This window comes from Streptomyces sp. SID13031, assembly GCF_010548305.1.
Taxonomy (GTDB): Bacteria; Actinomycetota; Actinomycetes; order Propionibacteriales; family Kribbellaceae; genus Kribbella.
The window spans coordinates 55,847-171,189 of sequence record NZ_JAAGLV010000017.1; the positions used below are offsets into that span (position 1 = coordinate 55,847).

The 115,343-nt window shown below is 67.6% G+C and carries 100 protein-coding genes (2 of these 100 running past the window's edge); 61 read left to right on the top strand and 39 right to left on the bottom strand.

The window, feature by feature from the left end:
* Positions 1–287, bottom strand: the beginning of a protein-coding gene (locus G3I17_RS29455; protein WP_164600881.1) for a sigma-70 family RNA polymerase sigma factor. Its footprint begins 586 nt before the window's first position; 287 of the gene's 873 nt are visible here — the first part of the coding sequence; it begins with the start codon at positions 285–287; its stop codon lies beyond the left edge, outside the window.
* A gap of 81 nt (positions 288–368) precedes the next feature.
* Here G3I17_RS29455 and G3I17_RS29460 point away from each other — a divergent pair, with 81 nt between their 5' ends.
* Positions 369–749 (top strand): DoxX family protein, encoded by a 381-nt coding sequence (locus G3I17_RS29460; RefSeq protein WP_164600882.1) that lies wholly within the window; start codon positions 369–371, stop codon positions 747–749.
* A 119-nt stretch (positions 750–868) separates the two neighbouring features.
* On the opposite strand, the gene G3I17_RS29465 is transcribed toward G3I17_RS29460, so the two are convergent.
* The gene (locus G3I17_RS29465; RefSeq protein WP_164600883.1) at positions 869–1,321 is read right to left on the bottom strand and encodes a DUF1801 domain-containing protein; all 453 of its coding nucleotides are present in this window, start codon (positions 1,319–1,321) and stop codon (positions 869–871) included.
* Between the two features lie 226 nt (positions 1,322–1,547).
* Here G3I17_RS29465 and G3I17_RS29470 point away from each other — a divergent pair, with 226 nt between their 5' ends.
* The 6 genes from G3I17_RS29470 (at position 1,548) to G3I17_RS29495 (ending at position 5,487) form a co-directional block, all read left to right on the top strand.
* The gene (locus G3I17_RS29470) at positions 1,548–1,997 is read left to right on the top strand and encodes an SRPBCC domain-containing protein (protein WP_164600884.1); all 450 of its coding nucleotides are present in this window, start codon (positions 1,548–1,550) and stop codon (positions 1,995–1,997) included.
* Positions 1,994–2,161 (top strand): hypothetical protein, encoded by a 168-nt coding sequence (locus G3I17_RS29475; protein WP_164600885.1) that lies wholly within the window; start codon positions 1,994–1,996, stop codon positions 2,159–2,161. Before G3I17_RS29470 ends, G3I17_RS29475 begins: the two co-directional genes overlap by 4 nt.
* Entirely contained in the window at positions 2,155–2,598 is a 444-nt protein-coding gene (locus G3I17_RS29480) for an SRPBCC domain-containing protein (protein WP_164600886.1), read from the top strand. The genes G3I17_RS29475 and G3I17_RS29480 overlap by 7 nt, the downstream gene beginning before the upstream one ends.
* A 131-nt stretch (positions 2,599–2,729) precedes the next feature.
* The gene (locus G3I17_RS29485; RefSeq protein ID WP_164600887.1) at positions 2,730–3,080 is read left to right on the top strand and encodes a VOC family protein; all 351 of its coding nucleotides are present in this window, start codon (positions 2,730–2,732) and stop codon (positions 3,078–3,080) included.
* Between the two features lie 116 nt (positions 3,081–3,196).
* Positions 3,197–4,633 carry a GuaB1 family IMP dehydrogenase-related protein gene (locus G3I17_RS29490; RefSeq protein ID WP_164600888.1) on the top strand — a complete coding sequence of 479 codons (1,437 nt, stop codon included), beginning with the start codon at positions 3,197–3,199 and terminating at the stop codon, positions 4,631–4,633.
* Between the two features lie 53 nt (positions 4,634–4,686).
* Positions 4,687–5,487 (top strand): SGNH/GDSL hydrolase family protein, encoded by an 801-nt coding sequence (locus tag G3I17_RS29495; protein WP_164600889.1) that lies wholly within the window; start codon positions 4,687–4,689, stop codon positions 5,485–5,487.
* Here G3I17_RS29495 and G3I17_RS29500 read toward each other — a convergent pair.
* The 3 genes from G3I17_RS29500 to G3I17_RS29510 form a co-directional block, all read right to left on the bottom strand.
* Positions 5,484–6,125, bottom strand: a complete 642-nt coding sequence (locus G3I17_RS29500; protein WP_164600890.1) for an SUMF1/EgtB/PvdO family nonheme iron enzyme — start codon at positions 6,123–6,125, stop codon at positions 5,484–5,486. The two genes, G3I17_RS29495 and G3I17_RS29500, sit on opposite strands and share 4 nt — an antisense overlap.
* A 96-nt stretch (positions 6,126–6,221) precedes the next feature.
* A complete protein-coding gene (locus tag G3I17_RS29505) occupies positions 6,222–8,285 on the bottom strand; it encodes a PQQ-dependent sugar dehydrogenase (RefSeq protein WP_164600891.1) in 2,064 nt (687 codons plus the stop codon).
* Between the two features lie 235 nt (positions 8,286–8,520).
* Positions 8,521–9,543 carry an NADPH:quinone reductase gene (locus G3I17_RS29510; protein ID WP_164600892.1) on the bottom strand — a complete coding sequence of 341 codons (1,023 nt, stop codon included), beginning with the start codon at positions 9,541–9,543 and terminating at the stop codon, positions 8,521–8,523.
* A 328-nt stretch (positions 9,544–9,871) separates the two neighbouring features.
* On the opposite strand from G3I17_RS29510, the gene G3I17_RS29515 reads away from it, so the two are divergent.
* Complete coding sequence (locus G3I17_RS29515; RefSeq protein WP_343238455.1) at positions 9,872–10,855, top strand: TerC/Alx family metal homeostasis membrane protein; 984 nt, start codon at positions 9,872–9,874, stop codon at positions 10,853–10,855.
* A gap of 30 nt (positions 10,856–10,885) precedes the next feature.
* Here the strand turns inward: G3I17_RS29515 and G3I17_RS29520 are convergent, their stop codons facing one another.
* Positions 10,886–12,175, bottom strand: a complete 1,290-nt coding sequence (locus G3I17_RS29520; RefSeq protein ID WP_164600894.1) for an MFS transporter — start codon at positions 12,173–12,175, stop codon at positions 10,886–10,888.
* Between the two features lie 520 nt (positions 12,176–12,695).
* Here G3I17_RS29520 and G3I17_RS29525 point away from each other — a divergent pair.
* A complete protein-coding gene (locus tag G3I17_RS29525) occupies positions 12,696–13,277 on the top strand; it encodes a GNAT family N-acetyltransferase (RefSeq protein WP_164600895.1) in 582 nt (193 codons plus the stop codon).
* Positions 13,278–13,368: 91 nt separating this feature from the next.
* Here G3I17_RS29525 and G3I17_RS29530 read toward each other — a convergent pair whose 3' ends face one another.
* Entirely contained in the window at positions 13,369–14,346 is a 978-nt protein-coding gene (locus G3I17_RS29530) for a LacI family DNA-binding transcriptional regulator (RefSeq protein ID WP_164600896.1), read from the bottom strand.
* 92 nt (positions 14,347–14,438) lie between these two features.
* On the opposite strand from G3I17_RS29530, the gene G3I17_RS29535 reads away from it, so the two are divergent.
* The 7 genes from G3I17_RS29535 (at position 14,439) to G3I17_RS29565 (ending at position 23,759) form a co-directional block, all read left to right on the top strand.
* A complete protein-coding gene (locus G3I17_RS29535) occupies positions 14,439–15,179 on the top strand; it encodes a ThuA domain-containing protein (RefSeq protein ID WP_203590938.1) in 741 nt (246 codons plus the stop codon).
* Positions 15,172–16,167 carry a Gfo/Idh/MocA family oxidoreductase gene (locus G3I17_RS29540; protein ID WP_164600897.1) on the top strand — a complete coding sequence of 332 codons (996 nt, stop codon included), beginning with the start codon at positions 15,172–15,174 and terminating at the stop codon, positions 16,165–16,167. The genes G3I17_RS29535 and G3I17_RS29540 overlap by 8 nt, the downstream gene beginning before the upstream one ends.
* A 406-nt stretch (positions 16,168–16,573) precedes the next feature.
* Positions 16,574–17,575 carry an ABC transporter permease subunit gene (locus G3I17_RS42290; protein WP_343238456.1) on the top strand — a complete coding sequence of 334 codons (1,002 nt, stop codon included), beginning with the start codon at positions 16,574–16,576 and terminating at the stop codon, positions 17,573–17,575.
* Positions 17,576–17,600: 25 nt separating this feature from the next.
* Positions 17,601–18,545: a carbohydrate ABC transporter permease gene (locus tag G3I17_RS29550; protein ID WP_239063027.1), complete on the top strand. Its 945-nt coding sequence runs from the start codon at positions 17,601–17,603 to the stop codon at positions 18,543–18,545.
* Between the two features lie 40 nt (positions 18,546–18,585).
* Positions 18,586–20,253: an extracellular solute-binding protein gene (locus G3I17_RS29555; RefSeq protein WP_164600898.1), complete on the top strand. Its 1,668-nt coding sequence runs from the start codon at positions 18,586–18,588 to the stop codon at positions 20,251–20,253.
* Between the two features lie 132 nt (positions 20,254–20,385).
* Complete coding sequence (locus G3I17_RS29560; RefSeq protein ID WP_164600899.1) at positions 20,386–22,671, top strand: glycoside hydrolase family 95 protein; 2,286 nt, start codon at positions 20,386–20,388, stop codon at positions 22,669–22,671.
* A 68-nt stretch (positions 22,672–22,739) separates the two neighbouring features.
* Positions 22,740–23,759, top strand: coding sequence for an iron-siderophore ABC transporter substrate-binding protein (locus G3I17_RS29565; RefSeq protein WP_164600900.1), 1,020 nt, complete (start codon positions 22,740–22,742; stop codon positions 23,757–23,759).
* Between the two features lie 22 nt (positions 23,760–23,781).
* Here the strand turns inward: G3I17_RS29565 and G3I17_RS29570 are convergent, their stop codons facing one another.
* A complete protein-coding gene (locus G3I17_RS29570) occupies positions 23,782–24,222 on the bottom strand; it encodes a carboxymuconolactone decarboxylase family protein (RefSeq protein WP_164600901.1) in 441 nt (146 codons plus the stop codon).
* 37 nt (positions 24,223–24,259) lie between these two features.
* Positions 24,260–24,883 carry a hypothetical protein gene (locus G3I17_RS29575; RefSeq protein ID WP_164600902.1) on the bottom strand — a complete coding sequence of 208 codons (624 nt, stop codon included), beginning with the start codon at positions 24,881–24,883 and terminating at the stop codon, positions 24,260–24,262.
* Positions 24,884–25,003: 120 nt separating this feature from the next.
* On the opposite strand from G3I17_RS29575, the gene G3I17_RS42295 reads away from it, so the two are divergent.
* On the top strand, positions 25,004–25,183 hold the full coding sequence (locus G3I17_RS42295; protein WP_164600903.1) for a YegP family protein: 180 nt from the start codon (positions 25,004–25,006) through the stop codon (positions 25,181–25,183).
* 168 nt (positions 25,184–25,351) lie between these two features.
* Positions 25,352–26,386 (top strand): endonuclease/exonuclease/phosphatase family protein, encoded by a 1,035-nt coding sequence (locus G3I17_RS29585; RefSeq protein ID WP_164600904.1) that lies wholly within the window; start codon positions 25,352–25,354, stop codon positions 26,384–26,386.
* Here G3I17_RS29585 and G3I17_RS29590 read toward each other — a convergent pair.
* Both G3I17_RS29590 and G3I17_RS42300 read right to left on the bottom strand, forming a co-directional pair.
* Positions 26,375–27,082, bottom strand: coding sequence for a response regulator transcription factor (locus G3I17_RS29590; protein WP_164600905.1), 708 nt, complete (start codon positions 27,080–27,082; stop codon positions 26,375–26,377). The two genes, G3I17_RS29585 and G3I17_RS29590, sit on opposite strands and share 12 nt — an antisense overlap.
* Positions 27,075–28,190, bottom strand: coding sequence for a histidine kinase (locus G3I17_RS42300; protein ID WP_203590940.1), 1,116 nt, complete (start codon positions 28,188–28,190; stop codon positions 27,075–27,077). Before G3I17_RS42300 ends, G3I17_RS29590 begins: the two co-directional genes overlap by 8 nt.
* 170 nt (positions 28,191–28,360) lie before the next feature.
* On the opposite strand from G3I17_RS42300, the gene G3I17_RS29600 reads away from it, so the two are divergent.
* From G3I17_RS29600 to G3I17_RS29640, 9 genes are all read left to right on the top strand, one after another.
* Positions 28,361–30,043, top strand: coding sequence for a sodium:solute symporter family protein (locus tag G3I17_RS29600; RefSeq protein ID WP_164600906.1), 1,683 nt, complete (start codon positions 28,361–28,363; stop codon positions 30,041–30,043).
* 22 nt (positions 30,044–30,065) lie between these two features.
* Entirely contained in the window at positions 30,066–30,329 is a 264-nt protein-coding gene (locus tag G3I17_RS29605; RefSeq protein ID WP_164600907.1) for a hypothetical protein, read from the top strand.
* 101 nt (positions 30,330–30,430) lie between these two features.
* Complete coding sequence (locus G3I17_RS29610; protein WP_164600908.1) at positions 30,431–31,324, top strand: hypothetical protein; 894 nt, start codon at positions 30,431–30,433, stop codon at positions 31,322–31,324.
* Positions 31,324–33,099 (top strand): GMC family oxidoreductase N-terminal domain-containing protein, encoded by a 1,776-nt coding sequence (locus tag G3I17_RS29615; RefSeq protein WP_164600909.1) that lies wholly within the window; start codon positions 31,324–31,326, stop codon positions 33,097–33,099. The genes G3I17_RS29610 and G3I17_RS29615 overlap by 1 nt, the downstream gene beginning before the upstream one ends.
* 97 nt (positions 33,100–33,196) lie before the next feature.
* Positions 33,197–33,964: a phytanoyl-CoA dioxygenase family protein gene (locus G3I17_RS29620; protein WP_164600910.1), complete on the top strand. Its 768-nt coding sequence runs from the start codon at positions 33,197–33,199 to the stop codon at positions 33,962–33,964.
* Positions 33,961–34,863, top strand: a complete 903-nt coding sequence (locus G3I17_RS29625; RefSeq protein WP_164600911.1) for an AraC family transcriptional regulator — start codon at positions 33,961–33,963, stop codon at positions 34,861–34,863. Before G3I17_RS29620 ends, G3I17_RS29625 begins: the two co-directional genes overlap by 4 nt.
* A 228-nt stretch (positions 34,864–35,091) precedes the next feature.
* Complete coding sequence (gene leuS, locus G3I17_RS29630; protein ID WP_164600912.1) at positions 35,092–37,581, top strand: leucine--tRNA ligase; 2,490 nt, start codon at positions 35,092–35,094, stop codon at positions 37,579–37,581.
* 12 nt (positions 37,582–37,593) lie between these two features.
* On the top strand, positions 37,594–38,013 hold the full coding sequence (locus G3I17_RS29635) for a YjbQ family protein (RefSeq protein WP_164600913.1): 420 nt from the start codon (positions 37,594–37,596) through the stop codon (positions 38,011–38,013).
* A 511-nt stretch (positions 38,014–38,524) separates the two neighbouring features.
* A complete protein-coding gene (locus tag G3I17_RS29640) occupies positions 38,525–41,035 on the top strand; it encodes a helix-turn-helix domain-containing protein (RefSeq protein WP_203590941.1) in 2,511 nt (836 codons plus the stop codon).
* Positions 41,036–41,633: 598 nt separating this feature from the next.
* On the opposite strand, the gene G3I17_RS29645 is transcribed toward G3I17_RS29640, so the two are convergent.
* On the bottom strand, positions 41,634–42,266 hold the full coding sequence (locus tag G3I17_RS29645; RefSeq protein ID WP_164600915.1) for a pyridoxamine 5'-phosphate oxidase family protein: 633 nt from the start codon (positions 42,264–42,266) through the stop codon (positions 41,634–41,636).
* Between the two features lie 52 nt (positions 42,267–42,318).
* On the opposite strand from G3I17_RS29645, the gene G3I17_RS29650 reads away from it, so the two are divergent.
* From G3I17_RS29650 to holA, 6 genes are all read left to right on the top strand, one after another.
* Positions 42,319–43,161, top strand: coding sequence for a DegV family protein (locus G3I17_RS29650; RefSeq protein WP_164600916.1), 843 nt, complete (start codon positions 42,319–42,321; stop codon positions 43,159–43,161).
* Positions 43,162–43,258: 97 nt separating this feature from the next.
* On the top strand, positions 43,259–44,500 hold the full coding sequence (locus G3I17_RS29655; RefSeq protein WP_164600917.1) for a VOC family protein: 1,242 nt from the start codon (positions 43,259–43,261) through the stop codon (positions 44,498–44,500).
* A 115-nt stretch (positions 44,501–44,615) separates the two neighbouring features.
* Positions 44,616–46,295, top strand: coding sequence for a DUF222 domain-containing protein (locus G3I17_RS29660; RefSeq protein WP_164600918.1), 1,680 nt, complete (start codon positions 44,616–44,618; stop codon positions 46,293–46,295).
* Between the two features lie 245 nt (positions 46,296–46,540).
* Positions 46,541–47,224 carry a ComEA family DNA-binding protein gene (locus G3I17_RS29665; RefSeq protein WP_203590942.1) on the top strand — a complete coding sequence of 228 codons (684 nt, stop codon included), beginning with the start codon at positions 46,541–46,543 and terminating at the stop codon, positions 47,222–47,224.
* A gap of 883 nt (positions 47,225–48,107) precedes the next feature.
* The gene (locus tag G3I17_RS29675) at positions 48,108–50,288 is read left to right on the top strand and encodes a ComEC/Rec2 family competence protein (RefSeq protein WP_239063028.1); all 2,181 of its coding nucleotides are present in this window, start codon (positions 48,108–48,110) and stop codon (positions 50,286–50,288) included.
* A gap of 334 nt (positions 50,289–50,622) precedes the next feature.
* The gene (gene holA, locus G3I17_RS29680; RefSeq protein ID WP_164600919.1) at positions 50,623–51,606 is read left to right on the top strand and encodes a DNA polymerase III subunit delta; all 984 of its coding nucleotides are present in this window, start codon (positions 50,623–50,625) and stop codon (positions 51,604–51,606) included.
* 234 nt (positions 51,607–51,840) lie between these two features.
* On the opposite strand, the gene rpsT is transcribed toward holA, so the two are convergent.
* The 4 genes from rpsT to G3I17_RS29700 all read right to left on the bottom strand — a co-directional run bounded on the left by rpsT (position 51,841) and on the right by G3I17_RS29700 (position 54,576).
* Positions 51,841–52,101, bottom strand: coding sequence for a 30S ribosomal protein S20 (gene rpsT, locus G3I17_RS29685; protein ID WP_164600920.1), 261 nt, complete (start codon positions 52,099–52,101; stop codon positions 51,841–51,843).
* Positions 52,102–52,231: 130 nt separating this feature from the next.
* Positions 52,232–52,687, bottom strand: a complete 456-nt coding sequence (locus tag G3I17_RS29690) for an SRPBCC family protein (protein ID WP_164600921.1) — start codon at positions 52,685–52,687, stop codon at positions 52,232–52,234.
* Positions 52,688–52,765: 78 nt separating this feature from the next.
* Positions 52,766–54,040, bottom strand: a complete 1,275-nt coding sequence (locus tag G3I17_RS29695) for a hypothetical protein (RefSeq protein WP_164600922.1) — start codon at positions 54,038–54,040, stop codon at positions 52,766–52,768.
* On the bottom strand, positions 54,037–54,576 hold the full coding sequence (locus G3I17_RS29700; protein ID WP_239063051.1) for a SigE family RNA polymerase sigma factor: 540 nt from the start codon (positions 54,574–54,576) through the stop codon (positions 54,037–54,039). Before G3I17_RS29700 ends, G3I17_RS29695 begins: the two co-directional genes overlap by 4 nt.
* A 277-nt stretch (positions 54,577–54,853) precedes the next feature.
* Here G3I17_RS29700 and lepA point away from each other — a divergent pair, with 277 nt between their 5' ends.
* The 3 genes from lepA to G3I17_RS29715 are packed head-to-tail and all read left to right on the top strand — an operon-like array spanning position 54,854 to position 58,326.
* Positions 54,854–56,746, top strand: coding sequence for a translation elongation factor 4 (gene lepA, locus G3I17_RS29705; RefSeq protein WP_164600924.1), 1,893 nt, complete (start codon positions 54,854–54,856; stop codon positions 56,744–56,746).
* Positions 56,746–57,657 carry an aminoglycoside phosphotransferase family protein gene (locus tag G3I17_RS29710; RefSeq protein WP_164600925.1) on the top strand — a complete coding sequence of 304 codons (912 nt, stop codon included), beginning with the start codon at positions 56,746–56,748 and terminating at the stop codon, positions 57,655–57,657. The genes lepA and G3I17_RS29710 overlap by 1 nt, the downstream gene beginning before the upstream one ends.
* 42 nt (positions 57,658–57,699) lie before the next feature.
* Positions 57,700–58,326, top strand: a complete 627-nt coding sequence (locus G3I17_RS29715) for an MOSC domain-containing protein (RefSeq protein ID WP_164600926.1) — start codon at positions 57,700–57,702, stop codon at positions 58,324–58,326.
* A 182-nt stretch (positions 58,327–58,508) separates the two neighbouring features.
* On the opposite strand, the gene G3I17_RS29720 is transcribed toward G3I17_RS29715, so the two are convergent.
* From G3I17_RS29720 to kduI, 4 genes are all read right to left on the bottom strand, one after another.
* Entirely contained in the window at positions 58,509–61,553 is a 3,045-nt protein-coding gene (locus G3I17_RS29720) for a CBM35 domain-containing protein (protein ID WP_239063029.1), read from the bottom strand.
* A 148-nt stretch (positions 61,554–61,701) separates the two neighbouring features.
* The gene (locus G3I17_RS29725) at positions 61,702–62,466 is read right to left on the bottom strand and encodes an IclR family transcriptional regulator (RefSeq protein WP_203590946.1); all 765 of its coding nucleotides are present in this window, start codon (positions 62,464–62,466) and stop codon (positions 61,702–61,704) included.
* A gap of 11 nt (positions 62,467–62,477) precedes the next feature.
* Positions 62,478–63,266, bottom strand: a complete 789-nt coding sequence (locus G3I17_RS29730; RefSeq protein ID WP_164600928.1) for an SDR family oxidoreductase — start codon at positions 63,264–63,266, stop codon at positions 62,478–62,480.
* A complete protein-coding gene (gene kduI, locus G3I17_RS29735) occupies positions 63,263–64,102 on the bottom strand; it encodes a 5-dehydro-4-deoxy-D-glucuronate isomerase (protein WP_164600929.1) in 840 nt (279 codons plus the stop codon). The genes G3I17_RS29730 and kduI overlap by 4 nt, the downstream gene beginning before the upstream one ends.
* 184 nt (positions 64,103–64,286) lie before the next feature.
* Here kduI and G3I17_RS29740 point away from each other — a divergent pair, with 184 nt between their 5' ends.
* Positions 64,287–65,801 carry a sodium:solute symporter family protein gene (locus G3I17_RS29740; protein WP_164600930.1) on the top strand — a complete coding sequence of 505 codons (1,515 nt, stop codon included), beginning with the start codon at positions 64,287–64,289 and terminating at the stop codon, positions 65,799–65,801.
* 65 nt (positions 65,802–65,866) lie between these two features.
* Positions 65,867–66,052 (top strand): tautomerase family protein, encoded by a 186-nt coding sequence (locus G3I17_RS29745; protein ID WP_164600931.1) that lies wholly within the window; start codon positions 65,867–65,869, stop codon positions 66,050–66,052.
* A gap of 66 nt (positions 66,053–66,118) precedes the next feature.
* Here G3I17_RS29745 and add read toward each other — a convergent pair whose 3' ends face one another.
* Together add and G3I17_RS29755 are read right to left on the bottom strand one after the other, a co-directional pair.
* Complete coding sequence (add, locus tag G3I17_RS29750) at positions 66,119–67,084, bottom strand: adenosine deaminase (RefSeq protein ID WP_164600932.1); 966 nt, start codon at positions 67,082–67,084, stop codon at positions 66,119–66,121.
* Positions 67,081–68,223 (bottom strand): adenosylhomocysteinase, encoded by a 1,143-nt coding sequence (locus G3I17_RS29755; protein WP_164600933.1) that lies wholly within the window; start codon positions 68,221–68,223, stop codon positions 67,081–67,083. The genes add and G3I17_RS29755 overlap by 4 nt, the downstream gene beginning before the upstream one ends.
* Before the next feature lie 231 nt (positions 68,224–68,454).
* On the opposite strand from G3I17_RS29755, the gene G3I17_RS29760 reads away from it, so the two are divergent.
* Positions 68,455–69,480 (top strand): aspartate-semialdehyde dehydrogenase, encoded by a 1,026-nt coding sequence (locus tag G3I17_RS29760; RefSeq protein ID WP_164600934.1) that lies wholly within the window; start codon positions 68,455–68,457, stop codon positions 69,478–69,480.
* A gap of 31 nt (positions 69,481–69,511) precedes the next feature.
* On the opposite strand, the gene G3I17_RS29765 is transcribed toward G3I17_RS29760, so the two are convergent.
* Entirely contained in the window at positions 69,512–71,137 is a 1,626-nt protein-coding gene (locus G3I17_RS29765) for a peptide-N4-asparagine amidase (RefSeq protein WP_164600935.1), read from the bottom strand.
* A gap of 107 nt (positions 71,138–71,244) precedes the next feature.
* Between G3I17_RS29765 and G3I17_RS29770 the strand changes: the two genes are divergently transcribed.
* Positions 71,245–73,083, top strand: coding sequence for a long-chain fatty acid--CoA ligase (locus tag G3I17_RS29770; protein WP_164600936.1), 1,839 nt, complete (start codon positions 71,245–71,247; stop codon positions 73,081–73,083).
* Positions 73,084–73,211: 128 nt separating this feature from the next.
* On the opposite strand, the gene G3I17_RS29775 is transcribed toward G3I17_RS29770, so the two are convergent.
* Both G3I17_RS29775 and G3I17_RS29780 read right to left on the bottom strand, forming a co-directional pair.
* Positions 73,212–74,117, bottom strand: a complete 906-nt coding sequence (locus G3I17_RS29775) for a lysylphosphatidylglycerol synthase domain-containing protein (protein ID WP_164600937.1) — start codon at positions 74,115–74,117, stop codon at positions 73,212–73,214.
* 191 nt (positions 74,118–74,308) lie between these two features.
* Positions 74,309–75,679, bottom strand: a complete 1,371-nt coding sequence (locus tag G3I17_RS29780; protein WP_164600938.1) for an FAD-dependent monooxygenase — start codon at positions 75,677–75,679, stop codon at positions 74,309–74,311.
* Between the two features lie 225 nt (positions 75,680–75,904).
* On the opposite strand from G3I17_RS29780, the gene sigK reads away from it, so the two are divergent.
* The 11 genes from sigK (at position 75,905) to G3I17_RS29840 (ending at position 87,760) form a co-directional block, all read left to right on the top strand.
* Positions 75,905–76,486 carry an ECF RNA polymerase sigma factor SigK gene (gene sigK / locus G3I17_RS29785; RefSeq protein ID WP_275402578.1) on the top strand — a complete coding sequence of 194 codons (582 nt, stop codon included), beginning with the start codon at positions 75,905–75,907 and terminating at the stop codon, positions 76,484–76,486.
* 449 nt (positions 76,487–76,935) lie between these two features.
* Positions 76,936–78,129 (top strand): heavy-metal-associated domain-containing protein, encoded by a 1,194-nt coding sequence (locus tag G3I17_RS42305; protein ID WP_164600939.1) that lies wholly within the window; start codon positions 76,936–76,938, stop codon positions 78,127–78,129.
* Between the two features lie 106 nt (positions 78,130–78,235).
* On the top strand, positions 78,236–78,967 hold the full coding sequence (locus G3I17_RS29800) for a GAF and ANTAR domain-containing protein (RefSeq protein WP_164600940.1): 732 nt from the start codon (positions 78,236–78,238) through the stop codon (positions 78,965–78,967).
* A 42-nt stretch (positions 78,968–79,009) separates the two neighbouring features.
* Positions 79,010–79,747, top strand: a complete 738-nt coding sequence (locus tag G3I17_RS29805; RefSeq protein ID WP_164600941.1) for a GAF and ANTAR domain-containing protein — start codon at positions 79,010–79,012, stop codon at positions 79,745–79,747.
* 287 nt (positions 79,748–80,034) lie between these two features.
* Positions 80,035–80,307 carry a twin-arginine translocation signal domain-containing protein gene (locus G3I17_RS29810; protein WP_164600942.1) on the top strand — a complete coding sequence of 91 codons (273 nt, stop codon included), beginning with the start codon at positions 80,035–80,037 and terminating at the stop codon, positions 80,305–80,307.
* A gap of 11 nt (positions 80,308–80,318) precedes the next feature.
* Positions 80,319–81,698, top strand: coding sequence for a DUF4331 domain-containing protein (locus G3I17_RS29815; RefSeq protein WP_164600943.1), 1,380 nt, complete (start codon positions 80,319–80,321; stop codon positions 81,696–81,698).
* Positions 81,695–82,132 (top strand): hypothetical protein, encoded by a 438-nt coding sequence (locus G3I17_RS29820; RefSeq protein ID WP_164600944.1) that lies wholly within the window; start codon positions 81,695–81,697, stop codon positions 82,130–82,132. Before G3I17_RS29815 ends, G3I17_RS29820 begins: the two co-directional genes overlap by 4 nt.
* A gap of 210 nt (positions 82,133–82,342) precedes the next feature.
* Entirely contained in the window at positions 82,343–84,562 is a 2,220-nt protein-coding gene (locus G3I17_RS29825; RefSeq protein WP_164600945.1) for a glycoside hydrolase domain-containing protein, read from the top strand.
* A complete protein-coding gene (locus tag G3I17_RS29830) occupies positions 84,559–85,869 on the top strand; it encodes a glycosyltransferase (protein WP_164600946.1) in 1,311 nt (436 codons plus the stop codon). The genes G3I17_RS29825 and G3I17_RS29830 overlap by 4 nt, the downstream gene beginning before the upstream one ends.
* Before the next feature lie 281 nt (positions 85,870–86,150).
* Positions 86,151–86,981: a Gfo/Idh/MocA family oxidoreductase gene (locus G3I17_RS29835; RefSeq protein ID WP_239063031.1), complete on the top strand. Its 831-nt coding sequence runs from the start codon at positions 86,151–86,153 to the stop codon at positions 86,979–86,981.
* Complete coding sequence (locus tag G3I17_RS29840) at positions 86,981–87,760, top strand: Gfo/Idh/MocA family oxidoreductase (RefSeq protein WP_203590949.1); 780 nt, start codon at positions 86,981–86,983, stop codon at positions 87,758–87,760. Before G3I17_RS29835 ends, G3I17_RS29840 begins: the two co-directional genes overlap by 1 nt.
* Here G3I17_RS29840 and G3I17_RS29845 read toward each other — a convergent pair.
* From G3I17_RS29845 to G3I17_RS29855, 3 genes are read right to left on the bottom strand one after another with little or no spacing between them, the layout of a single operon-like run.
* Positions 87,712–88,110: an MAPEG family protein gene (locus G3I17_RS29845; RefSeq protein WP_164600947.1), complete on the bottom strand. Its 399-nt coding sequence runs from the start codon at positions 88,108–88,110 to the stop codon at positions 87,712–87,714. The two genes, G3I17_RS29840 and G3I17_RS29845, sit on opposite strands and share 49 nt — an antisense overlap.
* Positions 88,107–89,090 (bottom strand): glutathione synthase, encoded by a 984-nt coding sequence (locus G3I17_RS29850; RefSeq protein WP_164600948.1) that lies wholly within the window; start codon positions 89,088–89,090, stop codon positions 88,107–88,109. Before G3I17_RS29850 ends, G3I17_RS29845 begins: the two co-directional genes overlap by 4 nt.
* Entirely contained in the window at positions 89,087–90,031 is a 945-nt protein-coding gene (locus G3I17_RS29855; protein WP_164600949.1) for a glutamate-cysteine ligase family protein, read from the bottom strand. The genes G3I17_RS29850 and G3I17_RS29855 overlap by 4 nt, the downstream gene beginning before the upstream one ends.
* Positions 90,032–90,087: 56 nt before the next feature.
* On the opposite strand from G3I17_RS29855, the gene G3I17_RS29860 reads away from it, so the two are divergent.
* The 3 genes from G3I17_RS29860 (at position 90,088) to G3I17_RS29870 (ending at position 92,600) form a co-directional block, all read left to right on the top strand.
* The gene (locus tag G3I17_RS29860; RefSeq protein WP_164600950.1) at positions 90,088–90,591 is read left to right on the top strand and encodes a MarR family transcriptional regulator; all 504 of its coding nucleotides are present in this window, start codon (positions 90,088–90,090) and stop codon (positions 90,589–90,591) included.
* 94 nt (positions 90,592–90,685) lie between these two features.
* Positions 90,686–91,267, top strand: coding sequence for an NAD-dependent epimerase/dehydratase family protein (locus G3I17_RS29865; RefSeq protein ID WP_164600951.1), 582 nt, complete (start codon positions 90,686–90,688; stop codon positions 91,265–91,267).
* A 19-nt stretch (positions 91,268–91,286) separates the two neighbouring features.
* Entirely contained in the window at positions 91,287–92,600 is a 1,314-nt protein-coding gene (locus G3I17_RS29870; protein ID WP_203590950.1) for an MFS transporter, read from the top strand.
* A gap of 399 nt (positions 92,601–92,999) precedes the next feature.
* Here the strand turns inward: G3I17_RS29870 and G3I17_RS29875 are convergent, their stop codons facing one another.
* A complete protein-coding gene (locus G3I17_RS29875; RefSeq protein WP_164600952.1) occupies positions 93,000–93,407 on the bottom strand; it encodes a MarR family transcriptional regulator in 408 nt (135 codons plus the stop codon).
* A 79-nt stretch (positions 93,408–93,486) separates the two neighbouring features.
* Here G3I17_RS29875 and G3I17_RS29880 point away from each other — a divergent pair, with 79 nt between their 5' ends.
* Both G3I17_RS29880 and G3I17_RS29885 read left to right on the top strand, forming a co-directional pair.
* Positions 93,487–94,422: a zinc-binding alcohol dehydrogenase family protein gene (locus tag G3I17_RS29880; RefSeq protein ID WP_164600953.1), complete on the top strand. Its 936-nt coding sequence runs from the start codon at positions 93,487–93,489 to the stop codon at positions 94,420–94,422.
* 139 nt (positions 94,423–94,561) lie between these two features.
* Positions 94,562–95,455, top strand: coding sequence for an aminoglycoside phosphotransferase family protein (locus G3I17_RS29885; RefSeq protein ID WP_343238462.1), 894 nt, complete (start codon positions 94,562–94,564; stop codon positions 95,453–95,455).
* On the opposite strand, the gene G3I17_RS29890 is transcribed toward G3I17_RS29885, so the two are convergent.
* Positions 95,449–97,329: a metallophosphoesterase gene (locus G3I17_RS29890; RefSeq protein WP_164600955.1), complete on the bottom strand. Its 1,881-nt coding sequence runs from the start codon at positions 97,327–97,329 to the stop codon at positions 95,449–95,451. The two genes, G3I17_RS29885 and G3I17_RS29890, sit on opposite strands and share 7 nt — an antisense overlap.
* Before the next feature lie 95 nt (positions 97,330–97,424).
* Entirely contained in the window at positions 97,425–99,440 is a 2,016-nt protein-coding gene (locus G3I17_RS29895) for an MDR family MFS transporter (RefSeq protein ID WP_164600956.1), read from the bottom strand.
* A gap of 87 nt (positions 99,441–99,527) precedes the next feature.
* Here G3I17_RS29895 and hemW point away from each other — a divergent pair, with 87 nt between their 5' ends.
* From hemW to G3I17_RS29910, 3 genes are all read left to right on the top strand, one after another.
* Entirely contained in the window at positions 99,528–100,739 is a 1,212-nt protein-coding gene (hemW, locus tag G3I17_RS29900; RefSeq protein ID WP_164600957.1) for a radical SAM family heme chaperone HemW, read from the top strand.
* Positions 100,740–100,954: 215 nt separating this feature from the next.
* Positions 100,955–102,280 carry an extracellular solute-binding protein gene (locus G3I17_RS29905; RefSeq protein WP_164600958.1) on the top strand — a complete coding sequence of 442 codons (1,326 nt, stop codon included), beginning with the start codon at positions 100,955–100,957 and terminating at the stop codon, positions 102,278–102,280.
* A 124-nt stretch (positions 102,281–102,404) separates the two neighbouring features.
* Positions 102,405–103,379, top strand: coding sequence for a LacI family DNA-binding transcriptional regulator (locus tag G3I17_RS29910; RefSeq protein ID WP_343238457.1), 975 nt, complete (start codon positions 102,405–102,407; stop codon positions 103,377–103,379).
* An 11-nt stretch (positions 103,380–103,390) separates the two neighbouring features.
* Here G3I17_RS29910 and G3I17_RS29915 read toward each other — a convergent pair whose 3' ends face one another.
* On the bottom strand, positions 103,391–104,224 hold the full coding sequence (locus tag G3I17_RS29915; protein WP_164600960.1) for a hypothetical protein: 834 nt from the start codon (positions 104,222–104,224) through the stop codon (positions 103,391–103,393).
* Positions 104,217–104,795 (bottom strand): hypothetical protein, encoded by a 579-nt coding sequence (locus G3I17_RS29920; RefSeq protein ID WP_164600961.1) that lies wholly within the window; start codon positions 104,793–104,795, stop codon positions 104,217–104,219. The genes G3I17_RS29915 and G3I17_RS29920 overlap by 8 nt, the downstream gene beginning before the upstream one ends.
* Before the next feature lie 131 nt (positions 104,796–104,926).
* On the opposite strand from G3I17_RS29920, the gene G3I17_RS29925 reads away from it, so the two are divergent.
* Entirely contained in the window at positions 104,927–107,521 is a 2,595-nt protein-coding gene (locus tag G3I17_RS29925) for a DUF3376 domain-containing protein (RefSeq protein ID WP_164600962.1), read from the top strand.
* Here G3I17_RS29925 and G3I17_RS29930 read toward each other — a convergent pair.
* The 6 genes from G3I17_RS29930 to G3I17_RS29955 all read right to left on the bottom strand — a co-directional run bounded on the left by G3I17_RS29930 (position 107,496) and on the right by G3I17_RS29955 (position 114,875).
* Positions 107,496–108,320: a DUF3097 domain-containing protein gene (locus tag G3I17_RS29930; protein WP_164600963.1), complete on the bottom strand. Its 825-nt coding sequence runs from the start codon at positions 108,318–108,320 to the stop codon at positions 107,496–107,498. The genes G3I17_RS29925 and G3I17_RS29930 overlap by 26 nt on opposite strands.
* 162 nt (positions 108,321–108,482) lie before the next feature.
* Positions 108,483–110,123, bottom strand: a complete 1,641-nt coding sequence (locus tag G3I17_RS29935) for a fatty acyl-AMP ligase (protein ID WP_164600964.1) — start codon at positions 110,121–110,123, stop codon at positions 108,483–108,485.
* Positions 110,120–111,772 carry an acyl carrier protein gene (locus G3I17_RS29940; RefSeq protein WP_164600965.1) on the bottom strand — a complete coding sequence of 551 codons (1,653 nt, stop codon included), beginning with the start codon at positions 111,770–111,772 and terminating at the stop codon, positions 110,120–110,122. Before G3I17_RS29940 ends, G3I17_RS29935 begins: the two co-directional genes overlap by 4 nt.
* A 94-nt stretch (positions 111,773–111,866) precedes the next feature.
* Positions 111,867–113,417: an NCS1 family nucleobase:cation symporter-1 gene (locus G3I17_RS29945; protein WP_164600966.1), complete on the bottom strand. Its 1,551-nt coding sequence runs from the start codon at positions 113,415–113,417 to the stop codon at positions 111,867–111,869.
* A gap of 95 nt (positions 113,418–113,512) precedes the next feature.
* Positions 113,513–113,986 (bottom strand): DUF4870 domain-containing protein, encoded by a 474-nt coding sequence (locus G3I17_RS29950; protein WP_164600967.1) that lies wholly within the window; start codon positions 113,984–113,986, stop codon positions 113,513–113,515.
* A 100-nt stretch (positions 113,987–114,086) separates the two neighbouring features.
* Positions 114,087–114,875 carry an MBL fold metallo-hydrolase gene (locus tag G3I17_RS29955; RefSeq protein WP_203590951.1) on the bottom strand — a complete coding sequence of 263 codons (789 nt, stop codon included), beginning with the start codon at positions 114,873–114,875 and terminating at the stop codon, positions 114,087–114,089.
* 122 nt (positions 114,876–114,997) lie between these two features.
* Here G3I17_RS29955 and G3I17_RS29960 point away from each other — a divergent pair, with 122 nt between their 5' ends.
* Positions 114,998–115,343 carry the 5' portion of a ThuA domain-containing protein gene (locus tag G3I17_RS29960; RefSeq protein ID WP_343238458.1) on the top strand. 320 nt of this gene lie beyond the right edge of the window, so 346 of the gene's 666 nt are visible here — the first part of the coding sequence; the start codon lies at positions 114,998–115,000; the stop codon falls past the right edge of the window.

A 115,343-nucleotide genomic window follows, 5' to 3' on the forward strand; every position in this document is an offset into this window, starting at 1 on the left:
TCTTCGGTCACCACGAGTTCGGGCAGCTGGTCGTCGTACGGCGTCTCGGGCCTGGTCTTGCGGGCGCGCAGCACGTTGATGCAGACCCGGCCGACGACGGTGGTCAGCCAGCCCGCGAGGTTGTCGATCGAGGTCGGGTCCTGCCGCGCGAGGCGCAGCCAGGCCTCCTGTACCGCGTCCTCGGCGTCCGCCCGCGAACCGAGCATCCGGTGGGCCATCGCCACGAGGCGCCCGCGCTGCTCCTCGAAGGCCGCCGTCACGGCGTCGTCCGGACCAGCTCCAGTCATCGTGTTACCTCCTGCCGGCGAATCCCGTCATGGGTGATGACAGGCCCGGACGGGTCGAGGTAACACCGACAGGAGAAAAACATGAATCTCGCCCTGTGGATCATCGCGGGCCTGCTCGCGACAGTCTTCCTCCTCGCGGGCTCCACCAAGCTGTTCATCCCCCGCCAGAAGCTCGCCGAGGCCCCCGGCGGCGGCTGGGTCCTGGACTTCAGCCCAGCCTTTGTCAAGGTCCTCGGAGCAGTCGAACTCCTCGGCGCCGCGGGCCTGATCCTACCGGCCGCGCTCGGCGTCGCGCCGATCTTGGTACCCCTGGCCGCGGTCGGCCTCGGGACGATCATGATCGGCGCCGCCATCGTCACCGCCCGCCGCCACGAGCCCAAACACGCCTTGCTGAACGCGACCTACCTGGCCCTCGCCGCGGTGGTAGCCGTCGCCCGCTTCGGCCCCCAGTCTTTCAACTAGGTAAGTACGCGATCTGCGTAGTTCTCGCCGACGCGGATGGCGACCAGGTGACCGCAGGCAGACCGCACCGCAGCTCGTACTACGCTCGCCGCCGCTCGTCCCTGCTCGCCGGTCCTCGTTCAGCTCACGGCTTGCTGGATGAGGGCGGCGAGTTGCTTCTCGATGGCGGGGGTGAGGCTCGTCAACGCGTAGGCGACCGGCCACATCGCGCCGTCGTCGAGGTTCGCCGGGTCGTTGAAGCCGAACGTGCTGTACCTCGACCCGAACTTCTCCGCCGGCTGGAAGAAGCAGACGTTCTTGCCGTCCTTGGCGTAGGCGGGCATCCCGTACCAGAGCTTCGGCGCGAGTTCGGGCGCGCTGGCCTTGATGATGGCGTGGATCCGCTCGGCCATCACACGTTCGCCTTCCGGCATCTCGGCGATCTTCTCCAGCACGGCGGCTTCCGCCTTGGCGCCACTTTCTGCCGCTTTGAGTTCCCGCGCGCGCTCCTTCATCGCGCTCCGTTCGTCGGCGGTGAAGCCGTCGAACGACTTGCTCTGCGAGGGCGAGGCCTTCTTCTGCGTGCTGTTCATGGGGGAGTCCGTCCGTCCAGGTGATCCGATGAGGTGATCCTCATGTTAGGAAGCCACGCCCCGCAGCCGCTTCTTCAATCCTGATCGATTCCATCTCCCGCCCAGACCGGGGGGCAACTCCTCCGGGGCCAACCCCGGCTTGCCGTCATGTGCAACCAATGGTTGCGTAAATGCGGAAGTCCGGCTAACGTCATGTGCAACCACTAGTTGCAGATGGAGGAGGATCATGGAGTTCGGGAGCATCGAGCGGGAGATTCAGGTCGAGGCCTCGCCTGAGGTGGTGTTCGAGGTTGTCAGTAGTTCCCAGCACCTCACGGGGTGGTGGACCGACGGGGCTGACGTCGAGGCGACCGCCGGTGCGGTCGGGGAGCTGGTCTGGGGGGATCGGGAGAACGTCGTCCCGATCGTGGTGGTGGCCGCTGAGCCGCCGCGGTTGTTCTCCTTCCGGTGGGTGCATCCCGAGGGGGACGTCACCGCGGCCGACTCACTGCTGGTCACCTTCGAGCTGACCCCGTCGGGCAGCGGGACCAGGATCCGGCTGACCGAGACCGGGTTCCGGGAGATGGGCTGGGAGACGGCGAAGCTCGAGGAGCAGTACCTCGATCACCTCTCCGGGTGGGATCACTACGTCCCGCTGCTCGGGGCCTACGTCGCTCGGCTGGTACCGAGCCGATGAGTACCGCCGTCGACGGCCTGTGGTCCGCGGCCGGGGCGGTGTGGGAGGCGCGGCTCCGGCGGATCAAGCGGATCGCCGAGTCGATTCAGCGCAGAAAACAAGCAGACAACCAAGACAAGAACCACAACAAGAACCAAGACTTGGAAGAAGGCACGAAATGGTAGACATCCTGCACAGGGTCGGAGTGAAGTCATCGGTCGCCGAGGTCTACGCGGCCGTGACCACCATCGACGGGCTGGCCGGCTGGTGGACCACCGACACCCAGGGCGAGGCTGGTGAGGTCGGTGGCGTGATCGGGTTCAAGTTCGTTCCCGGCGGCTTCGACATGAAGGTCGTCGAACTCGTCCCGGACAAGCGAGTCCTCTGGCAGGTCGTAGAGGGTCCCGAGGAGTGGATCGGCACGCACATCAGCTGGGACCTCGAGCAGGTCGACGAGTGGGCCATCATCCACTTCAAGCACGAAGGCTGGAAGGAGCAGGTCGAGTTCATGGCCCACTGCAGCACCAAGTGGGCGAGCTTCCTCCTGAGCCTCAAATCCCTCATCGAAACCACCAAGGGCGCCCCATCGCCCGACGACGTCAGCATCAGCAACTGGCACTGACCCCCACCTCCACGACAACACCTCCACCGAGCCCCGGCCGGCGGAGGTCGCGTCGCGTAGTACGCAGAAACTCCCCGCCAACTCTCGGGATCCGGAAGTGGGTGACCGGGGGGTGGGATGTAATGCGGCGTATGAGTGTTGACTTGTTTGCTGGGTTGCCGGTCAAGGACATCGGGGCGGCTTCTGTTTGGTACGAGAGGTTCTTCGGGATGGCGCCGGCCTTCTTGCCCAATGACGTCGAGGCGGTCTGGGAGCTTGCCGAGCATCGGTACATCTTCATCGAGGAGTCGGTGGAGCGGGCCGGGCACGCGCTGATCACGGTGTTCGTCGAGGATCTCGACGCGGTGACCGGCGGGATCACCGAGCGGGGGATCGAGCCGGCGAAGCGGGAGACGTACGAGAACGGCGTCCGCAAGATCACCTACCGCGACCCCGACGGCAACGAGATCGGCTACGGCGGCGGCCCCACCGAAACCGCCTGACCAGCCACCATCCCGGCGTACGGCTGCGCTGATCCTCTGCGGTGAACGCATAGGTTCGCAGGGTGGGGGTGCCGTAGTCTCCGAGGATCTGGCGTCTGGGTAGTGAGGTGAGTGGTTTGCGGTTCATACGCGGGCAGCAGCCGGAGCAGGACCTGACGTTCAACGACGTGTTCCTGGTACCGAACAGGTCAGCGGTCCAGTCGCGGCTGGACGTGAACCTGGCGACGCAGGACGGCAGTGGGGCCTCGATCCCGATCGTCGCCGCCAACATGACCGCGGTCTCCGGGCGGCGGATGGCCGAGACGATCGCCCGCTGTGGTGGGCTGGCGGTGATCCCGCAGGACATCCCGGTCGAGGTGGTGACCGAGGTCGTCTCGTGGATCAAGGAACGGCACCCGATCTACGACACCCCGCTCGTGATGGCGCCGAGCGGGACCGTGGGGGAGGCGCTCAACCTGCTGCCGAAGCGCGGCCACGGCGCGGTGATCGTGGTCGAGAACGGTCGCGCCGTCGGCGTGGTCACCGACGCCGACTGCGAGGGCGTCGACCGCTACGCCCAGCTCCAGGGAATCATGTCGCGCGAGCCGCTCAGACTGCCCGCAGGCATCGCGGCCGAAGAGGCGTTCAACCAGCTGTACGACGGCCACCACCGGCTCGCCCCGGTCACCGATGAGGACGGCAAGATCGTCGGCATCCTCACCCGCCAGCGCGCCCTCCGCGCCACCCTGTACGAGCCCGCCCTGGACGCTCGCGGAAAGCTGCGGGTAGCGGCCGCCATCGGCATCAACGGTGACGCCGAGCAGAAGGCGAAGGCGCTACTCGACGCCGGCATCGACCTGCTCGTGATCGACACCGCCCACGGCCATCAAGAGCGAATGCTCGACGTACTGCGAACCGTCCGCGCCCTGGATCCCCAGGTGCCCATCGTCGCGGGCAACGTGGTCACCGCCGAGGGCGTCGAGGATCTGGTCGAAGCGGGCGCCGACATCATCAAGGTCGGAGTCGGCCCGGGCGCGATGTGCACGACCCGGATGCAGACGGCGGTCGGCCGGCCGCAGTTCTCCGCAGTACTGGAGTGCGCGACCAGAGCCCGCGAGCTCGGCAAGCACGTGTGGGCGGACGGCGGAGTGCGGCATCCGCGAGACGTCGCGCTCGCGCTCGCCGCGGGAGCGTCCAGCGTGATGATCGGCTCGTGGTTCGCCGGCACCTACGAGTCGCCCGGCGATCCGCATCGCGACAGCGACGGCCGGATCTATAAGGAGAGCTTCGGGATGGCGTCGGCCCGGGCGGTACGGCTTCGTACTGCCGACGACACCCCCTTCGAGCGCGCTCGCAAGGGCTTCTTCGGCGAAGGCATCTCGACCGCCCGGATGTACCTCGACCCTGAACGCCCGAGCGTCGAAGACGTCCTCGACTCGATCGTCTCCGGCATCCGCAGCTCCTGCACGTACGTCGGCGCCACGAACCTGGAGGAGTACCACCACCGCGCCGTCGTCGGCATCCAGAGCGCCGCCGGCTACAGCGAAGGCAAACCGCTCAACACCAGCTGGTGACTCAACGGCCGAGCTACGTTCAGGTGGCTGGCCAATGGGGCACACTGGCTTCCGTGAAGGGTCGCAAGGTGCTCGCGGGTGCCGTCACGATGCTGGTTTGCGTGGCAGGTCTGGCCAGCGCGGGCGGTGACGTCGCGCCCGCCGCGCTGCACTCCATCGAGCACGCCGATCTCAAAGTCGTTGCCCTGGGCGACTCGGTGGCGTCCGGGGTTGCCTGCCGCTGTACCGCATTCCCGCGCCTCTACGGCCGGTTGCTCGCCGCGCGCACCGGCGTATCCGTTGCCGTCGACAACCAAGGCGTCAGCGGGATGAACTCGGCCGGCCTGCTCGACCAGCTGAAACACCAGGACTCGGGTCTCAGCGAAGCGGTCAAGACCGCGAACCTCGTCCTGGTCACCATCGGCGCGAACGACTTCGCCGACCACGAGGACGAGGTCACCCGAGCTTCCTGTACTCCGGTCATACCAGGCAGTTGCGTGGCCAAGGAACTCAGCCGGCTGCCCGCCAACCTGCACCAGATCCTGACCCGGATCCAATCGCTCCGGCCCGGCGCCGCGGTGCTGCTCACCGGCTACTGGAACGTGTTCAAGGACGGCCAGGTCGCCCGCGATTCCTACACCCCGGCGGGCATCGAGGCGTCCTTCGCCCTCACCCGTGCCGCCAATTCGGCGATCGCCGACGTCGCCCGGTCCGACGGCGCGAAGTACGTCGACATCTTCGGCCCGTTCGAGAAACCCGGTCTGGACGCCACCACCCTGCTGGCCTCCGACGGCGACCACCCGAACGCCGCCGGCCACCTCCTGATCGCCGAGACCCTCGCCGCCGCCGGCGTTCCTGAGCTGCTGACGAACTAGTTGTGCCCGCTCCGGGCGAGACGGAAGCCGAGGTCGTCGATGTGGAAAGTCGGGTGACTCTTCCGCCGGCACGACGCCCGGCACGCGCGCGGCGGGTCGTACGCGCCACCGCCGCGAAACACCCGATAGGGCCCGTAGACCGAAGGATCGAACAGGTCCCAGGTCCACTCCCACACGTTACCGAGCAGATCGTGGAAGCCCCATCGATTGGGCGTCTTGCCGCCGACCTCGTGCACGTGACCACCTGAGTTCTCCTGGTACCAAGCGATCTCACCCAGTTCGCCATACCGTTGCTCAGGGCCCCCAGTTCGGCAGGCGTACTCCCACTCCGCCTCCGACGGCAGCCGATAGCCCGTCGCGTTCCAATCGCAGCTGACCTGCTCCCCGTCGCGATCCCCATCGACCAGCCCGTACGCCGGTACGAGGTCCTCCGCCGCCGACAACTCGTTGCAGAACCGGATCGCGTCCAGCCACGACACATCGGTGACCGGCAGCCCACCCGGGCCACCGGGCTCACCGGCGTACTGAGCCTGCGTCACCGCGAAGGCAGCCAGCCGGAACGGCGCCACCTCCGCGACCCACGACGCCCCCGTCCCCTCGTCGCGCAGCGAAACCTTGCCACCCGGAAGCTCGATCATCAGAGCCAGGACGCTACCAGCGTGGGCGCTGACGAAGTACAACGAGTAGGCCCTTTCCCCAGAAGGGAAAGGGCCTACAGCGTCAGCAGCTGACTGCTAGGGGAACTTCAGGCGAACTATGACGTTGTCTATTCCGCTGGGGGTGCCGCCGTTCATGTCGTCGTTGGTGGAGGTGAGCCAGAGGGCTCCGTCCGGGGTTTTGGTGATGCTGCGGAGGCGGCCCCAGCGGCCGGAGAAGACGGCCTGGGGGGTGCCTACGCCGTTGCCGGCCGCGTTGATCTGGGTGACCCAGAGCTGGCGGCCGGTGACGCCGGCGATGTAGATCCAGTCGTTGACGATCTCGACGCCACTGGGACCGGCCTGGGAAGTGGACCAGGTGCGCTTCGGTGCGATGAAGCCGCCGCAGTCGCCGATGGTTCCTTCACACGCGGGCCAGCCGTAGTTGCCGCCCTTCTGGATCAGGTTGAGCTCGTCCTGGCTGTTCTCGCCGAACTCGGTGGACCACAGCTGCCCACGGGAGTCCCAAGCCAGACCTTGCGGGTTGCGGAAGCCCAGGGCCCAGACGTAACGGTTGTTGCCGCCCTCGCTGATGAATGGGTTGTCGCTGGGCGGTGTCCCATCCGGGTTGATCCGCAGGATCTTGCCGTTCAGTGAGCCGCGGTTCTGCGAGTTGCCGCTGTTCTTGGCGTCGCCGACGCTCGCGTAGAGCTTGCCGTCCGGACCGAACCGCAGCCGGCCGCCGTTGTGGTACCGGTTCTTCGCCAGCCCGGTCAGCACCGGCGACGACGTCGTGGCCAGTACGCCGTTCTCGTACTTCATCCGCACGATCCGGTTGTCGTTCGCGGCCGTGTGGTAGAAGTACACCCAGTGGTCGGTGCTGAAGGTCGGCGACAACGCCAGCCCCAGCAGACCGCCCTCACCAGTCGTGGTGACAGCGCCAGGAACCTTGCCCAGCGTGGTCTTCTGCCCGGTCGACGTCACCAGCAGTACCTCGAACCGGTCCCGCTCGGTGACGAGCGCCGACCCGGACCCATCCGGCAGGAACGCGACGCTCCAGCCCAGGTCGACCTTGGCGATGTCGCGGTCGTACCCCGGAATGCCACCGGTGCCCGTACTGCTGGTCTGAACGCTCACCGTGTTGCTCGCGGCGGACGCGTTGCCATCAGGGTCACGAGCCTTGACCGTGAACGAGTACTGCGTATTGGGCGTCAGGTTCGTGATCGTCGTGGTCAGCGAGGTCGTCGTCGACACCTTGGCCGTGCCCTGGTAGACGTCGTACCCGGCGATGCCGCCGCTGTTGTCGGTCGACGCGTTCCAGGCCAGCCCGACGCTGTTCGAGGTCGTCGACGTCGCGCGCAGGTTGCCCGGCGCGGTCGGCGGCTGGGTGTCACCGCTCGGCGGTGTCGTGAAGGCCACCACGTTGCTCTGCTGCGAAGCGTTGCCCGCGGCATCGAAAGCACCGATCGACACGTCGTACGCCGTATTGGAGGTCAGCGTGTCGACCGTCGCGGACAAGGTGTTCGCGTCGACCACCTTGAGCACGTTGCCGCCGCGGTTGATCTCGTACCGGACCACGCTCACGTTGTCGGTGGCGGCCGTCCAGGTGAAGGTCGCCGCGTTCGACTTGATGTTGCTGACGGCGAGGTTCCCGGGAGCCGACGGCGGCGTGGTGTCGTCGCTGGTCGGCGTGACGGTCAGCTTGTCGGCGTTCGGGCCGCCGTCGGCGGTGGTCGCGCGGGCGCGGATCGTGTTGGTCCCGGCGGCCAGCGTCAGCCGGACCGTCTTGGTCGCCCAGGTGGTCCAGGCGCCGGTACCGGGGAAGGTGATGCCGACCGCGCCGGCCACCCCGTTCACGGTGAAGTCGAGCGGCCGCGCGGCCGTCGTACCGTTGGCGTAGCGAAGCGTCACGTCGGCCGGTCCGGCCGGTGCCGTCACCGTCCACTCGACGTAGCTGCCGACGAGGTTGTCGTAGTTGACGAAGCCGGTACCGGTGTAGCCGGCGTGGTTCGACTCGACCACGCCTTGGGAGATGGTGGCGTTCTCGGCCTGGTAGTCGGTGGCTGCCGCGGTCGCGGACGGAGTCAGTGGGGCGAGGGCCAGCGTGACGGCGACGGCTGAGAGGCCGCTGAGCAGCGCACGCCGAAAAGATCGACGGGTCATCGAGGTCTCCTGGTGTTCCGGGGCGGGAAGGAGCTGCAGGGGAACCACTCTGATAGTTAAGAAAGTTTCCTATCCTAACTATCAGTTCGCATCAAACCACCCTCCGTCAACCCCCGTCAACCTCTCGGGAATGCGCTTGCCCACTCTTTCCCGTCCCACCCGCCGACCTTGTGCACGGTCTGAGCGTTTACCGGCCACCGAAACGCTCAGCCGGTGCACAAAGTTGGGGTCGGGGTTAGAGGTCGGCGATGGTGATTAGGACCTTGCCGGTTGCGCCGGACTCGACTGCCTGGTGGGCGTTGGCGGTCTGGTCGAGGGGGAAGCGGAGTAGGGGGAGGCCGGTTTCCTCGCCGACGGGGAGGGCGCCGGCGGCGATCGCCACGTTGATGTCCTCCGCGGCAGCGGTCAGGATCTCCCAGCCGACGCTGTAGAGCAGCACGAACTGGTATCGCGAGTTCAGCCCCATGTTCGCCCGGATGTCCAGCTCGAACGGCTTGTTGCCGTCGTTGGAGTAGATCGCGATCGTGCCGCGCGGCCGTAGTACTGCGAGGTCGAGCTCGTTGTTGGCGCCCGCCGCGACCTCGACGACCAGGTCGACACCCTCAGGCGCGATCGCGCGAATCTGAGCCGCCGCGTCCTCGTCCCGGTAGTTCACGACGTGATGCGCACCAGCGGCTTGCGCCAGGGCGGTCTTCGTGGGGCTGGTCGTCGAGATGACGGTTGCGCCCGCCCATCGGGCCAGCTGGATCGCCGCGTGCCCTACCGCGCCGGCGCCTCCCGCGACCAGGATCACCTTGCCGTCGAGCGCGCCCGGCGACAGTCGCGCAGGCCCGCCCTCGATGACCGTCAGTGCGCGATGCGCGGTGATCGCAGGGACGCCGATACTCGCGCCGAGCTCGAAGGAAGCGTCGGCGGCCAGCGGAAACACCCGCTCGGCAGGGACCGTCGTGTACTCCTGTGCCGTCCCACTCAACGGCCGCAGGTACGCCGCCAGCGTCACCCAGACCCGGTCGCCGACCGCCAACCCGTCGACGCCTTCGCCCAGCGCGTCGACGACACCGGCGCCGTCCTGGTTCGGGATCGACTCGACCACCTCACCGCCGTACATGCCGGTGCGCGCCTTCCAGTCGGTCGGGTTCACGCCGGAGACGGCCACCCGGATCCGTACTTCGCCCGGCCCCGGCTCGGGGACCTCGCGATCGACGAGGTGGAGGACGGAGTCGGCCGCGCCGAGCTGGTCAAAAGTGATTGCCTTCATGCCAGCTACAGCTCACGGCGCAGCGGCCTTATTCCACTTCGGCCGAAGAGTTCTGTTCGGGCGACAGGGTGGCGCTGGAGTCTGTATGCGGTTCTCGATCTTGCCGAGAACGAGCCGGTTGTGACCTGCCGCACGGCGCCGAGCCGGGGCGGCGACTAGGATCGGTCCGTTTGTGGAGGGGAGTATTCCTTCGCGGCAGCGTCGTCATCACGGCAGGCCCGGCAACTGAACGAGGCCCGCCCGGTGCTGTCGGTCCGAGAACCAGCGGGCGGAAGAGACCTCCGGACCCGCCCTTGCCGACGTCCGGAGGTATGTCATGGTCTCTGCCGTGCCCGCTCACGTGTGGATCCTCACGATCATCGGTCTGCTGGCGATCGTCGCCTTCGACCTGATCGTGATCGCCCGGCGAAATCACACCGTCACGATCAAGGACGCGACTCGCTGGGTCCTCTTCTACGTCGGCTTGGCCGGGCTGTTCGCCGTCTTGCTGTTCGTCTTCAAACCCGGTGACGCCTCCGGCTCGGAGTTCGTGGCCGGCTACATCACGGAGTACAGCCTCAGCGTCGACAACCTGTTCGTCTTCGTCATCATCATGGCCCGGTTCGCGGTGCCGTCGCTGGCGCAGGACAAGGTGCTCTACATCGGCATCGTCGTCTCGATGCTGCTCCGGGCCGTCTTCATCCTGGCCGGCGCCGCCGCCATCGCCGCGGCGAGCTGGGTGTTCTACTTCTTCGGCGCTTTCCTCGTCTACACGGCGGTCAGGCTCGCGCTCGAAGGTGAGAACGACGAGACCGACTTCCAGGAGAACGCCGTCATCCGCGGCCTGCGCAAGATCCTGCCGCTGCAGCACGACTACGACGACGCCAAGCTGGTCACGAAGAACGCGGACGGCAAGCGGATGTTCACCCCGCTGGTGATCGTGATCTCCGCGATCGGGATGGCCAACGTGATCTTCGCGCTGGACTCGATCCCGGCGATCTTCGGCCTCACCCAGGACGCGTACGTCGTACTGACCGCGAACGCGTTCGCCCTGATGGGGCTGCGCCAGCTGTACTTCCTGATCGGCGGCCTGCTGGAGCGCGTCATCTACCTGAACGTCGGCCTGTCGGTGATCCTCGCCTTCATCGGCGTGAAGCTGATCATCGAGGCGCTGCACGGCTCGCATATCGACGACATCGGCGCGATCCACCTGCCGCACATCGGGATCGCCACCTCGCTCGGCTTCATCGCCGCAACGCTGCTCGTGACGACGGTCGCAAGCCTGGTCAAGACCGGCTTCGACCGCCGTCGCGTCGAGGCAGAGGTCGAGTAGCACCTAGTTTCGACTAACTCCTGGCCTCGACTAGCTCCTGGCTTCGTCTGCTTCTGCGGTCGGTACTGCGCCCTGTGCTGCACCTTGGGCGTCCGGCCGCAGTCGCAGGTAGAGCAGCGGGATCGGCGACAGGATCAGCCCGGACACCGTGAGCGCAGTACGGATCGAAGTGGCTCCGGCCAGCGCGCCGAGCGGGGGACCGCCGGCCACCTGGCCGATGGCGTTCGACTGGGAGACCATCGAGAGGACCGTCGCCCGCGACTTCGAGTCGAGGTTGCGGTTCAGCCAGGCGGACTCGATCGGGTAGCCGATGGTCGCCGCGATGGCGCCGAACCACATCGCCGCCAGGGCGACCCAGAGCTGCCCGGCCAGCGCGAACCCGATCACGCCGGCCAGCTGGAAGAGGCTGAGCAACGCGAGCAGCCCGTTCGGGTGCAGCGAGTTGACGCGGTCGGCCGAGACCTTGTTGACCACCAGCGAGGCGCCGAGCGACAGGAACGTACCGATCAGCGCGAAAACGGTGAACCAGACTGCGGGGTCGGTCGTGCCGAGCAGGTTGGGGAAGTCGAAGTCCGACAGGATCTTCACCGACCACAACCGGTCGAAAGCCTCGCTCGACAACCCCGAGATCAGGCTGATCAGGACCAGCGCGCGGACCACCGGCCGGCGCCGGGCGACCGCCAGACCGTGCTTGAAGGTGCCGGCCATCTCGCGGAAGGTGTCCCGGTCGGCCGCCGGAGTCGGGTGGAAGTTCTGCTCCCGCATGACGAAGTACAGGATCAGTGCCAGCAGCATCATCCCGAGGCCGGACAGCACCATCGGCAGGCTCAGGCTGATCAGCCCGATCGCTCCCGCGGAGACGGTGCCGGCGATCTGGCCGACGAGCCGGATCTGCTGGCTGCGAACGAAGATCGGCCCGACGTTGTCCTCACCGACCTCGTCGGTGATCCAGGCCTGGTCGGCGCCCGAGGTGAAGGTGTAGCCGAGTCCCCAGATCACCTGCGCCGCCAGGATGGCGAGGAAGGCCGGTACCAGCCCCTGGAGCAGGAACGCGACGCCGATCAGGGTGAAGCCGATCAGCACCGACAACCGCCGGCTGCGCAGGTCGGCGACGATCCCGGTCGGGATCTCGAACAGGAAGCAGGCGATCTCCATCGTCGTCCCGACCAGGACGAGCTGGAGGGGGCTGAGCCCGACTTCCTTGATCTGGTAAACGAGGTTGAGCGTGAACGTCAACGCGGACAGATAGGCCCAGACGCCGTGGAAGGCGTAGTAGGTACGGGCCGGATCGGCGGTCCGGTAGGCAGGCAAAAACGACATCGTGGTTTCGCTCCTGAAAGCAGCACGTGTGCGGGCATGACGAAAGGCGACCGCCTAGAGGGCAGTCAAACGCCGGACGTGACGCACAACGGCACTGCTCGGCCGCCCGGATCGAGGTCCGGGATCAGCCGATGGCGGAGGTGCGCTTTCAGGAAGGGGTTTGCATGTCGCCGATGCTAGAGCAGCCCCCTGGCCCACCGCCTCCGAATTTCGTCACTCAGCAGCGCCGAATACCCGATTGGGCATCCATTACAGGGGTACGATCGAAGTAGCCCGGCCCGGCCGTTCCCCCGTGATGGTCGGGTCGGGTCTTTCACCGGCTAGATCATGCGGCCGAGTGGAAGCGCTGCGCGCCGAGCGCCTCGACCTGGCCGACTGGGGTGAGAACGCGATGGCTGACGCCCAGCAGTTCGTTGCTCAGGGCAACTTATCGACACATTGCGGCAGGTCGTCGTGCGGCGATCGAGAACCAGCTCGCTCTCACCCGAACGCCGAAACCCTGAGGTTCTAGGCTTGTCCCATGCCCGTCCTCGTAGACCCAGCCCTGCCCGCAGGAACTCTGCGCGACCTCGAGCAACCCCACCTGACCGTCGATGAAGAGCTGGTACTACGCCCGTGGAGCGCCGCCGACGCGCCGATGGTGCAGACGGCCTTCAGCTGCCCGGACATCCAGCGCTGGCACGTCAGGCGCCTCGACACACCCGAGGAAGCCGTCGAATGGACCGCGCAGTGGCAGTCCCGTTGGGCAGCCGACGAAGCAGCAAGCTGGGCGGTCGTGGACAGCGACAACGAGCCGCTCGGTCAGGTGGGGCTGCGCAGCATCTCGTTGACGGAGGCCTCGGCCGGCGTCTCGTACTGGGTGCTGCCGGCCGCGCGCGGGCGAGGTCTCGCCGCGCGGGCCGTGCGGTCCATGCAGGTCTGGGCCTTCGGCGAGCTCGGGTTCAACCGGCTGGACATCCAGCACTCAACCCGGAACGAGGCCTCCTGCAAGGTCGCGGGTAAAACCGGGTTCGCCCTGGAAGGGACGCTGCGGCAGGCGATCCAGCACGCAGACGGCTGGCACGACTGGCACGTCCACGGCCGCATCCGAAGCGACGGCTAACAGAGCTCGTCACCGTCGACGGACGCAAGCCCACCAGTGGTGGGCTTGCAGCGCGATGGAGTTCCGGGGGCCGGGCGGTTGGTCGTGGCGGTTAGCGGCGGAGGGTAGTTGAGGCGCCGGGCTCCAACGTGCAGGGGTGGAGTTGGGGTGGCGGGGTCGGGCCGGGCGTTTCGAGGTGGTCGATCAAGGCGTCGACGCCGAGGGTGCCGAGGATGGCGCCGGGGGCTCGCATGATCGTCAGTTGCGGCTCAGCGATCGGCGCCAGCGCAGGTGAGCCGAAAGACAGGATCGACAGGTCAGCCGGTACGTCGATGCCGGCGCCGGCCAGCTGTGACAGCAGCCCGAAGCCGGCCAGCTCGTTCATCAGGATCACTGCGGTGGTCCCAGGTGGTAGCTGGATCGCCCGCCCGGCAGCGACTGTCGGCTCGCACTCGAGCAGGAACGGCCGCAACCCACGCTTGGCGCACAATCGCCGATAGGCAGCCTCCGAGCGCACCTTGGGCCCGTACTCCGGGAGCGGCTGGGTCGCCGTGATCAGGGTGATGTCCTGATGGCCGAGTTCCTGCAGGTGATCCAGCGCATCGCTCATGCTCTGGTCGAAGTCGATGTCCACGTGGATCAACCCCGCCGGATCCGCAGTACGGCCGATCAGCGCGAACGGCGTACCGGCGGCGAGCAGTGCCTCGACCCGCGCGTCCTCCAGCAGCACCTCCATCAGCACGACGCCGTCGACCAGCCCCTGGCCGATGAGCTCGCCGATCTCGTCGCTGTCGTTGTCCACTGGCCAGAGCACCAAGTGATACCCCCGGGCACGGGCGGCCCGGGACGCGCTCGTGATGAAGTCGCTGCCGAACCCGTTGTCCAGCCTCGGGTGGGCCAGCGCGATGATCCTCGTACGCCGGGCCGCCAGCGCGCGGGCGAGCACGTTGCGGTGGTACCCGAGCTCGCTCATCGCCGACTCGACCCTGTTCCGGGTGGCCGCGGTGACGGGTTTGGTGCCGTTGAGGACGAACGAGACCGTCGCGATCGACACCCCCGCCCGCTCGGCGACATCGCGCACCGTGGCCATCCGTCGTACTCCCGCACTAAGTCTTGACATGGACACCGCTCTGGCAACTAGGCTTAGGTTAACCGTTTTACCGCCACTCCGAACGGATACCCATGGCCAATCCTCTGCGTGTTCTCGTTTGGGGCGAGAACCGGCACGAGCAGCGCGACGCCAGCGTTGCCGCCCTCTACCCGCACGGCATGCACACCACGATCAAGGAGGGCATCGAGGAGAACCTCGGCGCCGCCGCCACGGTCGGTACGACGACCCTCGACGAACCCGAGCACGGGCTGACCGACGAGGTACTCGCCGCGACCGACGTCCTCGTCTGGTGGGGACACGCGGCCCACGACGAGGTGGCGGACGAGATCGTCGAGCGCGTGCAGCAGCAGGTGCTCGCCGGGATGGGCCTCGTCGTCCTGCACTCCGGGCACTGGTCGAAGATCTTCAAGAAGCTGATGGGGACGACCTGCAACCTGCGCTGGCGCGCCGACCGCGACCGCGAGCTGGTCTGGACCGTCGACCCGACGCACCCGATCGCGCAGGGCGTGCCGCAGCCGATCGAGATCGAGGCGCAGGAGATGTACGGCGAGTTCTTCGACATCCCGGTGCCCGAGGAGCTCATCTTCGTCAGCAACTTCAGCGGTGGTGAGGTGTTCCGCAGCGGCTGCACCTTCCGGCGCGGCCACGGGCGGATCTTCTACTTCTCACCGGGCGACCAGGAGTACCCGGTCTACCACCACAAGGACATCCGCAAAGTGATCGCGAACGGAGTCGCCTGGGCAGCCACCGATCGCCCACTGCGCAAGGCCCCGACGCTGGAGCGCCACGAAGTCGGTGACTTCAGTGTCTGACCCCCTGCGCGTCATCCAGGTCGGCGCCGGCGCGATGGGCCGAGGCTGGCTGCACACCATCGCCGACAACCCGGACGTCGAGCTGGTCGGCCTCGTCGACATCGATCTCGAGCACGCCCAGCGGGTGAGCGAGGACGAGCTCGCGGCTCTGGTGCCGGTGGCAGCGTCGTTGTCGGAGCTGACGGAGGTGACCGGCGCCGAGGCTGTCATCAACGTGACCGTGCCGGCCGCGCACAACGCGGTCAACGAGGAGGCGCTGCGCGCAGGACTGCCGGTGCTCTGCGAGAAGCCGATTGCCCCGACGGTGGCCGAAGCGCAGTACATAGCTGCTGTAGCCGAAGAGAGCGGCCAGTTGCTGATGATCAGTCAGTCCCGGCGGTACCTCAACCAGTTCACCGCCCTGTGCGAGACGGCCGCCAAGCTCGGCCCGATCTCCGTCGTCTCCTGCGAGTTCGCCAAGGCGCCGCACTTCGGCGGCTTCCGCGAGGAGATGGCGTTCCCGCTCCTGCTGGACATGGCGATCCACCAGTTCGACTCCGCCCGCGCCCTGCTCGGCGAGGATCCGGTCGGCGTGTACTGCGAGTCGTACAACCCGGGCTGGAGCTGGTTCGCCGGTGACGCCGCGGCGACCGCGATCTTCGAGTTCCCCGGTGGCGCCCGGTTCGTCTTCAACGGCAGCTGGGTGAACCCCGGTCTGGAGACGCCCTGGCACAGCCGGTGGCGGGTCGGCGCCGAACGCGGGACGGTGCTCTGGGACGGCGAGAACGTCCCAGAGACAGGGGATCCACGGCAATCGATTGCCGTCGGCAACGCTCCCGAGGAGATCGCCGGCTCGCTCGCGGAGTTCGTCCGCTGCGTGCGAACTGGTGAGGCCTCCAGTACGCCGGCGAGCAGTAACGTGCAGAGTCTGGCGATGGTCGAGGCCGCGGTGCGTTCCGGAACCGCGAAACGCCGCGTCACGCTTGCCGAAGTGCTCGGCGATGGTTGATCATCCAAGTCTTGACATAAGCGGCGAACAGCGGTTGACTGCGATATAGTTCACAAAGGAAATAAATTCGGGCGCCAGTCCGGAGTCTCAGCTCAGAGTGACTCCGCCCTGGCGCTGTCGACCGCCCAGGTCCCGTGGAGTTCCACGGGGCCTCCTGGTGCTTATTTGCTTTGAGCAACTAGTCGCCGTGGTTTCGGTGCAGGCCGGAAAACCCTTGTGTTCAAGGGCGGAACCCGCCTGGACGCTACATGGTCAAGGTCCGATATCGACACCTGTGGTGGCTCTTCCACTCCCCGGGGTTCTGTGCCATCCTCCCGGTTGAAGCCAAAATCCTATCGGATATCGGTTTGGCTCCGGGAAGTGACGGCTCGTCACAGCAAGTGCAGAAGGCCGAAGGGACGCAGGTGTGAGCGGAACGATCGAGGTGAAACCGGCGCCGGCCGTGCCGGTACCGAAGCAGGCGGTGAGGACCGCGCGGAAGATCAAGCGGCCGAGCCGCTGGACGGAGGCCCGGCGCAGTTTCCGCCGGCACTGGCAGCTCTACCTGCTGATCATCGTCCCGCTCGCGTACTTCGTCATCTTCAAGTACATCCCGATCTCGAACGCGGTGATCGCGTTCAAGGACTACAGCCCGGTCAAGGGGCCGTGGGGCAGCGACTGGGTCGGCTTCAAGAACTTCGAACTGTTCTTCCAGAACCCGGTGTTCTGGACCCTGGTGAAGAACACGTTCCTCCTTGCCGCCTACACCGTGCTGGCCAGCTTCCCGATCCCGATCATCCTGGCGATCGCGCTGAACGAGATCCGGACCGGCTTCTTCAAGAAGACGGTGCAGCTGGTCACCTACGCGCCGTACTTCATCTCCACCGTCGTGGTGGTCTCGATGACGATCCTGGTGCTGTCGCCGCGGATCGGCTTCGTGGACGACGCGATCGGCCTGTTCGGGATCCCGGCGATCGACTTCCTCGGCGACCCGAACTACTTCCGCCACATCTACGTCTGGTCCGACGTCTGGCAGACCACCGGGTACTCCGCGGTGATCTACCTGGCCGCGCTGGCCGGGATCGATCCGTCGCTGCACGAGTCGGCCAAGATCGACGGCGCGAGCCGGGTCAAGCGGATCCTGAACGTCGACCTGCCCGGCATCATGCCGACCGCGGTGATCATCTTGGTGCTCGGCGTCGGCAACATCATGTCGATCGGGTTCGAGAAGGCCTTCCTGCTGCAGAACCCGCTGAACCTGGCCCAGTCCGAGATCATCGCCACCTACGTCTACAAGACCGGCCTGCTCAACGCCGACTTCAGCATGGCGACGGCCGTCGGTCTGTTCAACTCCGTGATCAACCTCTGCCTGCTGGTCTTCGTGAACTTCGCCGCCAAGCGGATCACCGGGAACGGACTGTGGTCATGACCAAGGCCTGGGAAGAGAGGAACCGATGAGCGCCACCCTGCAGCCGTTCCGCTCGAGGCTGAACAAGCCGGCGCCGGTGGAGAAGTCCACCATCGCCGAGACACGGACCGACCAGATCTTCCTGATCGGCGTCAAGGTGATGCTGACCGTCGCGCTGATCGCCGTCCTGATCCCGTTGGTCTACGTCGTCGCCAACTCGTTCAGCAGCGCGGCCGCGGTCACCTCCGGCCGGGTTTTCCTGTGGCCGATCGAGCCGAGCCTGCGCGGGTACAAGGAAGCGCTGAGCGACCCGCAGATCCTCAAGGGCTACTACAACTCGCTGATCTATGCCGTCGGGGGCACCTTCATCAGCGTCTCGCTGACGATCGCGATCGCCTACCCGCTGTCGCGCAAGACCTTCTTCGGCCGCAACGTGATCATGAGCCTGCTGCTGTTCACGATGCTGTTCTCCGGTGGCCTGATCCCGACCTACCTGGTCGTCCAGGATCTGCACCTGCTCAACACCCGCTGGGCGATGGTCATCCCCAGCGCGATCGGGGTCTGGCAGGTCATCATCGCCAGGACCTTCTTCCGCAGCACCATCCCCGACGACCTGTACGAGGCGGCGGTGCTCGATGGTGCGAGCGATCTGCGTTTCCTCTGGTCGGTCGTCCTGCCGCTGTCCAAGCCGGTGATCGCGGTGATCGCCTTGATGTACGCGATCTTCCAGTGGAACACCTATTTCGACGCTCTCATCTATCTCAAGGACCCCGGGCTGTATCCGCTGCAGATCGTGCTGCGGAACATCCTGATCCTGAACACGAACACGGGGGCCGCCGCGGACGTCGCTGCGACGCTCGAACGCCAGCAACTCGCGAACGTTCTCAAGTACGCGCTGATCGTCATCTCGAGCCTGCCCGTACTCCTCATCTACCCGTTCATCGCCCGCCACTTCACCAAGGGCGTGATGGTCGGCGCCGTCAAGGGCTAGTAGTCAGTCAGTCAGCAAGTTCTAGAAGGGAAACACAGAAATGCGCTCAACCAAGAGCAGGGTGGTGGCCGCCCTGGTGGCAGCCACCGCGCTGGCTGCCGCGGGCTGCAGCTCGGACAATTCCGACGAGGGTGCGAAGAACGAGGTGAGTGCCGACGGCAAGATCATCATCGACACTTTCGCGCCGCAGGGATCCGATGACAACCTCGACACCAACCTGGTGACGAAGGCGATCAGCGACAAGTTCAAGATCCAGTTCCGCTGGCAGACCACCACCTTCGACGCCGGGCCGGCCAAGGAGAAGCGCCAGATCGCGCTCGCCAGCGGCGACTACCCGGACCTGTTCATGCTGATCCCGTGGGTCGACGGCATCACCCAGGCCGAGGTGCAGAAGCTCGGCACCCAGGGGGTCGCGCTGCCGATCGAGCAGCTGATCAAGGACAACGCGCCGAACATCCAGAAGCAGCTGGACGCCAACAAGACGCTGAAGGAGATGTCCACCGCACCGGACGGCCACATCTACGCGCTGCCCCAGTGGTCGGACTGCTACCACTGCACCTACCCGGACAAGCTGTGGATGAACTCGGCCTGGTTGAAGAAGCTCAACCTGCAGGTGCCGAAGACGACCGAGGAACTGCGGACGGTCCTGCGCGCCTTCAAGACCCAGGACCCGAACGGCAACGGCAAGGCCGACGAGATCCCGATGGTCACCGACGTCCAGGACAGCAGCCTGATGGGCTTCCTGATGAACGCGTTCGCCTATAACCCGGTCGGCGGCAACAGCAACCGGTCGCTGCTCGCGCTGGACGGCGACAAGGTCGTCACCCCGGTCAACTCCGACGCCTGGAAGGAGGGCCTGAAGTACATCAACTCCCTCTACGCCGAGGGCCTGATCGACAAGGCCTCCTTCACCCAGAACGCCGAGGCGCTGAAGGCTACCGCGAACAACCCGAAGGCCATCACGGTCGGCTCCGTGCCGGTGCTGTGGCCGGGCATCTTCGTCCAGCTGGGCTCCAAGGACGGTCGCGACAAGCAGTACGACTCCGTACCGCCGCTGACCGGTCCTGACGGCAAGAGCTACACCGGGTACAACTTCCCGAGCTCGACCGGCTACACCTTCATGCTGACCAACAAGGCCAGCAAAGAGGCGCAGGTCGCCGCGATCAAGATGCTCGACTACATCTACAGCGACGAGGGCCGCAAGGTCAGCGTGATGGGGCCGGAGGGTGTCGGCTGGTCCGCGCCGCGTCCGGGTGACATCGCCCTCGACGACAAGACCAAGGTCGGCTACTACCGGTTCGGCGAGACCGAGCACAAGAAGAACATCTCCTGGGACTCGATGGCGCAGTACAACATCACCCTGGCCTACCGCAACGAGCAGGCCGTTCCGGCCGACATCTACTCGGACGCGGGCCTCGAGCGGCGCTTGTTCCAGGCCACCCAGGCGTACGAGCCGCACGCCGACAAGTCGGTCTGGTACCCGGCGGCCTCGGTCTGGGCCGACCCGAGCCTGGCCGGTGAGCTGGCGACGTTGCAGACCAACCTCAACAGCTACATCACCCAGGGCCAGCTCGCCTTCATCACCGGCACCAAGAACATCGACACCGGTTGGGACGCCTACGTGAAGGGTCTCGACTCGACCGGGATGACCCGGTACCTGCAGATCAACCAGCAGGCCTACGACAAGTACAAGTCCGGCAACAAGTAACCCCCACCAAGTAAGACGTCGGCCGAGCCCCCGCGGCCGCACCCCCACCGGCCGTGCCGGGAGTCACCTTTCTGGCTCCCGGTACGGCCGACCCCGTCTGCCCTGTCCTCTGCTGTGAAGGAAGCTTTCTGTATGTCGCACGAACTGTGGTTTCGTACTCCGGCTCCGGACTGGTTCGAGGCGCTGCCGGTCGGCAACGGCCACCTCGGCGCGAAGGTGTTCGGCCGGGTCGAGGACGAGCGGATCGCGCTGAACCTCGACGACGTGTGGTCGGGCGCCGGGCCGCGCGAGCTCCAGGTGACCGATGGCCCCGAGGTGCTGGCCGACATTCGCCGGCTGCTGCTCGAGGACGGCGACCGGTACGCCGCGACCGAGCGCTCACGTGCACTGCAAGGGCCACTCGTCGAGTCGTTCCAACCGCTGGGTGACCTGCTGATCAGTACTCCGGGCGACGCGGGCGACAGTGCGGAGTACCGGCGGTCGCTTGAGCTGCGGACCGGGATCGTCGCGGTCGACTACACCCGCGGGGGAGCGCGCTTCCACCGCGAGACCTACGTCTCCACGCCTGACCAGGTGATGGTCTGGACGATCGAGGCGAGCTCGCCCGGCGCGATCGACGTCGATCTCGCGCTGACGAGCCAGCATCCCATCAGCCTTGACGCAGCCGGTGAGACGGCCACGATGGTTGGGCACGCGCCATCGGACCTCACCATCGAGTACCGCACCAGCCCCGACCCGATCAGGTACGAGGAAGGCCGGGGGATCGGCTTCGGTGTCGCCCTGCGAGCCTTCGCGACGGGCGGGACGGTGACCGCAAGCGAGGCCGGCCTCAGCGTCCGTGGCGCCGACGGCCTCACCGTTCTGTTGTCGGGGGCAAGTACTTTCCAAGGCTGGTCGGTTGCTCCAGGCGCCGATCCTGCCGAAGCGTTGCGGGAGGCAACCGCTCTGCTGGATGCGGTCGACCTCGGCAAGCTCAAGCAGCGGCATCTCGACGACCACGCCGCTCTCTACGACCGCGCGAACCTGACGCTCGGCGAGCCGGTCGATCTGCCCACCGACGAACGCATCCGCGCAGTCGCGGCCGGTGGTACGGATCCCGGGCTGAGTGCGCTCATCTTCAGCTTCGGGCGGTACTTGCTGATGGCGTCGTCGCGGCCGGGGACGCAGGCCGCCAACCTGCAGGGCATCTGGAACGAGGAGCGCCGCCCGATGTGGGCGAGCGACTGGACCAACAACATCAACACCCAGATGAACTACTGGCCCGCCGACGTGACCGGCCTGCGCGAGTGCTTCGACCCGCTGACCGAGCTGCTCACCGGCCTGGTCGAGTCCGGCTCGGAGACGGCGCGCATCCTGTACGACGCACCCGGCTGGGTCTCGCACCACAACTCCGATATCTGGCGGGCGAGCTGGCCGGTCGGCGACGGTGGCGACGACCCCGTCTGGTCGATGGCGGCCACCTGCGGGGTCTGGCTCTCATCGCACCTGATGGAGCACCACCGCTTCCACCCCGACGTGGACTTCCTGCGTGAGAAGGCGTACCCGGTGCTGCTCGGAGCGGCCGAGTTCGTGCTCTCGATGCTGGTCGAGGACGGCGATGGCCGACTGCAGTTCATCCCTTCGACCGCGCCCGAGCATCACTTCTTCGTGCCGTCGGGCGAGAAGGCATCGGTCGACCTGACCACGACGTACGACAACTGGCTGATCCGTGAACTGGTCGCCAACCTGGTCGAAGCCGAGGCTGAGCTCGGACTGTCGAGCGAGGTCGCCACCCGCGGTCAGGCGGTACTGCCCAGGCTGCCGGAGATCGAGCTGGCGCACGACGGCCGGATGATGGAGTGGCAGACCGACTGGCCGCCATCGGAGTTCGACCACCGCCACCAGTCCCACCTCTACGGCCTCTATCCGGGCGCACAGATCGACCCGGCCAGTACGCCGGAGTGGGCGGCGGCGGTGCGCGCGTCCCTCGCCGTACGGACCTCAGGCCGCCCGGCCGGCGGCTGGACCGCCGCGTGGCTGATTGCCTTGTATGGAAGGCTCTTCGACCCCGAGAAGGCAGCCGCTGTGCTCCGTGACTACACGAGCCGCCTCATCTCGGACAACCTCCTTCATCGCGACGGCGACATCTTCCAGATCGACGCCAACTTCGGTCTCACGGCCGGCATCGCGGAACTCCTCATCCAGAGCCACACCGAAGTGATCCAGCTCCTACCGGCACTTCCCGCCGAATGGCCGGACGGCTCGTACCAGGGGCTGCGGGCCCGCGGCGGCCTGTCGTTCGACGTGGCGTGGTCGGGCGGACACGTACAGAAGGTGCTGGTGACCGCGGAGGTCGCAGGAACCTTCACTGTGCGGGTCGCGGGCGATGCAGCGGTCGAGATCACCATGTCAGCAGGAGAGACGGCCGAACTCCGTTAGGTTTGCCTATCCAAAGTTGTTGTAATCTCAACCAGGCCCCCTTTCGGTGAGAGATAGGAATGCTTGTGATGGGATCTGCTCGGCGGTTGGTCGCCGGCGCGGTGATGATGGCGGTGCTGCTGGCGGGATGCGGGAGCAACGACAAGAAGTCGGCGGATACCGGGGTCGGTGACACTGAGGTGGCGACCGGTGGACGGCTGTTCTCCACGGCTGACGAGGCGACCGCCAAGCTCGGGTCGGACGCCGAGCCGGGAGTGTTCCCGCGGACGGTGAAGCACGCGCTGGGCGAGACCAAGATCGAGAAGAAGCCCGAGCGGGTCGTGGTGCTCGACAGCGGCGAGCTGGACGGCGTCCTGGCGCTCGGGATCACGCCGGTCGGGATGGGGACGAATGCCGGGCAGAACGGCGTACCGAGCTATCTGGCGGACAAGGCGCAGGGCATCAAGACCGTCGGCGGGGTCAGCGAGCCGAACCTCGAGGCGATCGCCGCGCTGAAGCCGGACCTGATCCTGGGCAGCAAGCTGCGGGTCAACGATCTGTACGGCAAGCTGAGCGCGATCGCGCCGACGGTGCTCAGCATCCGGCCCGGCTTCCCCTGGAAGGAAGACTTCCTGCTGCTGGCCGACTCGCTCGGCGAGGAGACGAAGGCCACCGGGCTGCTGAACGACTACCAGAAGCGCGCGAACGAGGTGAAGAGCAAGGTCTCGGGATCGCCGACGATCTCGCTGGTCCGGTTCCGTCCGGGCGACATCCGGCTCTACGGCAACCTGTCCTTCATCGGCGTTCTGCTGAAGGACATCGGCCTGCCGCGGCCGAAGGTGCAGGACATCAAGGAGCTGGCCCTCGAGATCTCCGAGGAGAACATCGGTCAGGCCGACGGTGACTGGATCTTCTACTCCAGCTACGGCAAGCCCGACGCGACGGCGGAGAACAAGGTCGTCAACGGCCCGATCTGGAAGGCGCTGCCGGCGGTCAAGGCCGGCAAGGTCGCCCGCGTCGACGACGAGGTCTGGTTCCTCGGCCTCGGCCCGATCGGCGCGATGGCGACCCTGAACGACCTGGAGAAGCTGCTCGGCGGCAAGAGCTGAGCAGCCGGCAATAGAGAGCGGGTCAGTCGCCGACGGGTAGCAACCCGCGGGCGGCGAAGACCTTCTTGGCGGTGAAGATCGCGTTCAGCGCCTTGGGGAATCCGCAGTAGCCGGCGGCGTGCGTGAGGGCCTCCACGATCTCGGTCGGAGTCAGACCGACGTTCAGGGCGGTCCCCACGTGCACCTCCAGTTGCGGCTCGCAGCCGCCGAGCGCGGTCAGGATCCCCAGCGTCACGAGTTGCCGCTGCTGGGGATCCAGGCCGGCGCGGGCGTAGATGTCGCCGAAGCCGAAAGCGACGATGTGGTGGGCCAGCGCCGGCGCGATGTCGGCCAGCGCGTCGATCACGGCCGGTGCCGCGCCACCGTCGACGGCGTTCAGCACTGCGGCGCCGCGGTCGAAGCGGACTTTCTCCTCGGGGCTGTCGATGCTTGGAGCAGGCTCGAAGGTCGGAGGCTGAGTCATGCTCAGCACGCTATGCGCTGGACGGTTCAGTACCGGCCTACTCCGGCACCCTGCCGCGGTCGGTGACCGGGATGTGTGGCGCGTGTCGCTTGACCGCCTCGGCGAGGGCGTCGAAGTCGAGCGGCTTGCCCATCACCTCGAAGGTCCCGGGCCACAGCCGCGACGGTCCCCAGGACTTCGTACTACCGGTCAGCTCGCTGTCGGGGTGGGTGATCACGATCAGGTGCTGGCTCCAGCTCTCGGTGCCCTCGGTGTCCACGGTGTCCACTTCGGGACGCTCCACCCGGCAGATGCCGTGCACCTGGTCCCAGGGCAGCGTCTGCGGTTGGTCGCCGCCGAGATAGACGCGTTCGCTGTCGATGCACAGCAAGACGTCGTCGGAGTCGGATTCGCTGCGTGACTCGGTGGTGGTGATCGCGCCCACCAGGACCAGGATCGGCAGCCCGATCGCGAAGATCAACGGCATCCCGGACCACGACAGCCAGACCGCCTCGAGAGGTCCACGCACCGGCTCGTCGCGAACCAGGGCGACCACGACACAGACCAGCGTGAGCAGGACCTCGAGCGCGACGAGCAGCCCACCGAGGTACAGGATCGACGTCGTCGTCCCCAGGCCGGTCCGGCGGACGACGAACGGCTCGGTAGTTGTCTGCTCACGCATATCCCGCATTGTCAGCGCCCTGAGGGTCGGGCGCCAGGACTCGCGGCGATTCTTGGTAACACCGATGCTCCGTCGGCGATAGTCAGGCGTAGGACGACCAGTGACCAGAGAGGGTGGATCGTGGCGGCCAAGTTCGAGGTCTACAAGGATGCTCGGGGTGAGTACCGGTTCCGGCTGAAGGCGCCGAACGGGCAGATCATCGCGAGCTCGGAGGGCTACAAGAGCAAGGACTCGGCGCTGAACGGCGTCGCGTCGGTGAAGAAGAACGCCGCTGACGCGATCGTCGACGACCAGAGTTGACCCGGAGTTGATGCGGTACGGGCCCAGATCTGTTGCCTGAGGCAACGGGTCTGGAGCCGTCCGTTCGGACGGGGCCGGTGGTACCAACGGATGAAATGGGGCCGCCGTCGGGATGATCGGGGCCGCCCTGACTTTGGTCCGGGCCGGGCGTGGGCAAGAATCAACTGCATGTCCGACCGCCAGGCACTCCCCAGCCGCCGCAAGCCCGGTACCGGCCGCCGCAAGCCAACCAGCGGGCGGGCCGCCGGCGGTCGCGCGGCGACCCGTCGGCAGCGCAAGGGTGGCAAGTGGCGTCGTGGCTGGTTCATCGCGGTGCTGGCGATCCTGACCGCCCTGCCGTTGCTGTTCCACCGCCAGGTGCCGAACTCGATCGGCAACCTCGGCAGCCTGCTCGACACCTTCCTGCCCTGGGTCGGCATCGCCATCCCGATCCTCGCCGTCGCGGCGATCGTCCGGCGGTCCGCCACCGCCGGGGTGGCGCTGCTGATCCCGGCGCTGATCTGGGCCGGGATGTACGGGAATGCACTGCTCCCGGGCAAGGGCGGCGGCGCGTACGACCTCCGCGTGCTCTCCCACAACGTGGACGCTGCCAACAAGGATCCCGAGAAGACCGCGCAGGACCTGCTCGCCGCGGACGCGGATATCGTCGCGCTGGAGGAGATCACCTCGGGTGACCTGAAGATCTACAAGGCCGCGTTCGCCAAGACCTATCCGCACGTCGTCGCCCGCGGCACGGTCGCGCTGTGGTCGAAGTACCCGGTCGAGGAGAGCGAGTCGGTCGACGTCGGCTTCGCCTGGACCCGGGCCCTGCGCGCCGAGGTCGCCACCCCCGAGGGCAAGGTCGCCGTGTATGTCGCGCACCTGGCCTCGGTCCGGGTCGGCGCCAGCGGCTTCACCTCGAACCAGCGCAACGAGACGATCGAGCAGCTCGGTCAGCAGATCGCCCAGGAGAAACTGGCCGGCGTCATCGTGATGGGCGACTTCAACGGGACTGCGAACGATCGCAGCCTCGCCCCGCTGACGTACGGACTCCGCTCGGCCCAGGGCGCCGCGGGCTTCGGCTTCGGCTTCACCTGGCCGGCCAAGTTCCCGATGGCCCGGATCGACCACATCATGGTCCGCGGCGTCACTCCCACCAGGGCCTGGGTGATGGACTCCACCGGCAGCGACCACCGGCCAGTGGTCGCCGAGCTACGGATCTAGCGGGCCTGCCAGGTCGTGCCGGTAGGCGTACCGGACGGCCTCGGCGCGGTGTCGCGCGCCGATCTTGGCGAACGTGTTGTTGATGTGCGTCTTGACCGTCGTCTCACCGATGAACAGCAGTTCGGCGATCTCCGCGTTGCTCAGCCCGCGGGCGATCAGCTTCAGGACTTCGCTCTCCCGCGCGGTCAGCCCGTCGTTGCGGGGGACCGGCGTCGGCGTCAGCCCGGCGATCAACTTGCGCGACACCTCGGGGTCGAACGTCGACTGCCCCGCCGCCGTCGCCTGCAAGGCCGCACCGATCTCCACCCGGCCCGCGTCCTTGGTCAGATAGCCCCGTGCGCCGGCCCGCAAGGCCAGCGCGATCGACTCGTCATCGGCGTACGTCGTCAGCACCAGAACGGCGACCTCCGGGTACTCCGCGGTGATCCGCGCCGTCGCCCGGATCCCGTCGAGCACCGGCATCCGCAGATCCATCAGCACGACATCCACGGTGTCCACGGCGCCACCAGCAACGAGCTCTAGCGCCTCGACGCCGTTCGCCGCGGCACCGACGACCTCGACACCATCAAGCAGCCCAAGCAGCGCCACCAGCCCTTCGCGGACAACCTGCTGATCGTCCGCAACCACCACGCGCACCGGGCGGCGATCTCGCTCCGGACGGTCGCGCCGGCCGGCTTGTCGTGAGTTGTCAGGCATCCGCCACCTCCGCCATGACCAGCCACCCGTCGCCGTCCGGTCCAGCCTCCAGCCTGCCACCCACCAGGGCGAGCCGCTCCCGCATCCCCGCGAGCCCGAAGCCGGTACCGGCCGCCTTTTCTGTTTCAGGTGTGCGCACGGTTAGCCGGATCCCCTTGCTGTAGTCGAGGCGCACGTCGACCGGTTGGCCCGGCGCGTGTTTGCCTGCGTTGGTCAACGCTTCTCGGGCGGCTCCGAGCAACGCGACGGTGATACCCGACGCGATCGGGCGCGGCAGACCGGAGTTCGTCACGGTCACCTCCGTTTGATGGTCCTTCTCGTGCTGTTCGGCCAGCGCCGTGAGCGCCTCGGGGAGAGCCGGTACTTCGTCGGATCGCAACGCGGCGACCGCGCTGCGCGCCTCGACCAGTCCCTGCACGGCCAGCTTGCGCGATCGGCGGACCCGGTCCAGGGCGCCGGCCGTGTCGTTGCGCTCAGCAAGCAATGCTTCGGCGAGCTCGAGCTGCACACTGAGCGCCCCGAGCGAATGCGCCAGTACGTCGTGCAGCTCGCGCGCGATCCGGCCGCGCTCGTCCAGTGCCGCGGCCCGCGCGTGCTCCTGCTGAGCGAGCTGCGTCTGCTCGAGCAACTGCGCCGTCTGCCTGGCCTGTACTTCGTACTGCCGCCGGTTGAGCCCGAAGGCGACGAGGATCGCCATCCACATCAGCTGTCCGCCGTACCAGCCGGCGGAGCGCTCCCACCACCAGCCCGAGAGACCGAGGGCGGCGGCGCAACCGATGCTGACGGCAACGATCGGCCGGTTCCGCCAGGGATGCGCCATCACGGCGATGTCGGTGATCGAGATGAGTACCAGGACGAGCGCGTTGGACCCGGGGACACCGGTGACCAACGCCGAGCTGATCGCGGCGTACGCGAGCAGCCCGAGCGCCCAGTGCGGCCGGAAGTTCATCAGGAAGGTGCCGGCCAGGAAGGTGAGCAGGCCCGCCCCGAGCACCACCCAGACCCAGCGCTCGGCCGGCCGGGCGGTCGCCAGCACACCGATCGCCACCGCCGAGGTCATCGCCCGGCCGAGCCAGCCGGTCTCGCCGAAGATCGCCTTCGTGTTCACCTGCCCGAGGGTAGGAGACGGCGGCGACGTTTCGGACCATCCCTGGATGGAGATCGGGATGGAGAAAATCGCCCGGCGCGGCCGGGTGCGGTTCTGTCGGCGGGGGAGAGTAACGTTCCTCACCGGTAGCATCACTATCCGTCACGACCGACGATGCGGAGGACCGGTTTGTGATTGCGCAAGACTCGATTCTGCGGCTGGATGCCTCAGCGATCGACTACATCATCATCGCGTTGTACTTCACCTTCGTCCTCGGCATCGGGTACCTCGCCAAACGCGCGGTCTCGAACAGCCTGGACTTCTTCCTGTCCGGCCGGTCGCTGCCTGCCTGGGTGACCGGGCTGGCCTTCATCTCGGCCAACCTCGGCGCCATCGAGATCATGGGCATGTCGGCCAACGGCGCGCAGTACGGGATGCCGACCGTGCACTACTTCTGGATCGGCGCGATCCCGGCGATGCTGTTCCTCGGCGTCGTGATGATGCCGTTCTACTACGGCTCCAAGGTCCGCAGCGTGCCGGAGTTCATGCTGCGCCGGTTCGGTAAACCCGCGCATCTGGTGAACGCGATCAGTTTCGCCGTCGCCCAGGTGCTGATCGCCGGCGTCAACCTGTTCCTGCTGGCGACCATCGTCAACGTACTGCTCGGCTGGCCGATCTGGCTGTCGCTGATCATCGCCGCGGCGATCGTGCTGAGCTACATCACCCTCGGCGGCCTGTCCGCGGCGATCTACAACGAGGTGCTGCAGTTCTTCGTGATCGTGGCGGCGCTGCTGCCGCTGACCATCATCGGCCTGCACAAGGTCGGCGGCTGGCAGGGCCTGGTCGACAAGATCACCGCCGACCCGAAGGGCGGCTCACAACAGCTGCATGCCTGGCCGGGTGAGCAACTGAGCGGTTTCACCACCAGTTGGCTGTCCGTGATCGGGCTGGTCTTCGGCCTCGGCTTCGTGCTGTCCTTCGGCTACTGGACGACGAACTTCGTCGAGGTCCAGCGGGCGCTGGCGAGCAAGAACATGTCGGCAGCCCGGCGGACGCCGATCATCGGCTCGTTCCCGAAGATGTTCATCCCGTTCATCGTGATCATCCCCGGCATGATCGCCGCGGTCGCCGTCCCGGAGCTGAAGGAGCTGAAGCAGACCGGCAGCGGATCGGTGACCTACAACGACGCACTGCTGCTGCTGATGCGTGACCTCTTGCCGAACGGCATGCTCGGGCTGGCGATCACCGGTCTGCTGGCCTCGTTCATGGCCGGGATGGCGGCGAACCTCAGCTCGTTCAACACGGTCGTCACCTATGACCTGATCGAGCGGTACATCGTCAAGGACCGCGACGACGCGTTCTATCTGCGGACCGGCCGGTGGCTGACCGTCGGCGGCACCGTCATCGCGATCGGCACGGCCGCGATCGCGTCCGGCTACAGCAACCTGATGGACTACCTGCAACAGCTGTTCTCGTTCTTCAACGCGCCACTGTTCGCCACCTTCATCCTCGGTATGTTCTGGAAGCGGATGACGGCGACGGCCGGCTGGGTCGGCCTGGTCAGTGGTACGTCCACGGCGATCCTGGTCTTCATCCTCTCGGAGACCGGGGTGATCAACCTGCCAGGGCAGGGCGCGAGCTTCGTCGGGGCCGGTGCGGCCTTCGTGGTCGACATCCTGGTCAGCATCCTGGTCAGTATGGCGACCAGACCGAAGTCGGATGAGGAGCTCAAGGGACTCGTCTACTCCCTGACGCCAAAGGAGGACCGGACCGAGGTAGCGGAGGAAGGCGACCACGGCTGGTACCGCAAGCCGACCGTGCTGGCCGGGATATCGCTGGCCATGGTCGTCGTCCTGAACATCGTCTTCGGCTGAGACCCGGAAGGAGCAACACGAGATGGCAGACAAGAAGAAGGCCGGCGCGTTCGACATCCGGGTGGTGATCGCGCTGCTGATCGCGATCTACGGCCTGGTGCTGACGATCCTCGGCATCATCGCCGACCCCGCCGAGGTGGCCAAGGCCGACGGCATCAACATCAACCTGTGGGGCGGCATAGGGATGCTCGTCTTCGCCGCGGTGTTCATCGGCTGGGCCCGGCTGCGGCCGATCGTCGTACCGGTGGAGAAATCGACAGACGAAGCGGCAGAAACAAGCGAGTGACCTGTCGGCACCACTGGTCGTTGTAGGACCAGTGGTGCCGGTGGTTCCTTCCCTGACGTGGGATCCCGGCGTAGCCCCCATTTCACTGCGAAGGACCCCGTATGCCTGCAGCAGTTCCTCTTGCCCGAAGGGCCTTCCTGGCCCGGATCGGCGTTCTCGGCGCGGCGCTGGGAGGTGGCGGACTGCTCACTCGCAGCCTGCTCAACCCTGCCGCCGCCGCGACGAACCCGCTCCTCCCGCCCGCGGTGGACCTGGTCCGCCCCGTCCTCGCGGCACTGGCCCGCGACACCCTCAATGGCCTGACGGCCTTCTGTTTGCCCGGCCCGGACCAGTACTCCCGGACCCAGCGCGCCTCCAGCCGTACTCCCGGTGCGATGGAGGCCGGCGCGACCGACTTCATGATCACCGCGCTGGACAACTTCGTCCCGTTCCCCGACGCGCTCGCCCAGCCGATCAGTGCCGCTCTGGTGACGGGACTGGCCGACACGGGCATCAGCCTGCCGGGCCTCGAAATACTGCCTGCTGAGCTGCGCAGCCTCGACCAGGCGTTCTCAGCGCTGCTGCAGAGCGACGAGGCGATCCCGCTGTCGTTCCCGATCGCCGGCCTGCTGAACCTGATGGCGACCCAGGTGAACCCGGCCGCCGTGAACGGGCCGCACCTGTCGCCGTTCGCGCGGCTGACGTACGCCGAGAAGGCGAAGACGTTCGAGCTGATCGAGAAGACCGACTCGGATCTGATCGCCCTGCTGGACGTGCAGTTCCCCGAGCCGTTGCAGGAGTCCGTGTCCGGGCTGCTCAAGTTCGTCGGCGGCGCGCTGATCGAGTTCGCCACCTTCGGCGCGTACAGCGAGTTCGCGGTACTGGACAAGAAGACCAAGACGCTGCGCAAGCGGCCGGTCGGCTGGGCACTCACCGGCTACCAGCCGGACGGCCCGGTCGAGGGCTGGGACGACTTCATCGGGTACTACCAAGGGCGTAAAGAGGTGCACGACTGATGCGCGACGTGATCGTGATCGGAGCCGGCGGTGGTGGCCCGGTGGTCGCCAAGGAGCTGGCGGCCAAGGGACTCGACGTCCTGCTGCTCGAGGCCGGACCGCGGCACGCCAAGCCGCGGGAGGAGTGGTCGACGTTCGAGGAGGACGCGAACAACCCGCTCAGCGGGTACTTCCGCCTCGGCCCGACCGACCGGTCCAAGCCCGCGTGGTATAGGGAATGGCCGCAGAACTCGTTCGTCTGGCAGCTGTCCGGCGTCGGTGGCACCACGCAGCACTTCTACGGCAACTACCCGCGCGCGTACCCGGGTGTCTTCAAGGGGTACGACGGCGCCGACCGCAACGAGTACGACGTGAACCACCGGTTCCCGTTCACCTACTCGGAAATGGTCCCGTACTTCGAATGGGTCGAGGCGATCATGCCCGTCCAGACGGCCGCGATGGGGCACAAGGAGCAGTTGTTCTTCAAGGGCGCCGAGACGATGGGGCTGCCCGTCCAGACGACCAAGACGACCCGCATGCCGTCGTACCGGCCGCAGGAGAACGCGATCCTGCAGCCCGGTGGCACCGCGGGCAAGACGTCGGACAAGAACCTGCTGAACTACCCGCAGGCGACCGGTTGCACCTTCTGCGGCTACTGCTTCCAGGGCTGCATGCGGCCGAACGGTGCCCCGCGCAACCAGTTCGCGAAGCGCTCGACGGACAACAGCTACGTACCGATGGCGCTGACGGCCGAGGTCTGGACGCGCGGTGGCAAGCCGGCCGAGCTGATCGCCGACGCCTACGTCACCAGGGTCCACACGGAGTCGCGGCACGGCGTACTGACCGCGTCCGGCGTGACGTGGCGGGACAACGTGACGGGTGACGAGCATCGCGAAGACGCTCGGGTCGTGGTGATGTCCGGTGGGTGCACGGAGAATCCGCGGCTGTGGTTCAACAGTGGCCTGCCGAACCCGAACGGCTGGGTCGGGCGCGGCTACACCGATCACTTCTTCGACTGGATGATCGGGTCGTTCGACGACTACACCGGCAATCCCAAGGGCGTCGGGTCGAGCGCGCGGCTGGACTACCCGCCGTACGGGGGACTGGAGAACGTCGGGCTGCCGCCGGCGTTGAGCGCCTTCTCCGCGTCGCTGTCCGACAGCGGGATCCGTGGCCAGTACAAGAACGGCCGGGGCGCGACCGGGCCGTGGGATGGCCCGGCCGGCCGGGTGGCGGGACCAGAGCTGAAAGAGCTGCTGTCCGGCGGCATCGACAAGCTGCTCACCGTGCTGGTGATCACCGATGACGACGTCGAGGCGCAGAACCGGGTCACCACCTCGGCACTGCCGGCCGACGAGAACGGGCCGATCCCGAAGGTCACCTTCCAGCAGCGCAAGCGGACCAAGCGGACGCTGAAGAACCGCGAGTTCATGGCCCGCAAGGCGGCCGATCTGCTGCGCGGCGCGGGCGCGAAGAAGGTCTACCGGATCGACTGGGCGCCGCTCATCCTGCACGTCCAGTCGTCGATGCGGATGGGCGAGTCCGAGGAGAACTCGGTGCTCGACAACCGGGGCGAGACGCGCGCGGTGAAGCGGCTGTTCATCGCGGACAACTCGGCGCTGTCGAACGGGCTCGGCGGGCCGAACCCGACGCTGACCAGCCAGGCGCTGGCGACGCGGACGGCGGAGAAGATCTTCCAGACGTACTTCGACGGCGATCCGTGGGTACGCAAGGAGAACCCGGTGGTCTCCACCGACCCCCGGATCAGCGTCCGGTTGGGGCAGCTGGGGTTGTAGTCATGTCTGTTTGACGAACATCGGCGTCCGGGCAGATCCTGCTGCTCGGACGCCGATGTTCCTACGCTCGGTAGTACCCGAACAGGAGGAATCCGAGATGACGATCATGCAGAGCCGGCCGGAGCTGCCGGCGCTGGCCACGCAGTACGCCGAGCAAGGCTTCGTACTGGTGAAAGGCCTGCTCAGCAAGCAAGAGGCAGCGGCGTACCGGGAGGCCGGCCATGCGCTGCTGGCCCGGCTGAACCGGGATGACGATCCGACCTGGCAGTCCGCGATGGGGATGTCGGGTGCGAAGACCCGGCTGCGGCATCTGCACGACGCGCAGTTCTACGACGCGGCCTTCTCGAAGCTGCTGGTGGACCCGCGCTTCACCGACGTGGCCGCTGCGGTGATGGGGGTCGAGGACGTCCAGCTGCACCACACGAAGCTGTTCGTGAAGCCGCCGGAGAACGGTTCGCCCTTCCCGCTGCACCAGGACTATCCGTTCTTCCCGCACAAGTACCACCGGGTCGGCGCCGCGATCTTCCACTTCGACGACGCGCCGGAGGAGAAGGGCTGCGTGCGGATCATCCCGGGCAGCCATCTGGCCGGGCCGCGCGAGCACGACCCTGAAGGCTCGTTCCACCTGCCCGACGTTCCGTTTGACGACGCGATCCCGCAGCCGGCCGAGGCTGGAGACGTCTTGTTCTTCACGTACCTGACCGTGCACGGCTCCGGGGTGAACGTGAGCAGCGAGCCACGGACAACCTGGCTCGTCCAGTACCGCGACCCGTCCGACCCGCCGACCGTGAAGACCCACGACCACTCGCTCGGGCAGGGCATGATCCTGAGAGGGATCGACCCGACTGGCAGGGGGAGTGTTTGAGCCTCGCAGCTGTCGCCGCTGCTGAGCGGTTCGTCGACCTCGCGGGGCTGCTCGAGACCTGCGAGGTCGGGGGCTTCCGGGCGGACTTTGTCAGCTGGGGGCACTACCGGCCGGAGTACTGGCGCAACTACTGGCACAGCCACTCCTTCCACGAGGTGTGTCTGGCGTACTCGGGGGAGGGGCGGTTCAACTGCGGCTCAGCGGAGTATGGGGTCAGCGCGGGGGATCTGTTCCTGGCGCGGCCGGGGGACGTGCATGAGATCGAGTCGAGCCGGTCGGCACCGCTGGGGATCGCCTTCTGGGGGTTCACCTTCCGCCCGGTGGATGCTGTCTCCGGTACTGGCTGGTGGTCGGGGCTGACCCGGGCAGCCGGTCCAGTGGTGTCTACCGCCGTCGGTGGGTTGCCGGCTGTGGTTACTGCGCTCGCAGGTGAGGCAGCGGAGCCGCGGTCTGGCTATGGCGAGGCAGTGGCGGCTCTAGGGGCTGCGCTCGTGCTGGACACGGCTCGCGCCTTCGCCCTCGACCAGGACTTGTCGGTCGATCCCGTAGTACGGGATAGAGGGCCAGTGGTGGTGGAGGCGATGCAGCGGCATCTGCTGGACAACCTGGCCCGTCCGGTGACGGTGCGGGAGGTAGCGGCCGCAGTGCACCTGTCTGAGCGGCATGCCGAGCGACTCTTCCGGCAGGTCGTCGGCGCCTCGATGATGTCGACCCTGCGCCGGTTGCGGTTGGAGCTCGCTGCACAGCTACTACTCGACGCGGCCTTCACCGTGACCGAGGTCGCGCGTCGCTGCGGGTACTCCGACGTGCGGCCGTTCTCCACCGCGTTCAAGCGGCACTACGGCCGTACGCCGGGGGAGTACCGCCGTACGGGCGGTACGTCCTTCGTCTCCGGCTAATCTCCGGCTAGAAGCTGGCCTGGTGGCCCCTGGAGTGTGCCCGTTCGGACTGCCCCGGCGGGATGCGGTAATCTGAGTGGTATGCGAGTGACCCTGCTCCTTAGTTAGCCGTACTGGCGCCTTCTGAGCGCTGACCAGTACGGCGTCCCCTCCTGCGCGAGGGGCTTTTTTGTTTCCGGGCACGTTCGGCAGGGTTCCCATGACATCTCTAGACGCAGGAGTACGACGGTGAGCGAGCACGTGGAGCACGAGGCGGACGACGCGATCGACCGCGGCGGCTACGACTTCAACGCCATGCAGGCCAAGTGGCGGCCGGTCTGGGAGAAGCTCGACCCGTTCAAGGCCCGCGACGACGGCTCGGCCGAGCGCCGGTACGCGCTGACGATGTTCTCCTACCCGTCGGGTGACCTGCACATGGGTCACGGCGAGGTGTTCGCGCTGCACGACCTGCTGTCGAGGTACTGGTTCCAGCAGGGCTACGACGTGCTGAACCCGATCGGCTGGGACTCCTTCGGGCTGCCCGCCGAGAACGCGGCGATCAAGCGCAACGAGCACCCGGCGACGTACACGTACGCCAACATCGAGACCCAGGCGGAGTCGATCCGGCGGTACGCGCTGAGCTTCGACTGGTCGCGCCGGCTGCACACGTCCGACCCGGAGTACTACCGGTGGACCCAGTGGCTGTTCCTGCGGTTCTTCGAGCGCGGGCTGGCCTACCGCAAGGCGTCGTACGTGAACTGGTGCCCGAACGACCAGACCGTGCTGGCCAACGAGCAGGTCGTCCAGGGCCGCTGTGAGCGCTGCGGCTTCGAGGTGACCAAGCGCGAGCTGACCCAGTGGTACTTCAAGACCACCGAGTACGCCCAGCGGCTGCTGGACGACATGGACCAGCTGGAGTGGCCCGAAGAGATCCTGCTGCAGCAGCGGAACTGGATCGGTCGCTCCGAGGGCGCCTTCACTGGTTTCGCGGTCGAGGGCCGCGAGGAGCCGATCAAGGTCTTCACCACTCGCCCGGACACACTGTTCGGCGCCACCTTCCTGGTCGTCGCGCCGGACTCCAAGCTGGCCGAGGAGCTGGTCACGCCGGCGCAGCAGGAGGCCTTCGACGAGTACCTGAAGGCCGTCAAGGCGTCGACCGAGATCGAGCGGCTGAGCACCGACCGGGAGAAGACCGGTGTCTTCCTGGGCGCCTACGCGACCAACCCGGTGACCGGCGAGCGGATCCAGATCTGGGCCGCCGACTACGTGCTGTCCGACTACGGCACCGGCGCGATCATGGCCGTACCCGGCCAGGACTCGCGCGACTGGGAGTTCGCCGAGAAGTTCGGCCTGCCGATCGTCCGGACCGTACAGCCCGAGGATGGTTTCGACGGCAAGGCGTTCACCGGCGACGGGCCGGCGATCAACAGCGCCAACGACGAGATCAGCCTGGACGGACTGGGCGTCGCCGAGGCCAAGTCGACGATGATCGACTGGCTGGAGGGCAAGGGCCTGGGCGAGCGGACGATCAACTTCCGGCTGCGCGACTGGCTGCTGAGCCGGCAGCGCTACTGGGGTGCGCCGATCCCGATCATCCACTGCCCGGTCGACGGCGAGGTGGCCGTTCCGGACGACCAGCTGCCGGTCGAGCTGCCTGACCTGCGGGGCTCGGCTCTCGCTCCCCGGGGTGTCTCGCCGCTGGCGTCGGCCCGCGACTGGGTCGAGGTGGCCTGCCCGAAGTGTGGTGGTCCCGCCGAGCGTGACACCGACACGATGGACACCTTCGTCGACTCGTCCTGGTACTTCCTGCGCTACATCTCGCCGGACTACACCGAGGGACCGTTCGACCCCGAGGCCGCGCGCCGCTGGATGCCGACGTACCAGTACGTGGGCGGCAAGGAGCACGCCGTCCTGCACCTGCTGTACGCGCGTTTCTTCGTCAAGGCGCTGCACGACATGGGGCTGCTGGACGCCACCGAGCCCTTCACCCGGCTGATGAACCAGGGCCAGGTGATCAACGAGGGCAAGTCGATGAGCAAGTCGCTGGGCAACGGGGTGAACCTGGGCGACCAGCTGGACACCTTCGGCGTCGACGCGATCCGGCTGACGATGGTCTTTGCCGGTCCGCCCGGGGACGACATCGACTGGGCCGACCTGTCGCCCGGTGGTTCGCTGAAGTTCCTGCAGCGGGCCTGGCGGCTGAGCGGGTCGGTCGAGTCCGAGGTCGGAGTGGACTTCTCCACCGGTGACCTGGCGCTGCGCAAGCTGACCCACAAGACGGTGGCCGACGCGGCCGAGCTGATTGACTCGTACCGGTTCAACGTGATGATCGCCCGCACGATGGAGCTGGTGAACGCGACCCGCAAGGCGATCGACTCCGGCCCGGGGGCGGCCGACCCGGCCGTCCGCGAGGCGGTCGAGACGGTGGCGATCCTGCTGAGCCTGGTCACGCCGTACACGGCCGAGGACATGTGGGAGAACCTGGGCCACGAGCCCACGGTCGCCAAGGCCGGCTGGCCGAAGGTCGACCCGGCTCTGCTGGTCGAGGACTCGGTCATCGCCGTCGTCCAGATCGCCGGCAAGGTGAAGGACCGGCTCGAGGTGTCTCCCGACATCACCGACGCCGAGCTGGAGGAGCTGGCGCTGGCCTCGGAGGCTGTCCAGAAGGCCCTGGACGGCCGGGGAACCCGCAAGGTCATCGTCCGCGCGCCGAAGCTGGTCAACATCGTCCCTGCCTGAGACGCTGCACGAATGCGTTCAGAGCTGATCGACGTCGGAACGGGCGGCCGCGAGGTCGTCTTCGACCTGACGAGCAAGTGCGAGGAGTTCGTCACCGCCCAGGCCCACCAGGCCCAGGGTGACGGACTCCTGCACGTGTTCGTCCCACACGCGACGGCCGGGATCGCGATTCTGGAGACGGGCGCGGGCAGCGACACCGACCTCCTCGCAGTACTGGAAGAGCTGTTGCCCCGCGACTTCCGCTGGCAGCACAGGCACGGTACGGCGGGGCACGGGCGCGATCACGTGCTGCCCGCGCTGATCCCGCCGTACGCGTCGATCCCGGTGATCGGTACGCGGCTCGCGCTCGGGACGTGGCAGTCGATCTGTCTGGTCGACACCAACGTGGACAATCCGCAGCGACAGGTCCGGCTGTCCTGGTTGCCGAGTTAACTTTTATTTCAATTGCTTCAGAGCTTATTGGTGACTTATTGCGATGTTGCCGAATGCGTTACGTATGCGAAACACGTCTCCGCTTGAATACTCCACATGGCGGCCATGGGGAACCTGCGTGAGCACTGGCTCGGTGTTGGTAGCGAGCTCTTGGTCCGGGCGACCAGGAGTATCTGCGACGGCAGCTTGTTGAATGCGGATTCGGGCCGGGCGGACACCCGGGCCCGGATCGAGGAATGGACCGGCGTGCTCTCTCTATATGCCCCGGTAAATGAATCGAGTTCGGTTCGCGTCAGCGCCTGAGGCGGCAAACAATCGTTTGCCTGGACCGGGGCGGTGGGGTGGGAGAAGTGCCAAGCACAGCCCGTCTCGAAGTGTGGTCACTGGGTGCATACGACCCCGGCAGCCCTGTCACGCTATGTTGTGGGGGGACTGTGAGGCTCTGAAGGGGTGACGGGCTTTGTCGGACGGGGATGGCCGGGCTGAGGGAGGGCGTGGTTTTGCCGATCTCTTGCTCGACCTGAGAGTCCAGGCAGGACTGTCGCAGGAGGAGCTGGCCGACAAGGCCGGGCTCAGCGTGAGGACCATCCGCGAGCTCGAAGCGGGCCGGGTCGCCCGGCCGCGCAAGGACTCCGTCCGGCTGCTGGCCGAGGGCCTGGGGCTGCGTGACGCGGATGCGGGACGCTTCCTGGCCGCCGCGGGTCATGCGACCGTGCGGCCCGTGATCGCCGTGGCAGACCCCGCGCCGACGGGTTTGCGCTGGCGGGGGACCAGGCCGATCCCGGACGGCCTCGTCGGCCGCGACAAGGAGTTGGAGGAGCTTGAGCAGTTGCTCCGGCAGAACCGGCTCGTGACGCTGGTCGGGCCGGGCGGCGTCGGCAAGACCGAGCTCGCGCTGGCCGCTGCCGATCGGGTCTCCTCGGTGGACACGACCGTGGTGGTCGTCGACCTCACGACGGTGCAGCGCGACGCCGCAGTACCGTCGGCGATCCTTGACGCTTTCGGGACGGCTCCTGGTACGTCGGATCTCGATGACGTGTTGTCCGGGCGCAAGCCGGGTGACCTGGTGATCGTCGAGGACAACGCCGAGCACGTGCTCGACGGGGTTGCGACGGTGGCCAACCGGATGGTCCGGAGTTTCCCGGGGATCGGCGTGCTGGTGACGTCGCGGATTCCGCTCGGGTTGCCCGATGAGGTGGTCCGCCGGGTGCAGGTGCTCGGCGTACCGGCCAATGACAAGGATCTGGACGAGATCGCGGCTTCGCCGGCCGTGGTGATGTTCTGCCGGCGGGCGGCTCGGGTGCGTCCCGACTTCGCATTGACCGCCGAGAACGCGGCGACGGTGGCTCGGCTTTGCCAGCGACTCGACGGGCTGCCATTGGCGCTGGAGCTCGCGGCGGCCAGAGCCGGGTCGTTGTCGGTGGAGACCATACTGACTGCCTTGGACGACCGGTTCCGGCTGCTGTCGGGGCCGCGCCGGTTCGGGGCTCCGCATCAGCGGACGCTGGCCGACACGATCGCGTGGAGCGTCGACGCCTTGTCGGATCCTGCGCGGCAGCTCCTGTACCGGACGTCGATGCTGGGGTCGCCGTTCACCCTCGACGCGGTGGTGGGGGTGTGCACGGGGGCGCCGATCGACCCGCTGGACGTGCCGATGCTGCTGGCCGAACTGGTGGACAAGTCGCTGCTGCAGCCGGTGCTGGAGTTCGAGCAGCTGTACGGCGCGCGGTACAAGATGCTGGAGACGATCCGCGAGCACGCCTATGCGGGACTGTCCTCGCAGGGGGACGACCTGGTCGAGTTCAAGGATCGGACCGTCGCGTGGTGCTCGACGTACGTCGAGGGGCTGGACGGCGCCTGGTCGAGCCCGGACCGCGACCGGCGCTATCGGGCAGCCAACGCGAACTCGGCGACCTTCGAGGTGGCGCTGGAGCGTTCTACCTCGCTGGGGCAATGGGACACGGCTGCTGCCATCGTGCTCGGGTTCCGGATCGCCTGGCAGTACCAGGCGAGTCTGGCCGAGAGCGGGATCCAGTGGGCGAGCCTGTGCGCCGAGAACGTCCAGGACAAGGAGGTCAGCGGCCGGCTGCTGGCCATCGCCGGGCGGCTCTCCAACCTGACCGGTGACGTGCGGGCGGCCCGCAGGTACTACGGCGAGGCTCGGAACCTGATCTCGCCCGAGTCGGAGATGGGCCTGATGGCTCGTGGCGGCTGGGTGTCGTCGGGGTCGCTGCTGCTCGACACGTTGAGCCTGGCGGAGATACCGGCGTTGGTGGCCGACGCGGTCTCGCATGGCGACGTGCAGCGGTCTGCGACCGTGCAGGCGATCTGTGGGCTGGCCCTGGCGCGCTGGGGGAGGCTGCCTGAGGCCAAGGAGCTACTGCTCGCCTGGGAGGCTGCACTGGCCAACCCGGGGGTGTATCCGGATGAGATCGCGTACATGGCGCTGTGCCGGGTCGAGCTGGAGCTGGGGAACCTGTCGGAGGCCCGGAGGTGGGCGGAGCTCGCCAGAGGCAGCCAGGCGTCTGATGACCCGGAGCGGACGAAGGTGGCCGGGTGCCTGGCGATGGTGGAGTTCCAGGCTGGGCGGTTCGAGCTGGCGCAGGCGCTGATCGATGAGGCCGACGCGGACATTCGCGGGCACCGGGGGTACTTCGACTATCTGGTGATGCTTTACCGGAGCCGGCTCGCTCGGCGGGCGGGGGATCTGGAGCAGGCCAGGTCGTCTATCCGGGATGCTGTGAGCCGGCTGCTGCTCGAGGGGCGAGTGGTCTACCTGCTGGACGTCATGCCTGAGGCTGTGGCCGTGCTGCACGCTCTGGAGCAGCACGAGCAGGCCGATCAGCTCTGTGGGCAGTTGCTGGCCTGGCAGCGGACGATGGACCCGCCGATGCTCCCGACGGCCTGGGCAGTCCTCCAGGAGTCCTGCGAGAGCGCTCCGGTCGCCGAGGGCTGGCCCCTCCCCGACCCCGCCGAAGCAGTCCGCCGGATGGCAGACGAGCTACTCACCGCCCTCTCCTGACCCGTCCTTTCCTTGGTGTCGGCGCCCGACGAGTGGGGTCGGGTTTCGTGACGGGGATCGGAGGAAGCTGCCGGGGAACTGCCGGTGCTTCTGCCTCGTCCTGACATGTCCGTCAGAACAAGAATTACCCCCGTAGGGCAGGTTCCACGAGACAGAGATCCGAGACCGGATTCGAGCCACACGGGCAGAGAAGGAGGCGATGACCATGACCAAGAAGTCACGGCGCGCCGCACTGCCGGGAAGCACTTCGAAGCTGGAGCAGGCGACGCGGAAGACATCCGACGGTCGGACGGTGGGGGCGCCGAACAATTGTCGAGATCTCCGGAGTGCTGGATCGTGCGGAGCTGCCCTACCTCACACCGGGGGCCGTGCACCGTCAGGGCACGTGACCCGGGGCGGGGTCCCAGCAGTGACCAGGCACACGACACAGGGGACGAGTGCTGGTCCGGTCGACACGGGAAAGCCGGCGGGTTTGGTCACCTGCCGGTGGGTCGACCGCTGGGGCTCCCCGGGGGGAACAGCGGTGAGACGCACAGGGGACGGCTCACCGCACAGCCGGTACCAAGCCAAATGAGCTGACACCGAGGGGGAGTCAGCTCTATCGGCGAGGTGGAGGACCACACAGGGGATGGTCGCTCCACCTCGCCGCGGCACCCATCCACAGCCCAGTCGACCAACCCGGCGTCGACTGGGCTCGCGGCGTAGTACCGGTTCGGCTCAGCGGCTCGGGAGTACCGCGGTTTTTGTCGTGGGCGTAGCCGACCATCCAGTGGGGCTCGAGCCGGCAGTAGGCGATCTCGTCGGCCCAGGTCGACGGGGAACTCCCGTAGTGGGCGACCAGGTGCGCCTCGATCTCGGCGAAGTCCGGGTGGTCGGTGGTGAGGAACTCCACCCGCCCGTGGCTGAAGACGCCGATCCGCTCGCCGTCGACGTACGAGATGCTCGCCGCCGGTCGGGCCCTGAGCTGGCGCACCTTGGCCGCCTGGCCCGAGGTCGTGAACACCCAGCGCGCATGCAGGAAGTGCCCGTCGACGGCGCTGATCCGTGGCTCGCCCTTCGCCGTCACGGTCGCCAGATTGAGCGTGCACATCCCCTGCAGCACCTGGACCAGCTCGGTCGCGGTCAGCCGTCGCTCGGCGGTCACGATGCTTTGCAGATGCTCCGTGGATCGCTCGTAGGCGGCCTCGAGCAGCCGCTGCAGTTCCTCGACTTCCTCGTTCGTCTCCTTCATTGACCGAGTCTGACACCAGGCGCCGACGAAAACTGTCCGGTAACCTCGCTGCATGTCAGCCCGCGTGCACGTCGTCACCGACTCCACCGCGGGTCTGTCGGCGCACGAGGTGTTCCGGCTCCCGCTGACCGTCGTACCGCTGCAGGTGGTGATCGGCGGGACGTCGTACGACGACGGCGCGACCAGCTCGGACGCGGTCGCCGAGGCGCTCAAGACGTTCACCCCGGTGTCGACCAGCCGGCCGGCGCCGCAGTCGTTCACGGACACGTACGCCGAGTGCGCCGCCGCCGGGGCCGAGTCGATCGTGTCGATCCACTTGTCGGGGGACATGTCGGGCACGTTCGAGGCGGCCATGATCGGGGCGAAGGAGTCGCCGATCCCGGTGCGCGTGGTCGACTCGCGGTCGCTCGGGATGGGGCTGGGCTTCCCGGTCCTCGCCGCTGCGGTTGCCGCTGCCGATGGCGCCGACCAGGCGGGCGTGGAGGCGGCGGCTCGCGCGCGGATGGCGGCGGTCTCGTCCTACTTCTATGTCGACACACTGGAGTACCTACGACGCGGCGGCCGGATCGGCGCGGCCCAAGCACTCCTCGGTACTGCGCTCGCCGTCAAGCCACTGCTCACCATCAGCGGCGGGCGGATCGTGCCGCTGGAGAAGGTCCGTACGTCGAGCCGCGCGATCGCCCGACTGGCCGACATCGCCGTCCAACGCGCAGGCGAAGGCCCGGTCCAGGTCGCCGTCCACCACCTGGCCAACCTCGACAAGGCCCACACCCTGGCAGATGGCCTCGCCGAACGCCTCCCCCAAGCAGAAGAGATCGTCCTCCGCGAGGTCGGCGCCGTAATCGGCGCCCACGTCGGCCCAGGCATGCTCGCCGTGGTCATCGCCCCCCGCTGACCTCCTTTGCTCCCCGCCTTGGGCTGGCTTGGGCGAGCTCGGCGCGGTATCCGCGAATGCGGACGGGGGGCGTCCGCGAATTGCCCTACGTTGAGCCATGGCCAAGAGCGAATTCGAGCAAGTCGATGGTGTCGAGGACTGGCGGGTTCTCGACGCTAGTACTAGCGCGTGGTTCGCCGCGCCGTCATTGACCACTGGCGCCGCGCTGGTCGGACGCATCGCTGAGTTGACGGGCGACAGTGGCCTACCCGACGTGGATCTGCGCGTCGGCGGGGTGCGCGTGCGAATCGGCGTACCGGACTCTCCGTCCCCGGCCGATGTCGCGCTTGCTCGCGCGATCTCGGCTGCGGCTCGGGAGCTGGGCCTGACCGCGGATCCGGCCGCGCTGCAGACCTTGCGGCTTGTGATCGATGCCGCTGACGGAGCTTCGGTGAGGTCGTTCTGGCAGGCAGCGCTCGCCTACGAGCCGACCGCTGACAACGGCCTCGCGGATCCGTTGCGACGGGACCCGGCGATCTCGTTCCGTGAGCTGGCTGAGCCACGGCCGTTGCGCAACCGGATCCATGTCGACGTGAGCCGGGTGCGCGAAGCGGTGGAGGTTGTCAAGGCTGCCGTCGGCGGGGACGGGTACGGCCCGTGGCAGTTCACGCGCGCCGACCCGGAAGGGAACGAGCTCGATCTCGTACCGGGCCCTGAGCTCTCGGATGGGCCGGAGGCCGCCGACTGGTGGGCGATGTTCGGCGCGATGGTGTTCTATCCGACCGCATCGGCCGAGCAGGCGAGCCGACTCGCCGCGGCGGTTGCCGGCCTGGCTGACGACGCGGCCCGGCCGCTGCTGATCGACCTCCGGCCGGACGGCGTCACGATCGACAGCGGCAAAGACGAGTGGGAGAACGATCCTGCGAGCTTCGCGGAACTGGCAGTCCGGATCCAGACCGCTGCGCACGATCTGGGACTCTCTGCGGACCCAGCGCGCCTGCGCTTCGTGCAGTTCGGCCTGGATGCGGTCGACATCACCGCAGTACGGGCCTTCTGGACGACTGTGCTCGGCTACCAGCACGACCCACGGACCGGCCTGACCGACATCTGCGACCCGCGCCGGCTCAACCCGGTCCTCTTCTTCCAGCCGATGGACGCCGCGGACGAAGAGCGCCGCCGCCAACGCAACCGCCTCCACTTCGAGCTCGCCGTCCCAGCTGAGCAGCTCCAATCCCGCCTCGATGCTGCTGTCGCTGCCGGCGGGAGACTGCTGGCCGCGGAGACTCCGGCGCACCGCACCATCACCGATCCTGAGGGCAACGAGCTGACCATCGTCACCCCTATCCCGACCTCGATCTGACCGGCCTACACGAAAATACGTCGTTCCTCGTGGTGTCTTTTTCCCCTTGTGGATAAGGGGAAACGAGCCACTCGCGATTTCGCATCAACACCGATGGTGACGTATAGTCGAACACATGTTCCCATTGGACTTGGAAGGCTACGACGCCCGCGCGACACTCGACGCGGCGGCAGAGATGCGTGCCTTGCAGTCACAGGCGGAAGTGGCCGAGATACGCCTCGGTCTGCATTTCGTGGACCTGCATCCTGACCCGGCGACGCTCTCCGAGGCGGCGGTCCGAGGTGGGGAACGAGGCGTTGTATACGGCGGTGCAGGGTGCCCCGTGGTCGGGGAGTTCGCCGCCGCGGAGTTCGGCGCTGTCACCGGTCGGTCGGCGGGAGCCGCGGCGCGTTTCCTCGGAGAGGCGCTGGCACTGAGGCATCGACTCCCGCTGGTCTACGCGCAGATGCTCTCGGGACACGCGGCGGCCTGGAAAGCCCGCAAGATCGCGGCCGCCTGCATGGAGTTGTCGCAGGAGGCCGCGGCGATCGTCGACCGGAGAGTCGCCGGCATCATCGATTCGGTACCACCACTGCGTCTGGCGAACATCGTCCGCGCAGCGATGTGGGAGGCCGATCCGGAGATCGCTCAGGCAAAGGCTGAGGAGAGGGCCCGGAAACGAGGAGTCTGGGCCGGGCGAACCGACGAGCACGGCACCACGATGTTGTTCGTGCGCGCCAGCACGGGCGATGTGATCCGGTTCAACGCCAATGTCACCCAGATCGCCAACGCTCTCGCCGCCCTCGGCGACACCGATTCCCTGGATCAGCGCCGCGCGAAGGCGATCGGCGTCATCGCCGACCCCGCGCTGGCCGACAAGCTCCTCCAGGTCGCCCAGCATCTGACCGCTTCTCCTGAGTTCGCCGGCCAGTTCGAGCCCGGCGCAACGGCTGGGGATGCCGATGAGCAGGCGGCTGATCAGGCCGCAGAGGAGCGGGTATGGGGTGCGCCGACAGCAACGCGCAGAGACGAGTCGGTTCCGGCGCCTGCGGCTGAATCGGCTGGCCAGGCGGACGACATCGAGTTCGACCACGAGTCTGATGGCGACGACTTCACAGACGACTCGCCGTACCCCAGCTCTCCTGCCTTCGAGGGCTACCTTCTCGATCCGCCCCAGCCGCTCGACTCATCCAGGTCCTCTGACCGGTCTTCTGACCGGGTGGACGAGGCGCAGGAGCCGGATCGCGGAATGGACTGGACCGCTCGCCGGGAGCTGGGCAAGAAGATCTCCGCCATCCGGCAGTCCGCCTACACCACGCGGAGACCAAGACAGACGGTCATCTATGCCCACATCACCGACGAGGTCCTCCTCGCCGGGCAGGGAGTCGCGCGCGTCGAAGGGTACGGTCCCGTCTACGTGAAGCGGCTGCAGGAGTTCCTCGGCCACGACCAGGTGGTCATCCAGCCGGTGATCGATCTGAGGGTCGGCGTCAGTGTCGATGCCTACGAGATCCCGCGCCGGATCCGTGAACAGGTCAAGCTCACCTACCCGGTCGAGCAGTTCCCTTACGGCACCGCTATGACCACCGACAGCATCGACCTCGACCACATCGAAGCATTCGATCCGAACGGACCACCGAAGCAAACGAGCACCGAGAATCTCTCACCCCTGCGGCGATTCAGCCACCGGGTCAAGACCCACGGCGACTGGAAGGTCCAGCGCGTCGACGACCACACCCAGGAATGGACAACTCGCCATGGATTCAAGTTCCGCGTCGACCACCTGGGCACTCACCGCGTCGAGGACGACGGTTGAGGCGGTTGTCCCCAGGCTGAGAAGTTCTTCCGGCGAGCGCCGGGAAGGCTCGTACTTTCCCTGGTGTGAAGCTCTCCCGCCGACCCCCACCTCCGGACCCGGAAGCCCGCCGACAAGCCCTCTCCCGGCTCCACGCCGCCACTCACCCGAAAGACCCCGAGGAGGCACGAGACCCCGACGAAGTCAGAGGCGGGTGGACACCAACGGCAGCTCTGCCCGACCGCTTGAAGGGACCGCTATGGACATTGTCTCCGCGCCATGTGGTCGTACTTGCCCTGGTTCTTCTCGTCGGCCTGGCGTGGGCGACCTACGCGCTCTTCCGTGCGAACCCCGAGACCATCCCCAACCCACCCAGCAGCCTGAGCACCGGCTCACCAGTGGCCACTCCCGGTCTGGGAGCGACAACTTCAGCCCAGAGCAACGGCGGCTCACCAGGTTCGCCTGGCTTGCCGGGCTCGGCGGGCTCACCCGGCGTGGCCGGGATTCCGGCGACGGTCGTGGTGCACGTTGCGGGCAAAGTCCGTCGTCCTGGGCTGGTTCATGCGCCGACGGGCTCGCGGGTCGCCGACGTACTGGCCGCAGCGGGTGGAGCGCTGCCAGGGGTCGACCTGACGACGCTCAACCTCGCGCGCCAAGTCACCGACGGCGAGCAGATCGTCGTCGGAGTCCCCACGCTCGCGCCTGCAGGCACACCCACCGCAGGACAGCCACCCGGTACTCCGAGGGCACCTGCCGCTACGCCAGTCGACCTGAACACGGCGACCCTCGCCCAGCTCGACGGCCTGCCCGGCGTCGGACCGGTCCTGGCCCAACGCATCCTCGATTGGCGCAACGAGCACGGCCGCTTCACCAGCACCGACGAACTCCAGGAAGTCCCCGGAGTAGGCCCCAAGAAATTCGAATCACTGAAGCCCCATGTCCGAGTCTGACTCCGACGAGCAGGAACGAAGCCGCACGCCCAATCCGGAGCCTGATCACCAGCAGCGAAGCGATACATCCAGGCCTGAGCCTGCTGGGCAGCAGCGAAGCCGTACGTCTGGGGCTGAGCCTGGCGGGCAGGAGCGAGATTATGCGTCCGGGGCCGAGGCTGATGGACAGGAATACAGGGCCGACCTGCGCCTACTCGTCCCAGCGGCCGCAGGCTGGCTGACCGCCGCGCTGCTCGTCGGAGCAAGCACATCGACTGCCGTGTGGGTAGCGGCCCTGACGGCCTCCGCAATGGGCGCCGCGCTCCTGACGGCCCGCCTCCGCGGATGGTCACGGCTCGCCGGAGGGCAACCAACCGTAGTGTCCCGGCGGGCCGGCATCGGAGGCAGACATCAGCCGGACGTGCGGCGGCTGCCCGGTTTGGCGCAGCGGCCCGAGCGCGCACGGGAACCTCGCCTGCCCGGCATGCCCGGCATGCCCGGCCTGCCCGGCGAGTCCAGGCAGTCCGGACGGTCCGGTGACTCCAGGTGGGCTGGGCAATCCGGTGAGTCCAGGCAGTCCGGCGAATCCAGGCATTCCCGTGATTCCGGTGAGTCCAGGCATTCCCGCGAGTCCAGCGATTCCAGGGAGTCTGGGCAGCCCGGTGAGTCCGGTGAGTCCGGGTGGGCTGGGCAGTCCGGACGGGAGCGGTGGGCTTGGGAGCCGGAGCCGGAGCCGGAGCCGGGGGAGCCCGGGCGGGAGCGGGGGACTGGGGAGCCTGGGCGGGAGCGGGGGACTGGGGAGCCTGGGCGGGAGCGGGGGACTGGGGAGCCTGGATGGGGGTGGTGGTCGGGGACTGGCCGGGGGCGGTCGGCAGGGGCCGGACGGTGGTTGGTGGGGCGGGTGATGACGACTGCGCTGGGGGTTGGGGTTGTCGTGGTGGGGATGGCGGTGGCTGCAGGGTTGCAGGTGGAGAGGTTGCAGGCGGGGCCGGTGATGGAGTTGGCGCAGTCGGGTGCAGCGGTGAAGGTGCGGCTGAAGGTCATGGGGGACCCGGTGGTCCGCAGTAGCCCGGGCAGTCGGCGTCCGCCGTACTTGGTGATTCGGGCAACTGTCGAGGAGGTGAGTGGTAGGGGAGCGGCAGCACGAGTTCATACGCCGGTGTTGGTGATCGGATCCCTGCACTGGAAGGAGGTGAGGTTTGGTCAGCACGTGGAAGCGACCGGGCGGCTCCAGCCGGTCGATAAGGGCAGCGACGTGGCTGCGATGCTGTCGTCGCGGGTGGCGCCTCAGGTGCTCGATGAACCCGCCTGGTGGTTGCGGGCGGCTGAGCGAGTCCGCGCTGGGCTGAGGCAAGCAGTGGCTGGTGAGCCAGAGGCGGTACGCGGGCTGGTACCGGCGCTCGTCATGGGCGACGAGTCCGGGTTGCCATCCGAGCTCGCCGAGGATTTCCAGACGACTGGGCTCACGCATCTGTCGGCAGTCTCCGGTACCAACCTCACGCTCCTGTTGGCGTTTGTGCTCCCTCTAGCCCGGCTCATCGGCGTACGGGCTCGCGGGCTGACCGTCGTCGGGCTCGTCATGGTCGTCGTGTTCGTGGTGCTCGCCCGGCCACAGCCAAGTGTTCTCAGAGCAGCCGTGATGGGCCTGGTCGCGCTGGCTGCGATGACGGGTGGCGGCGGAACGCGGCGGGCGGCGCGGAGCTTGTCGGTCGCGGTGATCGCCTTGCTGCTGGTCGATACCTCGCTCGCCAGGTCCGCCGGATTCGCGCTGTCCGTACTGGCGACCGCTGGCATCGTCCTCTTGGGACCGAGCTGGCGCGATGCGCTCGCCCGGTGGATGCCGGTACGCCTCGCAGAGGCTGTTGCCTGCCCACTCGCCGCACAACTCGCCTGTACTCCGGTGGTCGCGTGGCTCTCCGGTCAGGTCTCGCTAGTGGCCGTCGCAGCCAATCTCCTAGCGGGACCCGCCGTGGGGCCGGCGACGATCCTTGGCTTCGGGGCGGCCGGGATCGCCTTGCTGAGCGCAGATCTGGCCCGCCTCCTCGGCTGGTCGGCGGGTTGGCCGGCGCGGTGGATCATCCTCATCGCGGAGAAGGGGGCCGATCTGCCCGGTGCCTCCAGCGCCTGGCCCGCCACGGTGATCGGCGTCGCCGTGCTGACCCTGCTCTGCGTCGCGCTCATGGTCGGCCTGCACCGAATACTCGCGCGCCCGATCGCGATGCTGCTTGCCCTGGCCCTGCTGGCAGTCGTCATTCTGCGGCCAGTCCGCTCGCCGGGCTGGCCGCCCGGAGACTGGCTCATGGTCGCCTGCGACGTTGGCCAGGGGGACGGGTTGGTTCTGCACGCAGGTCGGAGTACTGCGGTAGTCGTAGACACAGGCCCCGACCCGGCGGCCATCAACCGCTGCCTCAGCGAGCTTGATGTGAAGTACGTACCCGTCGTCGTGCTCACCCACTTCCACGCTGACCACGCGGGCGGCCTGGCAGGAGTACTGCAGGGGAGAACAGTCGGCGAGATCGAGGTGACGCCGTACTTCTCGCCGCCCGCGGAGTACAAGCGCGTCCAAGCACTCGCCGCCGAGCACCGGATCCCCATCAGAACTGTTACCTACCGAGAGAAACGCACGGTCGGCCCAGTTAGCTGGACCTCGTTGTGGCCGGCGAGTGTGCCCGCGCTCACCGGCAAGTCCACAGCAACCTCCACCGACGAAGGCTCACCCGAGAACAACGCGAGTATCGCGATGATGACCGAGGTCGCCGGCCTCCGCCTGCTCCTGACCGGCGACCTGGAGCCCGAGTCCCAACGAGCAGTTCTCGCCAGCGGCGCCGACCTGCGAGCCGATGTACTGAAGGTCCCGCACCACGGCTCCGGCCAGCAGGACCCTGCCTTCATCGCGGCGACGAAGGCCAGGCTCGCGATCATCTCCGCCGGCCTCAACAACGACTACGGCCACCCGGCGCCGCGAACCCTGGACCTCCTCAACCACCAGGGCATGAAGATCGCCCGTACCGACACCTCTGGCTCGATCGCCCTGCAAAACCCCGACAGCTACCTCTCCATCACCACCCGACGAACCAGCCCTTGAAACGACCCGCCGTACGCCGAGATGCTCAGCAACCGCCGCTGCCCAGCTCTGCCGCAGGCGCCGGCGACGCGATCCTGAAGCCTTCGGTGCTCAGCTCTGCTGCAGGCGCTGGCAGCGCGGACCCTGGAACCACCCGGTGGTGCTAAATCTGCTGCAGTTGCCGGCAATGCGATCCCGGAATCTCAAGTGCTCAGTTCGCTGGAGGCGACTGGCGACGCGCCCCTTGGAACCTGCTGGTGGGCAGCTCTGCAGCAGTTGCCGGGGAGGCTGGTCTGGGGACCTGCGGGAGGGCTGATGGGGAATGTCGGGAGGGCATGGCATGCTGGCGGGCGTTATGGCTGCTCGAAAGAACTCCGCGCCCAAGCTTGGCGACGTCCTGCTCGTCACCGGTCCGGAGGCGTTTCTCGCTGACCGGGCCGTTCGCTCCGCGATTGTCGCCGTCTCCAAAGGTGGCGTCCAGATCGAGGTGACCGAGCTCGGCGGGGCCGATCTGGATGTTGGTGCCTTCGCCGAGCTCACTGGACCGTCGCTGTTCGCGGCTGAGCGGGTGATGGTGCTCCGAACCCTCGAGAACCTGCCCGCCGAGATGGTCCCGCACCTGCTCGAATACGCCGGTGCGCCGTCGGAGGATGTGCTCGTCGTCCTCGTCCACTCCGGTGGGCAGAAGGGCAAGGGTGTTCTCGACAAGTTGCGGAAAGCCTCGGTCAACGAGGTGGTCGCGACCGCGCCGAAGACCTGGGAGCTGCCGCAGTTCGTCCTCGGTGAGATCAGACTGCTCAGCGGCAGTATCGACGAGCGCGGCGCCAATGCGCTGGTCGATGCCGTCGGGCATGACCTGCGGGCGCTCGCCGGAGCGTGTTCGCAGCTCGTCTCCGACTCGGGCGGCCAGCCGATCAGCCCCGAACTCATCAGCCAGTACTTCGGCGGTCGCGCCGAGGTGACGAGTTTCGCGGTGGCCGACGCGGCGATCGCCGGACGTACCGAGCCCGCGCTCGAACAGCTGCGCTGGGCACTCGACTGCGGTGTCGCCGCCGTACTGGTGACGAGCGCGATGGCAGGCGGCCTGCGCGGACTGGCAAAGTACTCGAGTGCGCCGAGCGGGCTCCGTGAAGCCGACCTGGCCCGCGAGGTCGGCGTACCTCCGTGGAAGCTGAAGACCCTCAAACAACAGTCCCGCGGCTGGACCGCCGGCGGCCTCGCGACCGCGATCAAAGCGGTAGCCCAAGCCGACGCCGACGTCAAAGGCGCCTCCGGCGACGCCGGCTACGCACTCGAACGCATGGTCATCACGGTCAGCCGAGCCCACGGCCGCCGCTGACCCACGGCTGGCCCACTGCTGACCTACTTGCCTTTCGATCTGAGGCAAGTCCTGCCGCGGCGGAGTTCATGCAGCGGCCACGGTGGGGAGCCGGGCGCCGGGAGGAAGCAGTTGCGCCGAGCTTGCGGTCGCTGCCGTGGGAGTGGAAGCAGGCCCGCAGGTAGCAGAGACCTGCGGGCGCGCAAAAACGATCGGCCTGGTTCCGGTGTGGAGAGGCCGATCGTTAGGCGTGGATCAGAGGGAAGCGGCCTTCTTGAAGATGGACGACTTCCGGTTCGCAGCCTGGTTGGCGTGGATGACGCCCTTGCTGGCTGCCTTGTCGAGCAGGCGGGCGGCAACGCGGGCCTGCTCCTGCGCCTTCACGGAGTCGCCGGTGTCGGCAGCCTCGCGGAAGCGGCGAACAGCCGTCTTGAGGGTCGACTTCACCGACTTGTTGCGAAGCCGGGCCGACTCATTCTGGCGGTTACGCTTGATCTGGGACTTGATGTTCGCCACGGATGCAGAGCCTCGATCAGTTTTGGGATCAGTACAGGAAAGAGTGGTGCCGTGCACGGGTGAGAACCAACGCACACGCGCGAAGGAACAGATTAGCAAGAAGCCACGGTCAGAGCCAAACCGAGCAGACTCAGGAGACCGACTCCAGGCTGACCTTCAGCCGGCCGAGCGTCTTGTGGATGCCGTACCCGTTGATCTTGGCCCGATCCCCGAAGATCCATCCGGACGCAGTCCTCAACGCCGCCGGCCGCCGATCGGTCCACGACTCGGTGACCGTGCAGCCGCCGGCGCCGTCCGGGGCGAACTCATAGGTCCATAGCGCGATCGGCACCGGCCCGAAGGTGATCCGGAACCCGAACCGCTCACCCGGCACCGCCTCGACCACCTCGCCCTGCGTGACCCACCGGAGCACGCCGGCCCGGTTGTACCCGATGAACCGCGACCCCACCCCAGGCGTCCCACCCGTACTCCAGCGAACCCGGGTGCACTCAGGACTCCACTCGGCCATCCGCGAAAGCTCGCTGACCTGCCCATAGACAGCCAAGGGCGACGCAGCAACCCCGATCGACTCACTGAGATCCGCCACGCCATTCCCTCCTGAGCACAGTCACCAGAAGGCAACGATAGGTGACGTAGGCGGTCCCGGAGGCGTTAGGGCTCGGGGTTATGGGTAGCCGAGCTCCGGTCCTACGGGGGCGCCCTCTTGGGGGCCGTCCTGGATGCGCTCGCAGGCGCCGCTCATCACGTCGCATCGGACAGTGACCTGCCGATCCGTCCGCAGGCCGGCGGAGTTGAGCAGGTGGGTCGCGTCCTCCCAGACCGTCTCGTGGTCGACCGTGACGAGCATCGAGGACATCCGGAGCCGGGGCTCGGTTCCCTCGCCGATCAGGTAGGCCTGAACGATGCCATCGGCGTCGGTGACCAGCACCCGGCCGTCCGGCGACAGCGTGCCGGCCGCGCCCCCACACTTCTCCAGCACGGTGGCCAGCTTGTACGCACTATCCAGCGCGACCACCCGCACGCACTGCGACGGGGTGCCGCCCGGCTCGGGCTGCCCGGTGCCGGCCGGCGTCGCGTCCTGATCGGTGAGCAGCATCCGGTCCGTCCCCCGGTACGCCGTCAGCTGATGCTCGTCGGTGTCCACCGCGACTGGCTTGCCGCCTGGCGTCCACACCTGGGTCACGTACTTGTCCCGGTCGGGCATGAACCACACACCGTGGCTGTTCCACCCGACCACTTCGGAGTTGACGCCCGCCGGCACCGCCGCCAGCTGCTTGCCGGTGACAACCGACACGGTGACGACCGACGCCTTGGCCTTGCCCAGCAGAGCGACGTACGCCAGCTGACTGCCGTCCGGTGACAGCGAGGCGCCATCACCGGTCACCAGCCCGAACGACCTGTACTTCCCGTCGGTACTCAGCACGCCGACCTCAGCCGCGTCGCCGCTCTTCCCCGACTGCCTGTACGCCGCCCAGCCGCACTCGACCCGTCCGATGCTGTAGACCTGCGAACCGCTGGCCAGTGGCACCCGGACGCCACGGTCCTCCAGATAGCCGCCGTCCAGATCGGCATCCTTCGCCATCGTGAACGGCACCCTCGGCGACGGCCCGAACGGCAGTTTGTTCAAGTCGGCGTAGTCGGGGTCGGTGTAGTTCTGCTTTCCGAAGGGCAGCTCCTGGACCGCGGGCGGCGCCGGGCACACGCTCGAGGCGGGTGGTGCCGAGTTGTTCCGCGAGACGGCGATCGGGATCGCCACCGCGACCACCACAGCGGCCATTGCGAGCCCGATGGCCAGCACCGGCACCCATCGCCGCTCGGTGGCGGCAGTAGTACGGCCACCCTCCGCTGGGAACAGCTCCGGCGGTACTGCGTTGTCGGGTACGGTCCGGGCGGCGGTGTCGAGAGCCTCCGACAACCGCTCTTCCAGGTGCTTGGTCATCGGTCCTCCTTCAACTTGTGGCCCAGACTCTTCAGAGCGCGTGACGCCGTCGACCGCACCGACACCTCGGTGATGCCGAGGGTCTGCGCGATGTCCGCGTCGGACAGATGCAGATAGAACCGCATCACCAGTACTTCGCGCCGCCGGGCGGGGAGCGTCGCGAGTGCCGCGAGCACCTCCCGGCGGTCCTCGCCGATCATTGCCGCGCTCTCCGCTGACCAAACGGCCGGCTCGGGCTGGCCCCGGTGCAGCAGCGCGAGCTTGCGGCGCCGGAGTACGGATCGGCTGGTGTTCAGTACCGCGGAGCGCAGGTAGGCCTCGACCCGGGTGCCGTCCTTGATCTTGTCCCAGCGCCGGTACATCGCGGCGAACGCCTCCTGGACCGCATCCTCGGCCGACGGCCGGTCACCCAGCATCAGCAGGGACAGCCGGACCATGCCCGCCCACTGCGCCCGGTACAGCAGCGTGATCGCTGCTTCACGGTCCGTGTCCGGCGCAGGCGGCGCCCCAGGACGGCCGCCCCCGCTCAGCATCATGTCGCTCACTCAGTGTCCTCCGTCGGCCCTTCTTCGGCACTTGCGGCGCCCAGGCACGCTCCTCCAGCACCGCGATACACGCACCTGACCACCGCAAGCACTCGAACAAGTGCCGACGGAGGACACTAAAGAGACACCGGCTCAGCACATTTGTTGCACGCTGAGCCGGGATCAGCCGCTGGTCGCAAACCGGTGGTGCGGCATGGGATGATTGGTCAGTTGCCGCGGACCCTACCGCGCCCTTGGATCGACCACCCGAGACGAACTGGATCCCTTCGTGCCCGCTGTCCCCACGTCCGTTCCGCAGCCCGGTCGTACCGACCCGACGCTGATCCGGAACTTCTGCATCATCGCCCACATCGACCACGGCAAGTCGACGCTGGCCGATCGGATGCTGCAGATCACCGGTGTCGTCGACGGCCGGGACATGCGGGCGCAGTACCTGGACCGGATGGACATCGAGCGCGAGCGCGGCATCACGATCAAGTCGCAGGCGGTCCGGCTGCCGTACGCGCCGAAGCCGGACACCCCGGGCGGACTGCTCGCCCCGGACGGTACGACGTACATCCTGAACATGATCGACACCCCCGGCCACGTGGACTTCACCTACGAGGTGTCCCGGTCGCTGGAGGCGTGTGAGGGCGCGGTGCTGCTGGTCGACGCCGCGCAGGGCATCGAGGCGCAGACACTGGCCAACCTGTACCTCGCGCTGAACGCGGATCTGCACATCATCCCGGTGCTGAACAAGATCGACCTGCCGGGCGCCCAGCCGGAGAAGTACGCCGCGGAGCTGGCGCACATCATCGGCTGCAAGGAGTCCGACGTACTCCGGGTCTCGGCGAAGACCGGTGAGGGCGTCGAGGCGCTGCTCAGCGAGATCGTCGCCCAGGTCACGCCGCCCAAGGGCGTGAAGGACGCCCCGCCGCGGGCACTGATCTTCGACTCGGTCTACGACACCTATCGCGGCGTGGTCACCTACGTCCGGGTCGTCGACGGCGAGCTGAACCATCGCGACAAGATCAAGATGATGTCGACCGGCGCGGTGCACGAGATGCTCGAGGTCGGCGTCATCTCCCCGGATCCGAAGAAGTCGCAGAGTATCGGTGTCGGCGAGGTCGGCTACCTGATCACCGGCGTGAAGGACGTTCGCCAGTCCCGGGTCGGCGACACCGTCACGTCGTCCATCCGCGGCGCCACCGAAGCACTCGGCGGCTACAAGCGCCCGCAGCCGATGGTGTACTCCGGGCTGTTCCCGATCGACGGCGACGACTACCCGACGCTGCGCGACGCGCTGGAGCGCCTGCAGCTCAACGACGCGGCCCTGCAGTACGAGCCGGAGAGTTCGGGCGCGCTCGGCTTCGGCTTCCGCTGCGGCTTCCTCGGCCTGCTGCACATGGAGATCGTCCGTGAGCGGCTCGAGCGCGAGTTCGACCTGGACCTGATCTCGACCGCACCGAACGTCGTCTACCGGGTGGCGATGGACGACGGCAGCGAGCACGTCGTCACCAACCCGAGCGACTTCCCCAACGGCGGCAAGATCGCCGATATCTACGAGCCGGTGGTGCGCGCGACGATCCTCAGCCCGAAGGACTTCATCGGCGTCATCATGGAGCTGTGCCAGGCCAAGCGGGGCAACCTGCAGGGGATGGAGTACCTGTCCGAGGACCGGGTCGAGCTGCGCTACACGCTGCCGCTGGCCGAGATCGTCTTCGACTTCTTCGACCAGCTGAAGTCGAAGACCAAGGGCTACGCGTCGCTGGACTACGAACCGACCGGCGAGCAGGCCGCGGAGCTGGTCAAGGTCGACATCCTGCTGCAGGGCGAGACGGTCGACGCGTTCTCCGCGATCGTGCACAAGGACAACGCCTACGGGTACGGCGTGGCGCTGGCCGGCAAGCTGAAGGAGCTCATCCCGAGGCAGCAGTTCGAGGTGCCGATCCAGGCCGCGATCGGGTCCCGGATCATCGCCCGCGAATCGATCCGGGCGATCCGCAAGGACGTGCTCGCCAAGTGCTACGGCGGTGACATCACCCGTAAGCGCAAGCTGCTCGAGAAGCAGAAAGAGGGCAAGAAGCGGATGAAGATGGTGGGCCGCGTCGAGGTCCCCCAGGAAGCCTTCATCGCTGCCCTGAAGACGAGCGAGTCCCCGGGCGACAAGACCAAGAAGTAATGCCGGTCGAGATCCCCGCGGAGTTCCTCAAGGTCGGCTCGCGCGGCCCGGAGTGGGCCGATTGGCTCGCCGGGCTGCCGCGGTTGACCCGCGACTTGCTGGCTGAGTGGGAGTTGCGCGAGGACGGCGTACCGGCGTACGGGAACTGTGCGTTGGTGGTGCCGGTCCTGGCCAAGGACGGTACGCCGGCTGTGCTGAAGGTGCAGTTCCCGCACTGGGAGGCCGAGAACGAGCATCTCGCGCTGCGGATCTGGGACGGCGACGGCGCGGTCCGGTTGCTCCGGGCGGATCCGCGGCGGTTCGCGTTGCTGCTGGAGCGGGCGCTGCCGCGCGACCTGACCAGCATCGACGCCATCGAGGCGAGTGAGCTCGTCGCGTCGATGTACCGGCGATTGCACGTACCGGCCGGGCCGCAGTTCAAGCTGTTGTCGGGTGAGGCGAAGCGGTGGTCGGCCAAGCTGTCCGAGCTGCCCTCCTCGGCCGCTGTGCCGCACCGGTACGTCGAGCAGGCGGCCGCGCTGGCCCGGGACTTCGCGTCCGACGCGCAGACCGACGGCCGGTTGATCCACACGGACCTGCACTACTTCAACGTGCTCGCGGCCGAACGCGAACCCTGGCTCGTGATCGACCCCAAACCGCTGTCGGGTGATCCGCACTACGAGGTCGCGCCGCTGCTGTGGAACCGCTGGGAGGAGATCGCCGCCGCTCGCGATCTCCGCTTCGCGGTGCGCCGGAGGTTCTACGCCATCATCGACGCCGCCGGCCTGGACGAAGAGCGGGCCCGCGCCTGGGTGATCGTCCGCCAGATGGTGAACGCCGTCGACGCCGTACGAGACGCCGGCGCCGACGAGTCGCTCCCGCAGGACTGGCTCACCCGCAACATCGCCGTCGTCAAGGCCATCCAGGACTAAACCACTAGCAGAGTGTTGCCCGCGCGGGAGAGCATGGCTGGTATGCGCGTGCTGACGGTGAATGTGGTGGAAGAGCAGATCCCGGGGCCCAAGGAGACAGGGTTCACGGCGATCGACAAGCGGCCGCAGCGTCGGCGGGTGCCGGTCGGGGAGCTCGGGCTGGCGGGTGACAGCGTCTGCGACACGAAGAACCATGGTGGTTTGGATCAGGCGGTCTACGCGTACGCCGAGGAGGACGCGCGCTGGTGGACTGAGCAGCTCGACCGCGATATCCCGTCAGGGCTGTTCGGCGAGAATCTCCGGACCGAGGGGCTCGACATCAACAACGCGCTGATCGGCGAGGTCTGGCGGATCGGTGCCGAGGTCGAGGTGATGGTCCGCGCACCGCGGATCCCATGCGTCACCTTCCAGCACCGGATGCAGCTCAAGGGCTGGGTCAGGCGCTTCCACCAAGCCGGTCGGCCGGGCGCCTATTTCAAGGTGCTGAAGACGGGCACGATCGGTGCCGGCGACGCCATCGAGGTGTTCAGCCGCCCGGACCACGAGGTCACTGTCGCCACCATGTTCGCCGCGCAGGACTCCGCCAAGATGCAGACCATGCTCGACTCCGGCGTCGACCTGGTGGACGAGCTGAGGGCGAACGCGGAGCGCATCGCAGCCCGAGCCTGAAAGCCGGACGCCCCCGATCCTGGCTCGGGATGGCGGCCACTAGCAGGTTTCGTACCGCTGGCGTGATACTTCACGCCAGCGGTACAACAACCTGCCAGCCGACCCTCACCGTTGCTGGAAGCAACCAAGTCCGCGCCTGCCGGCCACCCCGAAGTCCTCGCCCGCCTAGAAATCGGAGGGCGCTAGGAGACGGTCAGGCTGTCCGCGTTCGGACCACCGTTGGCGGTGGTCGCGACCGCCTTGATCTTGTTGCTTCCAGCAACCAGGTTGACCGTGACCGTCTTCGTCTGCCAGGTCGTCCAGGCTCCGGTGCCGGCGAACGCCAGACCAGGGGAGACGACCGTGCCGTTGACGGAGAGGTTCATCGGCCGGTTCACCGTCGTACCGTTGGCGTAGCGAAGGTCGATCGTGGCCGGTCCGGCCGTGGTGGCGTTGACGGTCCACTCGACCGCGCTGCCGGTGGCGTTGTCGTAGTTCACGAAACCGCGGCCGGTGAAGCCCGCGTGGTTCGACTCGACCACGCCGGCGGTGATCGTGGCGTCCTCGGCCTCGTAGACGACCGGGTCGGGATCGGTCGGCCCGCCACCGTTGCCGGGGATCGTCTGCGTCGCCGTGTTATAGCCGGTGATCCGCACCGAAGGCGAAGCGCCCTTCAGATCAGCGGTCCGGTACGACGCCCGCAGTACTGCGGTCTCGCCCGGCCAGAGCGATACCGCGTTATCGTTCCACTGCACCGGCAGGACCGGTTTGCCGGCCGCCCCGACGATATGCGCGTCGAGGTAGAACGCTGGGGTCTTCGCCGTCGACGTGTTCTTCAGCGTCACCGTCGTCGTGGTGGTGTCGCCGCTGGCGGAGGTCGAAGCGCTCGCGGAGACGGGCGCCTGGGCCAGACTCGACAAGCCGGTCAGGTCGGCGTAGCTGGTCGTCGGCGTGTAGTACCAATCGGTGTTGTTCCAGTCGAGCGTGTCTGCCTTGGTGGACAGCCAGTACACGTTCCGGCTGACCTCGACGCCGGACGAATTCGTCAGTACGAGCTTGGCCAGGTACGTCGTCGACAACCCGCTCACCGCCGGGATCGTCAGCGCCGTCGCCTTGCCGCCGTCACCGGGAACCGTGACGCCCGCCGACTGCGAGAACTTCTCCGTGCCGTCGATGTTGTAGAGCTTCACCGAAGCCGTCAGCCCGGAGGCGGGCGCATGATTTTGGTTGACCACGGCAACGGACTTGGTGTCGTAGGAGTACTGGATGTGCAGCGGCTCGTTCGCCTTCTTGGCGCCGTAGTACGCGCCGTTCTGGTCCAGATAGGTGTCGAACAGCTGCCAGTGCAGCGACGTCCAGCCGCTGTTGAGCATCCAGTAGATCAACCCCGTCGACGGATTCGACGCGTCGGTGAAGTTCCGGTTGTGCGACTCGAACTCGGCGCGCACGTTCTCGTACGCCGCGAGCTGGGCCTTCTTCACGTAGTCGGTCAGGTTCGCCGGAGCGCCGTACCGGCCGGTCAGCGCGTTGCCGAACAGCTTCAGGTTGCCGAAGGTCGTCGACGAGGATCGGTGGTACTGCGCCGCAGCCGGGTTCTTCCACAGCACTTCGAGCTCGGCCGGCGTCATCATCCGGTTCAGCGTGTCCATCGTCGGGATGTCCGGCCCGGCCGAGGTCTCCGAGTTGAAGCCCCATGCGCCACCGGAGTCGGCGTGTGCCTTGTCGTACCAGTAGTTCGGCGGGATCCAGTCGTAGGGCCCGTTCATCTTCATCCCGGAGCTGCCGAGCTGCGGTGACGACTTCGCCGACGCGGCCGGGATCGCCGGGGTCTGCCAGTCGGCCGCGGCCAGCGCGTCCAGGTAGCCCTTCTCGGTCGCCGCGTTCGGCGCGAAGTCGCTGCCGATCAGGAAGGTGAGAACGCTCGGGTGGTTGCGCAGCCGCTCGGCCTCACCCGTCATCGAGTCCTTCGCGATCTGCTTGTCCTCCGCCGTCCAGGTGCCGCCGCTGGACTGGCTCTCCCACTTGTCGCAGCACTCCCACCCCGGCATGGTCAGCACGCCGAGCTGGTCAGCCAGGTCGAAGAACTCGTCCGGCTCGATGTGCCCTTCCAGCCGGACCGTGTTGAGGCCCAGATCCTTGACGTACTTGAGCTTGTCGGCCGCATACGTCGCATCCCAGCGCAGGAAGAGATCCGGCGACCACCCGCCACCCTTCACGAGCAGCGGCCGCCCGTTGATCGAGTACGCCCGGCCACCACTGCTGTTGAGCGGCGCCTTCACCTCCCGTACTCCGAACTTGGCCGACGCGCTGTCAGACGCCGTGCCGGCCACCGACGCCGTCAGGTCGAGAGCGTAAAGCGGCTGGCCGCCCATCCCGGCCGGCCACCAGACGTTCGGGTTGTCCAGCCCGATCGTGGCGAAAGTGACGGTCTTCTTCTCCTTGGCCGCAAGGGAAACCGACTGACTGACCGGTACGCCGGCCACGGTGCCGCTGACCGTCGTCGTCACGGCAGCCGCCGAGTCGTTGCGGACGTCGACCTTGGGCGTGAGATCCGCGTGGTTGAGCGCCGGAACCGTCAGCTTCGTGACGACATGGGCTCCGCGCAGAGCGACGGGACCGCTGTGCCGGACGACGACATCGCGGACGATGCCCATGTTCTGGTCCGGCGGCGTCTGGGCCCAGTCGATCCAGCCCATCGTGAGGTCGGTGTTGGGGTTGTTCGGGTAGACCTTGAACGCGATCGCGTTGCTCCCGGCATGCACCTGCGCGGTGATGTCGAGGTCATGCCGCGTGTAGGCGCCGGCCACCTGGAACTTGTCGGCCACCCGGACGCCGTTGACCCAGACGTCGGCCCGGGACAGTACTCCGCTGAAGTCTAGGTACGTGCGCTGGCTGGTGTCGGTGACCTGCAGCTCCGAGCGGTACCACCACGGCACGCTGAACTGGGCCTTGTCGACGTTCTTCATGTTGGTCGAGAAGAACGGGTCCGGGTACTTGTTGTTCTGCAGCAACCCGGCGAACACCGTCGAGCGCGACGAGACCGGCAGCCAGCCGGACGTCGGGAAGCCCGGTTTGGTGACGGCGGAGTCGTCGGAGACCTGCGCGGAGGTCTGCAGCAGGAAGCTCGGGATCGGGCTGACCGAGGCGGCGGCCTCGGCTCGAGGCAGGGCGCCGGCGGCGGGGATCGCCGTACAGACGCCGGCGACCAGGGCGGTCGCCAGCAACCAGTGGGGCAAACGGTTTCTCAAAGGACGCAGCATCGATGGGCCTCCTGGGGCGGGACGGGCCGTTGATCGTTAAGAAAGTTTCCTAATAATCAAAGCCGATGCTAGCGCCGCCGAAGGCCTGCTGACAACGGACTGCGCAGGATTGACTGCGCTGCGTCAGCAGGAGGGATCAGTGCGTGGGCTCCAGGTAGCCGAGAGCGGCCGAGATCTTGCGAGCGGCCTCGATCGCGGCCGGTGCCATCAGGGCGACCTGGGCGATGGATTGCTCCAGGGACAGCGTCGAGATGCTGACCGCTGCGATCGCGGTAGCGGTGTGGTCATGGATGACGGCCGCGACGCAGCGGATGCCGGGCTCGTTCTCCTCGTCGTCCAGGGCGTACCCGCGGGAGCGGACCTGGATGAGGTCGGCCTTCAGGGAGGCCGCGGTCGTGTGGGTCAGGGGAGTACGAGCCGGCAGGCCGGTGCGGGTGACGAGGGCGTCGAGCGCGTCGTCGTCCTTCTCGGCGAGCAGGGCTTTGCCGATCCCTGTGCAGTGCAGCCAGAACGCCTTGCCCACGCGCGAAGGCATCCGGTACGGCTTGGGGCCGTCCAACCGGGCGACGTAGATCGCCTCGTCGCCGTTCAGCAGGCCGACATGCACCGTGCAACGGGTCTGCGCGACGAGATCGGCCAGTACCGGCCGGGCAACCGTCGCCAGGTCGACGTTGGTGAGCGCGTGACCGGCCAGCCGGAGCGCCTTCGGGCCCGGATGGTACGAACCGTCCTCGGACTGCGCGACGAAGTCGTGTTCGACCAGCGACGCCATGATCCGGTGCACGGTCGATTTGGCCAGGCCGGTGGCCGTCACCACGTCGGTGAAGCGCGAGTGCTCGAGGACGGCGTCGAGCACCATCAGCGTCTTGTCGATGGCCGAGGGCGAACTCATGTCGCTCATCCTGTCACCTCTTATCTGGCTAGCCAGCCACCGTCGACGGCCAGTACGTGTCCGTTGACGTAGTCGGACGCCGCCGAGGCCAGAAAGACCGCCACGCCGACCAGGTCCTCGGGCCGGCCCCAGCGCCCGGCCGGGATGCGGTCGCGGATGGCCGCTTCCCGCTCCGGGTCGGCCCTCAGATCAGTCGTGTTGTCGGTACTGATGTACCCCGGAGCGATCGCGTTCACCTGTACGCCGGCCGGCCCCCACTCGTTGGCCAGCGCCTTGGTGAGCCCGGCGACCGCGTGCTTGCTCGCCGTGTACGCCGGGACAGTGACCCCGCCCTGGAAGCTCAGCAGGGAAGCGATCGTGATGATCTTGCCGCCGCCGCGCTGGACCATCGCGGCGCCGATCGGCCGGGTGACCGCCCAGGTGGAGTTCAGGTTCACGTCGATCACGTGCTTCCAGTCAGCCGCCCCCGTGGCTGCCGCCGGCGCGCGCCGGATCGTACCGGCGTTGTTGACCAGGATGTCGATCTGCCGGCCGGCCGCCGCCGCGTCGGCGACCGCGGTGGTCGCGGCCTCTTCTACGGCGGTGGGGTCGGCGAAGTCAGCCGTGACGACGGTCGCCTGACCGCCGCCGTTCTCCTTGATCGCTTCCAGCGTGTCTTCGAGTGCCGCGTCCCGGGCCATCAGGATGAGGTCCGCGCCCGCGGCGGCGAGGCCGGCCGCGATCGCCGCGCCGATCCCGCGTCGCGCGCCGGTCACCAGCGCCGTCTTGCCCGCGAGGGAGAAGCTGGAAGAAGTGGCGGGCTGAGTCACCGAATGTCCTTCACATCGACGCCGTCCATGTCGGTGAAGGCCTGGTTCTCGCCGGCCATCGCCCAGACGAAGCTGTACGACGAGGTGCCGACGCCCGAGTGGATCGACCAGCTCGGCGAGATGACCGCCTGGCGATCGGCGATCAGCAGGTGCCGGGTCTCCTCGGGCTCACCCAGCAGGTGGACGATCCGCTCCGACTCCGGCAGGCCGAAGTACAGGTAGCACTCGGTCCGCCGGTCGTGGGTGTGCGCGGGCATCGTGTTCCAGGTGCTGCCCGCGTGCAGGGTGGTCACGCCGAGCACGATCTGGCAGCTCTTCACGCCGTCGGCATGGATGTACTGGTCGATCGTGCGGCGGTTCGCGGTCTGCTGGTCGCCGAGCTCGAGCCGGTTGCCTTCGCCGGGCTGGACGAGGGTGGTCGGGAAGTCGGTGTGCGCTGCCGCGGAGAACAGGTAGAAGGCGGCATCGGTGCCCTCGAAGACGACCTCGCGCGCACTGCGGCCGGCGTACAGGCAGGCGCCGGTGACGAGCTCGAACTTGGTGCCGTCGACTGTCACGGTGCCGGGGCCGCCCACGTTGACGATGCCGGCCTCGCGGCGCTCGAGGAAGTACTCGCTGCGCAGCTCCGGCCACGTGCCCAGGGTGAGTGGGCCGCTGACCGGGCGGGCGCCGGCCAGCACGATCCGGTCGTGGTGGGTGAGCACCGCGGTGACCGTGTCGGCGGTGAACAGGTCATCGACCAGGTACGTCCGGCGCAGCGCGGCGGTGTCGAACCCGGGCACCTGGTCGGGGTGGGTGGCGTGCCTGACCTGGAGGGCTTTCTGCGACGAATTCACAGAACAAGGTTCTATCTCGCGGAACAGTCTGTCAAACCTTGTCCGTGTCGTGGGCTCGATGTACCCGATTGGTCTCGGTACTTGTTCCGCCTCTTGACACATGGTTCTGACAGATGGAACCTTCCTTCACATCCCGCCCTTGGAGGCCAAGCATGTTGGAGGCCAAAATGTTGGAGAAGCGTCGATGACAGCGCTCGACTGGACGGTGCTGGCCGGCTATTTCGTGCTGATGGTGCTGATCGGACTGTGGTCGCGCACCAAGATCAAGACGGTGGTGGACTACTTCACCACCGGTGGCCGGATTCCCTGGTGGCTGTCCGGCATCTCGCACCACATGTCCGGCTACAGCGCGGTCATGTTCGTCGCGTTCGCGGCGGTCGCTTACAACTACGGCATCACCGTGTACGTCTGGTGGGCCGTCTCGATCGGCGTCGGCGTCGGTATCGGCGCGTTCCTCTTCGCCGCCCGATGGAACCGGCTCCGCGCGAAACACGGCGTCGTCTCGCCGCTGGAGTACCTGGCCAAGCGGTACAACCTGCCGACGCAGCAGGTGCTCGCGTACTCCGGTGCCGCGCTCAAGGTGGTCGACATCGCCGCCAAGTGGGTCGCGATCGCCGTCCTGCTGAACGGCTTCACCGGCGTACCGATGCGCTGGGGCATCCTGCTCACCGGTGTGGTGACGATGCTCTACGCGACGCTGGGCGGACTGTGGGCCGACGTGCTCACCGACTTCGGCCAGTTCATCATCCAGGCCGCGGCCGGGATCGCGATGTTCATCGGCGTGCTGACCCATCTCGACGGCATCCCCACGCTGTGGAAGATGTGGGACCAGTTGCCCGAGGGGCACGGCAGCGCGCTGAACGGGCCGTACACACCGGTCTTCTTAATAGCGTTCCTGTTCATCAAGACGTTCGAGTACAACGGCGGCATGTGGAACCTGGCGCAGCGCTATATGGCCGCGCCGTCCGGTTCCGAGGCGAAGCGGGCCGCGCTGTTGTCGTCGGCCCTGTGGCTGGTCTGGCCACTGGTGCTGTTCATCCCGATGTGCGCCGCGCCGCTGCTCGTTCCTGATCTGGCCAAGCCGGAGCAGTCGTACGTCGCGTTGGCGCAACTGCTGCTGCCGAGCGGGCTGATCGGGCTCGTGCTGGCCGGGTTCTTCTCGCACACGATGGCGATGGTGGCCTCGGACGCGAACGTGATCTCCTCGGTGATCACCCGCGACATCGGCCCGGTGCTGTGGCCCAAGCTGCGCCGCCTGTCCGACGTGGCGACGCTGAAGTTCGCCCGGATCACCACCTTCACCTTCGTCACGGTGAGCATGCTGATCGCGATCCTCACCAACGGTCAGGGCGTGGTGCTGAAGATCGTCGTTGACCTGGTGGCCGCCACGATGGGGCCGATCTCGATCCCGTTGATGCTGGGGCTGCTGCCCTGGTTCCGGCGCTCCGGGCCGCGGGCGGCGATCGTCTCCTGGGCGACCGGCCTGAGCGTCTGGGCGGTCGTCAAGTGGGGTATCGAGTCCACCGACACGACGCTGGTGGTGGCGTTGCCGCTGGCAACTTCCCTGGTCGTGTACGTCGGCCTCGGGCTGCTGCTGCCGGAGCGCCGGGAGTCGGTCGACGAGCTGCTCGATTCGCTCAACACCGACCCCGACGACTCCGCCGAGGTGCTCGCCAGGCGAGCAGCCGCGGTCAGCTAGCGTTGAATCTGGAACAATGTTCCGTGATGCAGAACCCGTCATCTGATCTCTGAGGAGCTCCTCCTATGCCGAACATCACCGTCGAACTGCTCTCCGGTCGCACCCTCGACCAGCGCCGCGAGTTCGTCGCCGCCGTCACCGACTCCGCGATCTCCATCCTCGGCGCCAAGCGCGAAGCGGTCCGGATCGTCTTCCAGGAAATCGAGAAGTCGGACGTCGCCAACGGCGGCATCCTCGTCTCCGACAGCTGACACCCCTCCGCTCCGCGGTGCGAGCCCACCACTGGTGGGCTCGCACCCCAAGGGGCGGCTCGTCGCTCAGCTGTTCTGCGGGTTGGCGTTGCCGAAGGCGGCGGTCAGAGATTGCTGTGCCACCTTGGCCAACTGCTCTGCTGTCAGCCCAACCTCGTTCAGCGCCGCTCGGTGCTCCTGCGAGAGCTTGACGTCGCTCACGCGTGGGTTGTCGGTGTTGAGCGTGACCGGCACTCCGGCTGCCAGGAGCTTGTGGATCTGGTGCTCGGCGTAGCTCGGAGCGGCACCCGTCTGGGTGTTGCTCGTCAACGACACCTCCAGCGTGACGCCTCGCTCTGCCAGCGCCTCCATCAATCGCGGGTCCTCAGCGGCCCGTACTCCGTGACCGATGCGCTCGGCCCCGAGATGCTTCACCGCATCCCACACGCTGTCGGCGCCCGCGGCCTCACCCGCGTGGATCGTCACGTGCAGCCCGGCATCGCGCGCCTTCGCGAAGGCAGCAGCGAACAACTGCGCCGGGAAGTTCGCCTCGTCGCCGGCCAGATCGACCGCGCAGAAGGTGTCCTTGCGAGACAGCAAGGTCGCGATCTGCTGCTCGGCCGAGTCGGCACCTAGATGTCTGACCACGATCCCGATCAACCCGACCGGCAGCTTCCGCCGAGCCGACCGCTCGGCCACGGCGTCCGACACCGCATCGATCACCGCTTCAGGCGCGAGCCCGGTGTCGTGCGCGATGATCCCCGGGCAGTAGCGCAGTTCCAGATAGTCCAGGCCGTCGTCGAAGGCGTCGTCCACAGCCTCAGCGGCGGCCCGGCTCCAGTCGTCCAGCTCGGTCAGCACGCCGATCGCGACGTCCACCTTCGCCAGGTACGGGAGTAACCCGGTCTGGGAGCCGTCGGCAACCAACGCAGTACGGGGTGCTGGTCTGGTAGCGAGCTCGTGGCCGGTACGGGCGGCGATGTCGAGGACCGTGCTCGTCCGGATCGAGCCTTCGAGGTGCCGGTGCAGGTCGATCAAGGGCAGGTTGGTCATGACAGCTCCAGCGTTGCGGCGAAGGTTTCGGCGATTTCACGATCGAGGTCCAGAGGTACAGCCTGTACGCCGGGAGCCGCGCGACCCGTCGCGACCAGGGCGAGCGAGCGGGCCTGCAGCGTGAGACCGAGATCCATCGCCTCGATCGGGTTGCCGCCGGCGCTGACCAGGTTGATCATCCGGGTCTTCGCCAGGACCGTGATGCGACGGCCGTCGGGCTGGATGTAGGTCTCGTGGTCGGCGGTCTGCCGTGCGGATCCCGCTCCGGTGGCAGGCGTGGGCGGGCCGAGGCGTTGAAGATCGAGCTCCCAGGGGCAATGGCCGACGCCCGCGATCACCGCATTGTCTGGCAGGGCTGCGATGCCTTCGTCGCTGACGACATCGGGATGCCCGGTGGCGAGGAACAGCAGGTCGGTATCGGCTAGGAGAGTGTCCAGCCGGCCTACCTGGTGCCCGTCGAGCGCGGCTTCGAGCCGACGGTACGGGTCCTGGTCGGCGACGCTGACTCTTGCGCCTAGCTGACGCAGCGTTTGCGCCACGCCGCGACCGCAGGGGCCGTAGCCGGCCACCGTTGCGCGGGTGCCCGGGATCATCTTGTTGGTCGCGTTCATGAAGCCCTGGACCACCGACTGCCCGACTCCCCACCGGTTCTCGACGAGCAGTTTGAGCGGGCTGTCGTTGATCACGATGACGGGGAACGGCGGTGGCTCCGAGCGCTGCCGCAGGAGGAGCGCTCCGGTCGTCGTCTCCTCGGTGCCACCCCGAAACTCTGACGGCAGGCCGCTGTCGAGGAGTGCGCGGATGAGGTCGGCGCCGTTGTCGAGTACGAGCTGCGGGTCGCTGGTCAGCACGGCTTTGATCCGCGGAGCGTCATCGTCGGCCGCGGCGTGGACGTGGACGCCGAGAGTGGTGAGCCAGTCGGCGACGTCCTGGCGCGTAGTACCGGGGGAGCCGGTCAGCCACACTTCGGCGCCGGCTTCGACCAGGAGCGCGCAGAGCACCGCTGTCTTGGGCTCGATGTGCAGGCAGATCGCTATCCGCAAGCCTTTGAGTGGTGTCAGGTCGGTGTCGAGCAGCAGGGGCATGTTCTGGGCTGCCCACCGCACGTCGGCATGGGTGAACTGGGAGAGGTCGTGCATGAGTGATCCTTCGCAGCGAAAGGAGAAGATGACGGTCGGCTCGGCTGGGACAGCCGTGGGCCTACTGGTACAGGTCGCTGCGGTACGAGTGGTCGCCGAAGATCACCGCGGCACGCACGGTCGACCGGCACTTTGCACTCGTCACCCTTCGAGAATAACTCATGCTCGTGGGGCCCACCGGATGGTGGACGCCCAGCCAGGCGGGCGCAGCCCTTCTACTAGGCTGTTTTCATGCGAGTAGGAGTGTTCGGGGCCACAGGTCAGGTCGGCGGCGTGATGCGGCAGTTGCTGGTGGAGCGGGGGTTCCCGGTCGACGAGATCCGGTACTTCGCCTCTGCCCGCTCGGCCGGTAGTCAGTTGGCGTTCGGCGACGAGAAGATCACCGTCGAGGATTCGGCGACCGCCGACTTCAAGGGACTCGACCTGGCGTTGTTCTCCAACGGGAAGACGGCCTCCAAGGCGTTCGCCCCGAAGGTGGCCGCCGCGGGTGCCGTCGTCGTCGACAACTCGTCCGGCTGGCGGATGGACCCGGAGGTCCCGCTGGTCGTTGCCGAGGTCAACCCGGGCGATCTCGACCACCTGCCCAAGGGCATCGTCGCCAACCCGAACTGCACCACGATGGCGGCCATGCCGGTGCTGGCGCCGCTGCACCGCGAGGCCCGCCTCACCCGGCTGATCGTGTCGACCTACCAGGCCGTTTCGGGCTCGGGCGGCGTCGGCGTACGGGAGCTGGAAGAGCAGACCCAGGCCCTCGCGTCAGATGCTGGTCGGCTGGCTCTCGGCACGGAGGGGATCGAGCTTCCGCAGCCGCAGGTGTACGCCGGTCCGATCGCCTTCAACGTGCTCCCGCTGGCCGGCTCGATCGTTGCCGACGGCACCGGTGAGACCGACGAGGAGCAGAAGCTGCGCAACGAGAGCCGCAAGATCCTGCACCTCCCGGATCTGCTGGTGGCCGGCACCTGCGTCCGCGTCCCCGTCTTCACCGGCCACTCGCTCAGCATCCACGCCGAGTTCGCCGATCCGATCACCCCCGAGCGCGCCACCGAACTACTGTCTGGCGCCCCGGGGGTCGAGCTCGCCGACCTGCCGACCCCTCTGCTTGCCGCAGGCAATGACCCGTCCTATGTCGGCCGAATCCGCCAGGACCAGTCCGTCCCGGGCAACCGCGGCCTGGTCCTCTTCATCACCAACGACAACCTCCGCAAAGGCGCAGCCCTCAACGCAGTACAGATCGCCGAACTGCTCGCCCAACGCTGACCGAGCCCACCACTGGTGGGCTCGGCCGCCTTTAGCAGCGGTAGTGGTCCTTGGTGTAGATGCCGTTGATGGCTGACAGGGTGTGGTCGTAGCAGCCGCCGGTGCCTGAGGCTCGGTAGCGGACGGTTTGGGTGCCGGTGGCGTGGCGTTGGTCGCGGGGGACGTTGTAGATCCACGAGGCGCGGCCGTCGTAGGTCTCCTCCGTGCGCCGATCCGCCAGGGTCAGCGGGCCGAGACGGCTGGTGGTGTGGCTGCGGTCGGCCACGTCGAGGTCGGTGATCACGTCGTAGCCGTCGGGGATCGTTGCGTGGGGCAAGAAGCTGATGTACCCGTTCTTGCTGTAGGTCAGGTCGGTGCGATCGACCCGCAACCCGGTGGTGACGGTGGAGAGGTCGCGCCAGGATGCGTCGAGGGCGTCGCGCGACTCGCCCGCCTCCCAGACGTGCAGGCTGTCGTTGGTGAGTGAGCGCTCGACAGTCGTACGGATGCGCCCGGCCGACGTGTCGACGTACCCGCTGATCTTGAGCGCCCGCGACGCCTTCGTCTGCACGGATCCCGCCGCGCCGCTGCTGCCGGTGACGTCGTCCGACTTGGTCAGCGGTGATACGGCGTACGAGGTCAGTTTGCCGTGGGTCTGCTTCAGGATCGGGTCGGTCCAGACGTGCAGGTTGGGCACGGTGAACCACCCGCTCTGCCCGGCCGGTACGCCGACGACGTGGACGCGGAACTCGTGCGGCTTGCCGTCGCTGACCAGCCCGGCGAACGGCGTCAGGTCATAGGTCAAGGGTTTGATGTCGAAGGCGCGCGGAGCGGGGGAGGGGCGCCAGGAGTACGGGTTCGACCAGCCGCCCGTGTAGATGTAGGGATACGGCAGCGCGATCCCGGCGACCTTGCCGTCGATCTGTACTTCGACCTCACGGTACGGCGAGCCGTCCGGGCACGAGTAGCCCGTCGAGGCCGGCGCCGACGTGTCCCAGAACTCCTCGCACCCGCCGCCGGAGCCGGTCACGTAGACCTCACCGAGCAGGCGGGACGTGTTCCGCGGCAGCGTCGCAGTACCGATCAGGTCGGAGTCTTCGCGGCGCTGGTCCTGCAGGGGGACGACGGCGTTCGCAGTACGGGCTGCCGGGGCGCCGAGGCCGGTTGTGTAGAAGTCGAGCGTGACGACGATGTCGAGGACTCCGGTGTAGGTGTCGTTGACGACGTTGCCGAGCTCCATCACCACTGGTTGCGGGGTGCGCAGCAGCGGGCTGTACGAGGTGAGGTCCTTCTCGACCTGCCAGCTGATGCCGTCGGCGCTCGGCTCGGGGGTCGAGGTGCGGAAGACGCCGACGCCGCCGATCGTGATGTGTCCGAGGCGGTCGTACTGGACGCCCTTGACCGAGCCCTGCATCCGCAGGACCACCTTCGACCACGGACCGCGGCAGGCGGCCGGTGGGGTGTAGGTGGAGGTGTACGGGTCGAAGTTCTTGAAGCCGTTCCGGACGATTTCCACCGAGCAGTGCCTGGTGTGCGGCACCGCGACGGGCGGGGCCGGCGTCCTGGGATCGGAGTAGTCGCTGCCGAACTCGCCCGGCGGCGGTTCAGCGCTCGCAGGCGACAGGAAGCCGAGGAATAGGACGGACAGTGAGAGGAGTGCCACAGACCGTGCGCGCATGTTGCGGAAACGTAATCGAGATGGTGCGCGTGGGCAAGCGAAGGCCATGGTCAGCGCTGGCTGCGGCTATTACTGTTCGGTTACTTGACCCCCCGTGGAGGCCAGACATGAAGCCCGTTGCAGACGGTCCTCAGCTCGCGTTGCTCAGCAACCGCAAGGAAGACCTTGCGCAGATGTTCCTCGATCGCGTCAGCTCGACGCCCGGCCGGGAGGCGTTCAGAGCGCCGACGGGCGACGGCGGCTGGCAGTCCGTGACCTGGCAGGAGACCGAGACCCTGGTACGGCGTCGCGCCGCGGGCCTGGTCGCGCTGGGCATCGAGCCGGAACAGCGGGTCGGGATTGCGGCCAGCACCCGGCTCGAGTGGGTCCAGTGCTATCTCGCCTCGATCCTCGCCGCGGCCGCCACGACGACGATCTACCCGACGACGATGGCCGGCGATGTGTCGTACATCGTCGCGGACGCCGAAGTACGGGTCGTCTTCGCCGAGGACGCCACTCAGGTCGACAAGCTGCGCGACCACAAGTCGGAGACGCCTTCGCTGCACAAGGTGGTGCTGCTCGACGGCGAACCCGACGAGCGCGACGGCGACTGGGTGATCACGCTGGCCGCCCTCGACGCGCTGGGCGCGAAGTTGCTCGAGGAGAAGCCGTCGACGGTCGACGACCGGATCGCGCAGGTGCGTCCCGAGCACCTGTGCACGCTCGTCTACACCTCCGGTACGACCGGCCGGCCGAAGGGCGTCCGGTTGCCGCACTCGGTCTGGACGTACGAAGGTGCCGCTGTCGAGGGGATCGGGGTGCTCGGCCCCGACGACCTGCAGTTGCTGTGGCTGCCGTTGTCGCACGTCTTCGGACAGGTGCTGCTGGCGGTGCAGTTCCAGCTCGGTTTCGCGACGGCGATCGACGGGCGGGTCGACAAGATCGTCGAGAACGCCGCCGCCGTCCAGCCGACCTTCATGGCCGCCGCGCCCCGCGTCTTCGAGAAGGCGCACGCGCGGATCGTGACGATGATGGAGGCCGAGGGCGGGGTCAAGGCGAAGCTGTTCCACTGGGCCTTCGGGGTCGGCGGGCGGGTGTCGGCGCTCCGGCAGCAGGGCAAGGAGCCGGGCGGCGTACTGGCCGCTCAGTTCTCGGTTGCCGACAAGCTCGTACTGTCGAAGATCCGGGCGCGGTTCGGTGGGCGGATCCGGTTCTTCGTGTCGGGGTCGGCCGCGCTGGACAAGAAGCTGGCGGAGTGGTTCCACGCTGCCGGGCTGCTGATTCTCGAGGGCTACGGGTTGTCTGAGACCGCTGCTGGGTCGACGCTGAACCGGCCGGATCACTACCGGCTGGGGAGCGTCGGGCCGATCTTCCCGGCGGCGGAGTTCAAGATCGCCGAGGACGGCGAGATCCTGATCAAGGGGCCGGGGGTGATGAGCGGGTATCACAACCTGCCCGATCAGACGGCCGAGGTGATCGATGGCGACGGGTGGTTCCACACCGGGGACATCGGGCACTTCGAGGACGAGTTCCTCTTCATCACCGATCGGAAGAAGGACCTCTTCAAGACGTCGGGCGGCAAGTATGTCGCGCCGCAGGTGATCGAGGGGCGGTTCAAGATGATCTGCCCGTACGCCAGCCAGTTCCTCGTCCACGGCAACCAGCGGAACTTCGTCAGCGCCCTGGTGACGCTGGACCCGGATTCCATCGTGCCGTGGGCCGCGCAGAACGGCCTTGCGGGCAAGTCGTACGCCGAGATCGTCACCTCGGACGCCGCTCAGAAGCTGGTTCAGGGGTACGTGGACGAGCTGAACGCCGGGCTCAACCGCTGGGAGACCATCAAGAAGTTCACCATCCTCGACCGGGACCTGACCGTCGAGGGCGGCGAGATGACCCCGAGCCTGAAACTGAAGCGCAAGTACGTGGAGACCACGTACGGCGACCTCCTGGACAAGATGTACGACTGACTGACCTGAGGTCCCCCCCACGCCTGCTCGCCGGTCCGCTCCTGTGTCGCCTGCTTGGTGAAGGCGACGGGTGTCGAGCGTGCGTGGCGGGGGTGCTGGTGGATGGTGTTGGTGGGCCGGCGACCGTGTCAGGTGGTTGCCGCTGCCGGGCCGGTGAGCCAGCCGCGCCAGCGGAGGAGTAGGAGGGTGCCGCCTAGGAGTAGGGCGGGGATCCAATAGAGCAAGGCGGTTAGAGCGACTGCGCCGAAGGCGGCTGTCCAAGGGACGCCGATTGACGCGAGGCCGGCGACGAGGGCGCCCTCTCGTGGACTTGCACCGTGTACGCCGGGGAGCGCACCGGCGAGCTGGCTGGCGCCGAAGACGGCGACCAGCTGGAGTGCCGACACCGAGTCTCCGACCGCGTGGAGTGCGCCGATCAGCAGGCCGAGGATTGTTGCCTGGTAGCCGACCGACAAGGCGATGCCGGCGATGAACACCTTGGGCGAGGGCCATGGCCAGCGGCCGGCCAGGCCGGGGTGGCGGTGGTTCACGATCAGCGCCGCTGCCAAGACGGCTGCGACGACGCCTAGCGCGACGATGAGCACGGTCAGCGGCAACGTCACCCCGGCCACGGCGACGGCGAACACGAGCCCGATCGTTCCGACGAAACGGTCGAGGGCGACCTCCGCGACGGCGGGAGCACGCCGTACCCCCTTGCCCTCCAGCCGATGGATCCGCCACAGGTCGGCGCCGGCGTGCCAGGGGGAGATGAGGCCGAGGATCTCGCTCTCCGCATAGGCGCGAAGGTGCCAGCGGCGCGATTGGCCGCTGGTCGACAACGAGTGCCAGCGCAACGGGCACAGCACGTACTTGCCGATCGCGAACGGCAACAGGCCGATCACGGCGGGTAGTACCGCTGTGTGCGGAACCCGCTCGACGTTCCACAGCGAGAGTGCGACGGCGACCACGAGCGCGACGACCCGGACGGTGCGGCAGCTGACGATCGCCCATCCGTACCGCAGCAACGCGGCGAGCCGCCCTTGGCTGAGGGTCATGGCGGCTCCTTCCAGGAAATCCGAACAGCCGCCAGGCCGCGAGCTGGCCGGGCGGGCCATTCGCTCAGACCATAGCTGGACAGTGGTAACCCCGCATCTCGCCTGGGACGTACGTTTCCCCTGTGACACCTGAGGCTTCCACCTCGACGCAATCACAGCTGTCCTGCGGTGAATCCCGCCAAGAGCCTGGCTCAGCGCTGGTTGGCCGCCAGCGCGCGTTCGAGCATTTCGGGGGTGCGGAGGGTGGCGGGGTGGGCTTGCATGCGGGTGACCGCGGCGAAGGCTGCGGCGACGGTCTTGTCGACGAGAGTGGCCTTGATGATCTGGCTCATGGCCCAGCGCTGGCGCCGGACGTCTTCGGGGACCTCGGCGCCGGTGATCAGGTCCTGCCGGGCCGCGTCGCCGCCGGCCGAGATCGCCCACGCGGCGTCGACGACAACCTCCTGCAGAGCGAAGAAGCCGGCCGCTGGTACTTCCAGGTCAGGCTCGCCGACCAGGTACTCTGACAAGCAGGCGGCGTGAAATGCGGCCGAGCTGAGGCCCTGGCCGTAGATCGGGTTGAACGACGCGACGGCATCGCCCATCGCGACCAGCCGGGCGGGAAAGCGGGACAGGCCGGTGAAGTCGCGGCGCCTGCTGTCGGCCTGGTGGTAGGTCTGGATCCCGCGGGTCACGGCGCCGCCGGCCGCCTTCGCGAAGACCGGCGGCAGTTCGGCGCAGGTGGAGCGGAAGGACTCGATCGACTTCGCGGCCGGGTGATCGCCGTACGCCATCAGCATGACCAGCCATTGGTCGTCCTCGATCACGCTGAGGTGCGCCACGGTCAGCTCGAACGGCATCGACTGCGCCGTGAACCGCTCGAGCACGCAGGCGATCTCCTGCTCCCAGGAGGACTCGGCCCGCTCGAAGAGTGCGGTCACATAGTTGATCCCGGTCTGCACCCTTCGCATCCGGGGCCGTTCATACCCGTCCTTCTCCAGCCAGGCCGACAACTTGGAGGCGCGACCCATCGCGTCGACCACGAAGGCTGCCGATACCAGTTCGTCCCCGCACCGCACACCGCTGACTCCGACGTCATAGGCTAGTCCGGTCGCTTGGCCGGACACCGTGCTGACATTGGGCAGTGCAAGCACCCGGCTACGGATCCGGGCCTCGAGGAACGGCCGGGTCCCCAGCAACATCGCCGCCTCACCGGATGCAAGAGCCTGTTCGCGACCATCGTGATAGACGACCTGCTGATCGGGCCCGGCGAGATACCCACCCAACGCCTCGGCTTCCGCAGCAATCCCAGGAAGCCAGCGCTCGATCTGGGACAACCCACCCGGCAGCAGGACGTGCCCATGCCGATCCTGCGGTACGCCGGTCCGCGGCTGCGCCGCCGGCTCCGTCTGGTCGCGCTCGACGATGACCACCTCGCGGGCGTGATCGGCGAGAACCCGAGCAGCCAGCAACCCGGCGATGCTCCCGCCCACGACACAAGCCCGGTCGAACAACACCACCGGCCGCTCGGGCACCCCGGCCCGGTACAGCCGGTCGAACACCGCGACCGCAGACTCGGTCATCCCCACCCCTTATCCGTCGTCTACCTACCTCCGAAAGATAGGGGATGGCAGCCGACAAAAGAGTGGGCCAGCGGAGGCCTTCCCACCCCCGGATAGATGACATGGCAGCCTTGTTTCCGGCCGCGGGCGGGAGAGCACCCCAAACGGCCTTGGCGTGATAGGAATCAGCCACCACCTATCGTCATCGACGAGCAGGAGGGCTGATTCGTGAACGAAACCAGCGGCCTGCCTTGGCCGACGACCGGTGGGCATACGCCGCCGCCGCAGGACAGCGCGCTGATGGCTCGGATTGCTCGTGGGGACACCGAGGCTTACGGCACCTTGTACGACCTCCTGTCGCCCCGGGTCTTCGGCCTGGTCCGCCGCGTACTGCGGAACCCGGCGCTGTCCGAGGAGGTGACGCAGGAGGTGATGGTCGAGATCTGGCGGACCTCCTCGCGCTACGACCCGGCCCGCGGCTCGGTGAGCGCCTGGGCGTTGACGATGGCGCACCGGCGCGCGATCGATCGGGTCCGGTCGGAGCAATCCGCCAGCGATCGCGACCACGCCGCCGGATCCCGGTCCGCCGAGATCGACTTCGACCAGGTGACCGATGCGGTCGCCAACAGGCTCGAGGCCGAGCAGGTACGCCGTTGTCTCGGTTCGCTGACCGAGTTGCAGCGGGAGTCGATCACGCTGGCCTACTACGAGGGACACACCTACACCGAGGTCGCGAGGTTGCTGGCGGCGAAGGTGCCGACCGTCAAGGCGAGGATGCGGGACGGCTTGGTGCGGCTGCGCGACTGCCTCGGCATCGCGGGGGAGTGATGAACATGAGCGAAGACATCCACACGCTGGCCGAGGACGAGCAGACCCTGTTCGAGCAGCACCTGCCGCGCTGCGCGGCGTGCTACCGGCGGGATCGCCATCGACCAGTACCGGAAGAATGCGTCGGCTCAGCGCGCCACCGAGCAGATCGCCGCTGTCCTCGCACAGCCCGACCAGACGAAGATCCTGGCCGGCGGCGTGACCGGCAAGGTCGCCTTCGGCGTCACGGTGGAACCGAAGGGTGGGTCTCAGCAGCCGACGATGCCCGCCGCGCTGATGATCGCCATGACTGCCTGAAGGCGGACAGCTCCCCCGACCGATGGCGATACGTCGGGCCGTGACACGCAGTAGCGGACGCGTTGACGGCCGGCTTCCAGCAGAATTGGAGCTGCTGGTCGAGCCGCTCCGGGCGAGTGCGATCCGGGCCTGGTGCTGGAGGTTCGCTGACGGTGTCTGCCGAGTCAGAGCTGGACGTTGCGCACTACGATCGCCCGGCCGCGGCGCAGATCCTGGCCCGGGTTCTTGCCGATGCCGAGCTGGAGCCCGATCGCTGGCTGCCGACGGCGCGGTGGCAGGTCGAGCCGCAGCTGACGCCTATGACCCTCGCGCCGGACAGTCACCTGGCGCCGGCACAGTTGAGTTACCTCGAGGCCAAGCTGCGGCCTTGCCCGGCTGAGCTGGTCACCAGCGCGACTCATCGGGTGATGTGGCAAGACAGCGACGGCGTGCTGAACGTCGCCCACAGCGGTCCGAGCGCACTCGGTCCCATCGTGCCCGTGGCCGCTCGTGAGACGGTGCTGGTACTTCGGCGAGCTCTGGCCGCCGCGGACGGCGTACGGGCTGCTGCGGAAGTACTGGCTGCCGGCGAGCGCGCCACGATGGCTGCGACGACAACGGATCGCGACCCGGTGGAGATCCTCGGCGTGGGGCTGGAGACGACTGCCCGCGCACTGGTGCAGCACGCCTATCTGGCCGACCAGACGCCGTACCGGAGTCCGGGTGAGTTCGCCCGGGGTCTGCGGGACTCGGGGTTGTTCGCGGTGGTGGCGAACACTTGGTTCTGGGGGTTGCAGTCGTCGACGTTCCGGCGGGGCATGATCCCGGTCGCTCTCACGACCCTGGCCGACGGCACTGTCCGCTACACGGCCGAGTCGGCAGGGATGCTGCGGGCGATGAAGGACGCGACCGTCGCCGAGGTGCTGCGTGAACCCGACCTCGACGAAGTCGGTCTCACGCGGCAGTACGCCTTGCTGGCGGCGGGGGAGCAGCCGCGGTGCTTGGCGAACATGTCCACGGCCGTCGGCGACCGCCGGATCACGCTGCTGCCGGGTGTGGTGAACACCTTCGTAGAGACATTCGTCCGTCTGCTGGAGCTGGTGGAGGTCACCGGTGGTCCGGATCTGGATGAGGAGAGCGCGATGAGTAGCCCTGCCGACGAAGTGTTCGAAGTACCGGACATGACGTGCTCGCACTGCACGAACACCGTCACCAAAGTCCTGCAGAGCAACGGGATCACGGTGTCGGAGATCGACCTGGACACCAAGAAGGTGGTGGCCGCGTTCCCGTCCGCGGACATCCGGGAGCGCTGCTTCGACGCGATCCGGGACCGTGGCTACACCGTGATCCCCTCGGTCGCGTCCTGAGCCACCCATCCTGTCGCGGTCCTGTAGCGTCAACGGCACCCGGCGACCGGCTTCGATCGCTGACGGGAGCGATGTCGACGTAGCGGCCGAGGACGGGTGTGGGTAGGTGGCATCGCTGCGCGTACGGCAGATCCTCTTGGAGGTGCTTGCCTTCGACCAGCCGGAACCGCCCGCTGAAGGGTCGACAATCTGGGACAGGTTGTGCGCGTCGGCGGCCAAAGCAGTCCCGGTCACCGGGGCCGGGGTAGCGCTCATGACTCCGCGAGGCCACGGCGGAACGCTGGCTGCCACCGACAGGTCTGCTCTGGCCCTGGAGGATCTGCAGCAGACTCTCGGCGAGGGACCATGCGTGAACGCGTTCCACGATCGTCGGCCGGTGTTGCAGCCCGACCTTGCCGAGGCGGCGTCGCGGTGGCCCGGGTTCACGCCCGGTGCGCTGGATGCCGGTGTTGCCGCGATCTTCGCGTTCCCGCTCCAGGTCGGTGCCATCCGCCTCGGCGTTCTCGACCTGTATCGCGACACTCCGGGCCCGCTGGATGCCCTTCAGCTGACTGAGGCCCTCGACTACGCCGCCGCGGCGACGACGATTATGCTGGATCTCCAGCAGGTGACCTCGGCGGGTGAGCTGCACCCGGACCTGGCCGACGCGGCCGACGACCACCGGGAAATCCACCAGGCGACCGGCATGATCACCGTCCAGGCAGCGGTGACCATCAACGAGGCGCTGCTGTTGCTGCGTGCCCGCGCGTACGCCGATGGGCAGCGGTTGCGTGAGCTCGCGCAGGAAGTGGTCGCCCGGCAGGTGACCTTTTATCCCGAGGACGACCATCATGAATGACATCACCAGATGGCCCCATCCGGTCCGGAAAGGCAGCACGGTATGAGCAGGGAACAACGCCTCACCGAAGTGTTCGTGGAGCTCGCGGACACGCTCGTCGACGACTTCGACGTCATCGATCTCCTGCACACCCTGTGCGAGCGCAGCGTCGAGCTGTTGCCGGCTGATGCGGCCGGGCTGATCCTTGCCGATCAGCGGGGAGCGCTGCAGGTGATGGCGTCCACGACCACCGAGGCTCGCGTACTGGAGCTGTTCGTGCTGCAGAACGACGAGGGTCCCTGCCTGGACTGCTACTCGACCGGGCGGCAGATGGTGAACATCGACCTCGCCGAGGTCGCGCAGCGGTGGCCGAGGTTCCACGCAGCGACCACGGAACTCGGTTATCACTCCACCCACGCGCTCCCGTTGCGCCTGCGAGGCCAGGTGATCGGCGTACTGAATCTGTTCTGCGCCGAGCCTGCCACCCTCAGCGAAACCGATGTCGACCTGGGACAGGCGCTCTGCGACATGGCCACCGTCGGGCTGTTGCAGGAACGAGCTGTCCAGCAGGGACACCTGCTGGCAGAGCAACTCCAGGCCGCCCTGAACAGCCGCATCCTGCTGGAGCAGGCCAAGGGCGTTCTGTCCGAGCGGACCCGGATCAGCGTCGACGAGGCGTTCACTCTGATGCGCGCGTACGCCCGCCGCAACCAGCAGCCGCTGGGCGCCGTCGCAGCTGCCGTCATCGACGGCACCATCCCTGCCACCGCACTGCAGCCTGGCGACAACCAGACGACCTGAGGGCTCCTCACTGGATCGCTTGATCGGCCCGCGGGCGGATCCGCCCGCCCGACCTTGCCTGCGACGGGCGGTCCGCTGGAGGTCGTACGGCTGAACTCGCCGTCTGCCTGAGCCATCGCTGCGGACATTCGTGGGCTTCCGTACCCATCCACTCGGTGGGCGGTCCCGAATGCCCAGCGACTGTGGCTTGTGATCCAGATCACTATCTGCGATCGGGTCGCATCTGCAGCCGTTCTGGCCGTCGGTGTTCGCCGGCGGGACGCAGTACGGAGAGGGAAGGGACAGTCATGAGTGACGCAACACGCCGCGGTTTCCTGGTGTTCGCCGGTGCGGGGACCGCTGCCGCGGTCGGCGCCGTCGCGGCGCCGAAGATCTTCGGCGATCAGTCCGCCGACACCGCGACCCAGCTGAAGGCGGCGGACCTGGCGAGCGCCGAGTCGTTCGTCGTGCACGTCAAGGACGTAAGGAAGGGCGAGCTGACGATCCTGGTCGGCGAGCGCGAGGTATCGATCATCGATCGCGAGCTGGCCAGCCGGCTGGCCGGCGTGACCACGGCCTGAGGAGAGGGACCATGTCTTCCCATCGCGAAGCACCGGAGATCTCCAAGGACCCGGTCGCCGACAACACCGACGTATACGCGTTCGTCAGCCCGGACAAGCCGGACACGGTGACGCTGATCGCCAACTTCATCCCGTTCCAGAACCCGTTCGGCGGGCCGAACTTCTACGAGTTCGGTGATGACGTGCTCTACCAGATCCATATCTCCAACGGCGGTGACGCCCGCGCGGACATCAGCTACCAGTTCCGCTTCCACGCCAAGATCCGGAACAAGAAGACGTTCCTCTACAACACCGGACCGATCACGTCGATCAAGGACACCACCTGGAACCGGCCGCAGTACTACTCGGTCACCCGGGTCGAGAACGGCCGCTCGCGCGTCCTGGCCCGCAACCTGGCCGCGCCGCCGGTGAACGTGGGCGTGCGCAGTACGCCGAACTACGCCAAGCTCGCCGCCCAGGCGATCCACCCGATCGGCACCAACCGCAAGGTGTTCGCCGGCCAGCGGGCCGACGGCTTCTTCGCCGATCTCGGGTCGATCTTCGACCTGGGTACGCTGCGCCCGTTCCAGGCGGCGCACTTGATCCCGTCCGCCGCGGCCGTGGGCGTCAACGGCCTTCAGGGCTCGAACGTGCACACGATCGCGATCCAGGTGCCGATCACCGACCTGACCCGCGACGGCAAGAAACCGACGGACGTGCTGGACGCCAAGTCCGTCATCGGTGTCTACGCCACCGCGAGTCGCCAGCAGTCCAAGATGTTCGACGACCTGCTCGGGATCTCGACCTGGCACGGCCCGCACAAGCAGGTCTCGCGGCTGGGCAACCCGTTGTTCAACGAGGTCATCGTGCCGATGGCCGAGAAGGACAAGTGGAACAGCCGCCCGCCGTCGGACGACAGGAAGTACGCGCAGTACGTGACCAAGCCCGAGCTGGCCGGGTTGCTGCCGGTGCTCTACCCGGGGGTCTTCCCGAACCTCGCTGCCTACAAGAAGCCGCGGGCCGATCTGGCGGCGATCCTGCTCACCGGGATCCCGAAGGGCGTAGTACCGGGCTTCCAGAACTACACCGGGCCGGTGCAGGCGGACATGCTCCGGCTGAATGTCGCCGTCCCGCCGTCCAAGTCGCCGAACCCGCTGGGTCTGGTGGCCGGCGATGCGGCTGGATTCCCCAACGGACGCAGGGTTTTCGACGATGTCGTCACGGTGGAGATCCGGGCGGTCGCTGGGTTGACGATTCCGCTCGTCGACCCGTCGTACACACCTGATGGCGCTGCGTCGGCGGTACAGGACGGTACGTCGAACACGAACTCCGACTACCTCAAGGTGTTCCCGTACCTCGGTACGCCGGGCGGTGGCTACCAGTCCAAGCCGGGTATCCCGGTCGCATCATGATGCTGAGTCATGGCAAGGCGCTCACCAACGCCGAGGAGAACCCGCACGCGGGCAAGGGCTCGTCGGTCCTGCTCGACATCGGCGACGGCGTCGGCGCGATCGTGATCGCGATGCCGGCCGAGCTGGAAGACGTCGAGATCGAACGTCGCCCAGCCGGCTGGACGGCTGAAGGGTCGATCGGAGCCGATCACACCGAGGGCAGTGGGCATGGGCATGGGCACGGGCACGGGCACGGCGACGGTGAGCACAGCCACCGGTTTCCGCATGTGGCGGTTGTGCCCCGGTCGGCGCCCGACGGCGAGTTGGTTCATTCGGCGGTGTTCTTCGATGTTCCCGAAGGCCGGTACGAGCTGTATGTCATGCCCGACGCTCCAGTGCAGTTGACGCTGGAGGTGATCGGCGGCCGGGTCACCGAGGCCGACTGGCCGCAGTAGCCCACCCTGGGCGCGGGCTCCTGCGTCGCCCGCTAAGTTGAAGGCGTTGGGTGTGGAGCCTGCGCGGTGGGGTGGCTTTGGTTGGTGTGCGATCGGGCAAGACGGGGGACCCGGCCCGGTCGTAACCTGCGCGTCTCTTTCGGTCACGTGGCTGAAACATGCACTTCTTACTTTGAGAGCCCACATCGGCCGCACGAGGCGGTGAGTCCCATGTACGAGCACGTTGACCCGTTCATCGGGACCGGCGCCACCGATCTGCCGACCCCAAAGGGCCTGGCAGGGACTTGGTGGTGGCCCAAGGCGCAGGTCGGCAACACCCACCCGGGGGCCTTGCACCCCTTCGGGATGGTGTCGGCCTGCCCGTACTCCGGGGCCTACCCGACCGGTTACGGGCTGTACGACTTCAACACCGAGGGCGTGCCCGACCTGTTGTACGACCGCCCGGTCGCCTCCGGCTTCACCCACTTCCAGCAGTCCGGCACAGGCGCGATCCGCAAGTACTACAACTACTTCCGGGTCACGCCGATGCTCGGCCCGCTCGACGACCTGGGCACCACCTGGGACCTGTTGGACGAGGTTGCCGAGCCCGGCTACTACGCGGCGACGCTGAGCTCAGGGGTGCGCTGCGAGGTGACGGTCGGCCCCAAGTCGGCCATCCACCGGTACACCTTCCCGGCGAATGACACCGCCCGGATCGTCATCGACGCCTCGACCGGCGGCCTGGCCATCCCACACAGCCAGACTGTGCCGCTGAAGGCGCACCTGGCGATGCTGGGGCCGGGGGTGGCCCAGGGGGAGATCCACGTCGAGGGGGTGCCGCTGGCCGTCCACCTGGAGGTCGACGCCCCGGGCTGGCGGCAGGCGCTGTGGTACGACCGGCGCCTGATGCCCGGCGGCACTCGCCTTGACTTCGACTACATCCGGCCGACCACCTTGCGGCCGTTCGGGCTGATCTTCATGGGCCCCTCACGCGCCGAGCAGACCGTCGAGGTGCGGCTGGGGTTCTCCCTGCGTGGGTGTGAGGCGGCCCGCGACAACCTGCACGCGGACGTCGACCGCGCCCAGGCCACCTTCGCCGGGCGGCGCGACCGCACGGCAGCCAGCTGGCGCGACCACCTCGGCAAGGTTGAGATCAAGGCCGACTCCGATGACCAGGCAACGGTTTTCGGCACCGCGCTCTACCACTCGCTGGTCAAGCCGTGCTTCGCCCCGGACGAGAGCCCGTCGTCGACGACCGAGGGGCCGTACGCGTTCGACATCTGCACCATGTGGGACATCTACCGCACCCAGCTGCCGCTGATGACCACGCTGTTCCCGCAGCGTTCGGTCGCGCTGGCCGGCGCGCTGCTGTCGATCGCCGAGCAGGAGGGCAACCTGCCGATCGGCTACCGGATGGCCAAGGGCGCCGACCGGTTCTCCCGGCAGGGCAGCGCCCTCGCGCACACCTTCCTGGCCGACCTGTGCCAACTGGATCTGCCTGGTATCGACTGGGACTGGGCCATGGTGCACCTGGAGATGGACCTGCGCCGGACGTACGGCGAGGACTACCTGGTACACGGTGTGGCGCACCCGATCAGCCACACCCTCGACCTGGCGTACGCGTACCACTGCACCGCGGCGATCGCCCACAAGGTGCGCGACCGGGCCCTGGCCCAGCAGATGCGCGACCTCGCCCAAGGCTGGCGGGCGGCGTACGACCCGGGTACCGGCCTGCTGCGTGACTCGACGTTCTATGAGGGCGGCCGGTGGAACTACTCCTTCCGGCTGCTGCACGACATGCGCGCCCGGATCGCGCTCGCCGGCGGCGATGAGGCGTTCGTGGGGCTGCTCGACCGGTTCTTCGGGTACGGCGCCGTACCGGTCACCCAGCCGGGGGTGGCGCCGAGCATGGCGGAGATGGACGGTGGGTACGGCCTGTGCCGGTTCGAGGGATTGAACAACGAACCGGACTACGACGCGCCGTGGTCCTACCACTACGCGGGACGGCCGGACCGAACCGCCGAGGTGGTGCATGCCGCCGTCGCCAACCAGTTCGGCACCGGCCGGGGCGGGTTGCCAGGTAACGACGACTCCGGCGGGCTGTCTGCGTGGTACGTGTGGGCGACGCTCGGGCTGTTCCCGGTGGCTGGGCAGAACCTGTTCCTGGTGAGCGCGCCGGCCGTGGCGGAGTCCACGATGCGGCTGCCGGATGGCGACCTGTCGATCACCACCACAGGATTCGAGCCGGTCGAGGCAGGCGGACCGGTCTCCTACGTCCAATCCATCGCGGTGAACGGCAAGAGACTCGAACGCCCCTGGATCTCCGGCCGGGAACTGCGGCACATCCGCAACCTGCACATCGAGCTCGGCTCTCGGCCCTCCGGCTGGGGCACTCAGATCAGGCCACCATCCACATCCGACCCACTGCACACCGCTGGAGGTGAGGCATGAACATCGCCGACGACACACTCGTCCCGTCCACACCCAACCGCCGCCTGGTCATCGTCGTCCGCGCCGACCCGGTGATCTGCGGGCACTCCGGTGAGGCACGGTGCCTCGCCGAGGTAGCGCTCACCCGCGGGTTCGACGACGTGCGGATCGTGACCTGGCCGCTGGACGCGCTGGAGGCGGCCGGGCTGCCGTTGAAACCACTCGACGGCGTGCTGCCGTACAGCCCTGGCATCACCGTGGAGCGGCCCGATCCCGTTGGCGACTACCGGGTTCCGGACGGGCGCTACCTGTCCGGGCTCATCGGGCGGCTGGTCGAGCTGTTCAGCGACGGAGTACCGACGGTGGCGATGTCCCTGTACCTGAGCCCGCACGCGATCGCCGTGCAGGAGGCCGTCCAGGTGGCGCGCCGGATCGGGCCCGCACAGGTCATCACGGTGGCTGAGGCGGTGGGCTCCGACATCACCAACGTGGTACGCGAGTGCGTGAACACCGGCCGGTTCGGGGCGGCCGCGCACATCCTGTCGGTCTACCTGGCGGCCGACCACTGCGTGGCGGTGTCGGAGTACACCAGGGAGCTGATCGTGGCCTCGGCGGCGACCCTCGACGCCATGCACGGCACTACGTTCGCGCAGCAGTGCCGGGAGCGGATCGCCATCTCCTACCCGGCGGTCGACTCCTGGTCCTACCTGTCGCTCACCGATGACAGGATCGCCGAAACTCTTGCCCGGCGGGGCCTTTCGCGGGACGGGTACGTTCTGTTCCTGTCCCGGATCGCCTCGGCGAAGGGGATCGACGACCTGATCGACGCCTACGCCGGGTCGCGATCAGCCGAGCGGGTGCAACTGGTCCTGGCCGGGCGCGGGCCGCAGGAAGCTGAGGTGATGGCGCGAGTGGCGGCAGCGGGCCTGGGCGAGCGGGTGCGGGTGCTGACCGACGTGGACGACGCGGAGAAGCCGGCGCTGATGGCCGGGAGCGCGGCGTTCGTGCTGCCGACCCGCGAGCAGCCGGAGTTCGTTGAGACGTTCGGGATCGCGCTGGTCGAGAAGGCTCTCGCCGGCGGCGGGCCGATCATCACCTGCGCAACCGGCGGCGTCCCCGAGGCGGTCGGTGATACGGCCCTGCTGGTGCCGCAGCGTGACCCGGACACGCTGCGGACCGTGCTTGACGAGGTCGTGTGCGACTGGACCTACGAGCAGCGGGCGGCAGCCGAGCTGCGCGCACGGGCGTACGCCCTGCAGTTCGACCGGGTTCCCGTCTTCGACCGCCTCTTCGCGCTCGCCGAGCCTCCCGCCGTCCACGTCGCCTGAGCCGAGCGACCTCCCAGCCGGGAGGTGGCCGGCCCTCGACACTCGGACCGGCTGACCGGTGTCAGTTCATCGTTGTAACGTGGGGCGCGATCGTGGAAATCGATTCCGCTAGGAGGAGCCGGTGCCGACACCGCTCAAGGTCGCAGTCCTCGGGTTCTGGCACGTTCACGCGAAAGACTACGCACGGCAGGCGCAGAAACATCCCGGTACGGAGCTGGTCGCCGTCTACGACCTGGAGCTCGGACAGGCCGGTGCCGACCAGTTCGGCGTCCCGTTCACCGATGAGCTGGGCGAACTGCTGGCCCGTCCCGACCTGGACGGCGTCATCATCACCACCCCGACCGACGTCCATCGCGACGTCATGGTCCGGGCGGCGACCCGCCGGCAAACACATCTTCACCGAGAAGGTGCTCGCGCCGACCGTTGCCGAGGCCACCGAGATCATCGCCGCGGCCGACGCCAACGGCGTGAAGCTCGTGGTCTCGCTGCCGCGGCTCGCGCATGGCTACACGCAGGCGATCCGCGACGTGATCGCCGGCGGGGAGCTCGGCCGGCTCACCTACGGCCGGGTCCGGCTGTCCCATGACGGAGCCATCCCGCGGAACGGCAACGACGGCTGGTTGCCGCAGCGCTTCTTCGACCAGAAGGCTGCGATCGGCGGAGCGCTGACCGATCTCGGCTGCCATCCGGTCTACCTGCTGCAGCTGTTCCTCGGGGCCGGCCCCGAGACCGTCAGTGCGACGTACCGGTCGGTGGCCGGGCGTGGTCTGGAGGACAACGCCGTCGTCACCGTCGGCTATCCCGATCAGAAGATCGGCGTGATCGAGGCGGGGTTCGCCAGCCCGAACCCCTTCACGATCGAGATCTTCGGTACCGACGGCAGCCTGACCTACACCGACGAAGGCAACGTACTGCGCGTCGCGGGCAAGCAGCTGCCCGTGCCCGAGCACAGCTTGGACCCCTTTGGGCAATGGGTCGACCACATCACTGAAGGCACTCGCGCGGACGACAATCTCGCCCGCGCGGTCGAGCTGACCCGACTGGTCGTCGCCGCCAACGAGGCCGCAGAACAAGGCCAAGCGATCGCGTACTCCGGTAAGGAGGTCAGCTGATGCCACAGCTCAAGGTCGGACTCATCGGAGGCGGCGGCATCGCCTCCGCGCACATCGAGGGCTACCGCGAACACGCCGGCAAGATCGGTATCACCGCCGTGGCCGACGCAGTGGAGAAGACGGCGGCCGCTCGCGGCGAGGAGCTCGGCGCGACGCCGTACACGGACTATCTCCAGATGCTCGAAGCGGAGGAGCTCGACGCCGTCGACATCTGCCTGCCGCACCACTTGCACAGGGACGCGATCGTCGCCGCAGCCCAAGCGGGTAAGCATGTTCTGTGCGAGAAGCCGCTCTGTCTCTCAGGGGAGGAGGCTGCGGATGTGCGGGCAGCGGTCACCGGCAACGGGGTGACGCTGATGTGCGCGCACAACCAGCTCTTCATGCCGGCTGTGGCCAAGGCGAAAGAGCTGCTCGACGCGGGGACGATCGGCACCGTGTACGAGGACCAGCTGGGCGTACCAGCCGGCCCCCGGTACCGAGCGCTTCTCCGTCGTCGGCGAGCTGGGATCCCTGCGCAGCGACGGCAACTCGCTGGTCTCGCAGCTCCGGTCCGGGGAGACGGAGACCTTCGAGCTGGAGCCCGTCGACACCTTCGTCGCCGAGATCGGCCACTTCGCCGACTCGCTGATCGGCAAGACCCGGCCGCTGCACACCGAGGAGGAGGGCATCGCCGTCCTCGGCATCCTGCTCGCCGCCTACGAGGGCTCCCGCACCAAGACCATCGCCCCGATCAGATGACCACGATGGCAGTGACACCGAGGGCGATACCGACGAGATAGGTGCCTAGGGCGCCGATATCGCGGAGCGGGCCATGCGCGGCGAGTGTCTTGGCAGTGAGCATGCCGACGGCGTGCGTGGCCCGTACCGCGAACGCCACGACCGCCAGCGCCTCGACCCACCAACTGTCGGAGAGCGCCGAGCAGACCAGCAGCAAGACGATCAGCGTCGGGACGTACTCCGCTGCGTTGCCGTGCGCGCGCACCGCGATCAGCAGCTTGTCGGCGGGATCGGTCGACGCCTGGTTGCCGCCGTTCTTGCCGCGGATGGCGCGGTGCCGGGTGACGTTGGCGCCGAGCAGGAACAGCAGGATGCCCATCAAGGCGATGCAGACAATCGTGACGGTACTCATTTGAAGACTCCTTCGGCCTGAAATGTTGACTGACGGGATGATTCGGCGAGGTGGTGCACCATCGTGTGGCTGAGCTTGGTGCCGAGCAGGGCGTCGGTCTTGTGCATGCCGCCGGGGCACGTCACGTTGACCTCGATCAGCCGCCCGCCGATGACATCCAGACCGGCGAGTGCGATGCCGTGGCGGAGCAGGTGGGGGCGGAGTGCGGCGACGATCGCGCGGTCGGCATCGTCGATCTCGGCGGCTGCGACCGGCGGCCCGATCCGGAAGTCGTCGGCGCACGGCCGGCGCAGTACGGCGCCGGCGATCTCCGCGTCGAGCAGGAACAGTCGCTTGTTGCCGTGCTCGACGGCCGGCAGATACTGCTGGGCGATCACCTGTCGCCGGCCGCCACGCGTGGCCGATTCCAGCAGCGAGACCGCCGCGTGGTTGTTGCCGACCAGCCAGACATCCAGCCCGGCGAAACCGTCGACGGGTTTGACGACCGCAGTACCGACGCTTGCGACGAACTCGCGCAGGCCGGTCAGGTCGGCGCCGACGTGCGTCGGTGGGCAGAGTTCAGGGAAGCGCAAGGCGATGAGCTTCTCGTGCATCGCCCGGATCCCTTCTGGGCGGTTGATCACGGGAGTACCGGCCAGGTCGAGCAGGTAGGTCGTGTGCAGATAGCGCTCGTCGACCGGCGGATCGATCCGCAGCTGGACCAGGTCGAACGCGGCGACCTCGAGGACAGCGGCGTCGACCTCGTCGAACCAGGTCTGGTCGACGATCCAGCGGTGGTCGCCGCCCGCCGGGTGCCGCGGCCGCAGCCTGATCCGGTGCGCCCTGACATGAAGCTTGCCATCGGCAACGATGAGGTCGGCGGTTTCGCAGCACCAGACGTCGAAGCCGAGGTCCTGGGTCGCGCTCATCAGGCCGATGGTGGCGTCGACGTCGGCCAGTAGTCCGCCGAGTGGGTCGGTGACGAACAGGACGCCGCTCATGCGACCAGCTCCAAATCGGGGAGAAGCCTGTCGACTACGGCGGAGTCACCCATTGCGGCGGCCTGCCAATGATCGGCCAAGCGGGGGAGTACGGGCTCCAGCTCACGGAGGGTGCGGCGACGGAGATCGTCGTCATACAAGAGGTTTGCGAGAGCTTTCACGACGCGGCCGACCTCGGCAGGTTGCTGGGCGTCGAGGAAGCGGACTTCGAGGTACGTCCCACGTGGCCGTACGGGTGGGAACAGCGTCGTCAGGTGGTCGGCCGGGCCGCCGGTGACGAAGGCCGTAGCGCCGGCTGCGAATTCGGCGTACGAGGTGACGGGATCGCCTCTCAGCAGGCGCTCGTCGAACCCGGTGCGCGCCGGGTCGACGCGCAGCCAGGTGCTGAGCCTGCCGTCGAGACCGGAGCTTCTCGCGAACCTCGCGGCGAGGAATGGGCCTGCGAGGTTGAGTACTCGCCATTGCTCGAGGCCGGCGCTGCCCGGCCACCAGTCGAGGCAGACCTGGGTGGAGGCGGTGCGGCGCATCATCCGCCGGCCGGCTGAGCCGATCGAGTCGAAATGGCGATGCATCGCGACGTACCGCGGGGTGGTCAGTTGCAGCGGCACCTCGTGTTCGGGGCGTCGGTCGCAGGGGAGTGCGTCGATGCGGATCCCTGCCGTGGCCAGGTGTTGCCTGAGGTCGTCGGTGAAGGCGTAGAGGGCGCCGGCCGGGTCTGGGGCACACGGCAGGCTCAGCTCGAGCTGGCCGCCGGGTTCGAAGCTGACGTACGGCGCGGCGTGCGCAGTACTGACTGCTCGGCGCACCCGCTCGATCGGTACCGCGGCGCCGGTGGTCGTGTCGGCGACGAGGAACTCCTGCTCGATCGCGACCCGGGTGGTCCGCCGGCGGCCTCGTGCGAACAGGTCGGCCACGATCGGGCGGAGCTCCTTGGTGTCCATCACCCCTCCTGATACTGTAAGGCTTCCTGTCGAAATATTGGAAGGAATCCTTACGGATGTCAAGGGTGAATCTTCCGCGGCTCGGTAGCCGGCCGCTGATCGCAGTGGTCGACCGGGCCAACCGGGCGCTCCAGGCGGACATGGTGCAGACCGCGCACCGCCACGGTCATCCGGAGATCAAATCGGCCCACAACTCCGTCTTCGGGACGCTGGCCGAGGAGGGTTCGCGGGCTATCGACATGGCTGAGCGGGCCGGGATCACGCGGCAGTCGATGGGCGAGGTGGTCCGCGAACTGGTCGGGCTCGGGATCCTCGAGATGCGTCCGGATCCCGAGGATCGACGGGCCAAGCTGGTCACCTACACCGAGCATGGCCGGGCGGTCGCCAGCGACGGCTATCGGCATCTGATCGAGCTGGAGGAGCGGTTCGCGGCGGAGTTCGGCGCCGCGGAGTACGCCATCGCCCGCGACGTCCTCGGTCGGATCGCCGGCCTGCTGGATCGCTGGGCCGCCGAGGAAGTCGCCGAAGGAGCCGTCGCCGAAAGGGCCGTCGCCGACTAGCCGGCTTGACTGGTTCGTGGTCGCCGCCTACAGTCGTGAACAGAACCTGGACATCAAATATCCAGAATAGAGCGGAAGAGAGATCGAGATGGCGATGAGGGTTTTTCTGGCCGGCGCATCCGGGCTGATCGGGCAGCGGCTGATCCCGCGGCTGGTCGAGGACGGGCACGTGGTCGGTGGGATGACGCGGTCGGCCGGCAAGACCGAACTGATCGAGCGGCTCGGGGCCGAGGCGATTCTGTGCGACGTCTTCGATCGCGAGGCGCTGATTCAGGCGGTCGTCGATTTCAAGCCGGACCTGATCCTGAACGAGCTGACCGATCTGCCGGACGACCTGGCGGAGATCGGCAAGCACGCGGAGCTGAACGCCCGGATCCGTACCGAGGGCAACCAGAACCTGATCGACGCCGCCCGGCAGGCCGGCTCGCCGAAGCTGCTGGTGCAGAGCGTCGCCTGGCAGCTGCCTGACGGACCCGATGCGGTGGCGGTCGCGTCGCTCGAGCAGTCAGTCCTCGCCGAGGGTGGCGTGGTCCTGAGCTACGGGCAGTTCTACGGCCCGGGCACCTACAACGAGCAGCAGGTCCCCGCGGAGCCGCGAGTGCAGATCGACCGCGCTGCCGAACTGACGGTCGAAGCTCTGGGTGAGCCGACGGGCGTCGTCGTCATCACCGACTGACCTCTTCAAGGAGCTTGTTGTGTCATCACCATTGCTGTCCACTCGCCGCACTCTCCCTGCGGGACTCGCCCTGGCGGGTGCGGCGGTCACTTTCACCAGCATGTACCTGGCAGCGGGCGCCCTGACCCCGCTGCTGGTCGTCTACAAAGAGAAGTGGGACTTCGCCCCGGCGATGCTCACCTTGGCCTTCGCCGTCTATGCGATCGGCTTTCTCGCGGCCGTGCTTACCGTGGGGTCGCTCTCCGACTTCCTCGGCCGGCGTCCGGTTCTGATCGGAGCGCTGGTCGTCCAGGTCGCCTCGAACCTGTTGTTCCTCTTCGCCTCCGATGTCAGCTGGGTGATCGCCGGGCGCATCGTGCAAGGCGTCGCCAGCGGTGCGGCGACCAGCGCCTTCACCGCGATGCTCGTCGAGGTCGCGCCGGCGAACCGCAAGCGCCTCGGCACGATCCTGGGCAGCGTCGGGCTGACCGGCGGGCTCGGTGGCGGTTCATTGCTGGCCGGTCTCGCGATCCAGGTCTCGCCGTCGGCGAACACGATCATCTTCGTCGTCCTGACCGTCGCGACCGTGCTGGGGATCGTCGTCATCGCGTTCTCCCCCGAGAGCGTGATCCGCGCGCCGGGCGCCGGCCGCTCGTTGATCCCGCGGATCGCCGTTCCCGCGGCGACCCGTCAAGAGTTCGTCGCGGCGGCTCCGGTGGTTGCCGCGGTCTGGATGCTCGCGGGATTGTCCGGTGGGATTGCGCCGGGCATGGTCGGCAGTGTGTTCCAGCTGAACAGCGGGCTGCTCAACGGCTTCGCCGGGTTCGTTGCGCCGGCGGTCTCCGCTGTCATCGGGTTGGCCTTTGCGGGGGTGGCGCCCCGGCGGGCGATGACGATCGGGATCTACGCGTCGATCATCGGAGCCGTCGGCATCATCACCGGCGTACTGGTGGGCAGCCTGGCGGTCATGATCGTCGGGCAGGCGATCGCCGGGGTTGGCTTCGGGGCGTCCTTTACCGCGGCCCTGCGGCTCATCTTTCCGCTTGCCGCTGCGCACCAGCGAGCAGGTGTCGTCGCTGGGATCTACCTTGTCTCGTACGTCGCGCTTGGCGTGCCGATCGTGATCGAGGGGCAGCTGGTGAGCCCGCTCGGCGAAGTACCGGCCGTGTTCTGGTACACCGCGTTCACCATCCTGCTGGCCCTGATCAGCCTGATCGCTCAACTCCGGCTGAAGCGCACAGGTCAGCTGGATATCAGCCAGGGGTCGCCGGGGATCCGGTCCGGGCGGAAGCCGTTGGATGCGGCCAAGGTGGCTGCCGAGGCGAGGCCGGTGGCCAAGGCTTCCGGTAGGTGAGCGTCGCTGCCGAAGGTGACGCGCCGGCCACCTCCTCGCGCCACCAGCCGAGGATCGTCGGGTGCAAAGGGATCCTGGTGTTGATCTCCAGTGCGCGTTCACCGTCGGCCAGTGATCGCAACGCCTGGCGTAGCTCGTCTTCGAAGCCCTGGGGATCGAAGGGTGGGGCGTCGTCGGGCCAGGCCGTCGAGCAGGCAGTGCAGCGAACCGATCAGTCGATCGAAGGTGCCTTGGGCAAGTAGTTCGGCGAGCTCCGGTTCGTTGGAGGTGAGGCTGGCCGATCTCCAGGCCGGTGAGGATTCTGAGCTGCGGGTACTTCGCTCGGCACTGAGCTATCGATTTCAGGTAGCCGGGGACGTCGAGCATCGCGGCGTGGAGAGTGCCGTCGCCTGGGTCGGCTCAGTCGAGGAGTTTGGTGAGGAGGGTGGCGAGTCGCTTCTGGTCGGTGGCGGCGAGCTTTGTGGTGAGGGGAGTGAGGAGGTCGGCGATCTCGGCTGTGAGGGTTGCCGTGAGGCGTTGGCCGGCCGGGGTGAGGCTGACGTGGACGGCTCGGGCGTCGTCGGTGCTCGCAGTACGGCGTACCAGGTCTCGTTTGACGGCTCGGTCGATCAGGCCGCTCACCGACGACCGGTCGAGGCCGAGGTGCGCGGCCAGCTCGGCCATCTTCGGCTCGCGGTCGCGCAGGATCGCCAGCACCCGCAGTTGGGTGAGTGACAGGTCGTGCGCGGCCGCCGCCTGGCTCAGCACGGCCATCACCGTGAACGACGTCTGTACCAGGCTGTCCACTGCGTCGCCTTCTGCGCTCATGCTAGGCAGCCTAGCTTGCAATGGTTTGTATTACCATCTAACTTAGGTGGTAATACAAACAATTATCTGGAGGCGCGTCATGCGTGCAGCGGTCGTCACTTCTTTCGGTACTCCGCCGTCCTGCCAAGACTTCCCGACGCCGGTGCCGGGCTCACCCGAAGAGGTCGTCATCGATGTCGTCGCGGCAGGGTTGCATCCCCGGGTGCGCTCGCAGGCGACCGGCTCGCACTACACGAGCTCCGACGAACTCCCGCTCGTCCCCGGCATCGACGGTGTTGGGCGGGCGCCGGACGGCACGCTGCGGTACTTCGTGCTGCCCGACACGACGCTGGGCGCGATGGCCGAGCAGACGCTGATCGACGTACGGCGAAGCGTGGTGCTCCCTGAGGGTGCCGACCCGGTGCTGATCGCGGCGGCGATGAATCCGGCGATGTCGTCGTGGGTTGCGTTGCGGCGGCGGATCAGCTTCCAGGCGGGGCAGAGCGTTCTGGTGCTTGGTGCGACAGGGAACGCTGGTCGCCTTGCGGTCCAGATCGCCAAGCGTCTCGGGGCCGGCCAGGTGATCGCGGCCGGTCGTCGCGCCGACCGGCTCGCGGCGTTGCAGGATGCCGACCTGACGGTTTCGCTGGCTTCTGGTGACCAGCTTGGTGAGGTGGCGGGCGACGTGGACGTCGTCATCGACTACATCTGGGGACAGCCCACCGCGGACGCGATGCGCGCCATCGTGACGAACCGTGCCGACAGCGATCGGCCGCTGACCTGGATCGAGGTCGGGTCGATCGCGGGGCCGACGGCGGCGATTCCGTCGGCCGCCCTCCGCGCCGCCCGGCTGCAGATCGTCGGCAGCGGCCAAGGCTCCGTCCCGACCCGCGACATCCTGGCCGAGTTGCCTGCGCTGGCCGAAGTGATCACTTCCGGCGCCTTCCAGATCGACGCCCGCGCAGTGCCGCTGGCCGAGGTCCAAACAGCCTGGAAGGAAACCGACGCCGAGCACCGTGTGGTGATCACGCCCTGATCGTGTCCCGACCAACAGGACATAGTCGCCGATCGGCCGGCTCGCCACGCTCACGGAGGTGGTTGGCGCACGCCGGATGAGGACTATGTCCTGTCGGTCGGGACACGGTCGCCGGGTAGGTTGCTTGGTCGTGGCTGACATCGCTGTCGACGACGTGCTGATCCGGGAGCTATTGCGGGAACAGCATCCTGAGCTGGCCGGGTTGGAGCTCCGCGAGGTGGTCGGCGGCTGGGACAACCAGATGTGGCGGCTAGGGGATGAGCTCGCAGTCCGGATCCCTCGCACGCCAAGGGCGCCCGAGTTGCTGCGGATCGAGCTGGAGTGGTTGCCTTCGCTGGCTGAGCGGTTGCCGCTGCCGACTCCGGTTCCGCTGCGAGCCGGTGAGCCGTCGACGCTGTTCCCGAAACCGTGGCACGTCGTCCGCTGGGTCCCTGGAGAGCCGGCCGACCGCATCCCGATCAGCCACCCGGACTCGACGGTGACGCTCGCGGGCTTCCTCAAGGCTTTGCACGTCGAGGCGCCGGTCGACGCACCGGTCAATCCCCAGCGGAGCGTCCCGCTGAAGGACCTGGTCGGCCACTTCGAGGACTGGTTCGGGTACACCGCAATGGGCTCCGGCGGTGGCGTCGGTGCTGAGGTGCGCCGGGTGTTGGAGGCGGCTTTCGCGGCTCCGGCGTGGGATGGCCCACCAGTGTGGTTGCACGCTGACCTTCACCCCGCCAACGTTCTTGTCGAGGATGGTGGGTTGTCGGGCGTGATCGACTTCGGTGACATGTGCGCCGGCGATCCGGCGACTGATCTCTCAGCGGCCTGGATCCTGCTGCCCGCGGGCGCGGCCGGGCAGTTCTTCGAAGCTTATGGCGGTGTGGACGACCCGATGCGCGAGCGTGCGCTCGGGTGGGCCGCGTACCGGGCGTTCGGGCTGATGGCGATCGGCAAGGCCGGGGAGGAAGGCCGCCCCGGCGGAAAGAAGACCTGGGGCCCAGCCGGCCGGTCAGCCCTCGAACGCGTCCTCGCCCAGGCAGCTCACTGACCCCCGACGATCGACTCTCGCCCGCCTGGCGGTGGCGCTTCTGGTGTGGGGTGGGAGGGAATCTTCTTGAATCTCTGGCCTGTGCGGGGGACCCCGAAGTGGTCGACCTGGTGTGGGTGCAGCGTCATCTCGCTGATGGGGGTCTTCGATGAGCGGGCAGGCGGTACCGAGTTGAGGCCGACTACCTCTACGGATACCAACTCGTCTTCGAAGGTGAGCCGAAGCAGGCTTTTGAACTTCTCTGAGCGGGTCGAAGCGAAGGCCTCGGTCTCGTGGTAGCCGAAGAGGTCGCTGACCAGTAGGTAGATCGTGAACACCAGGGTGCCGAGGATGACGAACGGCAGATACACGGCCGGCCACAGCCACCACGGGCGACCGTCGAGGGTGGGCAACTCTCGAACCAGCCACACGACCAGCGCGATGGCCAGAAGATGGACCGCGGCATGGGCGACGCCCGCGACGATGACCTTGATCCCGCGGGCCAGCGGCGAGCTGTCCCGCTGTCCGCGAATTCCGGTCAAGGCATAGATGCAGGTGATCACCGCGAGGACGACGCCGGCAATGATGGAAGGCAAGTGCACGATTCGATCACCTGCCGCTGTCCAGAACACGCAGGTCAGGAGTAGGCCGATGGCGGCCGGGAGCCCGGGACCGTTGTGCCACCCCATCTTCCAGATCTGCAGGCGCATCTTCTTCGACTCGTCCACGCTGGGGTACTCGGTCAGCTTGCCGTACCGCGTCACGCGTCGGGAAACGTCTTGCTTCTGCCGCCCCCAGGGCACGGACAGCGATTTCTTCAGGTGGTGGGTGGGTGAGGTGAAGGCACCGCCGCCGCCGCACGTGACGAGGACGGGGCCAGGAATCCACTTCAGGGAATCGTCCTCGGCCGGCTGCTTCTCGGCGGGGACGTACAGCGCGTAGTGATGCTTGTCCCCGGTCAGGATCATCCGGAGCCGCTCGTCTTCCGGAAGCCCGAGATAGCGGCGGCGGAAGTTCACCACGGTGGTCAGCGGAGTTTCCCGGTCGCCGTACTCCGGTGGACGCTCGCCCTCGGCCTCCAGCCAGCTCGGCGTGGAAGTACACAGCACGACACCGTCACCAGGGTTCAGCTTGCCCTTGGCCGCGTCGAAGTAGGCCAGTTGTTCCGGGTCGATAGGGGCGTTGAGCTGGGAGTCCACGCCCCAGATCCACCACCTGGGATGAACCCGGATGGCGAAGTAGCTGCGTGACTGAACCGTGGTCCAGTCGCCGGCCACCTCGCGTTGTACGGTCGTTTCAGCCGGCTCGTAGCCGCCGACCTTCGTCAAGCCGAGGTCGTCGACCTTGTCCTTCATCCGGGTCCACGACTCGCAGAACGTGCGACGAAACGCGGACAGCCCGTCGTACCAGTCGTGGTTACCCGGGAGCGCGAGCACTGGGGGTCCATGGACGCGAGAAGCGGCACCAGGGGGCTTCGGGTAGCAGTAGCGAGCGGCCCGGAACACGGCAGTGAAGCGTCGCCGGTATGCCTCGGCGCTGGCCACCGGATAGACCTCGTCGCCACCCAGTACCAGCAGATCGGCCGGACCTGCGAACTTGGCTGGGTCCGAAGTAGACATGCCGCCGGCGAGGAGCCGGGCCACGGCGAAGGTCGCGTCGAATCCGTCGCCGGTGTCCGCCGTGAAGTCGACCCGGACCGGGTCGGTGTGCTCGAGGGGCGTCAGCGCGTAGATGCTTGCCGGTGCGCTGCCCATCACATCGCGCTTGTCGGCGAAGCGCGCGAACACGGTGGCCGTCGCCACCTCCTGCGCGGTTCGCACCAACTGCTTGAGCGACAGCCACCGGACAGCGGGCTCGCCGAACCGCCCCTTGGACTCCCTGACTTCAGCTTCCACCCGAGGATCCATGGACACAGCCCCCCATGCCGAGTATCCGGACACCAGCGACCCCCATGATGGCCCTCATGAGCCAGCTGGGATAGCCCGGACGCCTAAGCGTTCGTGAGGGTGGCGTGTTTGCCGGTGGTCAGGGAGTGGCCTCGGTCGATCATCTGTTCGGCCAGGCGGTCTACTGCGGTGGAGAAGGCGGGGGCGTTGTCGGGGTCCCAGTCTTCCAGGTGGTTGAGGATCCAGATTCGGTAGGCGCCGACGAAGCGCTGGAACATCTCCAGGCCGGTGGGGGTGAAGCGGTAGTGGCCGAGGGTTTCAGAGAGGTAGCCGTCGGCAACCAGTTGGGCGGCCAGCGGTTCGAAGACGCCCGGGGGAACCTTCAGGTCGCCGGAGATTTCCTGCAAGGTGGCTGATCCGCCTTCGGCGCCGCCGCGGAAGACTCGCATGATCATCCAGGATTGCGCGATCGAGAGTGGGATGCCGGACTCGGCCAGTACCTCGGGGCCGGGGTTGCGTTTGTGGTTCTGGACGACGAGCGCGAACAGCTTCTGCAGTTCGTGTTCGGAGTCGAACGACGCCGGTGCCGCGAAGCTGTCGCCGACCCCGGAGTTGCCACCGGCGGCCACCCGAGCAGTGTCGCGCAGCGGGACCTCCTTCAGCAGCAGGGCGACAAGCAACCCGACGACGGCAACCGGTACTGCGGCCAGGAACACCACGTGCAGCGCATCGGCGTACGCCGCCGTGATCGGTTCGCGAGCTGCGTCGGGCAACGAGCGCACCCCCTCGACGGACGCCGCGAGCCGCGGATCGACGCCAGCAGGAATCGCGCCGGCCAGCTTCTCGGGCAGCGTCGAAGCGTAGAAGGAGCCGAAGACAGCAACACCGAAGGAGCTACCCATGGTGCGCAGGAAGCTCACCCCAGAGGTCGCGACCCCGAGATCCGCATAGTCGACGGTGCTCTGGACGACGACCGTCGGTACAGGCATGCACAGCCCGATCCCGAGGCCGAGCACGACCATGAAGCCGGCGGTCGCCACGTACGACGTGTGGTTGGTCAGCAGCGACATCAGGTAAAGGCCGCCTGCGATCATCACCGTTCCGATGATCGGGAAGATCCGGTACCGCCCGGTCTTGCTGATGATCGTGCCGACCATGACGGAGGCGACCAGCAGTCCGACCACCAGCGGCAGCATTTGCAGCCCGGACTCCGTGGCGGACGCGCCGTGCACGTACTGCAGGTACGTCGGCAGGAAGGTGACCCCGCCGAGCATCGCGAACCCGATGATGAAGCTCAGCAACGCGCAGACCGAGAACACCCCGGACTTGAACAACCGCATCGGCAGCAGCGGTTCGGCGGCGCGGAGCTCGACCAGGATGAACAGGCCGAGCGCGATCAGCGAACCGATCGTCATCGCGATGATCGTCGGCGAGGTCCAGTCGTACTCGTTGCCGCCCCAGGTCGTGACGAGCGTCAACCCGGTCGCCGCGAGCCCGATCAGCAGGATGCCGAGATAGTCGATCGCCGGTTTCACCGCGGCCTTCACCGACGGCAGCGTGAAGGCGGCGACCACCAGTACGACGATGCCGAGCGGGATGTTCACGTAGAACGCCCAGCGCCAGCTCAGCTGGTCGACGAACAGCCCGCCGAGCAGCGGCCCGGCGACGGTGGAGACGCCGAAGACCGAGCCGATGAAACCCTGGTACTTGCCGCGCTCGCTCAACGGAACGACGTCCGCGATCACCGCCGTCGCGGTCACCATCAGCCCACCGGCGCCGAGCCCCTGGAGTGCTCGCGACCCGACCAGCCACAGCATCGAGTCGGCCATCCCGCACAGCGCGGAGCCGGCCAGGAACAGCACGACGCTGATCAGGAACATCCGTTTGCGCCCGAACAGGTCGCCGAACTTGCCGACCAGCGCCGTCATGATGGTCTCGGCGAGCAGGTACGCCGTCACCACCCAGGACAGGTGGTTGGCGCCGCCCAGATCGCTGACGATGGTCGGCAGCGCGGTCGCGACGATCGTCTGATCGAGGGCCGCGAGCAGCATTCCGAGCATGATCGCGACCACCACGGCGTTCTGGGTGGCCTTGCCGACGGGCCGTGCCTCGGTGTCCATGAGCTGAATGTAGCGACTCCGCGACGGAGTGCTACCACAGAATCACCGCGATCCGGTCTCAGATTTCCCGGCCCGTACGATGGGCAGGTGCCATCGACACTGCCCGACGGGGAGGTTGCGCCCCGGGACGGGGCGCTGCCGGAGCCCGCCGTCCGCGAGGCGGCCAGCAGGCCTTTCGGGTTCTACCTGCACGTCCCGTTCTGCGCCGCGCGCTGCGGGTACTGCGATTTCAACACCTACACGGCCAAGGAGCTCGGCGGCGGCGGTTCGCAGGCCTCGTACGCCGAAACGGCCGTGGCCGAGGTCCGGCTGGCCCGCCAGGTGCTGGGCGAGCTCGACCGGCCGGTCGACACGGTGTTCTTCGGCGGCGGTACTCCGACCCTCCTGCCGGCTGCGGATCTGGGCCGGATGCTGGCGGCGGTACGGGATGAGTTCGGGCTGGCCCCGGGCGCCGAAGTGACGACGGAGGCGAATCCCGAGTCCGTCGATCCGGCGTACCTGGCCGCGATCCGCGAGGCGGGCTTCAATCGCGTCTCGTTCGGGATGCAGAGCGCGACCCCGCACGTGCTGCAGATCCTGGACCGCAAGCACACGCCCGGGCGGGCGCTCGAAGCGGTGCAGGAAGCGACCGCCGCCGGGTTCGAGCACGTCAATCTGGACCTGATCTACGGCACTCCCGGCGAATCGCTGGACGACTGGCGCACCTCGCTGGAGTCCGCGCTGTCGGCCGAGCCCGACCATGTCAGCGCCTACGCGTTGATCGTCGAGGACGGCACCCAACTCGCCCGCCGGGTGCGTCGCGGCGAGCTGCCGATGCCGGACGACGACGACCTCGCCGACAAGTACGTGCTCGCCGACGAGTTGCTGACCAGCGCGGGCCTGGGCTGGTACGAGGTCTCCAACTGGGCCCGTACTGCGGAAGCCCGCTGCCGCCACAACGAGCTCTACTGGCGCGGCGACACCTGGTGGGGGATCGGCCCCGGCGCCCACAGCCACGTCGGCGGAGTCCGCTGGTGGAACGTGAAGCACCCCAGCGCGTACGCCGAAAGGCTCGGCGCGGGCGACAGCCCGGCGTACGCTCGTGAGGTCCTGGATGCCGAGACGCGCCGGGTCGAGCGCGTGCTGCTCGAGATCCGGCTGGCGGCCGGCCTGCCGCTCGACGTCCTCGACGAAGCCGGGCAGAAAGCGGCGAAAGATGCGGTGGGCAACGATCTGCTGATCGAGCGGGACGGGCGGCTGATTCTCACGCCGCGTGGTCGGTTACTGGCCGACGCCGTCGTCCGTGACTTGTTGCCGTAACTGCCGGATCACAGGAAAAGCCCAGGAAAAACAGCGATCCGTCACCGGCGTGGTTCGCTCCGTGACGAATTCCCCCGCTATGTACTGATGAAGTCGGGTTCGTGTCTCAGGGTGACGATGTGGTCCTTGACACACTCGGTTGAAACGCTCGAAACTCAAACACTTTCACAATCGAGAGCGCTCTCAACCCGTCCTCTGTATCAGGGAGCATTCCCATGCGGCCCAGTGCCCGCCAACGCAGTGCCGTCGTGGCCCTCGCCTGCAGCCTCACCCTGCTCGCGACCGCCTGCGGCGGCAGTGACCAGCAGTCCTCCTCGGAGTCCGGCTCCGGCGACGACGGCCCGAAGATCGAGCTGACGATCGCGACGTTCAACGAGTTCGGCTACGACGACCTGTACCGCGAGTACGAGGCCGCGCACCCGAACATCAAGATCACGCCGCGCAAGGCCAAGACCGTCGACGAGCACGTCAAGAACCTCGACACGAACCTGGCCGCCGGTTCCGGGCTGGCCGACATCGAGGCCATGGAGGTCAGCTGGATCTACAACTACCTGGCCAAAGCCGACAAGTTCGTCGACCTGCGCGACTACGGCGCGAACGACCTGAGCGGGCGCTGGCTGGACTGGAAGGTCGCCGGCGCGACCACCAACACCGGCAAGATCATCGGCTACGGCACCGATATCGGTCCCGAGGCGATCTGCTACCGCAAGGACCTGTTCGCCAAGGCCGGCCTGCCGACCGACCGGGCCAAGGTCGCCGCCCTGTTCCCGGACTGGGACTCGTACTTCGCCACCGGCCGCAAGTTCAAGGAGAAACTGCCGAAGTCGGCCTGGTACGACTCCTCGGTACTGACCTGGGAAGCGATGCGCAACCAGCTGATCCAGGCCTACTACAGCAACAACGACCGGTACCTGGGCGACGACAACGAGTTGCTGAAGTCCACCTGGGACCAGATCATCAAGGGTTCCAAGGACGGCTTGTCGGCGAACCTGCCGGCCTGGAGCGAGTCGTGGACGAAGGCCTTCCGCTCCGACGCGTTCGCGACGATCGCGTGCCCGGGCTGGCTGCTCGGCGTGATCCAGGACAACGCGGGCACCTTCGGCAAGGGCAAGTGGGACGTCGCCGACGTGTTCCCCGGTGGCGGTGGCAACTGGGGCGGTTCGTACCTGACCATCCCGGTCCAGTCGACCCAGCCGGCCGAGGCCGCCAAGCTCGCTGCCTGGCTGACCGCGCCGGAACAGCAGATCAAGGTCTTCAAGAAGATCGGTTCCTTCCCCTCCACCGTCGACGCCTACGACGCGCCGCAGGTGAAGAGCCAGGTGAACCAGTACTTCAACAACGCGCCGGTCGGCAAGATCTTCATCGACCGGGCCAAGAACGTCATCCTCAAACAGCACAAAGGCCCGCGCGACGGCGAGATCAACCAGGTCTTCTCCGACGCGCTGGCCCGGGTCGACGAGGGCAAGCAGAAACCCGACGACGCCTGGCAGCAGGCGCTGCGCGAAGCCGAGAAAGCCGCCAACACCCGCAAGGGCGGCTAGCACCCCTGCGCCGTGTTTCCGGCGGACCGGCCCCGATTGGTACTACGGTGGCAAGGTCAGAGTCAGCCGGGGAGGTCCGTTGTCTATGCAGGGTCGGGACGGTGGGTCTCCGACGTTGGAGCAGGTGGCTGCGCTGGCAGGAGTCTCGCGCGCGACCGTCTCCCGGGTGGTGAACGGATCGCCGAAGGTGCTGCCGGAGACGGTGGCGTCGGTCGAGCGCGCGATCGGTGAGCTCGGCTACGTGCCGAACCGGGCGGCCCGCGCGCTGGTGACGCGCCGGACGGACTCGGTCGCCCTGGTCGTTCCCGAGCCGGACAGCCGGGTCTTCTCGGACCCGTTTTTCGCCGGTATCCTGCGTGGGATCAGCATGACGCTCGCGCCGACCTCGTCGCAGCTGGTGCTGCTGATCGAGCCCGCCGCGGGTGACGACCAGCGGCTGCTGCGCTACCTGCGTGGCGGGCACGTGGACGGCGCGATCATCGTCAGCCACCACGGCCGCGACAACGTGCTGCAGGAGCTCGCCCAGCTGCCGCTGCCGATCGTGTTCAGCGCGCGGCCGCTCGGCGTCGAAGTACCGGTCGCGAGCGTCGACGTGGACAACGTGGCCGGCGCGCGGACCGCAGTCGAGTACCTGTTGTCGATCGGGCGCCGCAAGCTCGGTACCGTCGCTGGACCGCTCGACATGACGGCCGGCCTCGACCGGCTCACCGGCTATCAGGAAGCCGCGGCGGAAGCGGGGATCGCCGAGGCTGTTGCCTATGGTGACTTCACGACCGACGGCGGCGAGAAGGCCACCTTGCGGCTGCTCGAGGAGCACCCGGACCTGGATGGGATCTTCGTCGCCAACGACCTGATGGCGACGGCCACGCTGCGGGTGTTGTCCCAGCGCGGGAAGCGGGTGCCGGAGGATGTCGCGGTGGTCGGTTTCGACGACTCCGTGGTGGCCACGACGACCACGCCGATGCTGACCACCGTGCGCCAGCCGGTCGAGAAGCTCGGCGCCCGACTGGCCGAGATCCTGCTCGCCAAACTCGCCGGCGCCGAACTGACCAGCCCAGAGATCTTCGCCACCGAACTGATCATCCGCGGCTCCGCCTGATCGTCAGCCTTCTACGGCGGGTCGTTCTGGAACTGGAACTGCACCCTGATCGAGCCGTCCAGCGGGACGACGAGAGTGGTGTCCGATGCATTCCACTGCTGCGGCACGAGGAACAGCCGGTTCTGCCCGACCACCAGAAGCCGCAACCCTCGGTACCGGTAGGTGAAGGTCTGCCCGGGGCTCGTCCCCAGCGAGGTCTCCTCGATCCCCGGTGAGCGCAGTTGCAGTCGCTCCTTGGTGTCGAGGATGACCACCGGGAACTGCTTCAGGTTCTCCGCGTCCGACTTCGCCAGCCCACGGCCGGAGTACTGCGCCGTCGTGGCGGTCGCCCAGAACGCGCAGGTCGTCGTCAGGACCGCGAGTAGTCCGAGCAGCACGTACTGCGGTTTGAGGCCGGCCGCTTTGCGATCGAAGTACGAGAGATAGCCGAGCGCCGCCGCTGCCAGGCCGATCACGAGTGGGACGACGAGCGCGTAGTACGGGAGATCGCCCAGCAGGGGGTAGCCGATCAGCGCGAGGACGCCGAGGAGGAGCAGCACGATCACGACGATCTTGGCGCGGCGGATCGTCGTCGGGGCCGGCTGGATCGCGTTGTGCAGCAGGAGTCCGGCGACGGCGAGCAGGGTGATGCCGAGCAGCGGGACGAGTAGTGGTTGTGGACTGCGCATCACGTAGTCCTGCGTGCTCAGGCCGATCGTGTCGACGTCGATCCCGAAGTACTCGTACTGCGACCGCGCCGACACGTAGCCGAAGTAGAACAACAACCCGCTGATCAGCGTGACGGGCGCGATGATCCGAGTCGCGAAGGTGACCCAGCGTTCGAGCTGGGCCTGCTCGTCAGCCACTCGGAGGACCCGGGCTGAAGGAGATCTGACTGCCCGGTACGTCGCCCTGCAAGGACTGGCAGTCCGCCTCGGTCGCACACTCGGCGGAGACCGACAGGATCAGGCTCACCTCATCGCCGTCGGCGAGCTGCTTCACCCCGACGTAGCAGGGCTTGAAACTGCTCGCCTGCCAGCTGATGTCGGGGGCGCAGGGTGGGGCTTTGGCACCGCAGCCGGTCTGGTCCAGTTCGAAGACACCACCCGGTTCGAGATGCGGCGAGCCGAGCTGGATCGTCGTACCGGCGGGGATCGGGTTGCGGCCGAGCCAGTTCACCTCGGCGCACTGGTAGCCCTCCTGGGTGGGCTCCACGTTGCCACCGATCGGCGCCGACGCGATCTCGATCGACGGTTTCTGCTGCGTGGGCTGGGTCGACTCCGGGTCGGTCGGCTCCACCGGCGGCTCACTGGGCTGGCTCGCCGACGGACTGTCCGAGGGGTCGAAGGTGATCGGGTCGTCGGTCGAATCGCTGCCACCACAGCCGATCAACACCGGCAGCAGTGCGATCCCCGCCAGCGAACGCCAAAGAGTCACCGCGACCACCCCCATAGTCGACCCAGTGTCAGCATGCGCGTTCAGGCAGTCCGCGACAACAGTTCGTGATCCCCGCTCTGGGAAAGTTCGTCACGGACGTGGTATCTCTACCAACAGACAAGGGGGGATCCATGTCCGATCATGAGATCCGGATCGCGTTGGTTCTCAATGGGGGAGTCAGCCTGGCGGTCTGGATGGGTGGGGTCACGCACGAGCTGGACCTGATCCGGCGCGCGTCCGGTGCGGCCGGGGCGCCGAAGGCCCAGTCGTACGACGAAGAGCTCGCGACTCGGTGGCGTGAGCTCTGCCGGCGCGGCGGTGAGCGAAGACGCGTCGTGGTCGACGTCATCGCCGGTACCAGCGCGGGCGGGCTGAACGGGTCGCTGCTCGCGACGGCGATCTCGCACGGCTCGACCCTCGATCCCGATGGGTCCGACGACGAGAAGGGTCCTTGGCTGCGGCAGCGCTGGGTCGGGTTGGGGTCGCTCGAGGTGGGCAAGCTGGTGCCTGCCTTCGGGGTCGCGTCGACGTCGGTGCTGGACGGGAAGTACTTCCTCAAGGAGTTGAAGAGCCTGCTCGATGGGGTGGCGAAGGCCGGCAAGACGTCGGCCGCCGAGCCGGTGACTTTGTTCGTCACGGCGTCCGGGCTCGGGGTGCAGCAGTTCGAGGCGAAGGATGCGGCCGGGCAGGAGTTCGTCGTACCGGATCATCGGTACCTGTTCTGTTTCACGAGCGAGAAGGCGGCCGTTTACGACGGCAAGGAACGGGCCTTCTCGGTGAGCGCGAAGAACGGGTTGCGGGACACGGATCTGCTCGCCCGGGCGGCACGCGCGTCGGCGTCCTTCCCAGCCGCTTTCGGTCCGGTGCTGGAGACGCCGAAGATGGCTGCTTCACCGCCGCGTGTCCTGCCTGCTCAGGCCGAGTCGGGGGCGTGGCTGGTCGACGGTGGTGTGCTCGACAACGCGCCGTTCGGGCCGGTACTGGATGTGGTCGCCCGGCGGCCGGTCACCGGACGGGCGAGCCGCTACGTCCTGTACGTCGTACCGTCGGCTGGAATCGGGACAGCCGCCGAGACGCGGTTGACCGATGCGAACGAGCCGAACTGGCGGGTGGCGGCGATGTCGGCGGTGAAGTACCCGCGGGAGGTGGATTTCCGGTCCGACGTGGAGCAGCTCGAACGGCTGCTACTCGAGGCCGACGCGTCCTGGTCGGACTCGCAGCGGCTCTTCGATCGTTGCGTGGAGCAACAAGTTGAGCGGGATCGGTTGCGGCAGGCGGCCGGGTTGCTGCAGCCGGCGTACGCGCGTGGTCGTGCTGCGGGTGGCGTCTGGGAGGCCGTCACGATCGCGACGCACGATCAGTCGACCGTGCTGGATGCCGCCACCGCTTTGTCGGAGGCGCAGATCGACGACATCCTCGGCACTGAGCACCCGTGGGTGCCGGATCCTGACGGCACGGTTGCGCCGTTGACACGCGACGCGGCCGGAAACCCCTGCTGGGCTTGGGGGACGGGCGCGGCCGAGCGGGTCGTACGGCTGGTGCTGCGGTCGCTGCGGACCAAGATCGACAGCGCTGCTCGCGAGCAACGGGCCGACCTGGAGCGGCGGTTGAAGGCGACCAGCGACAGTCTGCAGAAGGTGCTGGCCGTCCGGGACGCGTTGTCCGACGAACTTGCCGAAGCGGATCTGGATCTGCAGCCGGCCGGGGGAGCGGAGGCTGTCGCGGTCGGGCTGAACGACATCTTCGAGGCGTTGCAGGTGCAGCGGGCGTTGGGTGAGGAGTTCGCGACGCTGATCGCCGTCGTCGGTTCTGACGTGGTCGAGACCGCTTTGGAGGTCGAGATCGTCTCGCGGTGCACGTCGGCACGGACGCCGCAGCAGCGGAGTGCGCCTTTCCAGTTCCTGCGGCTCGGGCCGGACATCCCGCTCACCTTGCTCGACGCGTTGCCGGCCGGGTCCATCGCGAACGATCTCAAGGAACGGATCCTGTACGGCTCGCAGGTCGGTCACTTCGGTGCTTTCGGGGCGGCGGACTGGCGGCGCTGGGACTGGTTGATGGGCCGGTTGCATTGCGTCGCGCATCTCGGGGCGATGCTGGGCGCCGACCCGGACTGGATCCGCGAGACCCAGCGGCTCGTGCTGGAGGCGGAGGACTGGTCGCTGGACGACGTCGCCGAACGGGTTCAGCGACTGGCCAAGGACTTCCCGGTCGACGCCGGGCTGGCCGCGCTCACGACGATGCGCAACGAGCTCAACACCAGCCAGGAAGGCATCGAGACGACCAGGGGGCTGGTCGATCGGATGGTCGAGGTGTCGGGCGGGTTGAGCCCGGCGGTCGGGCACTGGGTCAAGGCGATGGCCGGACGGAAGTACAAGCCGGACACGTGGTTGCTGCAGGTGGCGCGGTGGTTCACGGAGCCGGCGCGGTTCAGCCTGTGGCATCGGCTGGTGAAGAACGCTGACCTGACGCCGGCCAAGCGGCCGTTGATCTTCCAGCGGTGGTTGCCGGCGGCCTTGCTCGGGGCGGCTGTGGTGTTGCTGGTGGCAGCCGGGGTGGTCGATCTGGCTGCTGTCCGGATCATTGCCGCGGTGCTCGCTGGGGTGTTGCTGACCGTTGGGTTAGCAGTCTTCGTCGGGGCGTTGTTCATCCGGCGTCTTCGGCGCCGGATCCGTGGGGCGATCGAGGAACGGGTGCCGGCGATCAGTCCTGCGTCACGAAGTCGATGAGCTCCTCGACCCGGCCGAGCAGCTCGGGCTCGAGGTCGGCGAAGCTGCGGACCTTGGAGAGGATGTGCTTCCAGGCGGCGGCGACATCGGCCTGGTCGGTGGCCGGCCAGCCGAACGTCTCCAGCACGCCCTTCTTCCATTCCTGACCGTGCGGGATCTTCGGCCAGGCCGCGATGCCGACCGACGACGGCTTGATCGCTTCCCAGATGTCGATGTACGGGTGGCCGACGACGAGCACGTCCCGGTTGTTGATCTCGGCGGCGATCCTGGACTCCTTCGAGCCTTCGACCAGGTGGTCGACGAGCACGCCGAGCCGCCGGCCGGGACCGGGCCGGAAACGACTGACGATCGCCGGCAGGTCGTCGATGCCCTCCATGTACTCGACGACGACGCTCTCGATCCGCAGGTCGTCACCCCAGACCCGCTCGACCAGCTCGGCGTCGTGCCTGCCTTCGACGTAGATCCGGCTGGCGCGGGCGACCTTGGCGCGCACGTTGGAGACGGCGACCGACCCGGATGCCGTGTGCGTCTTCTTGGCCGGCCCGGCCTTCTTCGGGGCGACCAGGTTGACCGGCTTGCCGTCGACCCAGAACCCGGGCCCGAGCGGATACGTCTTGATCTTCCCGAACCGGTCCTCGAGATCGACCACCCCGTGCTCCCACCGCACCACGGCCCCGACATACCCGGAACTGGGCTCCTCGACCACGAGCCCCTTCTCGATCACCAGATCGACGGTCCGCCCGTTCTTGGGCTTACGCCAGTCACTCGACAACACATCTTTCCCATACCGATCAGCCACCGCTCAACCGTAATCGCTCAACGCCGCCTTCCTCGTCAACCACACACCCCGCCCGCCCACCCACCCGGCCCACGCCCAACGCGGGGGCAACCAGCATCTGACGACGACCTTGGTGTGTGGTGGGGGTGCGGCGAAGTGGGGCGGGCGCGGGGAGTGCTTTGGTCAGTGGGTTTCGAGGTACCAGGTGCGGGTGGGGTGGCGGGCCAGTTTGCCGCTGGTGGTTCGGTGGATTGTGCCTGGGCGGGTGAGGAGGACTTCGTGGACGCGGAGGTCGTGGTGGCGTTTGACGGCCGCCCGGATGGTGTCCGTCGGGTCGTCGGGGGTGGTGTGTTCGACGACGACGATCAGGCGTTCGGTGCTGGTCGAGGGGATTGAGAAGGCGGCTACCCGGCCGGGTCTGAGCGTGGGGTGGGTTTGGTGGATGGTGGCTTCGATGTCCTGGGGGTGGTGGTTGCGGCCGTCGATGATGATCAGGTCTTTGAGGCGGCCGGTGAGGTAGAGCTCGCCGTCGTACAGGGCGCCCAGGTCGCCGGTACGAAGCCAGGGGCCGGTGCCGTCGGTGAGGGTGGCGCCGAAGGTCTCCGCCGTGCGGGCCGGGTCCGACCAGTAGCCGCGGGTGACGTTGGGGCCGGCGATGCAGATTTCGCCGATCCGGCCTGGTGGCAGCGGGGCGCCGGCTGGGTCGGCGATCACCAGGGTCTGCCCGCGGGGCGGCCCACAGGAGACGAGCTCGGTGGCCGGGCCGTCAGCGGGACCTTGGGCGCCGGTGGTCCGGGCGTCAGCTGGACGTAGTACGCCGGTGGTGAGGGCATGACGGTCGAAGGGGGTGATCGTGGGAGGGATGTCGATGAGTGCGCTGGTCACGAAGACGACGGCTTCGGCGAGACCGTACGCCGGGACGTGGGTGGCTGGGGCCAGTCCGCACGGGCTGAAGGCGTTGGCGAAGGCTGTGATCGTTGCCGGGCGGACTGGTTCGGCGCCGTTGAGGAACGCCTTGAAGCGGCTCAGGTCGAGGTCCGCCCTGGCGGCGTCCGGGATTCGCTGGACGCAGTAGTCGTAGGCGAAGTCGGGGCCTGCGGTGTAGACGTCCAGCGAGCCGTCGTCCAGCGAGAACCAGCGCGCCGGACGCATCAGGAACGCCACCGGATCGGTGAACGCCGACTGGTCGCCATGCAGGATCGGTACGCCGAAACCGAGGATCAGCCCCATGTCGTGGAACAGCGGCAGCCAGCTGACCGTCATCGAGCGGCCTGGGCGGAACGCGAACGCGTCGATCAATTGGCTGACGTTCGCGACCAGGTTGTGGTGTGACACCATCACGCCGGCCGGCGATCCGGTCGAGCCTGAGGTGTACTGCAGATACGCGAGGTCGTCCGGATCGATCGGCTCCAGTTGCCAGTCGGCCGGGTCGAGCTGGTCGACGGCGATCACTGGGAGGCCGAGTCCGTCGAGAGCGGCCGCGGTGGTGAGCGCGCAGACCGGCGAACTGTCGGCCAGTGCGCTGTCGAGCCGTGCGCGGTGGCCGGGCAGATCGGGTGGGAACAGCGGGACCGCGATCGTGCGCGCATAGCAGGACCCGAGGAGTGCGACGAGGTAGTCCAGGCCCTGCGGAGCGAGGATCGCGACCCGATCGCCTGGCTCGGCCTGCTCCCGGATCGCCGCCGCGGTGGCCCGGGCACGGGCGTCGACCTGACCCCAGGTGAGCGTGGTCCGCGAGTCCGCCCGGTGGTCGACGTACGTGTAGGCGGGCTGGTCGGGTTTCTCCTTCGCCCAGCGGGTGGCGAGATCGACGATGGTGGTCATGCGGTCCGCCAAGGCGCAACCGGTACGTCGGTGATGCGGCCGGGCGGCGGGATGACCGGCTGGCCGAGCACCTCGAGGGTGGCGAGCTGGGTGTGGAACGCGAGCGCGTCGGCGGTCAGGTGGAAGAAGAGCTCGTGTCCGTCGAGGGCGGCGCGGCTGAGCGTCGTACTGGGGTCGCTGGGTTGTTTGAGGCTGGCTGCCCAGTACTCCGCGCCGAAGGGCGTCGCCTTGGTCGAGGATGCCGAGTAGAACGGCAGTCGGGGTGCTGCCGGAGCCAGGTCGGCCAGGGCTGAGGTGAGCTGATCCGGAGTGCTGGCCATGGCGGCGATCACCTGCGCGCCCTCGGTGGCAGTCAACGCGCCGGCCACCACCGCGGCCGCGGCCTCACCTGCGCCGTCTCCCACGATCGCGGCGGGCACCACGCCGTACTGCCGCAAAGACAACGCCAACGCAACCTGGACAGCAAACGCGACCGGCAACTCGCCGCCCGTCGGCAGCGTCGAGGTCCGCACCGCCTCCCGCACCGAAACGCCAGTCGCCCAAACCACCAACGGATCAAGCTCCACGATCAGCCCCGCAAACCCAGGCACGCTCTCGGCCAACTCCCGCAACCCGGCGGCCGACTGGCTTGAGGCGATGTCTGCCGGCCGGCCCGGGAAGACCCAGACCGGTTGTGGTGGCTCGCTGGTGGCGAGGCCGCTCAGGACGCCGGGGTGGTTGTTGCCTTTGGCAAGGGATGTCAGGGCGGCGGTGAGGTCGGCGCGGGTTCGGCCAACGACTGCTGCGCGGACCGGGCCGCGGCCGAGTCGGCGGGCGAGCGTGTGAGCAACGTCTGCGTTGCCGGCGGCGGAGTTGGTGCGGAGGTAGGTCGCCAGCTCACCGGCGTACTGCTGGATCCCGTCGATCGACACGTCGGACAGCAGCAGGCGGGTTGGTCCGCTCGACGGGGTCGGCTCGGCCGGCTGGGCGCGCCGTACGACGGCCTCGGGCGTCGACGCAGTACGGCCGACGGGCCAGGGGACGAGGTCACTGGTGAACCCGCGATCAGCAGCCAGCACTGCCTCGAAGAAGCCGGTGGCTACTGGTTCGGCGGGATCCCGTTCGATGCAGAGGGCAAGTACTTGGTCGAGGCCGGTGTCGGCGAGGCGTTTGAGGACGGCTACTTGGCAGCCGTCGTCGGCCAGCACGGCCACCGCGAGGTCCGACTCGCCGTTGCGAAGGCTGGTCATCGCCTGCAGCACGGTCGTCGTCCTGAAGACGGCCGCCTGGGTGTGGGGAGGGATGCCGGCGTGTTCGAGTGCCTCGTGGTCCGCTTCCAGCTGGTCGCTGCCCCGGCAGCCCAGGCCGATGACGGCGATCTCGTCGCCGGTCAAAGGATCCAGCGGCGTGAGTGGGATGCCGTCGGGATGGGTGGTGCTGAGGATGCCGCGGATCAACTGGTTGAGGGTCGGGTAGCGCCATAGGGACGATGGCTCCAGCTGGCGGCCGAGGACGTCCTCCAGCTCGGCTGTGATGGCGATGGCGTCCCGCGAGGCGATGCCGTACTGCTCCAGCAGCCGATCCGGATCCACGTCCGCCGCGGGGAGTTCGCAGCAGCGCGCGATCCGGTCGACCAGGAAGCGCCTGAGGTCCCGCTCAGCAATAGCCATCTCGCGACCGAAGATAGATCATCGCCCGCGCCGGAGCCGTGATCCGCGCCTAGTACGCCCCGGTAGTGCTGCGACGGAGGAGGTGGGGGAGTGCTCAGTAGCTTTCGACTGCGTGGGTGGCGGCGCTGTGGCGGACGGGGGAGACGATCGTGAGGAGGAGGTACACGACGAAGCCGGCGACCAGCCCGACCACCCAGGAGTAGTCGTACAGCGGCTGCAGGAGCGGGATCAGCCCATCGGCCGGGAACGGTCCGGCGCCCGGGTTGGAGTAGGCGCCGCCGACGGCCAGCACCGAGCCGATCAGAGTCGCGGCGACGGCCCGCCAATTCCAGCCCGCGGAGTACCAATAACGGCCGTTGGGCAGGTACAGGTCGGCGAGGAACAGGTTGGTGCGGTCGACGAACCAGTAGCCCGCGATCAGCACGCCGGCCACCGAGGCGAGCAGCCCGCCGTAGAAGGAGAGCCAGACGAAGATGTAGATCGACGGGTCCGAGATCAGCCGCCACGGCTGGATCACGACGCCGATCACGCCGGTCAGCAGGCCCGCGGTCCGGAAGTTCAGCCAGCGTGGCAGCGCGTTGGCGAAGTCGTACGAGGGGCTGACCACGTTCGCCGCGACGTTGCACGACATCGTCGCGAGGATCGCCATCACCAGGCCGATCGTCACCACCACCGGGTTCTCGAACCGCCGGGTCAGCTCGACCGGGTCCCAGATCGCCGAACCGTAGACGATCACCGTGCCCGAGGTGGTGATGATCGAGACGAGCGCGATGAACGACATCGTCGTCGGCAGCCCGATGATCTGCCCGATCACCTGCTGACGCTGGCCTTTGCCGAACCGGGTGAAGTCGGGCATGTTCAGCGACAGGGTCGCCCAGAACGCGATCATGCCCATCAGCGACGGCGCGAAGATCTTCCAGAAGTCGGCGTCCCAGCCGAGCTTCGACGGCTGCGACAGGATCGGCCCGAAGCCGCCCGCCTTGACCAGGATCGCGATCATCAGCGCGAGGAAGGCGACCGTGACGAGCGGCGCGGCCCAGTTCTCGAACCGGCGCAGCCCTTCGATGCCACGCCAGATCAGTACCATCTGCAACGCCCAGAAGAACGCGAAGCTCAGCCACATCGTCCACGGATGACCGCCGACCGCCGACGACTCCGTCCAGCCCGAACCGGCCAGCTCGCCGACGATCACGTAGATCGCCTGGCCGCCGATCCAGGTCTGGATACCGAACCAGCCGCAGGCGATGAACGCGCGCAACAGCGCCGGGAAGTTGGCCCCGCGGACGCCGTAGAAGGCGCGCGCGAAGACCGGGAACGGGATCCCGTACTTCGTCCCCGCGTGGCTGTTCAGCAGCAGCGGCAGGAGCACGATCAGGTTGCCCAGGGTGATCGTCAGGAACGCCTGCAGCCAGTTCATCCCGATCGCTACCAGCCCGGCGGCGAGCAGGTAGCTGGGGATGTTGTGCGCCATCCCCATCCACAGCGCCGCGTAGTTGTACGTCGTCCAGCGGCGCTCGGGCAACCGGGTCGGCGCGAGCTCCGCGTTGCCGTACGGACTGCCGGCGATGACGGCCGGGTCGGCCAGCTCGACCCGCCCGTCCGGGTGGGTGATCTGATCAGGAGCTGCTGGTGCGGCATGAGCCATCGTCGCCACCTCGTCCGGAGTCGGGTTTCGGACCAACCTGCGGGATCGCGGACGTCATGTCAACGCATAACTCCAGAGCGTGACCGGCTGACGGGTTACTTCACCAGCCGCAGCGCGAACGGGTACTTGTACGGTTTGCCGCTGCTGGCCGCCATCGTCGCCATGATCGCGAACACGACCGCCAGGATCCAGATCGCGGGCAGCGTGATGAACCCGATCAGGACGACCATCAAGATGTACGACGCGATGTACCCGATACTCGCGGTGATCTGGAAGTTCAGCGACTCGACGGCGTGCGCGCGCACGGTCGGCGACTCGTTTCCCTTGACCAGCAAGACGATCAGCGGCGCGATGAAGCCGAGGATGATGGTGCCGACGTGCGCGAGCAGCGACCAGGTCCGCTCCTCGTCCGGCCGCATCGGCTGCCCCGAGTACTGCGGGGGCGGCGGCGGGTATCCACCCTGCGGCGGCGCCTGGTACCCGTTCGAGGGCGGTGCCTGATACCCGTTCGCAGGCGGCGGCTGGTACTGGTCCTGCGGCGGCTGGTTGTTGCTGTCTGGTTCGCTCATGGAGGAACCGTAGAAGCCCGCCCGGTTCCTCAGAGCCGGAAAGCCCGATCGATGCGCAATCGACATCGCAGCCTTGCGCTTTCAGGCACCTGAGGTCCGGCTACTCGTCTTTCGCGAGTCCCAGGAGCGGCAGGGTCGGGCGCCGGGGGGTGCCCAGGACGGCGTAGCCGCGGCGTACGGCCTGCTCGAGATGAGCCTGCGGCCAGGGCCAGTCGTCGGTATGTGCGAGTGCCGCGTCGAGCGGGGTGCCGTTGTGGTGCAGACCCGAGATGGTGTTCGCGACCGTGCCGATGTCGCTGTTCTGCTCGCGGACGAACTCGGCGTCGACGACCGCGCCGTGGCCGGGCACGACCTTGGCCGTCGCGGACAGCAGCCCGATCAGCCGGTCGACCGTGTCGGCCCACTCCAGCGGGTACGAGTCCTCCCCGTACGACGGTGGCGCCGACTCCTCGATCAGGTCGCCGGCGAAGAACACGTCGACATCCGGTACGACGACCACCACGTCGCCATCGGTGTGCCCGTTGCCGAGGTGCAGCAACTCCACCCGCCGGTCACCCAGGTCGATCACCTTGGCCACCGCGAAAGCGTTGTCGATGGCAACGGTCCCCGCAACGGCAGCGGCGGTGTTCTCCTGCGCGTAACTGGTCGCATCACCGAAGGCAGGGTTGCCGAAGACGTGGTCGAAGTGGGCGTGCGTGTTGACCACCCAGCGGATCGGCGCGTCGGTGAGCTCGCGGATATGCGCCACCAACTCCTCGCCCTCCGCGACGGTGCCGCGGGTATCGACCACCAGCGCGCCCTCGCTGCCGAGGACCAGCCCGATGTTGACGTCGTACTCCGCATAGCGCCGGACCCAGGTTCGGTCGGCGATCTCCACCCACGCACTCATGCCGACGACCCTAACCGGCGTCACCCATCCACTGTCCGGACGGGGGTTGAAGGCCCGTGAGGAGCCGCCTAAGGTCGCAGGGCTGAACCGATTCATCCGATCTCTACACCGATGGAACAACGGTGCTGACCAAGAAGGGCGGCCGCGTGACGACACGACGGGCACTGGTGGTCCGGGGTGGCTGGGAAGGCCATGTCCCGGTCGAGGCGACCGAGTTGTTCATCCCGTTCCTGCGGGAGAACGACTTCGAGGTGACGGTCTCCGACACGACCGAGAGCTATCTCGACCTGGACGGCACCGACCTGGTGCTGCAGTGCGTCACGATGAGCGAGATCACCGCCGAGCAGGTCAAGGGGCTGGAGGCCGCGGTCCGGGCCGGCACCGGGCTGGCCGGCTGGCACGGCGGCATCATCGACTCGTTCCGCAGCAACACCGACTACAGCTTCATCACCGGCGGCCAGTTCGTCT

What these genes read in the sequence shown, in the direction of transcription:
- G3I17_RS29590 (WP_164600905.1), bottom strand. Translation starts at nt 27,082, where the DNA reads ATGCCTGACAACTCACGACAAGCCGGCCGGCGCGACCGTCCGGAGCGA.
- G3I17_RS29940 (WP_164600965.1), bottom strand. Translation starts at nt 111,772, where the DNA reads ATGGCTATTGCTGAGCGGGACCTCAGGCGCTTCCTGGTCGACCGGATC.
- G3I17_RS29935 (WP_164600964.1), bottom strand. Translation starts at nt 110,123, where the DNA reads ATGACCACCATCGTCGATCTCGCCACCCGCTGGGCGAAGGAGAAACCC.
- G3I17_RS29510 (WP_164600892.1), bottom strand. Translation starts at nt 9,543, where the DNA reads ATGAAGGCAATCACTTTTGACCAGCTCGGCGCGGCCGACTCCGTCCTC.
- G3I17_RS29465 (WP_164600883.1), bottom strand. Translation starts at nt 1,321, where the DNA reads ATGAACAGCACGCAGAAGAAGGCCTCGCCCTCGCAGAGCAAGTCGTTC.
- G3I17_RS29585 (WP_164600904.1), top strand. Translation starts at nt 25,352, where the DNA reads ATGTCCGACCGCCAGGCACTCCCCAGCCGCCGCAAGCCCGGTACCGGC.
- G3I17_RS29700 (WP_239063051.1), bottom strand. Translation starts at nt 54,576, where the DNA reads ATGATGCTGAGCGGGGGCGGCCGTCCTGGGGCGCCGCCTGCGCCGGAC.
- G3I17_RS29880 (WP_164600953.1), top strand. Translation starts at nt 93,487, where the DNA reads ATGCGTGCAGCGGTCGTCACTTCTTTCGGTACTCCGCCGTCCTGCCAA.
- holA (WP_164600919.1), top strand. Translation starts at nt 50,623, where the DNA reads ATGGCTGCTCGAAAGAACTCCGCGCCCAAGCTTGGCGACGTCCTGCTC.
- G3I17_RS29650 (WP_164600916.1), top strand. Translation starts at nt 42,319, where the DNA reads ATGTCAGCCCGCGTGCACGTCGTCACCGACTCCACCGCGGGTCTGTCG.
- G3I17_RS29865 (WP_164600951.1), top strand. Translation starts at nt 90,686, where the DNA reads ATGAGGGTTTTTCTGGCCGGCGCATCCGGGCTGATCGGGCAGCGGCTG.
- G3I17_RS29660 (WP_164600918.1), top strand. Translation starts at nt 44,616, where the DNA reads ATGTTCCCATTGGACTTGGAAGGCTACGACGCCCGCGCGACACTCGAC.
- G3I17_RS29530 (WP_164600896.1), bottom strand. Translation starts at nt 14,346, where the DNA reads ATGGCCACGGTGCGCGATGTCGCCGAGCGGGCGGGGGTGTCGATCGCG.
- G3I17_RS29535 (WP_203590938.1), top strand. Translation starts at nt 14,439, where the DNA reads ATGGCCAATCCTCTGCGTGTTCTCGTTTGGGGCGAGAACCGGCACGAG.
- G3I17_RS29560 (WP_164600899.1), top strand. Translation starts at nt 20,386, where the DNA reads ATGTCGCACGAACTGTGGTTTCGTACTCCGGCTCCGGACTGGTTCGAG.
- G3I17_RS29565 (WP_164600900.1), top strand. Translation starts at nt 22,740, where the DNA reads ATGGGATCTGCTCGGCGGTTGGTCGCCGGCGCGGTGATGATGGCGGTG.
- G3I17_RS29775 (WP_164600937.1), bottom strand. Translation starts at nt 74,117, where the DNA reads ATGACCCTCAGCCAAGGGCGGCTCGCCGCGTTGCTGCGGTACGGATGG.
- G3I17_RS29955 (WP_203590951.1), bottom strand. Translation starts at nt 114,875, where the DNA reads ATGAGTGCGTGGGTGGAGATCGCCGACCGAACCTGGGTCCGGCGCTAT.
- G3I17_RS29780 (WP_164600938.1), bottom strand. Translation starts at nt 75,679, where the DNA reads ATGACCGAGTCTGCGGTCGCGGTGTTCGACCGGCTGTACCGGGCCGGG.
- G3I17_RS29725 (WP_203590946.1), bottom strand. Translation starts at nt 62,466, where the DNA reads ATGAGCGACATGAGTTCGCCCTCGGCCATCGACAAGACGCTGATGGTG.
- G3I17_RS29555 (WP_164600898.1), top strand. Translation starts at nt 18,586, where the DNA reads ATGCGCTCAACCAAGAGCAGGGTGGTGGCCGCCCTGGTGGCAGCCACC.
- G3I17_RS29715 (WP_164600926.1), top strand. Translation starts at nt 57,700, where the DNA reads ATGCGCGTGCTGACGGTGAATGTGGTGGAAGAGCAGATCCCGGGGCCC.
- G3I17_RS29825 (WP_164600945.1), top strand. Translation starts at nt 82,343, where the DNA reads ATGTACGAGCACGTTGACCCGTTCATCGGGACCGGCGCCACCGATCTG.
- G3I17_RS29755 (WP_164600933.1), bottom strand. Translation starts at nt 68,223, where the DNA reads ATGCACGACCTCTCCCAGTTCACCCATGCCGACGTGCGGTGGGCAGCC.
- G3I17_RS29895 (WP_164600956.1), bottom strand. Translation starts at nt 99,440, where the DNA reads ATGGACACCGAGGCACGGCCCGTCGGCAAGGCCACCCAGAACGCCGTG.
- G3I17_RS29835 (WP_239063031.1), top strand. Translation starts at nt 86,151, where the DNA reads ATGAGCTGGGCGAACTGCTGGCCCGTCCCGACCTGGACGGCGTCATCA.
- G3I17_RS29950 (WP_164600967.1), bottom strand. Translation starts at nt 113,986, where the DNA reads ATGAGCGAACCAGACAGCAACAACCAGCCGCCGCAGGACCAGTACCAG.
- G3I17_RS29905 (WP_164600958.1), top strand. Translation starts at nt 100,955, where the DNA reads ATGCGGCCCAGTGCCCGCCAACGCAGTGCCGTCGTGGCCCTCGCCTGC.
- G3I17_RS29475 (WP_164600885.1), top strand. Translation starts at nt 1,994, where the DNA reads ATGAGTACCGCCGTCGACGGCCTGTGGTCCGCGGCCGGGGCGGTGTGG.
- G3I17_RS29840 (WP_203590949.1), top strand. Translation starts at nt 86,981, where the DNA reads ATGCCACAGCTCAAGGTCGGACTCATCGGAGGCGGCGGCATCGCCTCC.
- G3I17_RS29485 (WP_164600887.1), top strand. Translation starts at nt 2,730, where the DNA reads ATGAGTGTTGACTTGTTTGCTGGGTTGCCGGTCAAGGACATCGGGGCG.
- G3I17_RS29805 (WP_164600941.1), top strand. Translation starts at nt 79,010, where the DNA reads ATGAGCAGGGAACAACGCCTCACCGAAGTGTTCGTGGAGCTCGCGGAC.
- G3I17_RS29470 (WP_164600884.1), top strand. Translation starts at nt 1,548, where the DNA reads ATGGAGTTCGGGAGCATCGAGCGGGAGATTCAGGTCGAGGCCTCGCCT.
- G3I17_RS29520 (WP_164600894.1), bottom strand. Translation starts at nt 12,175, where the DNA reads ATGTCGTTTTTGCCTGCCTACCGGACCGCCGATCCGGCCCGTACCTAC.
- G3I17_RS29500 (WP_164600890.1), bottom strand. Translation starts at nt 6,125, where the DNA reads ATGATCGAGCTTCCGGGTGGCAAGGTTTCGCTGCGCGACGAGGGGACG.
- G3I17_RS29610 (WP_164600908.1), top strand. Translation starts at nt 30,431, where the DNA reads ATGCCTGCAGCAGTTCCTCTTGCCCGAAGGGCCTTCCTGGCCCGGATC.
- G3I17_RS29925 (WP_164600962.1), top strand. Translation starts at nt 104,927, where the DNA reads ATGTCCGATCATGAGATCCGGATCGCGTTGGTTCTCAATGGGGGAGTC.
- G3I17_RS29695 (WP_164600922.1), bottom strand. Translation starts at nt 54,040, where the DNA reads ATGACCAAGCACCTGGAAGAGCGGTTGTCGGAGGCTCTCGACACCGCC.
- G3I17_RS29620 (WP_164600910.1), top strand. Translation starts at nt 33,197, where the DNA reads ATGACGATCATGCAGAGCCGGCCGGAGCTGCCGGCGCTGGCCACGCAG.
- G3I17_RS29815 (WP_164600943.1), top strand. Translation starts at nt 80,319, where the DNA reads ATGTCTTCCCATCGCGAAGCACCGGAGATCTCCAAGGACCCGGTCGCC.
- G3I17_RS29710 (WP_164600925.1), top strand. Translation starts at nt 56,746, where the DNA reads ATGCCGGTCGAGATCCCCGCGGAGTTCCTCAAGGTCGGCTCGCGCGGC.
- G3I17_RS29605 (WP_164600907.1), top strand. Translation starts at nt 30,066, where the DNA reads ATGGCAGACAAGAAGAAGGCCGGCGCGTTCGACATCCGGGTGGTGATC.
- G3I17_RS29635 (WP_164600913.1), top strand. Translation starts at nt 37,594, where the DNA reads ATGCGTTCAGAGCTGATCGACGTCGGAACGGGCGGCCGCGAGGTCGTC.
- G3I17_RS29820 (WP_164600944.1), top strand. Translation starts at nt 81,695, where the DNA reads ATGATGCTGAGTCATGGCAAGGCGCTCACCAACGCCGAGGAGAACCCG.
- G3I17_RS29645 (WP_164600915.1), bottom strand. Translation starts at nt 42,266, where the DNA reads ATGAAGGAGACGAACGAGGAAGTCGAGGAACTGCAGCGGCTGCTCGAG.
- G3I17_RS29525 (WP_164600895.1), top strand. Translation starts at nt 12,696, where the DNA reads ATGCCCGTCCTCGTAGACCCAGCCCTGCCCGCAGGAACTCTGCGCGAC.
- G3I17_RS29810 (WP_164600942.1), top strand. Translation starts at nt 80,035, where the DNA reads ATGAGTGACGCAACACGCCGCGGTTTCCTGGTGTTCGCCGGTGCGGGG.
- G3I17_RS29550 (WP_239063027.1), top strand. Translation starts at nt 17,601, where the DNA reads ATGAGCGCCACCCTGCAGCCGTTCCGCTCGAGGCTGAACAAGCCGGCG.
- G3I17_RS29945 (WP_164600966.1), bottom strand. Translation starts at nt 113,417, where the DNA reads ATGGCTCATGCCGCACCAGCAGCTCCTGATCAGATCACCCACCCGGAC.
- G3I17_RS29770 (WP_164600936.1), top strand. Translation starts at nt 71,245, where the DNA reads ATGAAGCCCGTTGCAGACGGTCCTCAGCTCGCGTTGCTCAGCAACCGC.
- G3I17_RS29615 (WP_164600909.1), top strand. Translation starts at nt 31,324, where the DNA reads ATGCGCGACGTGATCGTGATCGGAGCCGGCGGTGGTGGCCCGGTGGTC.
- G3I17_RS29855 (WP_164600949.1), bottom strand. Translation starts at nt 90,031, where the DNA reads ATGGACACCAAGGAGCTCCGCCCGATCGTGGCCGACCTGTTCGCACGA.
- G3I17_RS29480 (WP_164600886.1), top strand. Translation starts at nt 2,155, where the DNA reads ATGGTAGACATCCTGCACAGGGTCGGAGTGAAGTCATCGGTCGCCGAG.
- G3I17_RS29830 (WP_164600946.1), top strand. Translation starts at nt 84,559, where the DNA reads ATGAACATCGCCGACGACACACTCGTCCCGTCCACACCCAACCGCCGC.
- G3I17_RS29460 (WP_164600882.1), top strand. Translation starts at nt 369, where the DNA reads ATGAATCTCGCCCTGTGGATCATCGCGGGCCTGCTCGCGACAGTCTTC.
- G3I17_RS29675 (WP_239063028.1), top strand. Translation starts at nt 48,108, where the DNA reads ATGACGACTGCGCTGGGGGTTGGGGTTGTCGTGGTGGGGATGGCGGTG.
- G3I17_RS29860 (WP_164600950.1), top strand. Translation starts at nt 90,088, where the DNA reads ATGTCAAGGGTGAATCTTCCGCGGCTCGGTAGCCGGCCGCTGATCGCA.
- G3I17_RS29850 (WP_164600948.1), bottom strand. Translation starts at nt 89,090, where the DNA reads ATGAGCGGCGTCCTGTTCGTCACCGACCCACTCGGCGGACTACTGGCC.
- G3I17_RS29505 (WP_164600891.1), bottom strand. Translation starts at nt 8,285, where the DNA reads ATGACCCGTCGATCTTTTCGGCGTGCGCTGCTCAGCGGCCTCTCAGCC.
- add (WP_164600932.1), bottom strand. Translation starts at nt 67,084, where the DNA reads ATGACCAACCTGCCCTTGATCGACCTGCACCGGCACCTCGAAGGCTCG.
- G3I17_RS29575 (WP_164600902.1), bottom strand. Translation starts at nt 24,883, where the DNA reads ATGCGTGAGCAGACAACTACCGAGCCGTTCGTCGTCCGCCGGACCGGC.
- G3I17_RS29740 (WP_164600930.1), top strand. Translation starts at nt 64,287, where the DNA reads ATGACAGCGCTCGACTGGACGGTGCTGGCCGGCTATTTCGTGCTGATG.
- G3I17_RS29655 (WP_164600917.1), top strand. Translation starts at nt 43,259, where the DNA reads ATGGCCAAGAGCGAATTCGAGCAAGTCGATGGTGTCGAGGACTGGCGG.
- G3I17_RS29760 (WP_164600934.1), top strand. Translation starts at nt 68,455, where the DNA reads ATGCGAGTAGGAGTGTTCGGGGCCACAGGTCAGGTCGGCGGCGTGATG.
- G3I17_RS29875 (WP_164600952.1), bottom strand. Translation starts at nt 93,407, where the DNA reads ATGAGCGCAGAAGGCGACGCAGTGGACAGCCTGGTACAGACGTCGTTC.
- G3I17_RS29570 (WP_164600901.1), bottom strand. Translation starts at nt 24,222, where the DNA reads ATGACTCAGCCTCCGACCTTCGAGCCTGCTCCAAGCATCGACAGCCCC.
- G3I17_RS29745 (WP_164600931.1), top strand. Translation starts at nt 65,867, where the DNA reads ATGCCGAACATCACCGTCGAACTGCTCTCCGGTCGCACCCTCGACCAG.
- G3I17_RS29765 (WP_164600935.1), bottom strand. Translation starts at nt 71,137, where the DNA reads ATGCGCGCACGGTCTGTGGCACTCCTCTCACTGTCCGTCCTATTCCTC.
- G3I17_RS29845 (WP_164600947.1), bottom strand. Translation starts at nt 88,110, where the DNA reads ATGAGTACCGTCACGATTGTCTGCATCGCCTTGATGGGCATCCTGCTG.